This window comes from Rathayibacter sp. CAU 1779 (assembly GCF_054551755.1).
Window position 1 is genome coordinate 115,157 of record NZ_JBTOLK010000001.1, and the last position, 112,611, is coordinate 227,767.

Sequence of the window (112,611 nt, forward strand, 5' to 3'; positions counted from 1 at the left end):
TCAGGCGACGTCGAGCTCCACCGTCGCGAACGTGTGCGGCGGCAGCTCGACGACGAGCGTCGATCCGGTCAGCTCCACCGTCAGCTCGACGGGCGAGACGGCGTCCGGATTCTCGGACGTGTTGTGCGCCGTCGCCGTCTCGGCCGTCAGCATGCGGCCGTACGCCGCGGTCGCTGAGCCGCCGCGGAGCTCGACGGTGATGCGCGCAGGGGCATCCGCGTCGAGATTGCTGAGCGACAGGAGCGCCGCACCATCCGTCCGACTCGCGGATGCCGACACCAGCGGAACACTGCGCCCGTCGGCCTCGACCTCTGGCACATCGGTCATCCGCAGGCGCAGGGAATCGGCATCCTGGTGTCCCTTGCTCATCTCGAACACCCAGTACGTGGGCGTGCGGATGAGCGTCCCGCCGTCGGTGAGCAGCATCGCCTGCAGCACGTTGACCGTCTGGGCGATGTTCGCCATGACGAGACGGTCGGCGTGCCGGTGGAACTCGTCGAGGTGCATGGATGCGACGAGCGCGTCCCGCACGCTGTTCTGCTGATACAGGAATCCCGGGTTCGTTCCGGGCTCCGTGTCGAGCCAGATGCCCCACTCGTCGAGCACGAGGCCGACCGTGCGGTCCGGATCGTAGGCGTCCATGATCGCCGCGTGCCGCTGCAGCTGCTCGCCCACCTGGGATGCTCGGGCCAGCGTGCGGTAGTACTCGTCGGTGCCGAACTCGGTCGCGCTGCCCTTCGCGCCCCACGTGCCGGGAATCGTGTAGGAGTGGAACGAGATGGCCTGGTAGGCGCCGACGCCCTCGCCCTCCGGCGTGGAGTGGCCGAGCCGGAATCCGAGCGCCCGCATGAGGGTCTCGGTCCATCCGTACGCGTCCGCGTTCGCGCCTGCTGCGATCCGGTAGAGCTTGTTGCCGCCGTGGTCGCGGCTGTACGTGCCGAACGTGCGCGCGGTGAGGGCGTAGGCCTTCGCATCCATGCGGCCGCCGCATCCCCACGGTTCGTTGCCGAGGCCCCAGAAGCGCACCTTCCACGGTTCGTCGCGGCCGTTCTCCCTGCGCAGTCCCGACATCGGGCTGTCGTCGCCGCGGGTCAGGTACTCGACCCACTCGGCGGCCTCGCGGACCGTCCCGCTGCCCACGTTGGCCGAGATGTACGGCTCGGTGCCGAGGAGTTCGCACAGGGCGAGGAACTCGTGCGTCCCGAACGAGTTGTCCTCGACGACGTCGCCCCAGTGCGAGTTGACCATGCGCGGCCGCGTCGCCTGGGCGCCGATGCCGTCACGCCAGTGGTACTCGTCGGCGAAGCATCCGCCCGGCCAACGCAGGTTCGGGATGCGGATGGCGCGCAGCGCCTCGATCACGTCGAGCCGCAGCCCGCCCACGTTCGGGATGTCCGAGTCCGCTCCGACCCAGAATCCGCCGTAGATGCCGTGGCCGAGGTGCTCGGCGAACTGTCCGTAGAGGTGGCGGCTGATCACCGGTCCGCGGTCGTCGAGGTCGACGACGGCACGCGCGTCGCTCACGCGGCGCACCTCCTGGCTGTTCCAACGTGAGAATGCTGGTGCGGATCGCGGACCGGAGGGAGAAATGGAGGCACGAGAAATGAGCCTAGAGGCAACCGGACGGCGATTGTGACCGTTCTCATGCCGGGCGCGTGGGCGATCTGGCGTGATCGTGTCGAGCACGGAATCGGCTCGTCGACTACGTCGTACTGTGAGGGGGTGGCGGGTGAGTTGTCTGGCGGGTATCGGAGCATGGTGCGTCGCGCAGGCGATGTCGTGCATCGGGGACCGATGTCCGGATACGTCGTTGAACTGCTGCAGTTCCTCGACGGCCTCGGATGGCGACACGCGCCACAAGTCATCTCGACCGACGGATCGACATCCGTGGTCTCATTCATCCACGGTGACGCGGCACTCTCCTCGGCGGCGCAGCAACGGATCGGCGAAACAGAGCCTTTGGCTGCCGTGGCGAGGATGACGCGCGAACTGCACGATCTGACCGTCGGCACTCCTCTCGCGGCGGGGGCGGAAGTCGCCTGTCACAACGACTTGGACCCGCGCAACACGATCTATCGGAGTGCTTCCGGGACGGCGGTCCCCGTCGCTTTCATCGATTGGGACCTCGCCGCACCTGGCGCCCGAGTGCACGATCTCGCGCATGTGTGCTGGACGTTCACCGGGATTCGACGGGGAGCAGACGCCAACCTCGTGAAGAGCCAGATTCGAACGGTCACCGAGGCATATCGGTGGGATGGCCGGCTGCGAGAGGTCATCGATTCCATGCTCTGGTGGCAGAACCGATGCTGGGAGGGCATCGTCGCTGAAGCGCGCGCCGGCAACGCACAATCGCAAGCGATGGTCGACGACGGCATCGTCACAGCGATTCAGCGTGACTACGAATGGACCCGACGAGAACTCTCATCCCTATGACAGTGTCATGCCTTCCGTCCAGACGCTGAGCGAGTCGGGATCGGCGTCGTGTCGCGACCTGGGCCGCCGACTGTGCCGAACACGTCCTCGCGTTGTTCGAGACGGAAGCCCCAGCGGATCCCGCACCCGAATGGTTCAGCGCGCGCCTTCACGACGCTCGTGCAAGCCGTGCCCAGGTGTGCGGGCTCGATGTCCCGCACTCGCGCGCCGTCACCGGATGGTGATGTCGTTCAGTGACCAGGTGTTGTCGAAGGCCGCGGCAGTGGGTCCGTAGATGCGGAAGTAGGCGAACCATCCGCGGTCGGGAAGGGTCTGCACCCACGCATCCCCGCTGTCATCCGGCCGTTGCGGGCCGAAGGTGATGGTCGCGTGATCACCGTCGAGCTTTCCGTCGAGTTCGAACAACGATCGGACAGCGGCCGCTCCTTGTGGGGTGTCGATCTGCGAGCGGGTCTCGGCGTCATAGACGGTGAGTGACCAGAACAGTCCGGCCGGCACAGGCAACGGCACCTCGAGCCGGTAGAAGCGGCCTCCGTCCAGGTAGGTGCCGGCAGCATCACGGGCCACGAACCAGTACAACGAGCCGGTTCCCGCCTGCCGCCGGAACATCATCGGCGACGTGGCGATGGCTTGGTAGAACCAGGTCTCACGCGCGTCGACGTCGGGACGGGAGTCGATCTCGAAGTTCGCATTCTCGGGTCGCAGCGTCACCCACTCCCATTGCCGGCCTGGCCACACAACGCGGTCCGGGCGACGGTCGGCGAGCGATTGCACTCTCAGTTGCGCGTCCGCCTCGGAAGCAGCGTTGGCAAGGATCGCCGCCATCCGATCATCCGGCTCGAATGGAGCGTCTGCACGGATCCCGAGGACGGCGAGCTCACCACGATACGCGCGGTCATCGGGATGGATGGGTTCGCTGCTGATGTACTCGTGCAGCAGCCGCCAATACTCGAGCGTGCCCTGCACACTCTGTGGGGTGGTGTCTTGCGGCTTGCCGGTCAGATCGATCCAGGTGGGCTGCTCCCAGTCGGTATCCTCCAGAACCGGCACGACCCGCACCGAACGCAGCAGCTCAACCGCCCCGTCGACATCCCCGTTCTGCGGGATCGCGCGCAAACCCACCACCACCCGGTTGCCAAGAGCCTGGTGCGCGAATCCGTCTTCCGGGAGCGCCGTGTCGTCACCGGCAGCGACGAACACATGCCGGGCGCCTCGTCCCTCTTCCGGGCCAGGGATGCCCATGTCGCTGATCCAGCTCTGGTCCACGTTCAACGCTGCGCCCACGATCGGGCCGGGAGGAACGATCACCACCAACGGTCCGTCCGTGAGATCCAGCAACACCGGCGCGTACGGGGTGTCCGAGTTCAGCGTGAACCCCACCTGTCCCGGGCGAGTGTCCATTGTGCCGAACACACGATTCGGTTCGATCCCCACCGCTTCTGTGCCGGCGAAGATCGCCATCCCGGAGACCGCGGCGAAGAAGTGCTTGTAGCAGACCACCGCCCGCGCGAAATCCGCTGCGTCATACGCCGACGAGACCGTCACGTCGGTCGGGAAGCCACCTTTGAACTCATACCCACCCACACGAGCCATCCGACCCACCCTCCCCAAGGCTCATCGCGCGACAATCCGCACAACGCTCACCCTCTCACGCGACCTCAGACGGCACCATCACCCAGAGTATGCGTGTGTGTGTGAGAGAGACCGCGGAGAGCGCGCCCGCAAGTGGTCCCCACCCGCCTGCACGATCCATGTGCCGAGCCGAACCGCATGCTCGTGCGACGGGATGCCCTGGGCCCCGCACGAAGATGCCCGACCCCATGGCGCAACACCGCGCCCAACACCCTCAGCGCAGATGCGCCGCTCCGGCGTGCAGGTCCAGCGCGAGCGTGACCCGAACGCGGGTTCCGGGCGCCAGGCGCACGACGATCCGCGACCCGTCCTCGATCGGCAGGTCAGACTCCTCATCGGTACCGACAGCCCGAAGCACGGCACGACGGATGACGTGCTCGCCGAATCCGCCCGCCTGAAGCACCAGCTCCGCAGCATCCTCTCCGAGGTTGACGAGCTGCACGACCGACCGCTCCGGGTCGATCGACTCCACGAGAGCGGCCACCCTCGCCGGCAGGCCGGGGCGCCCGGTGACCGGATCCAGATACCGCACGAACGCGTGCTGCAGCCCTCCGTTGTAGAGCGACTGCGGGGCTCCGAGCGCCGTCATCACGAGCGCCTCGGTCACCACCGGGTTCACACGCTGCCACCTGTCCTGGTCGAAACCGGATGCGACGTCATCCGCGCGCAAAGCGGCCAGCCGCTCGTCCACCTGCCGGTGCGCCACGGCGAGGAACGCGGCCGCGAACTGCTCGACGTCACCGTCGTCGAGGGCGGCGAACCAGGCATCCTCGTGCCCGGCCTCCTCCTTGTCGCGGAACTGCCGCACGCGCGTCCAGTCCCAGCCGCCGCCCGCGCGCAGGGCGTCGAGGCGCTCGCGATCCGCGCGCTGCCCGGAATGCCACCACAGCCACACCGGGAACGCGACCTGCGGCGGCTGGTAGTCGAACCAGCCGTCCGCGGCGAGACGAGTCGGCCACAACTCGAGCTCATGCTCGTACTCGTCGCCGAAGTGCGTCATCCAGCGGCGCTTCAGCGTCAACGCACGGTCCGCGGTGCAGTCGTGGACCGCCTCGGATGCGACGGCGTCAAGGATGCCACGCACCAGCTCGAACCCCGCCTCACCGCCTCCGACGGCGCGGAGTCCGGCTGCCGCGTTGAGCGCGGCCGGCAGCAGGCTGTGGGTGCCGTGGGGCCAGGTCCATCCGTACAGGCCGCCGAACCAGGATCCGACCGGATCCCCACGGCCGTCACCGGATCCGTTCCCGACGATGCCGTCCGCGCCGACGTTGTCGGGCAGGAGACCGTCATTCTCGGCGGCGCGCTGGACCCATCCGGCCACGTAGCGCTCCACCCAGTCGCGCCAGCGCTGCTCCCCTGTCAGGAGCCACGCGAGTGAGACCAGCGAGACGACATTGAGGTTCACGGCGACATCACCTGAGCCGAACTGCCGCTGCATGGCAGCGGCCATCCGCTCCGGATTGCCGGGCTCGGCGAGGTCGTCCCACGTGTCGATGCCCTGCAGCCCGCGCACCGGAAGCCCGTACGGACGCATCTCGACTCGCTCGGGTCCGAACCTCGGCAGCTCGTCCTCCAGGCCGGCCCGTGGTCCGCCCGCACCGTTGTGCGGAGCACGGATGGTGTTCCGCTCGCCGTCGTAGTTACCGGCCGGCGAGTCGGGCAGGTATAGGCCGGCGAAGCGGGTGACGGCATCCACGAGCTCGGGATTGCGCGGATCGGCAAGGCACAGCCCGTAGAAGAGTTCGAGGCCCTCGCCGATGTGGAACCAGTCGTAACCGACCTCGAAGCCGTCGCGGAAGAGGCCGAGCTCCTCCAGCTGCTCCCCGACACCACGCCAGACGCGGAGGCTGCACTCCAGCAGCTCGGGGCTACCGCCCACGGCGTAGAGCGTCGGCCAGTTGAAGATCGCCTCGAGGAAGTCGTCGGCCCCGTCGCGGCCGACCGGCCGACCCCCTGGGAGGAGCCGACCGTCGGCGTCGACGTACTTGGCGGCGAATTCGCGCCACGCCTCTTCGAGGCGCGCGCGCAGGCTCACCTGAAGCAGCGCCCACTCGGGGTGCCCCATACCGTTCCTCGCTCTGTTCTGCTCTGTGTTCATGTCGGGTTGCCGCCCGCGATTGCGCCGGCTTTTCTCGTCCGCGCCCGAAATCCTGGCGCAGTCGGGCATTCCTGGCGCAAGAGGCGGGGTGCGCTCTGGCGCTTGGACCGGGCGTGCTCTGGCGCTCTCGACCGCGAGCGCCAGGGAGTCATCCCTTCGTGGCGCCGACCGTGAGGCCGCTGATGATGTGGCGCTGCATGTAGATGAAGAAGATGATCACCGGTGCGATCGCCAGCAGCAGGTTCGGGAACACCTTGGTGAGATCCGTCGTGTACTGACTGATGCCGGTGTAGATCGCCGTCGTCACCGTGTACTGCTCGGATGACGGCCCGAGCAGGATCTGCGGACTGACGAAGTCGTTCCAGAGGCCGATCGAGTTGAGGATCAGGATCGTGACCACCGCCGGCCGCAACAGCGGGAAGATGATGGTCCAGAACGTGCGAAGCCGCCCTGCGCCGTCGATCGATGCGGCCTGGTCGATGTCGTTCGGCACGGTCGAGATATAGCCGACCATGAGGAAGATGCTCACCGGCAGTGTCGTCGCCGAGTCGTACAGCACGAGCCCGGCGAAGCTGTTCACCAGACCGAGCGAGCGCAGCACGTAGATGGCCGGGATGACCATGGCGGCGCCCGGGATGAACGTTCCGGCCAGGAAGTACAGCATCAGCAGTCGGGTCTTACGACTTGTGCTGCGGGCGATGACGTACGCAGCGGGCCCCGCGAGTGCGATGCAGATGATGTCGACGACGATCACGATCGATGCCGTGAACCCGTATGACGCCACCACGTTGTACTCGGGAGACGTGATCGCCGCGAGCAGGGGCTGCAGCGTGAGCCTGCCGAACGGGATCCCGAACGGCTGCGTCTGGATGTCCTGCTGCGTCTTGAACGCGTTGACCAGAAGGATGTACGCCGGTCCGCCCATGAGCGGCACGAGCAGCGCGAGCATGACGATGCGCACCACGTTGGGGCGCTCGCGCTTTCGTCGGCGCTGCCGCGGCGGCTTCTTCGCGACGGTCCTGGTGGTCACGGCCTCTGCCGTCGCCGCCTCTACGAGCACGGTCTCCGCGCTCATGCGTCACCTCCTGCAGCCCTGTCGCTGCGGTTGCGCAGCGCCGTCACGAGCAGCGCGAGCGCTGCGGACACGATCATGAGGAACACCGCCTGTGCGTTGGCGTAGCCGATCTTCGTGCTGCCGAAGGACTGCGCGAGGATGACATACGCGTAGGTCGACGTGGCGCCGGCCGGTCCGCCTCCGGTGAGGCTGACGACGATGTCGTAGGCGCGCAGCAGACCTATCAAGTTGAGTATCAAGGCCACCGTGACCACCGGCGCGATCATCGGGATCACGATGTGTCGGTTGATCTTCCAGCGGCTGGCGCCGTCGATCTCCGCCGCCTCGATGAGTTCGAGCGGAACCGTCTGCAGCGCCGCCACGAAGAGCACGACGTTGAAGCCGAATCCGGCCCAGACGATGACGGCGATCAGCGAGATGAGGGCGAGGTCCTGCTCGAAGAGGAACCCGACGGGGCCGATGCCGAACGCAGCCAGCAGGGTGTTCAGGGCTCCCTTGGTGCCAAGGATGGCGTTCCACAGGAATCCGAGGATCAGCGCGCTGATCACGTGCGGGTAATAGGTCAGGGCCCTGAACACCGAGTTGGTGCGGGACTTCTGGCGCAGCGCAAGGGCGTAGGCGAGACCGAGCCCGATCTCGAACGCCGATCCGAAGATCACGATGAGCACGGTGACCCACATGGAGTGCGTGGTGTTCGGATCCGTGAAGAGGTGCGTGTAGTTCTGGATGCCGAGGAAGTTCGCCTCGGAGAATCCGTCCCAGTCGGTGAAGCTCAGGTAGATCGCGACGATCACCGGCACCACCATGAGCACGGAGTAGAGCAGCACGGCGGGGCCGGCCATGCCCAGGGAGATCGCCGTGTCCTTGAGCCTTCTGTTGCGTTTGCGCGCCGCAGCGCTCTCCCCGGAACGGGTCCGGGGAGAGCGTGCGTCGGCCATCACTGCGCCTGCGAGTCCCACCACTTGTCCAAGTTCTCCGCCACCTGCTGCGGGGTCGATCCCGAGAACAGCGACTGGATCTGGCTGTTGAGCTGGGTCGAGTACCCGGGAACCGGCTGCTCGTCAGCGGCCTCGACGAATCCGCCTGGCGACGCGTCGATGATCTTCTGGACGCCCTCGCCGAGGCTGGACATCGAGTACGTGTAGCCCTTGCGGAAGTTGCCGTCGGCCGCGAGTTCGCTTGCGACAGCCTTCTTGTCCGTGGTCAGCCACTTCACGAGGTTGATCGCGGCCTGCTGGTTCTTCGACTGCTTCACCACGACGTACGGGTCGGCGATGTTGCTGTACTGCTTCGTCGGGTACTTGCCCGTGGTCGGCATCGAGAACACGCCGATCTCGTCGCTCTTGCTCGCCTGGTCGGCGGCGGGCACGAAGAACGATCCCATCATGTACATGGCCGACTTGCCCTCGAGGAAGTTGGTCTGACCGTCGGCGTACGCGAGGCCCAGATCGCTCTTCTCCAGGTAGCCCTTGTCCACCCACGACTTGTAGGACTTCAGCGAGTTCATGTAGTCCTTGTCGCCCGCGAAGGTGACGTCGCCTGCCCGGCGCTGCTTGATCCAGTCCGGCGTCTTGGTCATGGTCGTCGAGTCGTTGAACATGGTGAACTGCCCGCCGGTGACCCACTGGCCTGCGGTCTGCAGGGGCTGGTAGCCGGCATCCTTCAGCTTGCCCATCGCAGAGGTGAGCTGAGCGACCGTCTTGATCGTGGATGCGTCGACACCGGCCTTCTTGAACGCGGCCTTGTTGTAGAAGACGAGCGACTGCACCTGCTGGCCGGCGCCGACCAGGTACGTCTTGCCGTCGATCTTGTAGTTGTCGACGAGCGGGGTGTCCTTCGTCCACGACTGCTTCGACAGATCCGTGAAGAGCTTCGCGGTGTCAGCGGTGGGTGTCACCTGCTGCACGATGTCCGGCGGGTCGCCGGCCGCGAGGTCCTGGTTCAGCTTGTCGCTGGCCGAGATGGTGCCCGTGCGCTCGAGGCTCACGGTCACGCCAGGGTTCGCCTTCTCGTATTTGTCGAAGAGCTTGTTCCAGTACGCGACGGTGAGGTTCGGCGAGATGTTGACGATGATGCGCAGATGCGCTGGCGCCGCCGTCGCCGTGCTGGTCGTCGATCCCGACGAGCCGTTCCCAGAACAGCCCGCCAGCACCATTGACGCTGCGCCGGCGACCACTGCGACGGCGCCTACGCGCCGCCAGATCCCCTTGCCTTTCATTCCGACTCCACTCTGATGTCCGGGTTGAGGCGGGGAAAGGGTCCCGAGCCTCGTTGCTGGATCGCTAGTTCGCTCCACCGTCCGATGCTGGCGACCAGGTCGGGTTCGCCTGGTCGATCGGACTGCTGCGGTCCTCGTCGAGCCGATGAACGACTATCGATAGTCGAAAGAATTACACGAACGGATGTCGGTCGTCAAGCCGGGCCCACGTGTCCGGTCTCGCTCGATCACTGTGCCGCGCGCTCGTGCGCTGCGCCGCACGTGAGAGCACCTCGCGTGCTCCGTCCGCGGGACGGGTCCGCAGATCCGCCCTCACAGGCTTTCACCCCCGTCGACCGGAAGCGAAATGCCGGTGATCATGGCCGCCTGCGACGACGCCAGGAAGACTGCGACGTTGGCGACATCGGATGCCGTCACCCACCGACCCAGCGGCTTGCGCGCGGCCTGCTCGGCGAGCTTCGCCTCGATCTCCTGCTCCGTGCCGCGCATGGTCGCCCGCAGCATCGGGGTGTCGACACCGCTCGGACACACGGCGTTGACGCGGATGCCCTTGCGCGCCAGATCCACGGCGAGCGTGCGCGTCATCCCGACCAGGCCGGCCTTGGCCGCCGCATACCATGGCGCGCCGGGATGCGCCTTCAGACCGGACGTCGATCCGGTGAAGGTGATGCTCGCGGCATCCGATCGCTCCAGGTGCGGCTGCATCGCCGCCACGACGTTGGCCGGCCCCTGCAGGTACAGCTCGAGCATCGGGCCGAGGTCCGCCTCGACGCGGCCGGCACTGAGGAAGACGGCATCCACTCCGCCGAACGCCCCGACCGTGCGCTGGGCGAGTTCCTCGAGCTCGGCGGGCACCCGGATGTCCGCTCTGGTGAAGATCGCGTCCGATCCACGCCGACGCAGCTCGTCGACCACGGCGGCGCCGCGTTCCGCGTCGAGGTCCGACACGCTCACTTTCGCACCGCGTGCCGCGAACAGCTCGGCCGTCGCCCGCCCCATGCCGGATGCCCCGCCGATCACCACGGCAACACGTCCCTCGAAATCCGCCACCATGTGCATCCTCCTCGATTTCGTGAATACTATCGTTCATCGATAGTCGTTACGGATGGTCGCTGGCCGCGTCCGTTCCGAAGCGACTCGTCCAGCGTGCCGGATGCCTGGCCGCACCGTCGACGCGCCTCCCGCCCGCCGACGTCACGACCTCGGCCCGCACGCCGCAACCGGAAAGGACACGTGAGCTCATGCCCGTGCTCGATCTGCCGCTCGATCAGCTGCGCGACTATCGCCCCGCGACGACCGCCCGCGAAGACTTCGACGCCTTCTGGGCCACCACACTGGCCGAACACGCCGGATCCGAGACAGTAATCGACATCGACCCCGTCGACACCCCGCTCGCCACCGTCGAGACGTTCGACGTGACGTTCGCCGGCTTCGACGACCAGCCGGTCAAGGCGTGGCTGCATCTCCCCCGGCACCGCAGCGGATCACTCCCCTGCGTCGTGCAGTACATGGGATACGGCACGGGCCGCGGCACACCCGTCACCCTCACGAACCTGCTCTACAGCGCAGCCGGATACGCCAACCTCATCGTCGACAACCGTGGACAGGTCGGCAGCGACACCGCGGACGGCGACGCGGAGCGGCGGGCACAGGCATCCGGATTCCTCACGCAGGGCATCCTCGATCCCGAGACGTACTACTACCGCCGCCTCATCGTGGACGCGGTGCGCGCGATCGGGGCGGCCGCCCGGCATCCGGAGATCGACGCGGAACGACTCGCGGTCGCCGGCGGAAGCCAGGGTGCCGCGCTCGCGCTCGCGGCGGCCGCGCTCGACGGCACCCCTGTCGCGGTGCTCGCCGACCTGCCGTTCCTCAGCCACCTGAGACGGGCCGCCGATGTCGCATCCGCCGGGCCATATCTCGAGCTGACCGAGTTCGGACGCGCCAGACCGGAGCTCGTCGAGCGCGCGTTCCGCACCCTCACCTACTTCGACACCATGAACTTCGCGCCGCGGTCGACAGCGGCCGCCCGCTTCTCCGCTGCGCTCATGGACGACGTCGCGCCGGCCTCCACCGTGTTCGCCGCGTACAACAACTACGCCGGCACCAAGGCCATCGACGTGTACCCGTTCAACGGGCACGAGGGCGGCGGACAGCTCGCGGCGGAGCGCCGCCTCGCGTTCCTGGGCGAGGTCTTCGGCACTGCGGATGCCACGGCATCCGTCCAGCAGGCGGCCTTGCACTCCCTCGCGTAGCAGCCGCCGCGCCACCCCGGTTCCGCGCCGCCACCACCGCTGGTCCATCGCTGGTTGAGCTCGTCGAAACCACACTCGCCGCCCACCGCCGGCCCGCCACCGCATGGCGCACGGGCACCGAATGACGGAGGGGCGCACTACGCTCGCCGCATCGGACATTCGGAGGGCCGCATGACCAAGCGCATCCCGCTGGAGGGCGCCGCCATCGAGGTCGTACCGGCTTACGGCCACTGGGACGGCTTCTACGACGTCGTCGGCGTGAAGAAGCCCGGCGGGAACGGATGCTGGTGCATGTCGTACCGCGACGCCCGATCCGGAATCGACCGCGCCGCCTACATGAGAAACGAGTGCGCGAACGAGCCCGGTCCAGGCGTCCTCGCGTACGTGAACGGCGATCCGGCCGGCTGGTGCTCCGTCGCACCGCGCTCCACGTACCGCCGTCTGATGAACTCTCGCACGATCCCGTTCGTCGATGACGAGGATGCCTGGTCCATCGTCTGCTTCGTCGTGAAGCCCGTCTACCGAAGGCAGGGACTGCTGCACACGCTCCTCGACGGCGCCGTCGCGCACGCACGCGAGAACGGCGCCGCGGTGGTGGAGGGGTATCCGGTGGAGCTCGACGCCGAGTCCGGCGATGGCCGCGTCGACGTGATCTCCGGATACGTCGGCAGCACCGTCCTCTTCGAGTCCGCCGGCTTCGAGCGGGCGGCGCCGACGTCATCCCGCAGCGGCGGACGGGATCGCTGGGTGATGCGCAAGCGACTCGACTGACGGCATCCGCTCCGGTCGCGGAAGTCCTCGCATCCGCTCGAATGGTCGCTCCGGCTCGGCGGAGGACCCTGCCTCCACGTGGGAACGCGACGCAGACGCTCCAGTTCACCCGGTCTGGACCAACCGCACGGTGCCAACTGCGAGCACCATGGGCACTGCGATCAGTCCATCGCTGAGGGGCTCTCATGACGACCGCCGACACCGAGACCACGACAGACCAGCAGAACTCCAGCAAGCTCAGCCTTCCCGCGCTCACCGCCATGGTGGTCGGGTCGATGGTGGGTGCCGGAGTCTTCCAGCTCCCCGCCCGCTTCGCCTCGCAGACCGGCGTCTACGGCGCCCTGATCTCGTGGGCGATCGCCGGCCTCGGGATGCTCACCCTCGCGCTGGTCTTCCAGACGCTCGCGAACCGCAAACCCAGGCTCGACAACGGCGTGTACGTGTACGCCCGCGAGGGGTTCGGCGTGTATCCCGGATTCCTGTCCGCCGTCGGGTTCTGGGCATCGGCGTGCGCAGGCAACGCGTTCTACTGGGTGCTCATCATGACCACGGTCAGTCAGCTCTTCCCCGAGCTGAAGCCCGTGCTCGGCGAGGGCGACACCTGGCTGTCGTTCATCATCTCGGCGGCCGCGGTCTGGGGCTTCTTCTTCCTCATCCGCATGGGCGTGCGAGAGGCCGCGGTCATCAACGCGATCGTCACGGTGGCGAAGCTGGTGCCGCTCGCGCTGTTCCTCGTGCTGGTCATCTTCTTCTTCAAGTGGGACGTCTTCATCGGCAACCTGAGCGGCGGATACGACGTCCCGGGCGGTGACTCCCTCTTCCTGCAGGTGCAGGGAACGATGCTCATCACCGTGTTCGTCTTCCTCGGCATCGAGGGCGCGAGCGTGTACTCCCGGCACGCCAAGAAGCGGTCGGATGTCGGCAAGGCCACCGTCGTCGGCTTCCTGTCGGTGCTCGCGCTGTTCGCCTGCATCTCGATCCTGTCCTACGGGATCCTGCCGAAGGACGAGATCGCGAAGCTGCCTCAGCCCTCGGTGGGCAGTGTGCTCGAGGCGGCGGTCGGACCGTGGGGCGGGGCGTTCATCCGGGTCGGCCTCATCATCTCCGTGCTCGGCGCGTACCTCGCTTGGCAGCTGCTCGCCGCCGACGTGGTGTTCGCCGCGGCGAAGGACACCGACATGCCGCGGTACTTCTCCCGCGTGAACAAGCACGATGTTCCAGCGAACGCGGTGCTCTGGACGTCCATCTTCGTGACGATCATCCTGTTCGCGGTGCAGTTCCTGCACAACGCCCTCGACTTCACGCTCGACCTCACAGCGGCGCTCGCCCTCGCGCCGTACGCCCTGGCCAGCGGATACGCCGTGAAGATCGCCATCACGCGCGACGGCTACGACCTCGCGAAGCCCAAGAAGGACCATCGAACACGCGACATGGTGGTCGCGATCATCTCGACCGTCTACACGCTGTTCCTCGTCTGGGCGGCCGGCTACGTGTTCATGTTCCTCGCGGGCATCCTGCTCGCCCCTGCGACCCTGCTGTACTACGTGGCGCGACGGCAACAGCGAGCGGATGCCGCACCCGGCGTCCGCATCCCCGTCTTCACCAAGCCGGGCTGGATCGTGTTCATCGTGCTCGTCGTCTTCGCGATCGTCGGCATCGTGCTGCTCGCGACCGGCATCGTCGACATCGTGCCGCCGCCGCCCGAGGAGTACTACAACCACTGACACACGAGCCGTCGAGCCGTCGGCCGAGCGCGCTGAGCAAGCGGGGCGAGTCGATGCGGCGCCGGCGACAGGCTCGACGCCCTTCCTGGACACCACAGGCAGAGCATCCCGAACAACCGAACACATGCGAGTAGCAAGGAGTCCCGATGTCGAACCAGTCGTACGGTGTGCATTCAGAGGTGGGCAAGCTCAACAAGGTGCTGGTGTGCCGACCGGGACTCGCGCACGAACGCCTCACGCCGAGCAACAACGACGACCTGCTCTTCGATGACGTGCTCTGGGTGCACAACGCCAAGCGCGATCATCACGACTTCGTGCTCAAGCTGGAGTCGCGCGGCGTCGAGGTGGTGGAGCTGCACGATCTGCTCGCCCAGACCCTGGCCGTTCCCGGGGCGAAGGAGTGGCTGCTCGGCCACAAGATCACGGCGAACGAGGTGGGCCTCGGCCTCGTCGCCGACACGAGGGCGTTCCTCGAGTCACTGGATGACGCGACCCTCGCCGAATACCTCATCGGCGGTCTCTCCACCCGCGACCTCCCAGCCGAGTTCCGTCCGTCTTACCTCTCGCTCGCTCGTGAGTCGACCGGCGTCAACGAATACCTGATGCCCCCGCTGCCGAACACGATCTACACGCGTGACACCACGTGCTGGATCTACGGCGGACTCACGATGAATCCGCTGTTCTGGCCGGCCCGCCACGACGAGACCCTCCTGATGAAGGCCATCTACCAGTTCCACCCCGACTACACGGGCAACACCGTGTGGTGGGGGGACCCGGAACTCGATTGGGGTCAGGCGACGCTCGAGGGCGGCGACGTGATGCCGATCGGCAACGGCGCCGTGCTCATCGGCATGAGCGAACGCACCTCACGCCAGGCCATCACTCAGGTGGCTGCGAAGCTCTTCGAAGCGGATGCCGCATCCCGCGTCGTCGTCGCCGGCATGCCGAAACTCCGCGCGGCCATGCACCTCGACACCGTGTTCACGTTCGCCGACCGGGACCTGGTCACCTACTACCCCGACATCGTCGACGGGATCCAGGCGTTCTCGCTGCGACCTTCGGACAGCGGACCGGTAGAGGTCACCGAGGAGAAGGATCCGTTCGTCGACGTGGTGGCGGATGCCCTCGGCCTCGCCAAGCTGCGCACGGTGGAGCCCGGCGGCGGCTGGTACGCCGGCGAGCGCCAGCAGTGGGACAGCGGCAACAACGCCGTCGCCGTCGAACCCGGAGTGGTCTTCACGTACGACCGCAACACGCACGTCAACACGCTGCTGCGCAAGGCGGGCGTCGAGGTCATCACGATCGTCGGCGCCGAGCTGGGCCGAGGCCGCGGCGGCGGCCACTGCATGACGTGCCCGATCTCCCGCGACCCCGTGGAGTTCTGAGGCCGCTCGCGCCGCCGCCGGCCGGCGGCGCGCGTTCCTACCCCCGAAAGTGCCCGTTCGTACTCCCGAAAGTGCCCGTTTTTCCGTCCGAGCGTGCAGGCATTCAGTGCCCTTCGGCAGTGCGCTGCACCACGGGCGAAGCCGCCCGCGGCTGATGCCCGAAGCGGGTGGCCTCGATGGGCCGCGAGCGTGCCGTGGTGTCCGGCTTGCGAAGGCCGCGCGTCCGTTCGAGGGGGCGGATCTCCGTCTCCGTCCCCTCGAACGTCCTGATCTGTTCGATCAGCTTCTCGCGCAGCTCCGCGATCACGTCGTCGAACGCCGCCTCGTGGATGAGGTTGCGCAGTTCGTAGGGATCCGCCTCGAGGTCGTAGAGGGCGTCCTCGTCGTAGGACGACGCGGACGCCGCATCCATTCCGGAGTCCCCCGGCGCGACGACCGCGTACTTCCAGCGCGCAGTGCGCAGCGCCCGTCCGAGCTGCGATTCGCTGATCTGGACGAGCACGCTATCGCGCCACGGATCGGCATCCGCTCGGTGGTCCACCAGAGGCAGGAGGGAGCGACCGTGCAGTTGCGCGGTGTCCACACCGGCCATCTCGAACAACGTCGCGGGCAAGTCGACCGTACTGACCAGCTCACTGTGCCGACCGCCAGCCGTGAACGGACCTCCGTGCAGCACGAACGGCACCCTGATGGACGCCTCGTGGGCCGAACGCTTGTACTCGTCGTTGCGAGTCTTGAAGTGCGAGCCGTGGTCCGAGGTCACGACCACGACCGTGTCGTCGAGCAGGCCGAGGCTCTTCAGCGCATCGTTGATGCGGCCGATGCACTCGTCGAGGCGCTTGATCTGACCGTAGTAGCCCCCGAGATGCGCAGCGGATGTCCCGCCCAGCGTCGCCAGGTCCGGCGGGGTCCAGCGGCCGGTGTACTGCTCGGCGTATCCGTCGGGTGCCGGGTAATCGTCCCGCTCGTTCTGATGGTGCGGCTCGAGGAACGAGCTGAAGAGCATGAACGGCCGGTCGTGATTGTCCGCGATGAAGCGGATGATGGCATCCGTCAGCGCATCCGCCCGGTAACCGGGCAGCATCACGGGCTGGCAGTCCTCGTCCCAGACCACTGTGCGGTACTCGTCTGAGCTGAACTCGAGAAGGTCCGCCGCCAGCCAGCTCTGGTATCCACCCCTGCGGTCCTCCGTCACCGGATCCTCGTCTGCGAGATGCCACTTGCCGATGTAGCCGGTCTGGTACCCGGCATCGTTGAACGCCCCGGCGATGGTCTTCGCGTCTACGGACAGCGGAATCCCGTTGACGTGCACGCCAGTCGCAGTCGGCATGAGCCCGGTCTGCAGCGCGGATCGAGCCGGCGCGCACACCGGGTTGGGCGTGAACGCGTTCTCGAAGTGCGTGCCGTGCACGGCCATCCGGTCGATGTTCGGCGTCAGCCCGAGTGGGTTGCCGTGCACACCGAGGGTGTCGAACCGCTGCTGGTCGGTGAGGAACACCAGGACATTGGGTTTATCGGCCACAGTCGTACTTTCTGGTTGAGAGCCGGGTCATTTGATGCCGGACATGGCAATGCCGCGCACGACGTACTTCTGCGTGAAGAGGAACAGCGCGCAGATCGGAATGAAGAGCAGGAGGGATGCCATGGCCGTCAGGTTCCACTGCGTGAAGGACTCCTTGTTGAACAGGGGCAGCGCGATGGTGATCACGCGCATCTGCTCCGTGGAGGTCGCGATCAGCGGCCAGATGAACTCGTTCATCTGGAACACGAACGAGAACAGGCCGAGCACGGCGAGCGCGGGCTTCGTCTGCGGCAGCACGATGTTCCAGTAGATCCGCCACTCGGATGCCCCGTCGACGCGCGCCGCCTCACCCAGCTCGTTCGGCACCGACACCATGTACTGCCTCATCAGGAAGATACCGAAGGCGTCCATGAGGAACGGGACGACCAGCCCCTGATACGTGTTGAGCCAGCCGAGGTTGCTGAACATCACGTAGAGGGGCAGCATCCGCACGAAGAAGGGGATCATCATCGTGGCGAGAATCGTCGTGAAGATCGCCCGCTTGCCGGGGAACTCGAACTTCGCGAAGACGTATCCGACCATCGGGTCGAACACGAGGTGTGCGATGGTGATGAGGCCGGCGACGATGAGGCTGTTCAGCAGGAAGAGGCCGAACGGCGCCGCCTCGAAGACCCTGGCGATGTTGCCCCACTGCGGAACGGCCGGGAAGAGCACGGCGCGCCCGCCCTGCACCTCGGCATCCGATTGGAACGCCAACGAGATCATGTAGAGCAGCGGGATCACGCAGGCCAGAGCGAAGACGACCGCCAGGATATAGCTGACGACCTTCGCTCCGGGGAAGAGCCGGTCGTCGAGCGCGGCGTGCGACCGGCGCCGTCCGGTCCGTGTTGCGGTGGTCATACGAGTTCCCTCCGACGCCCGATCCTCATCTGGATGAAGGAGAGGATCAGGATGAAGATGAGCAGCAGGAAGGCCATCGCCGACGCGTAGCCGATGTCCTGGTTGGTGAACGTCTCTTGGTAGACCTGGAACACGAACAGCGAGGTGGCATCGCCCGGTCCGCCGTTCGTGACGATGTACGGCAGGCCGAACTGCTGCATCGAGCTGATGACGCCGACGAGCAGCACGAAGAACGTGGTGGGTGCCAGGAGCGGGAGCGTGATCCGCCTGAATCTCGTCCACACTCCGGCTCCGTCGATCTTCGACGCCTCGTACACCTCCTCAGGGATCGCCTGGAGCCCGGCGAGGAACAGCATCATCACGTACCCGCTCTCCTGCCAGACCGTGATGCCGATCAGGGTCTGCAGCGGGGCGGTGTTCAGCCATTCCTGGCCGGGGAGCCCGACGGCCTTCAGCACCGTGTTCAGGATGCCGACGCTCGGATCCAGGATGTTCCGCCACAGCAGACCGACGATCGCGATCGACGTCATGTAGGGAACGAGGATCATCGTGCGCAGTGCGATCCGTCCCCGCAGGCTCTGGTTGAGCATCAGCGCCAGGCCGAGTCCGATCACGATGCTGCCGACGAGGCTGCCCGCCGCATACTCGAGCGTCACCAGGAACGAATGGATGACTACGGGATCGGTGAGCGCCCTTGCATAGTTGTGTAGGCCGACGGGCACCGGATCCGTGAGACCCGACGTGAAGCTGGTGAGGAGCTCGTTGAACAGCGGATAGAAGAACATCCCGGCGAAGAACAGAACAGCCGGTACCAGGAACAGATACGCGGTCAGGATCTGCTTGCGCCGCATGGGTGTCACGCGCCGCGTTGCGTTGCGGGTGGTCGGCGGCGGAGTGCCGTCGCCGACCACGCTGACGGTTTCGACCAGACTCATGACGGCCTACACGTACGACGCGACGGTGCTCTGGAACTTCGTCATCGCGTCGCTCACAGCCGTCTGCTGCGACACGATCTGCTGGTACATCGTCGTGTACGCCGTCGTGATGCTCGCGATGTTGTTGTTCTGCGCCAGCGGCTTGTCGGTGGCCACGGCGAGCGGCAGCGACTTCGCGACAACGCTCAGCAACGGGTCGTTCTTCACCTTCGGGTCGGCCGCCCAGGTCAGACGAGGCATGGTCATGCCGGTCTCCTCGGTGACGGCGAGCTCGGTCTTGAGCTTCGTCATCTCCTTGATCAGTTCCCACGCCAAGTCGGCGTTCTGCGACTTCGCGGGGATCATCATGCCGGATCCGGCCAGCGTGGCCGCCTGCTTCTTGCCGCTGAGGGGTGCAGCGAGACCGAGCTCGATGTCCGGGCTGCCAGTCTTGATGGGACTGAGATCCCACGGTCCGCTGAGGATCATCGCGGACTGCTTGGCCGAGAAGAGCTTCTGCGGTCCGGAGTAGCTCACGCTCGCGACAGGCGACGGCGACGACTTGTACTTGTAGACCATGTCCTGCTGCAGCGTGTAGGTCTTCGATGCCAGGGCCTTCGGGGTGAGGAATTCCTTGCTGCTCGGCGAGTAGTAGGTCGCTCCGGACTGCAGCAGCCACGGCAGGGAGTAGCTGGCGTCCTGGTTGAGGGCTGCACCGTAGACACCCCCTGCGGTGAGCGCCTTGCAAGCCTCGGTGAACTCGTCCCAGGTCTTCGGTGCCGACACGCTCGCCTTGTCGAGCATCTCCTTGTTGTAGAAGATGAGACCGTTGCACGTCAGATGCAGCGGGATCGCGTAGGTGTTTCCGGCGGCCTGCCGCACCTCGACTGCCGATTTCACGAAGTCGTTCGGGAAGCCCGTCGACTTGCCGTCCTTCGCGATGTAGTCGTCGAGGGCGAGGATGTTCCCCGCCGTCCCCCATCGAACGCTCCACCACGATCCGTTCTCCTCGACGAGGTCGGGAACATCACCCGAGAGGAAGTCGGCGGTCAGCTTGGTCTGGAGGTCGGGCCACTGCTGAGGGTTCACGGTGACCTTGACGTTGTGCTCCTTCTCGAAGCGCGCGAACAGGTCCGTGTACGTCTTGTAGATGTGACCGGCATTCATGTAGATGACGAGCTCTTTGCCTGTGCGAGGACCTTTCACGCCGGCCGGCGCGCCTTTCGTCTTCGTGGGAGTTGCCGGCTTGTTGAGGCCGACCGAGCATCCTGCCAGCAGCGTCGCGGAGGCGAGCGAGACGCCTCCGATTCCAGCGGCTTTCAGGAGCGAACGGCGCGATACACCATTGTTCAGCTGGTTCACTGTGCTTCCTTCGATGTGGGGCGCGGGAGTGCGCCGGGGTCAGTGCGGTGATGGGGGATTTCGTTCGGTGCGATGGGTCGGGTGTCGGTCTGGTTGGGTCTGTCGAGTGCGAGTCGGGGTGATCGTCGGGTGTCGTTCGGGTCGCCGGTCGGACGACGTCAGGCGGATGCCCTGATGAATCGCGTCCACGGCAGGGAGAGGGTGGTGCACGGGGTCGACGGGTCGTCGATGCGATCCAGCACGTGCGTGAAGATCGCGGCGAAGTCGCCTTCGGGTATGCCGAGGCTTGTCAGCTCCGGAACGGTGCTGCGTCCTTCTGCTGTGTTTCCGCATCCGATGACGGCCAGGTCGTCCGGAACCCGTACGCCGACGTGCTGGGCCGCCCAGATCGCGGAAACCGCTCCGCGATCGCTGAATGAGATGAGGGCGTCGGGAACGTCATCGGCCGACAGCATGGCGACGACCTCGTCGTAGGTCGCCTGCCTGTTGTCGGGGCAGGTGACAACACGAGGCGCCAGGCCGACCTCGTCCATACCATCGAGGTAGCCGCGCTTGCGGAGGTTGCCGTCCGGCGACGATCCGGGCGACGCCTCGTAGTCGAGGAAGGTGATGCGCGTGCGGCCGGTGTCGGCCAGGTAATGAACGGCGTCCACGAGCGCCTCGCGCTGGAACTCTCGCACGACGTCGGCTCGGTCCGTCGTGAGGCTGTCGCTGAAGATCGTCAGCGGCACGCCGCTGTCCGCTGCGAGGTCGATCAGCTTCTCGTTCTCCGCGTCGTCGCAGTTCGCGATGACGGCGTCGAGGTATCCCCGCGTCAGTGCTCGCTGCACCGACTCGGTGGCGCCGGGTGCGAACGGGATCTGGACGAGGCTGTAGTCCTGTTCCGCGAAGTGCCGCATGGCGTTCGCGGAGAACGCGTCGAACCAGGGCGTGACCGGCGGCACGTAGGCGACGCCCACGATCTCGGATCGTTGACGACGCAGTGCCCGCGCCCGGTGATTGATCACATAACCCAGCTCCGCCGCTGCCTGCTCGACGCGGAGACGTGTCGCCTCGGGGAACGTCTTCTTGCGCGTCTCGTTTCCGCTGAGCAGGTACGACACGGTCGACGGCGACACATCCGCCAGGCGCGCGACGTCTGCCTGGGTGGGTCGAGGACGGGGATTGAGCACAGTCATACGATTGACTAAGTTTGCGACCTTGTCAATCGTTTGACTAGAACAATTTCGCGAAGGCGTCAGCCGAGGCGATCGCGCTCCCCGACCGGTGGAGGTCCGAGGCGACGGTTTGCTCGCGTAGCACTTCGTCCCTCGGAGCGGCGCGCCGCGCGCAATCGGCGGCGAGTCATCCCGATGTGCCGCTGGAATGCACCGGCGTCACGTCATGCTCAGCCGTCGTTGCCGGTCCATCCCTTGTGGTGGAACCACCACCACATCAATCCCGCGGAGACCGCCATCGTGCCGATCCCCAGGAAGAAGAACGCCCACGGGCCGACGAGCACGTGACCCACTTCCCAGCTGAAGTTCATGCCGAAGAATCCGGTCAGGAAGCTCAACGGCAGGAAGATCGACGCGATGATCGCCAGTTGCTTCGACGTCTCGCCCTGCTTGTTCGCGACCGTCGAGAGATAGAGGTCGGTGCAGCTGGCGACCATCTCGTGGTACGAATCCAGCTCATCCGTGATGCGGATCAGATGGTCGTAGACATCGCGGAAATAGTCGTGACTGTCCGCCTCGAGCCCGGCCAGATCGGCGATCACCTCGATCTCGCGCGCGAACACGTCGCGCATCGGCACGACCGCCTTCCGCAGACGCAGCAGCAGCCGCTTGAGGCGGAACGTCTCTTCGAGTTCGCGGCGCCCGGCACCGGAGACGATGGCATCCTCGAGATCGTTGATCTCCTCGTCGAGGTCGGCCAGCATCGGGAAATAGCTGTCGACCACCACGTCGACGACCTTGTACAGGTAATACCGCTCGGTCTTCGTCGGCGCCGTGTGCGAGAACTGCGCCTTCAGCGTGTCGAGTTCGGCGTACTGGTTCTGGTGCAGCGTCACGATGTAGTCGCCGCTCAAGTGGCAGTGCACTTCCTCGAGCGGATGCGGGTTGCGATCCTCCGGCTGCGACTCGACCCCGCCCTCCAGCACGAGCAAGGCGGTGTCGCCGTAGGTGTCGAGCTTCGGACGCTGCCCGAACCGCACGCTGTCCTCGACGGCGAGCGGATGCAGCCCGAGCAGCGACCCGAGCTGCTCCACCTGCTCCTTGCTCGGGCCACTGAGGTCGAGCCAGAAGAACTCCTGCTTCGTGCGCAGCTCCGCAATCAGGGCGTCGTCGATGGAGTCGAGGATTCGCATGGGGGCTCCGGTGCTCGGTGGGTGGGGCATCCGTCAGCGTATCCGCGGGCGCTGATGCCGAAGCGGCGTGCTGCGGCCTCCTTCCTGAGACCTCTCTCCTCCACAAGAAAGGCCGACGCCCCTCCCGAGGCGGCGTGCTTCGGGAGGGGCGCAAGGGAACGTACCGTCTTCCGGATCAGCGGGTGAGGCCCCACCGAGTGTCGATACGTCCGCCGGTCGCCTGCGATCCTTTGCCCCAAAAGGGCGCGAAATTGTAGCAGGAGGATTGCGGCGCCTCCGCCGCCGCCGTGGAGAAGGTCTGCCCGTGCCCATTGGTGCCGGCGTCCCCGATGGCGAAGGCGAAGGCCATGGTCCCGGATTCCCCCGCACTCGCGGGTAGGGTCGCAGCGAGCTCCGGCAGCTGATCCCACGCAATCGCCACCTCATAGGTGGTCAGCTTCGCGGCAGCATCCCGGTTGATGGCGACGCGGCCCTCTGAGCCGCTGGTCGGAGCTGCATCCATGGGTCCAAGCGGTATGGGCAGAGCAGCGTTCGTCGGATAGAACGTCTGGTAGTTGGTGCCGGGCGCACACAACCGGTGCAGCTGCGGAAACGAGTCAGCGGCCGCGTGGTCGCTCGTCTTACTCGCGAGTGTCGCCGTGTAGAGGTGCGACAACGAGACCAGCGCCTTCGCGTAGTGCCTGTCGCCTGCGAGCAGGTCGTCCGGCTTGTTGCCGGTGTCGAACGCGAGTTGGATGTCGTCGGCCTGGAACGGGAAGAGATACGGATTGGCCGCGAAGGACGCGTTGAAGAAGGTGATGGCATCCTCGACCTCGGCGCGGAAGTAGAGGAAGTCGTCGTCCCACGCCCCGCGCATGCGATACCGCTTGATGTCTCCTGTCTTGGCAACGCTCGTGAGCGTCACCGGGATCACGTCGGCCCACTGGCTCGCATCCGCGCCGACGACCATGGATCGGTGGGGAAGATGGGCGACGTTCACGTTCTGCGACCCGCTGAAGCGCACGTTGGGTCCGCCGCTGACGAGCGCGGTCCAGGCGATCGCGTACTCGTTGTCCTCGCTGACGCTGTAGTCGTCGATTCCGAAGTCGAGCACCCGTTGTTCACCCGGCAGGAGCCGGGTGCACGTGCCCTTGTTCTTGGCGAGCCGCCATCCGGCTGGCGTCCCCACCTGGAGGAGCACGTTCACCGGACCCGGCGAGACGTTCTCGACGCGCACCTGCAGCGCATCCGCCTGACCGAGCGGCCGCGTCAGCGACAGTGGCGTCACGAGCACGGGGGTGTCGTAGGCGAAGGACGCCCTCGAGGTCAGGACCGTGCGCAGGTCATCCGCTGTCTTGTCCGTCTCGAAGTAGAGGACCTCCCACGGAGCGAGCGTGAGCGTGAGTTTCTGGTCCGAGCCGTCGGCGAGCGTGCGCCCGAGGTAGTCGTAAACCCGGATGCCGCGCGCGTTGTGCAGGGTCAGCGTGCCGCTGTATCCACTCTTCTGGTCGATGCCGGCACTACCGTAGATCTGATCGGCGTAGACGGCGGCGCGGCCGCGACCGTCCTTCGTGCGGAAGAGGAATCCCCACGTGGACTTCGCGTCGGGATACAACTCGCCGTCGAGCGTCGCATCCTCGAGGATGCTGGTCATCGTCGCGTAGGCGACCACCGCCGGCAACGGCGTCTTGGTGGCGATGTCGTAGATGTTGAATTCCTGGCCGGAGTACGGCTTGTCATAGCAGAGCGAGAACCAGAACACGCGGATGGGCGAACCTTCCTCGGCCGCCGCGAGCATATGCAGCAAATACGTGGGCGCGAGCGTGCGAGCGACCGAGTAGACGCCGTCGGCCGCCGGCTGGTTGGGGAACGAGTTCACCAGGTTCGTGCCGCACTCCGTCTGCCACTGACCCGCCCTCCCGTTCGAGTGCGACCAGAGCTTGTCCATCTTGACCTGGGTCTTGGCCATCGCGTACTGGGTCGCGTCCGGGTAGCCGTATGCGTGGTTCACGGAGCCGTCGATGTAGCCGATGTCGGTAGAGCCCTTGGCGTACACGGAGTCGCGGTTGTAGCTGACGGATCCACCGCCGATCAGGTTCACGTCGGGGAATGCCGGCTTCACCCTGTCCCAGATGAGCTTCGTCATGTCCCGGTAGTCCTGGGCGTCGCCCGTCGACCAGTACCGACCGTGCACCCACGGCTCGTTCCACAGCTCCCAGTTCTTCACGAGGTCCTGCAGCGGTTCGATCGCGTGGTAGACCATGTCCGCGTGCGCGGCCAGGTCCCTCGGACGGTTGCGGTACGTCGGCAGCGGTTTGCCGTTCGCATCGGGCTGCACGTTCCACGACATGTTGTAGTTAATGCCGCCCAGTGCGGAGACGCCGTACTTCTGCCATTCCGCCACCTCGGCACGCGCCTTGTCGATGTCGGTGGCGCCCCAGAACCTCTGCGGAGCCGGGCTGACGGTGTCGGGCTGGACGGCCGTGATGCCTCGCGTCCACTTGACGCCCATGAGCTGAGCGATCCGGCGGGTCACCTCCTGGTCGCCCTCGGGTCGCATGCCCAGACCGAATGCCGAATCCGGGCGCACACCGGCAACCGTCGGATGCAGGATTCCAAGGCCGAGCCGCTGGCTGAGCAGGTGTGTGCCGGCGGAATCCGCAACGTCGACCTCGACCTGGTAGTAGTCGGCGACAAGCGATCCCAGCGGGATCTTCGTGGTTCCGGCCGTGAGCGCCTGCACACTGAATCCCTGGCTTCCCTTTCGCACGCTGTCCGTGCCGCGTGAGAGGACCGACCACGTCACCGTGCCGGTGAGCGCAACGGGACTCGTGATCGTGACGTCGAGGCGAGGGTCTGCGCGCCCCGAACCGTCGACGGCGAAGAGGGCCGTGGCATCCGAGAAGCCGACCTGGATGGTCGGCGCGCCCTCCGCTGCTGCGGCGGACGCGGGGTTGCCGCCGACTGCAGCGTCCACGAGCACGGTGCCCACCGTTGCGGCGACGCCGTATCCGACGAAACTGCGGCGGCTGAGGCCGTGGCCGTCGGTGACGATGTGCGGGGATTTCGACATGGTGATACCTCCAGTTATGGGAGACGGAACGATGCGTGGCTGATCGCCGGACGAGGTGACGGGTGCCGCATCCGCCTCGCCCTGGACGGCGCGGACGGACGGCGCGCTCAAGGTCGAGATCCGATCGACCGCCCATCGCGGCCTGGCCCGACGGGTACGGCGCAGCAAGCGATGGCGCAGACGCGTCATGTGCGATCGAGCCGGAGGTTTCGTGGACCACCGGCCCGTGCCGCTTGCTCTGCGTCGGTGCACAGGTTGCGTCGTGCTCGAGATGCGTGGTGCCCGATGCGTCGGTACTCCCGGTGCGTCCGTCACGATCCCCGAGTACGGAGCCTCACCGGTGCCGGTCACACTAACGAGCGGCCCGAACGGCGACGGCGCATTCTCGGGGAACCGTGACATTTCCGCCGTCGAGGCAGGCCAGGGATGACGTTCCACCCGTCGGAGCCGCCGGCCCCCGGTTCGAATGTCTCGGTTTGCTGTGTATCCGACCGCCGTCGAACCGCTGGGACGTCCCGGCATCCGCGGTGCGTCTGGAACTCGGGGTTCGGACCGACCGCCGCTACCGACCGCCACCACCTAGCAGCTCCCAGCTTTTCGTTACCTTCCGGCCCTGATCCGGCCGCCGATCCGACGCTTCGGCTCCCAGACGGCGCGCCGAAGCGGATCCGATAACGGTTCTCCTGGAAGCATCGAGACAACGATGTTTCACGGACTAGGGTTACCGAACGTCACCCGCCTCGGTCGGCGCCGATGCCTACCGGCGGAGAACGCCACAAGCGACGAAGGATCCCGGTCCGATCCCCTCGGCACCCTTCACGACGCCGCAGACGGAGTGACCCCGAAGATCATGAGCGAAAGGCAACAACGTGGTTCCTCAAGCAATCAAGCGCCGTCGACTCGGCGCCATCGCTGCCATAGCGGCAGGCACGATTCTCGTCTTGTGCGGGTGCAGCGAGTCGGCGTCGACCGCCGCGACGACCGCTGCGAAGTCGGGTGAGCCGGCATCCACCGCACCCGTCACGCTCCGGCTCACCTGGTGGGGCAACCCGCAGCGCACCGCAGCCGTACAGGCCGCGGTCGACCAGTACGAGAAGCTGCACCCGAACGTGACGGTTCAGACCGAGCCTCAGGCGAACAGCGGCTACTTCACGAAGCTGAACACCGAGTACGCCGGCGGAAACGCACCCGACGTGTTCATGGAGGGCGGCTACATCGTCCAATACTCGTCGGCCGGCGACCTCGTGGACCTCAAGAAGGCTGGCCTCGACACATCGAAGTTCGCACCGAGCCTGCTGGCACAGGACTCGTACAAGGGAAAGCTCTACGAGATTCCCACGGGTCAGACCACCTTCGGCGTCGTGAGCAACGCTTCGCTCTACGACAAATACAACGTCGCGGCACCTAAGAACAGCTCGAGCTGGGCGGACTACGCGAAGATCGCCAAGCAGATCTCGAAGGCATCGGACGGCACCGTTTTCGGCGCCCAGGACGACAGCTGGAACATTCAGGCGTTCACACCCTTCGTCCGCCAGTACGGCCAGCACCTCTTCGCCACGAACAACAAGAGCCTGGGCTTCACGAAGGCCACCCTCAAGAAGTGGATCGACTACTGGCAGTCCATGAGGGATTCCGGAGCGGTTCCACCGCCGTCGATCAGCCAGGCCGCCGTGAGCGGCGATCCCACCAAGTCGGCTGTCCAGCAGCAGCTTGCGGCTTCCGGCGTGTGGGGTACGTCGCTGACCCTGCCGTCGACGAACTCGTGGCTCTGGAGCGGCTATCCAGGTGACACGCAGACCAAGACGCCTGGCGACTTCGCGAGGGTGTCGGTGTCGTGGGCGGCGAACTCGAAGGGCAAGCACGTCGCGGACTCCGTCAAGTTCATGGACTACCTGGTGAACAACACGTCGGCGGGCAAGACCCTGGGCATCCAACTCGGCGTGCAGGCAAACTCCGAGGTACAGAAGGCGCTCATCCCGACGCTGTCGCCCGCGGAGAGTGCGGTCGTCTCCTACGTGAACTACGTGCAGAGCGACAAGACCTACGCGAAGGTTCCGCCGGAGCCGGTCGGCCCCACGCAGGGCCAGCAGGTGGCAGGGTTGTTCGCGCAGCTCGCCGAGAAGATGTGGTACAAGTCCGAGCCCGTCGACTCGGCCGTCGACGAGTTCTTCACCAAGGCCAACGACCTGGCGAAGAATGGCTGACACCCGACTGCATTCTCCGGTGCTGGCGGGGGGCTCGTCCCCCGCCGGCACCGCGCGGAGTCTCAACCGGCGTCGTGCCTCCTTCGTCTCGCGGACGACGGGCGGACGCTGGTCCCCCGTGTTCCTGTCGCCCTGGTTCCTCGGTGTCGCCGGAGTCATCGCGATCCCCCTCGGGTTCTCGTTGTACCTGTCGTTCACCGATTACAACTTCATCGGCGAGGCGCACTGGGTCGGTGTGCAAAACTACGTGCGCCTCTTCACCCAGGACACCGACTACCGCCAGTCCCTCCTCGTCACGCTGACCTACGTGGTGACGGCATCGCCCCTCAAACTGCTGGTCGCGTTGCTCCTCGCCTTGCTGCTGGCGAATCCTGTGAAGAGCGGCAACAGCTTCTACCGGGCGATGTTCTACTTGCCGTCCCTGATCGGAACGTCCGCGGCGATCGCCATCGTCTGGCAGAAGCTCTTCGACGTGCACGGTCCGTTCAACGGATTCCTCGCGCTGCTGGGCATCCCGCCGCAGGCCTGGGCGTCCAACCCCAACACGGTGGTCTGGGTGATCGTCGTGCTCTCGATCTGGCAGTTCGGCGGGCCGATGGTGATCTTCATCGCCGGCCTGCGTCAGATCCCGGTCGAGACGATCGAGGCGGCCGAGATGGACGGCGCGGGGCCGTGGCGACGGTTCTGGGCCATCACCCTCCCGCTGCTGACCCCTGTGCTGTTCTTTAACCTGGTCGTCGAGATCATCGGCGCCTCCCAGACCTTCACGTCCGCCCAGCTGATCGGCGACGGCAATGGCGGTCCGCTGAACCGGACCCTCTTCTACTCGCTGTACCTGTATCAACAGGCGTTCCAAAACCAACAGGTGGGCTACGCCTGCGCCATGGCGTGGGTGATGTTCGTGATCCTCGGTGTGATCACGGCACTGCTCTTCTGGAGTTCACGTAAGTGGGTGTTCTATGGCGAATAGCCTCTCGGTGCGACCGCGGATGCGGCGCACTGCCCGACGACCGGTGCGTCGCGGCCGTGGCGGTGCCATCCGCCACATCGTGCTCGTCGTCCTGCTCCTCATCGCCGTGTACCCCCTGGTCTGGATGCTGGCGGGATCGTTCAAGCCGACGGATGAGATCATCTCCTCCAGCGCTCTGCTCCCCGTGAACTGGACGCTGACCAACTTCTCCCAGGGCTGGGCGGGCTCGGCTGGCATCACGTTCGGCACCTACTTCCTCAACTCCCTGCTGATCGCGGCGCTCGCCGTCGTAGGCAACATCCTCTCCTCGACGGTGACGGCGTACGCCCTCTCCAGGCTCGAGTTCCGGGGCAGGGCGGTGGTCGCCGCGATCGCGATCGGCATGCTGTTGATCCCGTCCGAGGTGCTCTTCATTCCGCAGTACGTGATCTTCCACGGCCTCGGCTGGGTCGACACTGTGCTGCCGCTGGTGGTGCCGAAGTTCCTCGCCGTCGACGCGTTCTTCGTGTTCCTGAACCTGCAGTTCATGCGCGGACTTCCGCGTGAGCTCGATCAGGCGGCGATGCTCGACGGTTGCGGTCCCTTCCGGCGGTTCTGGTACATCGTCCTGCCTCTCATGAAGCCGGCGATCGCGACGACGGCGATCTTCACGTTCGTGTGGTCGTGGAACGACTACTTCTCGCAACTGATCTACCTGAACACGCCGTCCAAGTACACGCTGCCCGTCGGCTTGGCGATGTTCGTGGATGCCACGTCGAACTCCCAGCTCGGCCCGCTCTTCGCCATGGCGACGGTCTGCCTGATCCCCCTCTTCATCTTGTTCGTGTTCTTCCAGCGCTTCCTGATCCAGGGAATTGCGACATCAGGATTCAAAGGCTGAGTAAGTGAACCCCACTCATTCCCACACGATCGTCATGGTCGGGCTGCATTTCGGTCGCACGGTCGTGCAATACCAGCTGCGAGCGAGCAGCATCTCCGCCTACTTCACGCTGAAGGGAGTCTGCGATCTCGACCAAGACCTTGCCGCAGACGCGGCGGCGGAGTTCGGCGTACGACACTACAAGGATCTCGACGAGGTCCTCGCGGACCCCGAGGTCGAGGTGGTCGGACTCTTCACGGGACCCGTCGGACGCGCCGAACTCGTTCGCCAGGTCGTTCGCGCCGGCAAGCATGTGATGACGACGAAGCCCTTCGAGATCGACGCGCATGCCGCGGAAAGCGTGCTCCTCGAGGCCGAGGAATACGGCCGGTACGTCTTCCTCAACTCGCCGGAACCCAGGACACCTGCGGACCAGGCGATGATCGAGGCGTGGCAGCGCGTCCACAACCTCGGGGCCGTGATCGCCGCGAGAGCGGAGGTGTGGGCCTCGTACCACGAGGTTCCCGACGGCAGCTGGTACGACGATCCCGAACTCTGCCCGGTCGCCCCGATCCTCCGTCTCGGCATCTACTCGATCAACGACATGATCAACGTGCTCGGCACGCCGGAGACCGTCAACGTCATCGAGAACCGGTTCAGGACCGAGCGCCCGACGACCGACATCGCCCAGGCCACGATCCGGTTCGAGAACGGCAGCATCGGTGCCGTGTTCGCTTCGTTCTGCATCGACGACGGGCATCCGTACGGCAACGACCTCGTGCTCAACTTCGAGCGCGGCACGATCCGGCGGCGCGTGGTGGAGGAGCGTCCGGACGGCACGCGTGTGATCCGTGTTTCCATCGACGCGGTCGAGGACCGCGGATCGCCGATCAGCGGATCGGTCGACTTCCACGAACGCACGGGAACATACGACTGGGAGTGGCTGTGTCGCTGCATCGATGGTGACAGCCACGCCGATGTCGCCCTCCTCCGTCGACGCGTGGTCGCCGGGGTGCGCGTGATCGCGGCTCTCGGCCGATCGGCCAAGGTCGCGTCGAGCGTTCCGGTCGAGGCCGGGGTGACCACGCCGTGGTGACAGCCGCTCCGGGGCGCATCGACCTCGGGTTCTGCCTGGTCAGGGCCGTCGAGCCCTCCTTCGCCGCACGCAAAGTGCGAGAAGCCGGACTTGACGGGGTGGAGCTGTGGCCTGCTGCGTTGGGCGAGGGCGGCGTCCCCGCATGGAGGGACGCGCTCGAGGCGGAAGGCTTGCGGTGCCTTCAGGTGTGTCCCTACTTCGATTTCATGGGTGGTCCGCAGAGCATCACGCGCAGCGCCTGGGAGTTGGAAGAACACGTCGTCGCCGCGCGTGCGCTCGGATGTCGTCGACTGCGCGCCTTCACCGGACCGGCGTGGGGATCGGACACCGTCGACTCCGCCTCGGCGACCGCCGGGCAGTGGCGGGACACGATCGCCGGGCTCCGTCTGCTCTGCGACCTGGCTGGCGATGAGATCGAGCTGTGCCTCGAATGCCACGAGAACAGCCTCATCGAGGACAGTGACTCCGTGCTCCGGATCCTCGATGGCGTGAGCCGACCCTCTCTGACGGTGAATCTGCAGCTGCCGCTGCGCGACGAGGACTGGCGTGTCAGTCTCGACCGACTGTCGCCGTTCACCTCGCAAGCGCACGTGCACAACTACACGGGCGAGTTCGGTCGAAGCGATCTCACCTGGCTCGACGCCGGCACGTTCGACTGGGAGCCGGTCGTCGAAACGGTGGTGGTCGGCAACGGGAGGGACATGTGCCTGTCGATCGAGCATGCCGACCACGGCCGTGGCGACGATGTCTGGGAGACGGCCCACCGGGACGGCGCCTTCCTTCGCGAGCTGCGCGACAGGGTCCTCGGTGGTGACGCCGAGCACCGCCGCCCGCCCGCGCCCGAACCCGACGAGGGGGCGCTCGATTTCCGCGCGAGTCGTTGAGCCTCGCGCTCGCATTGCCGCAGCAAAGTCTCCCGAGGCTGCAGGCTCACCGTCCGGGAGATCCTGCGCCGGCCGGCCGACGAACCCCTCGCACCGGATGCTGGTACTTCCCGGGGGCGGGTACGACTACCTGGCTCCTCACGAGTCGCAGGTGGTCGCCGACTGGCTCGGCGACAGCGGCCACCCGGCCGAAGTACTCCCCTACCCGGTGAGGACCCGTCAGCCGGCGCCCCTCGACGCCGTCCGGCGCAGGATCGCCGAACTCCGAGCGGACGGGGTCAGGCGGGTCGGCATCATCGGCTTTTCGGCCGGCGGTCATCTCGCCGGTCAGGCTGCCTTGAGTGCGCGGCCGGGAGAGCCCTGCCGTGTCGACGCCGCGGTGCTTTGCTATCCCGTCGTCTCGATGCTGCTCGACACCCATGCTGGATCACGCGGCAATCTGCTGGGCGCGGATGCCACACCCGCGGCCCGGGCGGAAACGTCCCTCGAATGCCTGGTCACCCCGTACGCCCCGCCCACCTTCATCTGGCACACGGCCGACGACGACGTCGTTCCCGTGCAGCACAGCTACCTGCTGGCGCGAGCGCTCGCGGGCCACGACGTGCCCCACGAGCTGCACGTGTTCCCCTCCGGCAGACATGGACTCGGCCTCGCTGTCGACCGACCGCCCGTGTCGTCATGGACCTCGCTCTGCCTGGACTGGCTCACAGGCATCATGCGGCCGGCGTCGGACGACAGCTCCTAGCGGTGTCTCGCGACAACGCGTTCAGGCGGTGGTCGGAGAACCATGTGCACAGGCTCAGCGGACGCCGGCCAGGCCGTCGGTGTCGAACCGATGCGTCCTACTTCTCCGCGCCGGCGGCGAGACCCTTGCTCCAGAACGACTGGAGGGAGAGGAACATCGCGATCACCGGGACGACCGACAGCAGCGCTCCCGTGATCACGGTGGAGTATCCGACCGGGAATCCTTGCATCGCCCGCCAGCTCACCAGGCCGACCGTGACCGGCTGCAGCGAGGTGTCCGCGAGCATCAGTGACGGGAGCAGGTAGTTGGTCCAGATCGCGACGAACTGGAACAGGAAGATCGTCACCATCGCCGGCGCCATGATGCGCACAGCCATCCGGAAGATGGCGAACTCCGATGCCCCGTCGATGCGTCCGGCCTCCAGGAGCGTGTCGGGCACCGAGCTCGCGGCGTAGATACGGCTCAGGTAGACGCCGAACGGACTCACGATGCTCGGGATGAACACCGCCCAGAACGTGTTGATGGTTCCGATGGAGCTGAACACCAGGTAGAGCGGAACGGCGAGGATCGGAGCGGGCAGCAGCACGGCCGCCAGGACCGTCGAGAACACGGCCTCCCGACCAGGGAAGTCGAACTTGGCGAGCGCGTATCCGCACATCACCGAGAGCAGGGTGGACACGACTCCGCCGACGCCCGCGTAGAGCAGGGAGTTGACCAGCCAGTGCGCGTAGACGCCGTTCTGCGTGGTGAACAGCGTCTCGATGTTGCCGACGAGGTCGAAGTCCCCGAACCAGAAGCCGCTTCCGCTGAAGAGCGATCCCGACGGCTTCGTCGCGCTCACCAGCAGCCACCACACCGGCAGCAGGCAGTAGACCGCGAATACGATCATGATGACGGAGACGAACGCCCTGGATGCCGGGCTCACCCGATCGAGCGGGCTCCTGGCCGCGGCGATGCGGCTTCGCACCGGCTTCTCCACAGCGGTCGCTGTCGCGGCGGTCATGCGTCCACCCGCTTCGCCGAGGCACGGAACACGAGAACAGACAGCACGCAGACGATCGCCCCGACGATGACGGAGAGCGTCGCCGCATAGTTGAAGTCGTTGGCCGACAGCCATTTCATCGCGGCCATGATGGGCGTGTAGTCGGAGGGCAGGTTCGGGGCGATGGTCTTCATGGTGACGGGTTCGTTGTAGAGCTGCGACGTGCCGATGATGGAGAACACCAACGACAGCAGGAGTGCCGGCCGGATGAGCGGGATCTTGATGCGCACAGCGGCACGCCACCCCGAGCATCCGTCGATGGCGGCCGCTTCCATCACCTCTCCAGGGATGGCCTGAAGCGCGGCGTAGAGAAGGATCATGTTGTAGCCCGTCCACGCCCACGTGAGGATGTTCGCGATCGAGAACGGCAGAGCGGCGTCGCTGACGAAGGAGATGTCGATGCCGACCGCATTGAAGGCCTGCACGATTGGGCTCAGCGTCGGGGCGTAGAGGAACGACCAGACGAGCGCCGCGATCACACCCGGGAGGCCGTAGGGCACGAAGTACGCGAGGCGGAAGAATCGCTTGCCCCACGAGACACGAGAGTCGATCAGCAACGCGAGGCCGAGGGCGATGGCGAGCATGACCGGCACCTGGATGACGCCGATGAAGACGACCCTGCCGAGAGATGCGAGAAAGCCGGCATCCTGGAAGGCGCGAACGTAGTTGGCCACTCCGACGAACTGCACCTCTACGGCACCGAGACCGAGTCCGCTGCGCTTCGTCGCGAAGAGGCTCTGCACTACCGCATAGACCGTCGGGATCAGGTAGACGAGCACGAACAGCACAAGGAACGGCCCGACGAACGGGAGCGCGCGACCCCAGGACCGGAGTCCGGCACGCGGTCTTCGAGTGATCGAGGGAGAGGTCACGGTGGTTCCGATCATGAGGGTTGGCAGGGCGGGCCGGCGAGCGGCCCGCCCCGCGATGGGGTCAGGGTGCCGCGATCACTTCGCGACGGTGAAACCCTGCGTCTTCAGCGCATCCGTCGTCGCGGTCTGCGTCGAGGTGAGCGCCTGCTCGAACGTGCCCCCGGTCGAGACCTTGCCGAGGCTGTCGCCGAGGCTCGAGGCGGTGACATTCATGACCGGTCCCCACTGCCATCCGGTCGGGACCTTCGAGGCCTCGTCGCGGAACAGCTGATAGATCGCTTGTCCGCCGTAATAGTCGACGGGCTTGTCGAGCGCGGAGTTCTTCAGACCGGACTTGGACGCCGGAAGGATGGCCGCCGCGTCGATGAGGTTCGAGACCGACTTGTCGTTGGTGGACATCCAGAGCGCGAACTCAGTCGCCTCCTTCGGATTCTTGCAGTCCTTCATCACCGCCGTCGCCGAGCCACCCGAGTTGCCGACGGCGTCGGTGCTCCCCCAGCGCGGCATGGGCGCAACGGCCCAGTCACCGGATGAGGCGGCCGCGTTGTCGCGGATGAGGGATGCCGACCACACGGGCCCGACCTCCGACCACACCTGTCCGTTGCTCCACGCGCTGTAGAGCGCGGCGTCGAACGCCGGATAGTTGCTGACGAGACCCTGCGTCTGCAGGTTCTGCCAGTAGTCGGCGACCTCCTGGTTCGCCTTGCTGTCGACGGAGACCGTCCAGGCGTCGCCCTTGGTCCCGAACCACGGAGCCTTGTTCTGCCAGGCGAAGCCCGCGTACAGGTACGGGTCGGTCGGCAGGTTCATGATGCGGGCGCTCGGGTCCACTGCCTTCACCTTGGCCGCGTCCGCCGCGAACTCCTCCCACGTCGTCGGCACGGAGATTCCGGCCTTCTCGAAGAGGTCCTTGCGGTAGAACATGCCCATCGGGGCCGTGTCGACCGGCACACCGTAGACGTCGCCGTTGATACCGACGTTGCCCCACACCCAGTCGGCGAACTCGCCGCGCTGGTCCTTCACGTAATCATCGACCTTCAGCAGGGCATCGGCAGCGAGGAAACTGGGCAACGTCTCGTAGCCGACCTGCGCAAGGCACGGCGCGGTACCCGCCTTCGCTGCGGTGAGCATCTTGTCGTATCCACCCGCGCCGCCGTTGGCGATGTTCTCGTACTTCACCTGGATGTCGGGGTGGGTCTTGTTCCAGAGGTCGACGGACTTGTCGTATCCGGCTGCCCAGCCCCAGAACGTGATCTGGGTCTTCTCTCCCGAGCCGTTGGAGGACGGTCCGGCGCTGCAGCCCGTGAGGGCGAACGCGGCGGCAGCGACTGCGGCGAGCCCGGCCAGCAGAGTTCTCTTCTTCATGGATGACCTTTCGGGTTCCTCGTTGAACGTGATCGGCGCATGTGCATCGTTGCGGCCGCGAGTGCAGTCTAAACAACGTTGTCTCAAAACGCTAGTCTGTGATGACGCACGCGCTGCCGCACGTGATGCGACGACGAAGGGACCCCCGTGAGCGACCGCTGGATCCGCTGGCCGAAGGCGATGACGGAGGGTCGCCGGGCCGGAAACGGCCTGGCGTACGGCGGCGACTACAACCCGGAGCAGTGGGACGAGGCCATCTGGCACGAGGACGTCCGACTCATGCGCGAAGCTGGCGTCACCCTGGTCACGGTCGGGGTCTTCGCCTGGTCGGCATTGCAGCCGGAGCCCGACCGCTGGACGTTCGATTGGCTCGACCGCGTGCTCGACCTGTTGGGCGAGAACGAGATCGCCGTCGACCTCGCGACGGCAACCGCCTCGACGCCGAGTTGGGTGACCACGTCGCATCCGGATGTGCTCGCCGTCGACCGATACGGCCACACGATGTCGCAGGGCGGCAGGCAGGCATGGTCGCCGTCATCCCGCGTCTACCGTGCCCTTTCGCTGGAACTGGTGGAGCGGATGGCGGAGCGGTACGGCCGGCACGAAGCCCTTGCGCTGTGGCACGTCTCGAACGAGTTGGGAGGGCACAACGCGCACGACTACGGGAACGAGGCGGCCATCGCGTTCCGGCTCTGGCTGCGAGATCGATACGACGACTCGCTGGCGGCGCTGAACGATGCGTGGCAGACGCTCGTCTGGAGTCAGCGGTACTCCTCGTGGGAGGAGATCCTGCCGCCGCGGGCTACGTTCACGGATCCGAATCCGACCCAGCAGCTGGACTTCGAACGGTTCAGCTCCGACCAGCTCAGAGCGCAGTTGCGGGCAGAGGCGGACATCCTGCGGCGGATCACGCCCGATGTGCCGATCACGACGAACATGATCCTGTTCGACGCCGGCAAGCGCATGGCGTACAGCACGTGGACCGACGACGTCGACATCGTCTCTGTCGACCACTATCTGCAGCCGAAGCGCGATGCCTATCCGGAGGCGGAGTTCGCCGCCGATCGCGCGCGCGGACTGTCGGCCGGCGCCCCATGGATGCTGATGGAGACGGCGCCGGGACATACCAGCTGGCGGAAGGTGAATCCCGCGAAGCGCCCCGGTCAGCTCCGACGCGACGTCCTCGGCCACCTCGCTCGCGGTTCCGACACGGTGTGCTTCTTCCAGTGGCGCGCGGCGAGGGCGGGTGCCGAGCGTTTCCATTCCGCGATGCTGCCGCACGGCGGGGCGGATTCCGATCAGTTCCGTGCCACCGTCTCCCTCGGTCGGGACGTGGCGGCCTGCGCCGAAATGGCGGGCAGCCGGGTGCTCTCCGACGCCGCCCTGGTGTTCTCCGAGGAATCGTGGTGGGCGCTGGAGCGAACGGATCACCCGCACAACGGTCTCGCCTTGATGGACATCGTGCTGCCGTGGCACGGCGTCCTCACCGACCTCGGCCTGACCGTCGACGTCGTGCCGCCGACGGCAGACCTCTCGGCCTACCGCCGCGTGGTCGCTCCGCAGCTCTACCTAGTGGACGACCGGACCGCGGCGTCACTCACGGCCGTCGCGAACCGCGGAGCGACAGTCGTGATCGGAGCGTTCTCCGGCATCGTCGACGAGTTCGACCAGGTGCGTCTCGGCGGCTACCCGGGCGCCTTCCGCGAGCTGCTGGGCATCCGTGTCGACGACTTCTGGCCGATGCTGGACGAGGAGGCGGGCCGCGCCGACGGCGTCTCCGGCGGCGCAGCCTTCCACCGATGGGCCGAACGGCTGTCCCTGCACGGAGCGGATGTCGAATCCGCCGCCACATCGGGAGACCTCATCGGAATGCCCGTTGTTACCCGCCGCCGCACGGAGACCGGCGGCAGCGCGTGGTACGTCGCGGCAGAGTTCGAGCGCGACGGACTCGCCGCACTGTTCACCACGATCGTCGAGGAGACGGCGATCCGCGTGCCCAGGACGAGCTCGCCCGCCCTCCGTGTGGTGACGCGGCGAGGGGAGGCCGACTACCACGTGATGATCAACCACGGCGTGGCCGACGCGACGGTCGTCGGCGACGGGGTCGACCTGCTCGACGGCAGCACGCACGATGGCATCATCGTCGTGCCAGGCGGCGATGTCCGTGTCGTGCGCGGAACCGTCCCGAGGGCGCCGCTGCGTTGACGCCCGACGACGTCAGCGCAGGGGAACGGCCCGCTGCTCGGCGTGCGAGATCAGTGCGGCGCGATAGATGTCGTGCGTCAGCACGGCCTCTTCCGGCCGGACAGTGCCGAAACGGTCTCCGAGGGCACCGGCCAGCTCTGCGAGGAACGACGCCCACATCTGCAGGATCGAATCCGAGAAGCCGGACTCGAAGATGGCTCCCGTCACCGTCGGCCAGACCGACTGACTCCCGACGTCGATGCTCTGCCAGACCTGCTCGCGTCCACCGCCGGGGACGTCGGCCACAGTGAACACCTCGACAGTCTTGGGGCGCTTCGTGCTGAACCGCACTCCGCCGTCGAGACCGATCGCCTCGAACTCCCAGGTGTTCTTCTCGCCAGGGGCGATGCGCTTCGTCTCCGTCGTCAGCGGGAACGCTCCGGTCGGTCCCTGCACCCACGAGTGCAGCACGGCGTTGTCCCACGTGTCGGCCGGCACGACTGAGCCATCCGCTCCCGGCCGTTCGGTGACGACGTTCTGCAAGACGCCGTACACCGTCTCCGGCACCCAACCGAGTCGCAGCGGCACATGCCAGGTGTGCATGCCGAGGTCGTTCAGTACGCCGGCCTCACCGCAGAACGCTGCCTGGCGCTTCCAGTTCACCGGCTTCGTCACGTCGACGTCGCTCGAATGCAGGAAGCTGCTCCTGGCCTCGACGACGGTGCCGAGAGCACCGGAGCGCACGTAGTCGATCGCGAGCTGGGCACCGGGGAAGAACGGGAGTTCGCTGGAACACCGCACGAAGCTCTCCGGATGCTCCCCGATGGCCTGCAGGATGCTGCGGGCCGCAGGGCCGTCGATGCCGAACGGCTTCTCCGCCAGCAGGCTCTTGTCGCTGCGGATCACGTCGCCGTAGATCCGCTCGTGCAGATCGTGACGGACGGCCACGTAGACGACGTCGATCGACTCGTCCGCGAGCAGGTCTGCGTAGTCCGTGGTGCGCATGGTCACCGTGTCGATCTGGTCGAACCAGTCCAGCGCGGCCGGGTTGATGTCGCAGACGGCCGTGAGCCGTGGGCGCACGGGATGGTCGATCAGCGCCGGCCAGCGCTGGATCGCCGTGGCGATCTCGCGGCCCATGAGGCCGCCTCCGACGATCGCGACGTTCACCTGTTGTGCGCTCATGCTGCGGCCTCCTCGAGGATCCCGAGTGCGTCATCCACGTCGGATTCGTTGTGCAGCACGGCCATCAACGCTGCGGTGATGCCCGCCGGATTCGGATGCTGGACGATGTTGCGCCCGTAGACGATCCCGCTCGCGCCTGCCTCGAGCACGGCGACGGTGCGCTCGAGCAGGGTACGGTCGTCCACCCGTCCACCACCGCGCACGAGAACCGGGACGTCACCGGCCACCTCGATCACGCGGCCGTACTCCGAGAGGTCGTCGCTCGGATCCGCTTTGATCAGGTCGGCCCCGAGCTCGACCGCCTGACGGACCAGGGTGACGATCTTGCCGATGTCGCCGTCGACCAGGTATCCGCCCCCGGCAGCGTCGTTGTCCTGCATGACGAGGGGCTCGATCATCAGCGGCATTCCGTAACGCGTCGCCTCACGACGCAGCTCCATGATCGAGCGGATATTCGCCTCCCGCACTTCCGGATGGCCAGGCAGCTGCATGAGGTTGGCGCAGACGGCGACGGCGTCGAGTCGCACCGCCTGTTCGATCGCGTCAGGAACGTGGTGGCTGAACAGCACGGGATCGAGCGGCGCGTTGTACACGTTCGCCACGTCGGTGCGCAGCACGAGCGCTGGCTTGTCCTTGCCCGGGATCGACTGCAGGTGACGCGCCTGGCCCACGGTGAGCTGGATCGCGTCTGGTCCTGCCTCGACGAGAGTGCGGATCACTGACCGCATGTCCTCGATGCCGGAGACGAAGGATTCCTCACCGAAGAACCCGTGGTCTACCGCCACATCGAGGGCTCGCCCGGATCGCGGATCGAAAAGACGATTGAGTCGGAATGGCGTCATCGTTGAGCTTTCTGTCGGCTGGCACCGGTTCGTGGAACAGGGTGTGGTGTGCAACACTAACCCTGATGAAACAACGTTGTCTAATCATGGGCGGGGACCATCGGGCCCTGCCAGGAAGGGACCGAGCCACGTGCACAGGATCGCTCTAGCCGGCCACCTCTGCGTCGACCTGACGCCCACGTTCGCGCAGCCTCTCCTGTTCGACCCCGGCGCCCTCCACGAAGTCGGTCCGCTGCGAACCGGCCTCGGCGGGTGCGTGGCGAACACGGGACGCGCTCTCGGCGCGCTCGGCATGATGTCCGACATCCATGCGACGGTCGGCGACGACGAACTGGGCGCTCTGGCTCGTGCCCTCATCTCCGCGACGCCAGGGCTCGAAGGCCGACCCTCCATTGCCGACGGAGTCGGGACGTCGTACAGCATCGTGCTCGAGGGCGACGGCAGGGACCGCACGTTCTGGCACCACGTGGGAGCCAACGCGGTCTTCGACGGCACAGCACTCGACTTCGGCGATGCAGACATCCTGCACATCGGATATCCGTCCCTGCTCCCTGCCCTTCTCGACGACCAGGCCGACGCACTCGTGCGGCTCCTCTCTGCAGCCCGTGACCACGGCATCACCACGTCACTCGACCTGGCCGTCGTGGATCCGAGGACACCCGCGGCGAACATCGAGTGGCAGGCGGTGCTCCGTCGCATCGCCCCGCTCGTCGACGTGCTCACGCCGAGCATCGACGATCTGACCTCCGCCCTGCAGCTGCCGGCGGCGATCGATTCGACCGGGGTCGAGCGGCTGGCGGATGTCCTCGTCGACCAGGGCGCGGGGGTGGTGGCGATCTCCCGTGGGTCCAGCGGCATGATCGTGCGCACCGCCGGAGAGGACCGTCTACATCGCGGAGGCAGAGCGTTCGAGGGCAAGGCCGCGACGTGGGCCGACAAACGTTTCACCGTGCCGGCGCGGCTGCACGGCATTCCCGTGACGACGAACGGCGCCGGGGACGCGTCCAGCGCCGGCTTCCTTTTCGCGCTCGCGAGCGACCACGCGTCCGCTGAACAGGCGGCAGCGCTGGCCGGGGCATGCGCGGCGGCCATCCTGACCGGAGACGAGCCGACGCCGGAGCGGGTGCTCGAGCTGGATCCATCCCTCGAACCGCTGATGCGACGGCGGGCGTCTCCTGCCCCGACCGAACCGATCGTCCTGGCGGCGAACCAGCCGGCCGACCGCTTCTACGAAGGCGGCGAGCGCATCGCGCGCTTCCGCGGCAGGGTCTCGGCGCACGACCACACCCCGGAGGACTGGATTGGATCGGTGACCACCGTGCGAGGCCAGGAGCCGGCCGGCCTCACCACTCTTCCCGACGGACGGCTGCTTGCAGATGCCGTTCACGACGACCCGATCGGCTGGCTTGGTCGGGAGCACGTCCAGCGTTGGGGCGACGATCCACGGCTTCTGGTGAAGCTTCTGGATGCCGGCGAGCGGCTCCCCGTGCACGCCCACCCCGACGCGCCGTTCGCGGCGACCCACCTCGGCACCGCCCACGGCAAGGCGGAAGCGTGGTGCATCCTCGAGCCGGGATCCGTCCGGCTGGGCCTTCGCGAAGACCTCGAGCCGGCCGAGCTCGAACGGATCATCGCCGAGCAGGACTCCGAGACGCTGCTCGGGCTGTTGCACGAGCTGTGGGTCGAGCGAGGCGATCGCGTCTTCGTGCCCCCTGGCACGCTGCACTCGATCGGGGCAGGCATCCTTCTCGCTGAGGTGCAGGAGCCGGAGGACCTCTCGATACTGATCGAATGGCGCGACTTCCCGCTGGACGGCACGCGAGACGGGCATCTCGGTCTCGGATTCGCGACCGCGATGGGCGCCATAGACCTTCGTGGTATCGACGCAGAGGCACTGGCATCCCTCATCCGCAAGGACCATGATCACGACACGATCGGGCTGCCGGAGGCCGCGGCGCCGTTCTTCAGGGCAGACACGATGACCATCGCCGATGCCGCACAGCTGCCGGGCGGCTTCGCCGTCGTCATCGTGACCGACGGCGAGGTCCAGTGTCGTGGCGACCGGTGGCCGCGAGGGACGACGGTCCTCGTTCCGGCCGCCGCCGGCCCTCTTGTGATGCTGGGAACCGGCGAAGTGATCGTGTTCCGCCCCCCGCTTCCGTGACACGTCCGCGCTCGTCGCCCGGCCGTTACCATGAGGCAACCGAGACACCCGGGAGCACCATGGCCAACAGTCCCACCATGAACGACGTCGCTCGCGAGGCGGGAGTCAGCCTGAAAACGGTGTCACGGTTCGTGAACGGCGAGACGAACATCGATCCGGCCCTCGCGGCGCGGATCGCAGCGGCGATCACGCAGCTCGGGTACCGGCGCAACCTCGCCGCCGCGAGCATCCGACCCGGTTGGACGAGCAAGATGCTCGGTCTGATCATCAGCGATCTGGCCAACCCGTACTACTCGACCCTGGCAAGGGCGATCGAGGAAGAAGCCGATGCACGCGGCTACATGCTGATCGTCGCGAGCTCGGAGGAGGACGGCGCTCGGCACGATCGCATCGTCGACAGGCTCATGGAACAGCGCGTGGACGGGCTGCTCATCGTTCCACCGCGCAACCCCGCCAGAGACTGGGCGCAGGTGACGCCTCCCGTGCCGCCGATGGTCTTCCTGGACCGCCCGGGCGGACATCCGGGCGCCGACACGGTGCTTGCGGACAACGCGGGAGGAGCCGCCGACGCCACGCGCGTGCTGCACGAGCGCGGCGCGCGGCGCATCGCTTTCGTCGGCGACTCCCTGCAGATCTACACCATGCGAGAGCGGCACAGAGGATACGCAGACGCTCTGCGCGACCTCGGGGTCGACCCCGAGCTGCAAGACGTCTTCACGACCGCGCATTCCAGCGAGGATGCGAGGAGTGCCGTGGAGCAGATCCTCGCCGGCGACACGGCCGATGCGGTGTTCGCGGCCAACAACCGGGCATCGATCGGTGCGCTGCTCGCCTTCCGCGAGACGGGCAGGCGCCTTCCACTGATCGGGTTCGACGACTTCGAGGCCGCAGATCTGGACGATCCGGGCGTCTCCGTCGTCAGCCAGGACATACCGGCGATGGGTCGAGATGCTGCGCGACTTCTGCTGGCCCGGCTCGGCGGCGACACGAACGCGTTCACCTCGCACACGCTCCCCACGACTCTCGTGCTGCGGGGATCGGAGCGGGCCGCGAGATGACGCGCATCCGGCTCGTCGATTGCGACCTGGTCGCCGAACTCGACCCGGAGCACGGCGCGGAGATCCTCTCGGTCCGGCAGGGCGATCGGGAGCTCCTGTTCCGCACGCCATGGCACGAACACGCCGACGCCATCCTCGCCGCTGAGGGCAATGCGGCCTTCCCTGTGTCTCCTGATGCCTGGCTCCGACGCTATCGCGGCGGCTGGCAGACGTTGTCCCCCACTGCGGGCGACGCAGAGGAGTACGGAAGGCCGGCTTCGTACCACGGCGAAGCGTCGTCGGCTGCGTGGCACGTGCGTGCGCAGAACGGCCACGACTGCACGCTGCGGCTCGAGCTGTCCAGCATCCCCCTCGCCATCACGCGGGTCGTGAGCGTACGGGATGGCAGGGTCACGATCAACGACGAGCTCGAGAATCTGGCGCACCACGCGATCGCCTTCGACTACGGGCATCATCCGGCGTTCGGTTCGAGCCTCCTCGACTCTCGACTCGACATCGATGCGGCCGCACGGTTCGTACCGGACGAGCCCGTGCCTGACGAGCCGCTCCCGTGGCCCGAAGCGGTGGCCAAGAGCGGTGATCGCATCGCCCTGTCGGTTGTGGAACCCGGTGTCCGGCGAGGGGTGTACGGCTGGCTCGAGGGCTTCGAGCAACCACGGGTGCTTCTCGATTCCGCCGCTGCGGGGATCACCACGGTTCTGGAATGGGATCCCGTCGCCATGCCGTACGCGTGGGTATGGCAGGAGCTGGGCTGGAGCACCGAAGCCCCATGGTGCGGCAGCAGCCGCACCATCGCCGTCGAACCGATGAGCAGGCCCACCCGGATCGCCGACAGGGAGGGGAGCCTTCGCCTCGCTGCGCGGGAGCGACGGACCACCTGGATCCGGCTGTCCGTCGAAGACACGCGTCGGGTCCCGCACCGGTGACCGCGGGACCCGACGCGGTCTCGTCACTTCACGTCGACGTACAGCGTCCGACTCGTCGTCGTGCCGGCGGCGTCGGCGAACTCGACGACGTAGGCGTAACGCCCCGGAGTCCGACCGGTCACAGGGACGGCGACGTGCTGTGCCGACGGTGTCGCCGCGGTCAGCGACCCGGACGCGATCTCGACACCGTTCTCGGTCATCCGATACGAGGTCGCATTCGTGCCCCACCACATGTCAGCCGCGACCGAGTACGTGCCGTCGTGGTCGGTGTTGTCGTCGGTGAGTACCGGTAGGCCCGGATTCGCATCCGTCACGGTGACCGTGAGTGGCTTCGGCGTGCTCGCGCCCTTCGAATTGCCCAACTCGGCCGTGTAGACGTACGTGCCGTTCTTACGACCGCTGATCGGCACGACCACCTTCTGGGTCGCCGGGGTGTTCATCGTCAGAGCTTTGTCTGCGATGAGCGTGCCGTTCTCGTACAGCTTGTAGTCCGTGGCGTTCTGACCCCACCACAGGTTCATGGTGACGTTGTAGTCGCCGTCCTGCAGGCCGGTGTCCCAACCGTTGTCGGAACTCAACACCCCCGTCGCGGGAGCCGCCGTCGCCCCGTCATCGGTGATCGTCGTCACGGTCCAGTTCGAGAAGTCGTAGCGCAACGTCGTGTCGCCGAGGGTGGCTGTGAACACATCGCTCAACCGATCCTGCTTGAGCCACGGGGTGTCGAAGACTCCGTAGCTGTCGTAGGGGATCGACACGCCGTCGACCTTGGCGTTGCCCGAAGGCGCCGCGTTCGCCGCGTCGAAGGTGAGGTCGAGCGTCTTGCCCGCCAGGTCGCGGTAGACGAGGTGGGGCGCCGCGTCATCGATGCCGCTGGCATCCATCCGGTCGCCGGACGTGATCGCCGCAGCGAACGCGTCAAGGCTCGGATACGCCGAGGCATCCGCGGAGTCGAAGATCCAGCCGTTGCGGTCGGACTGACTGCGCAGGATGTCGTACGCGTACGCCAGCGTCGTGGTCGGGTGGATCTGGGTGTTCGTCTTCACCTTGTTCGACGGGTCGTTCGGCGTCTGGTAGTACCAGGTGGACGGCTTGACCATGCGATACGCGAAGTACATGGGACCGGTGTTCACGACCGTCCAGCCGGCGACATCCTTCTTCTCCACGATCGATCCGTTCGCCGGGAACATCGCGGTGAGGGTGTTGGAGGTGCTGTCTCCTGAGTTGCGGAACACGCCCACCGCGGCGCCGTCATCCTGCATGACGCGATGGTCGGCGGGCTGGTCGTAGTTGCCGGGCGCCGCGTTGCCCTGGTCGACGGACATGCGGAACAGCGAGTTCGGCGCGGTGGAGCGCCAGCGCACCACGAGCGGCTGATCCTCCAGCCAGTTGTCGACGCGGCGGTACTGCACCTCCGTGCCCACTCCCCAGTCGGGCTGCACGTAGGTCGTGCGATCGACGTCCATCGCGCGTCCGCTCGAGTTCTGCAGGTTCGACTTGTGCGACGTGTAGCTCTTGTCCGTCTTCTGACCGAGCTGAACCGCGAGGGCGGGCGGCTGATACTTCGTTCCCGGCCAGGCCACGAACCCGAGGTATTCGAGGTTCGGACGGTAGGCGGAGGGCGCTCCGTTGTCGGACTCGCCGATGGTCTGCTGAGCACGGTCCTCGCCGAAGTACGCCCATGCGAGCGCCGTGTGGTCTGCCGGACGCCAGGTCGGGTCGCCGATCGATGACAGGTCGCCCTTCGCCCTGCTCAGCGACGAGATCATGTAACCGTTGATCCAGTCGTTGGCCCACTCGAACCACATGACGTCCATCGCCATCTTCGCCTGTTGGCGCAGGCCGTCGTCCTTCGCCCACTGGTAGATCGCGTTGAGACCGAAGTACGTCATGAACGTGTATTCGGGGCTCTCGTACTCCGCCCAGCCGCGGTGCACGCCGGCGTTGATCATGTCCTCGATGTTCTGCTTGCCGATGTCGGCGAGCGCGGTGCCCGAGTTGCCGTTGAGATCGACGACATCCGGCAGGTAGGTGCCCACGAGATATCCGGCCACGTAGTTCGCCATCCGCAGGTTCTCCGTCTGCGGCAGCTTGCCGTAGGCGTACCCGGCGAAGTAGCTCTTGACCTTCGCGAGAGTGGATGCCGAGAACTGATCACCGACCATGAGGTAGGCGTACATCTTCGCCTCGGTCTTGTACTGCTCGGCGTCGTACTGGCCGAACATGGTGTCGAGCTTGGCGAGATTCTGGTCGACGTTCTGGCCGTCGGCGAGTTGCGCCGTGTACTGCACGACGTTGAGCGGCCCGCTCTCCTCCTTCATGTCCTTGGTCTTCTGCCAGAGCCAGGCGAGGCGGGTCTCAGTGGTGCCGGGATAGGGAGAGGGCGCTGACGGAACGGAAGCCGCCGTGGTCAGGGTGAGAGGCGGGCTCGCCGGACCCTCGTTGTTGCCTCCGTCGCGCGCCTTGACGGTGAAGGTGTAGTGCGTCGACGGCATGAGCCCGGTGACCTGTCCCGTGGTCACGGCGCCGCCGGTCGTGCCCGCGAGCTCGCCGTCCCGGTAGATGGAGTAGCTTGCGACCCGCTGGTCGTCGCTGGCCGCACCCCAGGAGAGTGTCGCCGTGTTCCCGTTCACGCTGCCGGTGACGGCACCGGGCGCGCTGGGCGGAACCGTGTCGTTGACGGGCGCGAGCTCGGCGACCGACAGGTCGTCGACGACGATCGCCTCGTCGGTGCCTCCCGTGTCGACGCGCACGGAGAAGTCCAGCTCCACTGTGGAGATGATCCGAGCACCGCCGTTCGGCACGATCGTGAACCGATACGCGCCGATGTCCTGAGAGGAGACTTCGTGCAGCTTGCCGTCGGTGGCGTTGTAGGCGGCGGTCGTGGTGAGCGTCGTCGCCGGAACCGGGAAACGCGGCACGTTCACGTTGTCGAAGTTGCCGAAGGCGATCTGAGCGTAGATGTCCTTGGCGACCGGCTTCGTGCTGGCCGCCGTGCGAGCCATGTTGAACGACAGTTCGAAGTCCACGGGCGCGCTGCCGACCGGCTCCTTGTAGACGGCGTTGATGCGATCCTTCAGGGCGCCCGAGCTGAACCGCTTCAGGAAGTACGCCGAGATCGCGCCGCCGTTCGACGAATCGCGGAGCTCCATGGCCGGATCACCGTCGATCGAGACGGGCGTCTGCGTACCGCTTCCGTCTGTCGTCGTGTTGTCGAGCCTCGTCGCCGGGTTCGAGAAGGTGGTGTCGAAGTCCGATGCGAGGAGGTTGACCGGTGACGGGTCGTCCGCCGCCTGCACCGGGGCGATCGTCGTCACGGCGATCACGGCCGCGAGACCTGTGCCGATGACCGTGCTGAGGATGTTTCTCACTGCGTCTCCGTTCTTCGTCGAACTGACCCTTGTGGAACCTCGATCAGCGTAGAACAACGTTGTCTTAACGACAAGATGCTTCGAGAAAAGGTCGCTCAACGAGTTCCCGGGCGCAGCGCGGTGACGAACTGGATGCCACGCAGAGCGAGATTCCGTACCCCCAACCCCAGGGCGGTGCGAGGAACCAGCAGTCTGGAGACGGATCGTACGGCCCGCTGCTTCGGTATGACCCGAGCGCGGTGCCCGCCCTCATACTCGGCGAAGGCGACAGCCGGGTCGGACGGATAACGGGCGAGGGCATCCGCCAGCGTGCGCGCACCGATGATCGCCAGCGACGAGCCGTCACCGAAGACGGAGACCGACGACGCTGCGTCGCCGAGCAGTCCGATCCGGGACGTGTGCCAGGAGTCGAGTCGCAACTGCGTGACAGTGTCGAAGTACACGTCGGGTGCGGAGGCGAAGCGATCGAGGAACTCCGGAACGCGCCAGCCCAGGCCGGCGTAGGCATCCGCGACGATCGAGCGGGACGAGTCCGCCTCCCGCGCATCGAAGCGCGCGGCGAGCGGACTGTGGAAGATGAATGCCCCGATCGGGATGCCCGCGGACGGATGGAGCGAGAACGAGACGCCCGGTGCGTTGAGCATCGTCATCTCCGCAGGATCGAACTCCGCGCCGGGCGCGGCCACGGTGGCAACGAACATGCCGATGCGATGTGCGAACCGCGACTCGGGGCCGAACGCGAGCGAGCGCACACGCGAATGCTGGCCGTCGGCGCCGATCACCAGGTCGTAGCGAGCCGTGCGTCCCGACTCGAAGCGCACCTCGACGCCGTCGGGCTCCTCGTGCAGCTCGGCGATCGACTCGTCGAAGATCACGTTCGCCCGCCCGGCGGCCGCTCTCACGAGAACATCGGCGAGGTCGGCGCGGGGTACCTCGATGCCGTCGGCGCCGTTCTCCACCGCCGTCGCCGGGATGGATGCCAGCCTCCGCCCGTTCCGGTTCACCGCGACGAGCCTGCGAACGCTTGTCCTGACGCTCTCCAGCTCATCGGCCACGCCCATGCGCTCCACGATGCGCAGCGCGTCGTCGTGCACGTCGACGGGGTTGCCGCTGGACCGCAGGCCCGTCGCCTTCTCGACGACGGTGACCTCGAATCCGCGTTCGGCGAGGTGCCAGGCGAGTGCTCCACCCGCGATTCCCGCTCCGGAGATCAGCACGCTCTTCGTCATCGATTCTCCCCATATTTCGGCACTCAATGCCATTTCGCATTCAGTGCAATTTAGCATCGACCGCTAGGATGTCAACCGTGAGTGTGTCGGAACCCTCGGCTGACGTCCCTCCTCTGCGCGAACGCAAACGCGCCCAGACCCGCGAGCGCATCATCGCGGTAGGCGTCGAGCTCTTCGGATCGAAGGGCTATGACGAGACGACAGTGGCCGACATCGCCGCGGCGGCGGAGATCGGCACCCGCACGTTCTTCGCCTACTTCGAGGGCAAGGAGGCGCTGCTCTTCGGCCCTGGGCTCGACCGTACAGACATCGCCGTCGGCACCATCGCGGCGGCGGCGCCCGACGACGATCCGGCCCGCGTCCTGCTGCGATGCCTGGATGCCGCGGCAGACGCCACGAGAGACGACTTCCTCAGCGAGCGAGCACTGCTCCGCCTGCGGCTCGTCGACTCCGTGGCCGCCGTGCGCGCGAGGGGCGCTGCGGAGCAGCTCGACGCCATCGACGTCATCTCCGATGCGTTGGCGGCACGTTTTCCGAAGCTGGGTGCGGCCAAGGCCGCCGGCATCGCCGGCGCATTCGTGGGTGCGAGCGCGGCGGCGGTGAAGTCGGCGCTCCAGCATGCCGATTCCGCTGCCCCGGCACAGCTGCAGCGGCGCATCCGGTCCGCGGTCGCCGCGGGGCTCGGGGTGAAGGAGTGAGTCCGTTCGTCACTCGCGCGCGGTGACGATCGCCCGAGCGCATGGCCGCGCAGTCTGACGTTTCGGCCGAGTCGGATGCGACGCGCGTCGTATCGTTCGGTGGTGACCACCATCGCCGACGTTCGCCTCCACCGCAGATCCGTGCCGCTCGTGCGTCCGTTCGTCACGGCCGTGCGCACCGCCACGGCGATCGACGTGCTGATCGTCGAGGTCGTCGACTCCGACGGACGCAGCGGATGGGGCGAGGCACCGACCAGCTGGCGCGTGACCGGCGAGAGCCCGGCCAGCGTGACGGCCGCGATCGAGGGCCCGTTGCGCGAAGCGGTCTTCGGGATGTCGGTGGGTGCGTCGGGAGCGACGGGATCCGCGGGCGCGGCAGCAGCACTGGCATCCGCATCCGAGGCGAGCACAGCGCTCGACCGCGCCGTGGTGCGCAACTCGGCGGCACGCATGGCCGTCGACTGCGCGATCTACGACCTGGCCGCGCAGGCGGCGGGAGTTCCACTGTACGAGCTGCTCGGGGCATCCGCTTCCATGGCCGCCGCCGGCGTGCGCACGGACATGACGCTGTCCGCGGTCGTCGACGCCGCCGGCATCGCCGGGCTCGTCGAGGCGGCCGTCGAGCACCGGGATGCCGGCTTCCGCACCATCAAGGTCAAGGTCGGCGCAGGCGCAGACGACGTCGGGGTGATGCGGGCCGTGCGGGATGCCGTTGGCCAGGAGGTCACGCTGCGCGCCGACGCCAACCAAGGCTGGACGTCCGAGCACGCGGTGCACGTGATCCGTGCGTGGGAGGATGCCGGGCTCGGCGTCGAGCTCGTCGAGCAGCCCGTGCACCGCGACGATCTCGACGGCCTCGCGTTCGTGACCGCGCACGTGAAGACGCCGGTCCTCGCTGACGAGAGCGTGTGGACCACTCGGGATGCCCGCGAGGTTATCGCCAGGCGCGCGGCCGACATGGTGAACATCAAGCTGGCTAAGACCGGCGGCATCCGCGAGGCGATAGCGCTGCGCGACCTTGCTGCGGATGCGGGCGTCGCGGTGATCGTCGGCTGCATGATGGAGAGCCACGTCGGCATCGCTGCGGCGAGCGCGGTCGCGGCATCCGTCGACGCACGGTCCGGCGCGCCGACGGCGCACGACCTCGACGCCGGACTCTGGCTCAGCGCGTCGCCGGTGAGCGGCGGTATCCGCTACGACGGCGAGACGGTGCGGATGCCCGACGTGCCTGGTCTGGGCATCGAGGGCCTCGCGGGCTGAGGCCGCGGCCGCCAGAGCCCTTGCCGCCGGTTGAGCCCCCGCCGCCGGTTGAGCCCCCACCACCGCCGGTTGAGCCTGTCGAAACCGAGCACGGAGTTGGTTTCGACAGGCTCAACCAGCGGCATCAGGCTCAACCGGCGGCACCAGACTCAACCGGCGGCACCAGACTCAACCGGCGGCACCAGGCTCAACCGGCGGCATCAGGCTCAACCAGCGGCATCAGGCTCAACCGACGGCATCAGGCTCAACCAGCGGCACCGGACTCACCGGCGGCCAGTGGCATCAGTCTCAACCGACACCATCAGGCTCACCGGCGGTCAGCAGACTCAGCTCGCCGAGCCCAGGCAGACCTTCGCCGACGGAGCCGCCGCCGGCAGCGCCGTCTGCCCGTCCGGCAGTGCCCCGTGCACGGCGTAGTACGCCATGTCGATCGCACGCTGCTGGGTGTTCGCCGCTGCCAATGCCGCTCCGTTCATGAACAGGTCGGCGCCCGGCAGCACATTCAGTGCCCGCGTCACATAGTCGAACGGCGTGCTGCCCGGGTCCATGGCGGAAGGGTCGGTCCATCCGCACGTGTTGTACTCGAGCGCGTTGAGCGCGGCCTGTCCGACGGCGATCACGAAGTGGTCGCCCGACAGGGTCGCGGCCCAGGCCACCTTGTACGACGTCGTCACCTGGCTCGACGGCAACCCGGCGGACGCGGCAGCCGCCTGCGCGGCCGGCACGTCATCCGATCCGGCCGCGTACAGCAGCACCCGGTCCGCGAACGTGGCGGGGCTCGACGGCAGCGGTTGCGTGGTCCAGGGGCCGCTCGGCGGAGCCGTGTCGCCCGTGGTGTCCATGACCGGCCCGGATGCCGTGTCCAGGTACACCTGCAGCGGCTGGTGAGCGATCGGCTCGGCCGCGATGCCGGTCACGCCGGTCGCCTTTCCGGGCAGGGCTGCGGTGTGCCAACCGGATCCGTCGTTGTACGCCACGGCTGGGGATCCGTCAGCGGTCAGGTACGCGACGACCGATCCGAGCCGGTGCGCCGGGCCCTCCTCGAGGGTTCCGGGCGGGTTCGGGAAGTTCCCGATCGGACCGGAGACGGCACTCGGCAGCTCATACGTCGACGCGGTGATCGCGCCGGCGGCCGGACGTCCCGGAAGCGTCGTCGTCTGCCAGGCTCCGCGTGACTTCTTCGTGAGCTGCACGAGCTCCGGAGTTCCGGAATGCTTCGCACCCTCGGCACCGTTCACGACGACGCTCGCTGCGCCGATGGGTGTGGTCAGGGCTGAGAGCGTGGCATCCTTCGTCACACGCACCGACGATGGAATCGCCGGCCACGCGTTGCCCGCCCGCGAGACCGTCGTGAGCTTGCCGTTGTGCCCGATCGCGAACACGGTCGGTCCGTCCGCCGTCTCGCTCAACGCGAGCGGGGCCGGCCGCACGGCGAAGTGCGTCAGCGTCTTGGTCGACCAGGTGCCGGACGACTCGCTCGTCTCGTTCAGCGATCCGTGGGCGTCCACGAAGAACACCGTCGGACCGGATGCCGTGTACGCCGCAACGATGTCGGCTCCCTCCGCCGGCGTGCCCGGCAGGTCCTGGCTCACCCATCCGCTTGCGCCGAGGTAGCTCTCGGCGAGCGAGCCATCGGATGCACGGAAGTACGCGTGCGGAGTGGTCGCCGAGTTGACCTCGGGGTCGATGTACGCGAGCGCCGCGATGGATCCGTTCGAGCTCGGCGTGCCCGCCGCCGTCACCTGGAGCCAGCTGGCGCCGTCCCACACGTCGGCAGCGAGGTCCCCGGATCCGCTCGCCCTCACGAACCGGTAGTACGAGACCGGATAGCTCGAGTACCACGTCTCCGTGGACGGCACGGCCGCAACGGATGCGGACGCCCCCACCACGTTCACGTTCTTCGTGACGGTCGTGATCGTCCCGAAGCTCGAGGTCGCCGTCACCGTGATCGTGTGCAGGCCGGGCGTCGCGAAGGTGTGCGTCACATCCGCTCCGTTGCTGTTGGTCGCGCGGCCGTCGCCGAACGTCCAGTAGTACCCGGTCATGGATCCGCCGTTCTCGCGTCCGGCGGCGTGGAACACGGCTTCGGTTCCGGTGACCGCAGTGTCGGGGCCGGAGATGGATGCCTTCGGGTTCGGATGCTGCGCGGCCGTCGGCGGCGAGACCAGAGCCCACACCTCGCCGGAGCTCCACGTGTTGTGTGCGAACGTCGTGAGGTCGAGGTTCACGTCGTGCTCGACCTTCACGTTCGTCGACGATGAGAAGTCGCCGTTGACCATGTCGACCGTTCCGTCGTCGTGCACGGCCACGATGATGCCGACGTGGTCGGCGTATCGTGCGGCACTGATGGCACCGGCGTGGAAGAACACGACGGCGTCGCCGACGACAGGGGTGCCGGAGTTCGCGACAGGGGTCTGTCCGTCGTCGACCGCCCACTGCACGAAGCTCGATGCCGCGGCGTTGATCGTGTTCATGTCCTGCGTGATGCCGGCCTGCTGCCACACCCACTTCACGAAGTCGGCGCACCAGTTCTCGTTCGAGTTGCGCACATTGAAGGTGGAGTCGTAGCCGCAGCCGTCGGAGTTGGCGGAGAATCCCGCGACCAGCGTCGTGTACGGGTTGCAGTTGAGGCCGCCGAAGCCGGTGACGACAGGATTGTCACCATTGCCCACCTGACTGAGCGCGATCTTCGCGATCGAGTCGCCGAGCGCGCTGTCGCCTGCAGTGGTCGCGGAGCCGCTGGACGCCTTCGCCTGATCCGTCGGTGCCGGCGTCACGGTCTCCTGGGCGGCCGACGACGTGCTCTGCGGTGCGTTCGTGGGAGCAGGACTGCTCGTGGACGTTCCGGAGGCATCCGGCGATCCCGCTTCGGCGAACGCCGGCTGCGCGAGCGCGAACGTGGCGATCAATGCAGCGGGCAATGCCAGTGCCACCCATCTCCGCCTGGTCGGCGGCGGCGCGTCATCTGATCGAGCTTTCGAGTATGGACGACGTGATCGTGCCATCTGATTTCTCTCCTTTGATGTGTCCGGTCGGTGTGGGACCGGAACGACAGCGTGTGGCGGCTTCCTCATCCACCGAGAAGAGCCGCGGCCACTCCTCTGATGGCTTCGCGCCCCTGCTCGGGCTCGAAACCGCGGGTGCAGACGGCGAGGAGGCGACGCGATGCGGGTTGCCCGACGAACGCGACATCGTGTTCGATGCCCGGCACGTCTCCCGACTTCGATCCCCACGGCGTCCCCGGTTCCACGACGGAACCGATCCGCGGATGCTCCTGCGCCTCCAGCACGTCGCGCATCCACGCCGAGTTCGTCCTCGTGGTCAGTGCGCCGCTCAGGATGCCGCGCATCACGGCGACCAGGTCTGCCGCGGTGGTCTCGTTGGTCAGTCCGGCGCGTACCGCGCACGGATCTCCGATCCGACGTTCCATGCGGGTATTCGAAGCACGGCAGAGGCGGAACGCCTCGGCGATCGGAGCCGGTCCCAGGCGATCGAACAAGACGTTCGTCGCCTCGTTGGACGACCGGTCGATCATCATCGCCACGAGTTCGCGGATGGTCGCGGACGAACCGTCGGCGGGGAACTGCGGATCCGTGTCGTCCGGATCCAGCCGGAACTCCTCGATGGTGCCCTCTGCACTTTCACACTCGAAGACTCGCCTGCACTGCAGCGCATCGTCGAGGCGCAACGCGCCGCGCTCAGCGGCAATCACTGCGGCGAGCATCACGCCGAGCTTGACGGTGGATGCCGCGTAGAAGACGGTGTGTGCGTGACGGGATGCGAGCATCCTCCCGTGCTCGTCGCACATCGCGTACGCGACAAGGGGTGCGCTCGCGCTCGCCGCCGAGACGACCGGATCGCCGGTGTCCAGCTGCTGAGGTGCCCGACCCATGCCCGCCGTCACCTCTCCCCGCGCAGCCGCGCCAGGCTTTCGCGGCTGGTTCGAAGCGCTTGGACGCTCGATTCGTAGCTGGTGCGCGCGACCCCCACGAACACGTAGTCGACAATGGTCAGCTGGGCTATCCTGCTGGCCATCGCGCCGGAGCGGAACGTCGTCTCGCGCACCGACGTGAGCAACGTCAGATCGGCATCGCGAGTAACCGGCGACTCGGGTGCGTTCGTGATCGCGACGGTGACCGCCCCTCCCGCATGGGCGACCCGGAGGAGCTCGCACACCTCTCGGGTCTGGCCGCTGTGCGAGAAGCCGATCACGACATCGTCGGCTCCGAGGAGCGACGCCGAGCTGATCGCGTCGTGGGCGTCGGTGAACCCCAGAGCCACGCGACCCACGCGCAGCAACTTCTCTCGCAGGTCTCGCGCGCCCATGTTGCTGGCCGCCACCCCGAATGCCAGCGTCCGTTGTGCGCCGGCGACGGCGTCGATGACGCGTTGAAGCGTGTCGAGGTCAAGACTGGCCGCGGTCTCCCGGATGCCGAACAACTCGGATCCGCTGATCTTGGCCACGGTCTCGGCGAGCGTATCCGTCGGGGCGATGTCGGATCCGTAGCTGCTGTCGGCCCCGAGCTGAGCGGTCTCGGCCGCGAGCTCGGCCGCCATCTGCAGCTTGAGCGCCGCATAGCCGGCGAATCCCAGCGTTCTCGCGAACCGTACGATCGTGGCCTCGGATGTCTGGCACAGCTTCGCCAACTCGGTGATGGTCAGCTCGAGCACGACCTGCGGCCTGGCGACCACGACCTCCGAGATCCGCCTCATCGACGGTGGATACCGCTCGGTGAGCGCCTGCATGCTCGACTGGATACTCACGCCAGAGCCTCTCCCGGGACGGACGAGGGCGCACACGCACCAGCGGGCCCCACCCAAATGGCAATGGTTTTCAGGAATCGCCTCATTGGTGGAGATGCTATACATCCGCGGCGCCGGAGTCGACCCTTCTTCGCACCGAACTCCACCGCCGTTGGAGCGGCGCGACTCGGCGGCCTCGGCGGCCTCGGGCTGCGATCAGAGTCGACTCACGACACCGGACGCCAGTCATCCGGTCCGAGCGGATGCCCCGCGCCGGCTCCCTGCAGCCGCGGCAGGAAGTGCGCCCAGCCGACGCGATGGCCCGCGACCCGGGCATCCGGAAGTCCGCTGTGCGTGAGGTCGACGCGGGTGCCGCCCGCGACGGCCGTGAGCTCGAAGCTCACCCTGGATGCGCCGGGCGGCAGATCCTCGCTGCCCGCTATCCCCCACGAGACGACCACCCGATGAGGACGCTCCACCTCGAGATACTCACCACGGATCGGAAACCCCGCGATGTCGACGTCGAAGCGCCCACCGGGACGCGGCTCGAGCGTGGCGAACTCGCCCATCCACGCCGTCATGCCGTCGGCGGTCACGAGGTAGTCGAAGACCGTGTCGGGTTCGGCGTCGATGTCGATCGACGTGTGGAAGTCAGGCATCCGGATGCTCGCCCTTCGCCTCGACGCCGCTCGCGTGCGCACCCCGTGCGCCTGACTCGACGGCCGCCTTCAGGCGTCCGAGCTGGGACGGCCAGAATCCGTCGAGGTAGTCGCGAACGGCGGCGAGGCCGTCCGTACGCACGGCGAAGAGGTGCCGGGTGCCGTCCCGTGTCTCGTCGACGAGCTCGGCCTCGCGCAGCACGCGCAGGTGGTGCGAGACCACCTGTTGCGAGAGGGCGAGCGCTCCGGCGAGGTCGCCTACGGCGCGCGGCTCGTCCCGGACCGCAGCGAGGATGGCACGGCGGTTGCCGTCGGCCAGGGCGCGAAGCCCGCGGTCGATCGCTGCCGCGCTCGACGTGCGTTCGCTCACATGCGTCCCTTTCCTGCCTCAGGCCTCGAACCTATCATCCACAATTGCACCCTTGTACTCACATACATTTGTATTTAGAGTGCGGATATGGACACCACATCCCCCGCGGCCATCGCCCGCGCCTACATCGAAGCCGTCGGAGACCACGACCTGCCGGCCGTCGACGCCCTGCTCGCGGACTCCCTCCAGGCGCGTGTCGGGACCGGCACCTCGGACAAGTCGCAGTGGCTCGCCGCACTCGGCCGGCTGCTGCCTGCCCTGGAACGCAACGACATCCGCGATGTGTACGAGAATGCCGACCACGCCTGCGTCGTCTACGACTTCGTCACCGACACTCCGGCCGGCGCGGTCGTCTGCGTCGAGAACCTGCACCTCGCCGACGGACGGATCACCGACATCGAGCTCGTCTTCGACAAGGTCGCGTTCGCACCGGTGAACGACGCACTGCGCGAGCGCGCCGCCGTCTGAGCTCGGGGCCGACGCCGGCCGGTCAGCCCGCGAACGGATCCGGCGTCAGCGTGTACTTCGTGGAGAGGTACTCGTGGATCCCCTCGAACCCGCCCTCGCGTCCCAGCCCGGACTGCTTCACACCACCGAACGGCGCCGCCGCGTTCGACACGACGCCCACGTTGAGGCCCATCATGCCGGTCTGCAGGGATTCGACCATCCGCTGGCCGCGCGCGAGATCCTTCGTGAACACGTAGCTCACGAGGCCGTACTCGGTGTCGTTGGCGATGCGCACGGCATCCGCTTCGTCGTGGAACGGCACGATGGCCACCACGGGTCCGAAGATCTCCTCGCGGAGGATATCGCTGCCGGCCACGACATCCGTCACGACCGTCGGCTCATAGAACGTTCCGGCGCCCTCGATGGCCGAGCCGCCGATGCGCAGCGTCGCGCCGCGGTCGACCGCGTCACCCACGAGAGCGGATGCCTTCGCCACGGCCTTGTCGTCGATGAGCGGTCCGATCGTGACCCCGTCGTCGGTTCCGCGGCCCACCTTCAGCCCGCGCACGCGTTCGATCACCCGCGCGGCGAACTCCTCGGCAACGGCCTCGTGCACGATGAACCGGTTGGCCGCCGTGCACGCCTCGCCGATGTTGCGGAACTTGGCGAGCATCGCCCCGTCCACCGCCTTGTCGAGGTCGGCGTCGTCGAAGACCACGAACGGCGCGTTGCCGCCGAGCTCCATCGACGTGCGCAGCACGTTGTCCGACGCCTGCTTCAGCAGCGCGCGTCCCACGGGCGTGGATCCCGTGAACGAGAGCTTGCGCAGGCGCGGATCCGCGATGATCGGCTCCGACACCTCACCCGACGTGGTCGTGGTGATCACGTTGAGCACCCCGGCCGGAAGGCCGGCATCCGCCATCAGCTTCGCGAAGTACAGGGTCGTGAGCGGCGTGAGCTCCGCCGGCTTGACGACCACCGTGCAGCCCGCGGCGAGCGCCGGAGCAATCTTGCGCGTGGCCATCGCCAGCGGGAAGTTCCACGGCGTGATCAGGTAGCACGGCCCGACCGGATGCTGCGTGACGATCATGCGTCCCGTGCCCTCGGGGTTCGTGCCGTAACGACCGGTGATGCGCACAGCCTCCTCGCTGAACCAGCGCAGGAACTCTCCGCCGTAAGCGACCTCGCCACGCGCCTCCGCGAGCGGCTTGCCCATCTCGAGCGTCATCAAGAGGGCGAACTCCTCCTTGCGTACCTGCAGCAGGTCGAACGCCCTGCGCAGGATCTCGCCACGCACGCGAGGTGCGGTGGCGGCCCAGGCATCCGCTGCCGCAACGGCGGCGTCGAGGGCGCGGATGCCGTCGGCGGGCGAGGCATCCGCGATCGTCTTCAGCACGGTGCCGGTCGCAGGGTCGAGCACCGTCAACTCGCTCGGGCGCTCCCCGTCGGCCCACTCGCCGGCGATGAACAGCTGGTCGGGCACGAGCGCCAGAAGCGCCTTCTCCGTCACACGCTCGATGGCGCCCTTCGCGCCGTCGATGGCGTCCTTCACCTTGTCGTCAAGCATCGGTCAGCGCCTTTCCCACGATGTCCAGTCCTTCGTTCAGCAGGTCGTCCGAGATGGCGAGCGGCGGGAGGAAGCGGATGACGTTCCCCCACGTTCCGCACGTGAGCAGCACAACGCCCTGCGCCACCGACGCGGCCAGCACGCGGGACGCGAGCGCGGCATCCGGTCGCCCCGGTCCCCCGCCCTCGGACGGATCGACGAGCTCCATGGCCATCATGGCCCCGCGGCCGCGCACATCGCCCACCCGCGGATCGGATGCCGCCAGCGCGGTCAGCTTCTCCCCGATGATGTCGCCGATCTGCTTCGCCCGCTCGACCAGGTTGTCTTCCTCGTACGTCTGGATGGTGGCGAGCGCCGCCGCGCACGCGATCGGATTGCCGCCGTACGTGCCGCCGAGGCCGCCGACCTGCGACGAGTCCATGATCTCGGCGCGTCCGGTGACGGCCGAGAGCGGCAGTCCGCCCGCGATGCCCTTCGCCGTGGTCACGAGGTCGGGGACGATGCCGAACTGTTCGCTGGCGAACATGGTGCCGGTGCGGGTGAATCCGGTCTGCACCTCGTCGGCGATGAACACCACACCGTTGTCGTTGGCCCATTTCTGCAGGGCGGGCAGGAACCCCTCGGCCGGGACGATGAATCCACCCTCGCCTTGAATCGGCTCGATGAGGATGGCCGCGAGGTTCTCGGCGCGCACCTGCGCTTCGATCTGGTCGATGGCGCGCTGGGCGGCATCCGCTCCGCTCAGTCCGTCGCGGTACGGATACGACAGCGGCACCCGGTACACCTCGGGCGCGAACGGCCCGAAGCCGTTCTTGTACGGCAGGCTTTTCGCTGTGAGCGCCATGGTGAGATTCGTGCGGCCGTGGTACGCGTGGTCGAAGACGACGACGGCCTGCTTCTTCGTGTAGTGCCTGGCGATCTTGACTGCATTCTCCACGGCCTCCGCGCCGGAGTTGAAGAGCGCGCTGCGCTTCGGGAAATCGCCCGGTGTGAGGCGGTTCAGCGCCTCCGCGACCTCGACGTAGCTGTCGTACGGAGAGATGGTGAAGCAGGTGTGCGTGAACTGGGCCACCTGACGCTGCACCGCCTCGACCACGCGCGGCGCCGAGTTGCCGACGCCGGTGACGGCGATGCCGCTGCCCAGATCGATGAGCGAGTTGCCGTCGGCATCCACGAGAACGCCGCCGCCTGCAGCGACCGTGGCGACCGGGATGCTGTGGCCGACGCCCTTCGCGACCGCCTCCGCCTTACGCGCCAGGAGGGCTCGCGACCGTGGTCCGGGGATCTCGGTCACCAGCCGCCGTTCCTGCGGAAGCGTGGGTCCGCCCGTGGGGATCGGCGCCTGCTGGGTGCCGGTGGAGGTGTCGACGATGGTCATGGTTGCCTCTTTTCGTCTGAGTGCGGCGTCCCGGCACTGGCGGCGGTCCGGACCTGAGCCCCGGGCCGGGCCCTGGCGTCGGCTCGGATCGGGATCCCGTGTTCACAAATCAGGAAAGCCGGTCGTGGCCCGTCCGCACCTTCGCGTACTTCCGTGCCACAACGGAGCCGAACCGCCTCCCTTCCTGAGTTGTGAACCGATAGACCGGCCCTCGTCTCACGCTAGGCCGGAAGCCGAGCCCCTGACCTGTACACGCTGGCCACTTCCCGAGGCATGACTGGCCACTTTGTACAATCAAGACATGCCGACGCCGACCGTGCGCATGCTCCTCGCTCGCCGCGAGCTCGGACTCACACTTCTCACGCCGACTGATTCCACCACCGCCACCCGACTCGACGCCGAGGTCTCCTGGGTGCACAGCTCCGATCTCGTCGACCCGACTCCGTTTCTCGCGCCCGGACAAGTGCTGCTGACGACGGGCACCCAGTTCGACCGGGGCACGGGCGCTCGCATGAATGCAGAGCCGCGAGCGAATTCAGCGCCAAAGCGATCCAGAACACCCCATGACGACGCGTCCGCCTCCGGTTTCAACGCCGATTCCGACTCCGGCTCCCATTCCGACCCCGACTCCGACTTGGACTCCGATTCCCATTCCGAGCCCGACTCCGGCTCGGAATCCGGTTACGACGGTTACATCGCGCGTCTCGTGTCGACCGGTGTCGTAGCTCTCGGCTTCGGCACCGAGGTCGTGCGCACGACGCCGCCCGCGCTCATCGCGGCCTGCACCAGCTACGGCCTTCCGCTGCTCGAGGTGCCGTACCGCACGCCGTTCATCGCGGTCGCCCGCTACGCGGCCGACCTCATGGCCGAACAGGCCTACGCGCGCAACACGTGGGCGCTGTCCGCCCAGCGGGCGCTCTCCCTGGCCGCGCTGCGTTCGGACGGGCTGGCAGCGACCCTGGCCGAACTCGCCAGGCAGCTCGGCGGATGGGTCGCACTGACCGACGCCGCCGGCACGATTCAGCGTGTGTTCCCCACGAAGGCCTTATCCGGATCGGCCCGCGCCGACATCGAGACCGAGGCGAAGCGGATGCTGCGCGCACGCCGCCGCGCAGCATCCAACGTCGTCGAGGCGGGCACCACCGCCTCGCTGCAGACGATCGGCGCGAGCGATCGTCTGCTGGGCGTGCTGGCTCACGGCGGCAACGAGGACGCGGATCAGGCAACCCAGCAGGTCGTCACGAGCGTGGTGGCGCTAGCCGGGCTTGCGCTGGAACAGGGACATGCCGTGGATGCGGCCCGGTCCGCCGTCCGGGCCGCGCTGGTGCGCGCCCTCGACGACGTGCGGGCGCTGGCGCACGAGTCGGACAGCCTGTCGGTGTCGGAGGTCGCGGCACTCCGCGCGGCGCGGCTCCGCGTCGACGCCGAGTTGCAACGCACACCGATGGCCGCGGTGGGCGCGACGTCCATGGACACGACTGCCGCTCCGGCCGACGGCCCGAACACCGGATCGGCCTCCGGCTCGCCTGCGGCCTCGCGGGAGTCCGGCAGCAGAGCGGCAGGAATGATTCCGAAGGGAGACGATCCGCAGATCCGTTCCAGAGCGACCGCGCTGCTGGCGCCGTTGACGACCCGCGACCCGGAGGGCGTGCTCGCTCGGTCGCTGCTGGTCTGGCTGGAGCACAACGGCGTCTACGACTCCGCCGCCCGAGAACTCGGCGTGCATCGGCACACGCTGACGGCGCGCATCCGCTCCGCCGGACGTCTCCTCGGGCGCGACTTCGGCACGTTCGCCGACCGGGCTGAAGTGTGGACGGCGCTGCGCGCGGTCGGCCTCTCGTCCTGACATCGCCGCACACGGACCACCCGCTTCGGAGGACGCGCCATCGCCGCGGCTGACGCACCATGGTCGAGGGACCTGAGTTCGAACGGGCAGACGACGGTGTGGGGGCGGCGATGAACGACGTGCGGAATCCGGGAGCGGATGACGAACCGGGCGAGGAGCCGATCGCAGACGCCGTCGGATCCGATGCCGAACCGGATGCCTCGGGCGACAGCGCGAACGCCGCACCCGGCCCGCACGCAGAGCCCGGCACCCCCGGAGAATCCGACGCACCAGCGGATGTCTCCGAGCTCTTCGCCGTCGACGCCGAGGGCGAGATCGTCGAGATCGAGATCGTGGAGTCCGAGGTCTTCGCGGTGGACGGATCCGGCGAGGTGGTCGACGTGACGACCACCGTCGAGCTGATCGAGGAGACGCCCTGGCATCTGCCGGCAGAGACCGCACGGCAGGAGCGCATCTGGATGGCTTTCCCTCCCGCCGACGCCTACCTCGGCGAGACGGCCGACGACCTCGACGCGGCACGCAACGCGTGGGCCGAGGTGGCCCACGCCATCCTGCGCTTCGAACCGGTGACCATGGTGGTCGACCCGCACGACGTCGCCGTCGCGCGCCGGTACCTCTCCACGGAGGTCGACATCGTGACCGCGCCGCTCGACGACGCCTGGATGCGCGACATTGGCCCCACCTTCGTACGCGACGAGAACGGCAGACTCGGCGCCGTCACCTGGCGCTTCAACGGCTGGGGCGGTCAGGACTGGGCGCGCTGGGGCAACGACAGCGTCATCGCCGCGCTGGTCGCGGCCAGGGCCGGAGCGCGCAGGGTCGTGAGCGATCTCGTCAATGAAGGAGGCGGCATCCAGGTCGACGGTCTCGGCACCGTTCTGCTCACCGAGAGCGTGCAACTCGATCCGGCCCGCAACCCCGGCTGGAGCAAGACGGATGTCGAGGCCGAGCTCGCGCGCACCCTCGGCACCACGAACCCCATCTGGCTGAAACGCGGGCTGTACCGGGACGAGCAGCGGTTCGGCACCCACGGACACGCGGATCTGCTCGCCGCCTTCCCCTCACCTGGACGCGTGCTCGTGCACAGCCAGACGGATGACGCCCATCCCGATCACACGCTCACCCGCGACGTCGTCGACGCGCTGCGCTCCGCACGAACGCCGGACGGTGACGAGTGGGACATCATCCAGCTGCCGGCACCGCAGGTGCTGCGCGATGAGGACGACTTCGTCGGTTACAGCTACGTCAACCATCTCGTCGTGAACGACGCCGTGATCGCGTGCACCTTCGACGACCCGCACGACGAGCAGGCGTTGGACATACTCGCAGAGGCATATCCCGGTCGAGAGATCGTGGGAGCGGATGCCCGCGCCATCTTCGCGCGCGGCGGCGGCATCCACTGCATCACGCAGCAGCAGCCTGCCGCACAGTGACTACTGGTCCGCCGCGCGATCTCCCGCATCGGCGCAACCTCGCCCTCCACAATCGCGCCATTTGCGCACTCTTGCGCCACCCTCGCTGGCGCGATAGTGCGCAAATGGCGCGGAAACAAGGGTCAGTGCCATGGCGCAGACCGTGAACGGCCGGCGGGAGGTGCCACGGAAGGGATGCATGCCGCGGAAGGGATGCATGCCACGGGCGGCATGTCACTGGAACTGGTACCGCTTGAGCTCCACCACCCGACGTGCGGCGTCGTCCACCGTCTTGGCGAACGCAGGATCTGTCTGCGCCTTCGCGACCACCGCGGCGACCATCGGTGCCGCGAGCGAGGAGTCGGCCGAGATGAGCACGATGTCGACCCCGGCCTGAAGCGCGAGGACCGCTCGATCCGCCGGCGACCACGCGGATGTCTGCTCCGCAGCGGAGAGGTCGTCGCTCATCACGACGCCGCGGAAGCCGAGCTTGTCCCGCAGCAACCCGGTCACGATCGCGGATGAGAACACAGCGGGCGAGTTCGGATCCAGCTGCGTGTAGATCGCGGTGGACATCATCACGACCCGCGCCCCGCGTTGGATCTCCGTGCCGAACACGCCGACGCTGGGGCTCGTCGCCGTCGTGACCGTATCCGTCACACCGGAGTCCGTATCCGTGTTCCGGGTCACGTTGCCCAGGCCAGGGAAGTGCTTGATCACCGGGGTGACACCCGAGGTGTCCATGCCCGCCCGGAAGGCGTCGGCGTGACTCGTGATTGTGTCGGGGTCGTATCCGAACTGGCGGTCGAATCCGCCGATCGGCGGGTTGTTCGCAGCCGCCTGAGGCGACGGGATCAGGTCCACGACGGGCGCGAGGTTCATGTTCACGCCCGCCGACTTCAGCTGACTCCCCCACCGCGTCGCCGCGTCCCGCAACGCATCCGGTGCCATGGCCCCCTGCTGAAGACCAGATGGCATCTCATCGAAGCCTGGGCCGTTCAGCACCTGCACCTCGCCGCCCTCCTGATCGGTGGCGACGAACAACGGCAGCCCGGCGGTCGCCGCAGGCGTCGCCTGGGCGGTGAACTGGGACACAACGGAGTTCGCGGCAGCCGTGCCGGCATGCGAACGCCCTGCGAGGAAGACACTGCCGACGTGCAGGTCGGCGATGGCCTTCACCGTCGTGGGATCCGCGGTGGTCGCCTGCGTGCCCACCATGAACAGCTGCCCGACCTTCTGCTCGAGCGTCATGCCGACGAGCGGGTCCGTCGCGGTCGGCGTCGGCGCGGGCGTCTGCGTGTGCGTCGTCCGAGCGCTCGACGTGCCGGACGGCGTCGGAGCGGATGTCGCACATCCGCCGAGCACGACGGCGAGCGCGGCGGTGACACCGACGACGGCGGCCGCGCGGAGCATCCGGGAGGTCGGTCTGCGCACTCGTCGATGGTAGGCGACAGGGCTCCGCGCCCGACGCACCCCGCTACCGCAGGCTGAGCCCGTCGAAACCACACCGCGGGTCGAGCCTGTCGAAACCCCCCGCGATCGCCACCGAAGGTGACTCGGCGGTCGGCGGGCTGGTTTCGACGAGCTCAACCGGCGAAAGGTTCGACAGGCTCAACCAGCGATGACGAGAACCCTCGCGTCAGGCGTTCGCGGGCTCCAGACTGCGATCCGCGGCGTCGACCGTGTCATCGGTCTTCGCGTCGTCGTCCTTGAACGGGTCGCCGCTGCGCTTCGCGTTGTACAGGTCGAGGTCGAGGATCTTGTTGCGCTTGGCGACGATCGTCGGCACCAGTGCCTGGCCGGCGACGTTGATGGCCGTGCGGCCCATGTCGATGATCGGGTCGATCGCGAGAAGCAGGCCGACGCCGGCGAGCGGCAGGCCCAGCGTGGACAGCGTTAGCGTGAGCATCACCGTGGCGCCGGTGGTGCCTGCGGTGGCGGCGGATCCGATCACGGCCACGACGATGATCAGCAGGAACTGGCCTAACGTGAGGTGGATGCCGTAGAACTGCGCCACGAAGATCGAGGCCAGTGCCGGGTAGAGGGCGGCGCATCCGTCCATCTTGGTGGTGGCACCAAGCGGGACCGCGAATGCAGCGTACTCACGCGGAACGCCGAGGTTGCGCTCGGTCACGCGCTCGGTCAGCGGCATGGTGCCCATCGAGGAGCGCGACACGAATCCGAGCTGGATCGCCGGCCACGCGCCCGAGTAGTACTGCTTGATGGAGAGTCCGTTGGCGCGAACGATGATCGGGTACACGACGAACAGGATGATCACGAGGCCCACGTAGATGCAGATCACGAACACGCCGAGCGAGCCGAGGGCATCCCAGCCGTAGGTGGCGACGGCCTTCGCGATGAGCGCGAGCGTGCCGATCGGGGCGAGGCGGATGATCCACCACAGCACCTTCTGGATGATCGCCAGCACCGACGACGTGAGGTTGAGGAACGGCTCCGCCTTCTTGCCGACGACGAGCGCCGCGATGCCGATGGCCGCCGAGATGACGAGCACCTGCAGCACGTTGAACGACACGGCGGTCGTGACCGCGGTGGACGTCCCGGTGCCGGTCACCTGCGAGTTCGCGGCGAGGCCGAACACGTTCGACGGGATCAGGCCGACGAGGAACGCCCACCAGGATCCGACATGGCTCGGCACTGCTTCAGCCGACTTCGAGACGCCCGTGTGAGCACCCGGCTGCACGATGAGGCCGAGAGCGATGCCGATGAGCACCGCGATGAAGGCCGTGATGGCGAACCAGATGAGCGTCTGAATGGCCAGCTTCGCCGCGTTGGACACCCGGCGAAGGTTGGCAATCGAGCTCACGACGGCCGTGAACACCAGCGGCACCACTGCCGCCGTGAGCAACGACACATACGAGTTGCCGATCGTGGTGACGGTTGCGGTGAGCCAGTTCGGGTCGAGCAGCGTGCCGCCCATGGCGCGGGCGATCAGGCCCACGATCACACCGGCAACGAGGCCGGCGATGATTTGCACTCCGAACGACGTCAGCCAACGAGGGGTCTTGCGCGTTCGGGTCTTCTCGGGTGTATCGGGGGAGTCGGTCGTGGAAGTCACCGCGCCACGCTAGTCAACAGGACATTCCCAGGGGCGGAGGTGACGGAGTGTTACAACGTGGGACCGTGCTTCGAGAGCAGGATCGGAGAACTGCGTGGTATCGAAGTTGCACGCGAGCGCCGTGCCACGCGTATCTCTGCAGCGGTGACGGAAGATCGATGCGGCGATCGCGGTGTAAGCCGTGTCGACCGCTTCTACCTGTTCGCGCGCATCCGCAATGGCCGAACGCCCGAAGGCGACAGCGCAACTGACCAGGGTCCACCACCGAGCTTGATGATCTCGCGCCTCAACCGCGCTTCGTTGGCGAGGAATACATCGACCTGGTCCTGTGGGCCGAGGTCTCGTTTTGCACCGATCCATATCGAGCGGATGCCATGCTCGATGTAGGCATCCAGTTCTGCCGGACGGGTTCGAATATGCCGATCCCGCGTGATCACAACATAGGCACGTGCGCCGACCACGGGCATCCATTCGAGGTCGGCAGTTCCGAGCGGGACCTCGGGGAGATCTTCGTGGCCCGGGTAAAGAACATCGTTACGCCCGTTGCGCCGCAGGAGTTTGCCGAAGGCAAGGCAGTTCTCGTCGGCGAAGTACACCGGCGTGAACGTCGAAGGCATCAGGCGACGCGCTCGCTTGACGCGATCAATTCAAAGCGAATCGCCTCATCTACCTGTTGAGGTGTGAGGTCGTAGAGATCAGCCAAAGATTCCCGGCTGGTTCCCGCACGGTAGTCCTCTGCTAATGCATCGCTCCGCACGTTACGAATTGCCGGCTGCCCGAACGCGTGGGACGGGTCCATGACAACAGCGGGAGTACGGGCATCCGGCTGCAACCGGGTCACGCTGCCATCGTCTCCGTAGCGAACAGACTGGCGAAAGCGCTCGGTCTCATCAGCCAGCATGACCTGCCCGCTGCGCACAACGACAAACCTCAGCGGACGATCGACCCCCACCTCTTCCTGCACAACTCGAACGAGCTCGCGCCCCTCTGCGCTGATGAAAGTTCGGGCCATGGCAAGCGGGTAGGGTCCAAACTCCTGGCGCAGGCGCTCGATGGCTGGTCGGAGCCGCTGCACGGGTACTTGCTTGCTCCGGAATTCGGCGAGGAGGCGGGACTCCACCATCTCTCCCCACGTGACGACTTCAGACCCCGAAGGGGATTCGCGCAGCACCGGCTCGTAGAACTTGCCCGAACGCGAATATCCCTCGAGCCACCGCCGCGCAGTACCTGGCTGCACGCCGACCAGCCGATCCACGTCAGAATACGAGTACATCGGCCGATCTAGCAGTGCGAATGCCATGCCGTCAATGATGGCATCCGGCACCGTCAGCGGCCGATAAGGTCCTACGTTCAACTCAGCTGGAAATCTGTGCAGGAGGGTCGGATGGAAGTCCGCACCCCGCATGCGATGGAATGACTCCATGGCACCCGATCGCATCCCCGCCGTCTTCGAGCGCAGGGATGCGCGGTTCGACGGAATTCGCGGGGACTCCGAACTGCGCATCCTGTTCGACGACGGACGCTGGCTCGAAGGCCCCGCGTACTCGCCGCAGGGGCGCTTCCTGCTGTTCAGCGACATCCCGAACGACCGCGTGCTGCGCTACGACGAGCTGAGCGGGCGCGTCGACGTGTGGGAGCATCCGGCGGGCTTCTATAACGGGCGCACGGTGGATCCGCAGGGCCGGTTCGTCAGCTGCCGACAGGGCGATCGGAGCGTCGTGCGGCGCGAGCACGACGGTTCGACATCCGTCATCGCCGACTCCTACGAAGGGCATCGGCTGAACAGCCCGAACGACGTGGTGGTCCGCTCGGACGGGTCGGTGTGGTTTACGGACCCGACGTACGGCATCCTGAGCGACTACGAGGGCCACCGCGGGGCGGAAGAGCTCGGCAGTCGCAACGTCTATCGCTGGTCGGCGGATGCCGGACTCGCGGCGGTCTGCACCGCCCTGACCCAGCCGAACGGCCTCGCCTTCTCCCCCGACGAGTCGCAGCTGTACGTGACCGACAGCGAGCGCCGCACGATCTCGGTCTTCGACGTTCGCGGCGACCGCCTGGATCCCGGTCGCGAGCTCGTGTCGAGCGACGCCGCCTTCGACGGGCTACGGATCGACACCGTCGGCCGTCTCTGGGTCGCGACCACCGAGGGCATCCACGTCTACGACCCGGACGGCACGCTGCTCGGCCTGCTGCAGCTGCCGGAGACGGCGGCGAACCTCGAGTTCGGCGGACCCCAGCGCAATCTGCTCTACATCACAGCGACGACGCGAATGTACGTCATCCGGGTCACTGTCGAGGGTGCCAAGCGGCTGTAGCAACCACACACTCCGCTATCGGCCGCGGGCCCGGCCGATAACGGAACGGACACGGATTCGCATGCTTGCGCATGCACCGTTGCGCGGGCATCCCGATCCTCGCTAGGTTTACCAAGGCCCATTCGGGCCTCATCCGGCGTCTCGCTCGCGCGATCACTTCGCGCTCGAGCCGCACGGGAACACGAAAGGGGACAGTCATGATGAAGACCATCACGCACATCCAGCCTCACACCTTCGTGCTCCGTGGCGCCGGTCTCGTCACCGCGCGACGCGCACGTCGTACCGGGGCAGCCTGCTAATGGCCGTGCCGGCGTTCTGAGGCCAGAGTCGGTGCTCTGAGCAGAGTTCTCAGCAGCACGCCACTCTGATCCTGTCCGCGCGCTGACGGTCCCCGCTTCGGCGGGATGCGTCGTCGTCGTGTCTGCGATGTCGGTTCGTCCGACATCCGTTCGACGCCTTCGATGATGCCCGACCGTCGCACGTCATCGGGACTCGCCAGAACCGGCACCCGCTCAGCGCAGCGCCGTGCACGCGGGCTGCCCCGCCCTCCGTTCAGCGGATCCGCTATGCCCTGATCCGCTGAACGGATCCGACGACGCAGGGCGCGGCCGACCGCAGACTCTGCCTACCGCCGGCTCTGCTCACCGCGCTCTGCTCACTGCAAAACGTGCCACGGGCAGAATCCACGACCGTTCCGGCGCCAGGCGACCCATCGTCTCTTCTATCCGTCCCTCGAGATCGCGAGTCGGGCATCCGTCCGAATCGCGTGAACCGCGCCCGCACCGGGCCGGTGCCGCATCACCATCACTCGTGCCGGCAGCCCCTGCCGGCACAACAGCTCAACTGGAGTAACCCTTATGGATACGCAAACGCTCGAGCGGACTCGGTCGATCGCAACCGAGACCGTGGACGAGCTGACTCTCGACTCGCACCCGCCGAGCCTCGTCGACCGACTCGCGATGCGGGTCGGTGTCGCACTGATCATCTGGAGCCGGCACGAGAGCCGCCGGAGCAACGGCGCCGCCGAGGACTGGGATCAGGCCTCGCTCCGCAACCAGGTCGCCAGGGAGCGGAATGCTCGCGAACTGGCATGGCTCTATGCCGCGCACCTCATGCCGCGACGGTGAGACGAACATGAGCACGTTCACGATGGAGGGCATCCCGGCCGCTGCCTGCGTGGCGGCCGGGACACCCCGACCCTCTTCTTCAGCGGATGCGCGCGCACGCGCCCTGCAGGCTCCGACGTCGAGTCAGGAGATGATCACCTGGATCGCGGCCTCCGGTGTGTTGACCCGGAAGCTGAACGACTCCTCGAGGTAGAGGCTGACGCTGTCGGCGTCGTGCGTGCGGTAGCCGATGGCCAGATCCTGGCCCACCTCGAGCACGAAGTCCCCGCCGCGCAGGCTCAGAACGACGACGCCATCGAGGCCGGGCACCCACTCCACAGGGCCGCCGAGAATGTCGCGCAGATGCCGGATGAGCGGATATCCGCCTCCCTCGTTCGCCTCGATCACGCTCGTCCACTGCGTGGGGCCGAGCGCCAGCGCATAGGGTCCGTCGACCCCCGACCGCTTCAGCGCGGCGATCGCCTGCGTCACGACGTCGTCGTAGTCCTGCGGTGCACCCTGGTGCACGAGCGGACGGTGCGGCGACGCGGGGACGATGCCCGTGATGCCCGCGGCATCCCATCCGTTGAAGACCGCCGAGTTCTCCACGCGCGCGATGCGCACCGCAGCGTCGTCCAGCGGGCCTAGGTCGACGTCCTCGGCGCCACGGTCCGCCGCGTCGAGCTCCTCGCGCTCGAGCGCGAAGTCGGCACGCACCTCCGTCAGCGGCAGCACCTTCCGGATGCGCGCGATCACGGACTCCTCCGGAGCATCGACCACGCCGCCGACGCGTCCGAGGTTCGTCGCCGAATGCTCCCATCCGTGCGGACCCGAGAAGTCGACGAGCTTGCGCGCGCCGAGCGCGACGGGAAGGCGAGCGGATGCCTCCTCATCCAGCAGCTTCCAGGTCGCGTCGGTGAGCGGGGCGCGGCCGCGCAACAGGTGATTCGTCATGATGCCGTTCCTTCTGTGTCCGGTACCGATGGATTTCGCAGCGATCCGATGCCGAGTGAGTCGTCCGCGTCCTCAGCCGCCGGAGCGCTCTGCTCGCTCAGCAGTGCGGCCGAGGAGCCGACGCCATCCGAGTCGTGCGCGCCGAGGGTTGCCGCCAACGCGTCCGGATCCGCGAGCGCCTGCAGCACCGGGTTGGAGGGCACGAAGAATGTCGAGCCGGTCACCGCGGTGGAGACGTCCAGGATCTTGTCGTGGAACCCGGGCGGGTCGCCGATGAACATGCGGTCGATCATCTGCATGGTCACCCAGAGCCGGCCGGAGTATCCGATGAAGTAGGTGCCGAACTCGCCGGATCCCGGCCGCCCGAACGGCATGTTGTCTCGCAGGATGTCGAGTTCGTTGCCGTCGTCATCCGTGATCGTCGTCAGCGTCTTGTGCGCCTTCTGGTCCTCGACGCTGTCGTCGAGCTCGACGTTGTCGGGCTTCGTGCGGCCGATCACGGCCTCCTGCTGCTCGGCGGTGAGGGATGCCCACGCGTTCAGGTCGTGCAGATACTTCTGCACGACGACATAGCTGCCGCCCGCGAACGCGGGATCCGCGTCACCGATGAACGTGGCATCCGCGAGGTCGCTGCCGATCGGGTTGGCGGTGCCGTCGACGAAGCCGAGCAGGTCGCGTGCATCGAAGTAGCGGAAGCCCTGCGTCTCGTCGGCGACGCGGACGGCGGATCCGAGCGCATCGAGCAGCAGGCGCTCCAGCTCGAAGCACAGGTCGACGCGCTCGGCGCGGATGTGGAACAGCAGGTCGCCGGGCGTCGAGGGTGCGGTGTGCACGGCCCCGCGCACCGTGGGGAACACCTCGAGTTCGGCGGGACGGATGTCAGGCATGAGCCTGTCCCACAGCGTGCTGCCGATGCCGACGACGCAGGAGAGGTGGCCGCCCAGATCGCGGAATCCGACGGTCTTCACCAGGTCGTCGATGCCGGAGATGGTGTCGCGCACGGTGTCGAGCGAGTCGGCGTCTGGCGCGACGGTGACCACGAGGAACACCGCGAACCTCGAGAGCGGGGCATCGACACTCTGCGCATCGATGGGCACACGGTCACGAAGCTCACTCGACATTCGGCATCCCCCTTCGCCAAGGGTCAGCCTATCCGCGCCGCAACCCGAGCCGCAGGTCCCGGCGGACCCGTGGACGCGTCCGCGAGGCCGTGCATTCGCGGATCATCCGCCCGATCCCCGCCGCCCGGACGAACACGAGGTAAGTTCAGTTCACGTGGGCACCTCAGCGGCGCGCGGACACGCCGAACCGCCGGCCGCCGGCACGAACGACGTCGCGAATCGCACCGTGAAGGCGATGCGCACGGTGGTCGACGTCTTCAGCACCGAGGCGACCGTGTACGGCATCGTGCTCGTCGGCGCGCTGATCGCCGTCGGCTGGAAGTTCAACACCGACTTCGAGGTGCTCGTCTTCATCGTGGGATCGACCCTCGTGTTCTGGGTGACCCACGTGTACGCGCGCGCAGCCGTTGCGCGCCGAGCGGATGCCGACCCCGAGCATCCCGTCGCGGTCAGCGATGCGCTCGCCGAGGCCGTCAGGCACTCGATCGGGATGCTCGTTGCGATGCTGCTGCCCGCGTTCTTCCTGCTGCTGGCCTCCGTGGGCGTGATGGACGAGTACGTCGCGTACTACATCGCACTCTGGATCGGAGTCGGCCTGCTCGTCGTCATCGGTTTCGTCGTCGCCACCCGCAACCGCCGCCCGATCTGGCTGCGTTTCGTCGCGGCGGCCGCGACGGGAGCGCTCGGACTGCTCGTGATCTGGCTGGGGACTTTGGTGCACTGACCCTCCGCAGTGGACGGGTACCCCGCTTTGCGGCATACCTGTAGAGCGCGCCGATCACCGGCGTGCTCGGTCTCATCGTGGACCATCCACCCATCGCTGCTCGCGGCTGCGGGCGCGGACGTAGCCTGTCTGCGAGTGTGCTCCCGATCGTTTCAGCGAGAGGGTGATCGTCGATGAGTGGTGCTCAGTCTCGGGATTCGCAGCTCGACTTGCGGGTTCGGACCGCGCTTCGGATGTTCCGGCTGGTCAATCCGCTTGCCCGGCGGATGATCCCAGCGGGTATGCCGACGGGTGCGCCGAACGTTCTTCTGATCGTTCGGGGTCGCCGATCGGGGATCGAGCGAACGGTGCCTGTCACGCTGTTGAACCTCGACGGAGTCTGGTATGTCCAGGCGACGTACGGCGCGGAAGGTTGGGGTCGGAATCTGCGTGCAGCCGGCGAGGGGGTCGTGGTCGAGCCCGGCGGCCGTCGCACTCCCGTGCACGCCACCAAGGTACCGGTCGATGACGCGGCAGCGCTTCTTCGTCGCGTGCTCGAGCAGTTCCGCTCGCCGCGGCTGCTCCGCAAGGTGCTCGGTCCGAACATGCGACCCCCCGTCGGCCTCTTGCGGCGATACCGGATACGCATCGAGGTCACCCCGGAGGATTATCTCGCCGAGGCTCGGCGGCATCCGCTCTTCGAGTTACGACCTGTTTAGAGCAAGCACAGGCCCGGGACCCTCACCCGACCAGTCGCGTCGCCTCCACCAGCAGGTCCAGCTGATCCAGGTCGACCACGTCGAGCAGCTGCAGGTAGACGCGCTTCGCGCCCAGGTCGCGCAGGCGCGCGATGCGCTCGGCGACATCCGCGGGGGCACCGTAGAGGCCGTGGCTGCGCTGGGTGTCGAGGTCCATCTTCAGCCGGTGCGCCCTGGCGTCCGCCTCGCCCATCGTCGCTCCGATGGTGGCGGTGACTGCCGCGGAAAGCGGCAGGGTCTCAGGATCGCGGCCCGCGGCATCCGCTGCGTCCCGAGCGCGGGCGAAGCGCTCGGCGAAGACGTCGTCGGTGACGAAGCCCGTGTTGAACTCGGTCGCGTATCGCGCGGCGAGCGCCGGGGTACGGGTCGGCCCTCCGCCGCCGATGATGAGCGGGATGCGCTCCCCCACCGGCCGCTGCGCCCCGGGTGCGGCATCCAGCCGATAGTGCTCGCCGGAGAAGCTGAACGTGTCGCCGACCGGTGTCTGCCAGAGCCCGGTCACGATGGCCAGCGACTCCTCGAGCAGCCCGAAGCGCTTGGCGGGGAACGGGATGCCGTACGCCTCGTGCTCCGGAGCGTTCCAGCCCGCGCCGAGGCCGAGCTCGGCACGCCCGCCTGACATGGCATCCACATTGGCCACCTGCACCGCGAGCACACCTGGCTGCCGGAACGTCACCGGCGTGACGAGCGTGCCCAGTCGCACGCGCTCGGTCGCCAAGGCCAGCGCGGCGAGCGTGGTCCAGGCATCCGAGACGGCGGGATCGCCGAGGAACGTGTGATCGGGCTGGATGTAGTGGTCGGAGCGGAAGAAGCCGTGGAACCCGAGCCTGTCGGTCGCCTTCGCGATGGCGAGCAGCTGGTCCCAGGTCATGCCGAGCTGCGGCTCGACGAAGATGCAGTATTCCACCGGTCCATCCTGCCGGGTTGGCGCATCGAGCGTGCAGCGGATGCCGCCGCGCAGTCCACGAGGAACCCGCGCGACGGCATCCGCTCCGCTTCTCGGGCTACGCCCCGGAGATGTGCAGTCGGGCTACACCCCGGAGATGTGCACGAAGATCGGGCTGCCCCAGATGGCGCGGTGCGACACGTAGCGGCCCCAGTCGGGCGAGTCGACGATGCCGCCGTCGCCGTCGTAGATGCCGATGTGCTGGCCGGGGTAGACGACGAGATCGCCGGCGACCGCCTCGGATTCCGACACCTGGGTGCCCATCGCGGCCTGCGAATCCACGCCGCGCGGCAGGCTGATGCCGTTCTGGCCGTAGACCCACTGCACGAGGCCGTCGCACTCGAATCCCGCCGACGGTGAGGCGCCGGCGGAGTAGGGGACGACACCGATGTAGGTCTCGGCGAGTGCGAGGATCGCGGCGCCGAGACCGGATCCGGAACTCGACACCGAGACCGTGCTCGCGCTGGCCTGCGCCGCGGCGGCAGCGTCCGCGGCGGCCTGTGCGGCTGCGGCCTCGGCGTTCTTCTGATCCAGCTCGCTCTGACTGGTCGCGCTGAACGCATCGACGGCGACCGTCGCCTGCTGGGCTCCGGCGTCGACCGCGAAGGTCTGCGCCGCCGCCTGGATCGGAACGGATGCCGTGGTCGGGTTCTCATCGGGATCCGGCGTGAACGCGGCTGCGGGCGAAGCGGTGGTCCCGACGGAGAATCCGACGGCGCAGGCGACTGCGACGATCGCGACGCCGAGACCGGATCGCTTTCGGATCCGTGCGGCGGCGCGTCGGCCGGACGTCGGCACGTGGACCGTGAGGGTGCGACCGGTGCGATCGCCGGGCACTCGGTCGATGGGTGCCACGGCGGTGCGGGAGCTTCGGGGCTTTTCGGTTGTGGGGGTTGCGCGGTGGCGTCCGTGGGGCATGCGTTTCGACTCGATTCGGGTTTCGGGTTTCGGACGTACCCGGACACGATTCCATAACGAACCCGCGTGAGTCTGGACATGCTGTCAGAAAACCCGCTAGGTCAGCGCAGGTTTCTCAGGGTCATGGTTCTTCCGCGAGCGTCGGATCTTCGCGGGGCGCGTCGCTTCGGCGAGCACCTCGAGCTGCTCGAGATCCGGCACGCCGACGACACATCCGCCCATTCCCTGTCCGCACCGGTCATCGCCGCAAGCCCGACGGAGGGCCGCAGGCTGCGCCGAGCCCTGTACCGGCCAACGTCTGACGCGCTCCAGACAAGCCTCGCCAAGACGGGCGCGCTGGTCACCACGGAGAACGGCTGGCGACCGGCCGGATGACCTCCCAGACGACGCGACCCTGGGCGTCCCCGCAGAATGCGCGGGAATCCGTTGCGGATGCCTCCCGAGTGCGGAAACGTGGCCGACTCATTGCCCGTAACCGGAAGGAGAGCTCATGCTCACCCTCACCGAAAACGCCAGCACCATCGTGAAGACGCTGACGGCGCAAGCCGTCGACTCGCCCGAAGCCGGACTGCGCATCAGCGGTTCCGAGGCGGGCGACACGTCGTTCGCCGTGAGCGTGACACCCGCTCCGGATGCTCACGACCAGATCATCACGGACGGCGACGCGCGCGTCTTCGTGGAGGAGACGGCGTCCCAGGCGCTGAACGACAAGGTCCTGGATGCTCAGCTCGACGAGCAAGGAGCCGTGCACTTCCAGCTGGGGCTGCAGCCGCAGTAGGGGCGCGGCATCCGCAGCCCGGCCTTGATCGTCCGTAGACCTGCGGATGCACGCGGACGCAGAAGACCCCCGCCGCGGCGGGGGTCTTCTGCGTGTCAGATCCGATCGCCCAGATCGAGCAGCGCCGCCACCGCGTGCGGATCCTCGCGCATCGCGTTGTGTCCCGTCGGAAGGTCGTGCACGTGCCACGCGGGGTCCGCTTGGAGCCGAGCTCGGAGCCCGGCGAAGGGCGTGCCGTCTTCCCAGCCTGAGCAGTAGATGAAGTCGCGTCGCGGGACACGATCCGCTTCACCACCGAGGCGGATCGACTGCAGGAGCGACGCGAGAGGGTGCGGGCGCCGACGCGGATCTCCGCCGTTCGGTGCCCTGAACGGAGGGCGAACCGCGTAACCGGTGTCCGCTGCACCCGTCGCGAATGCGTGCCGATAGGCATCCGTCGTCAACGTCCAGCACGAGTCCCCGTCGTGCGGGACGTAGGCGTCGAGGTGGACCAGCCGCGAGACACGCCCCGCCGCACGGTCGGCCGCGGCGGCGATCACCATGCCGCCATAGCTGTGGCCGACAAGGGTCGCGTCGGCGATGTGGTTCCGATCCAGGAGTTGCAGCACGTCGTTCGCGTGCGTGTCGAGGTTCGTGCGTGCGATCGTCGCTTCATCGTCGTCGGGTCGTAGCCCCGTCAGCGTCACCGCATGGACGGTGTGCCCCGAGGCTTCGAGCAAGGGGATGACTCCTTCGAACGTCCAGGGGCCGTGCCACGCTCCTGGCACAAGAACGAATGTCGCCACAAGATTCTCCTTCGCAGATGGGATTCCGTCTGTCTCAAGCCCATCGCTCCCGCGGCCGTCTTGCTACCGATAGATTGACGTGTGATGCCCCTTCCCCGCCACGCTTCGAAGGCTGCTGTGGAGTCGCAGGTGTGGCCGTCAGGTGGACGGCACCTGTGGCGGTCCGGCGGCGTCAGTTCCGTGCAGACGCACGAACGGGGACATCTGGTCTACGCGGCCAGTGGTGTTCTCACCGTGCACACGAGCGACGGCATCTCGGTGGTGCCGGCCGACAGGATCGCGTGGACGCCCGCGGGACGTGCTCACCAGCACCGCGCACACGGCGACACCGACATGCGGATCGTCTTCGTTCCGCCGTCGTTGGCCGCACGCATCCTGCAACGCCCCGCCATCTTCCTGGCGACAGGCCTCGCCCGCGAGGTCGTTCTGGCACTCACGGGATCGCACGACGACGAGCCGTCAGGCTACAGCGCATCGGCGCAGGCGCGATTGCGCCGCGTCCTCGTGGACGAACTCCGAGAGGCACGGGAGCAGCCCCTGTATCTGCCGACGCCCCGCGACGACCGCTTGCAGGCCCTCGCTCGGATCCTCGGCGAGCGGCCGGACGACAACGCATCCATGGCCGAGCTCGGCGCCCGGGTCGGCGCCAGTTCCCGCACCCTCAGCCGGCTGCTGAGCATCGAACTCGGCATGTCCTTCTACGAATGGCGCACCCAACTGCGCATCTACCACGCGCTCGTTCTCCTCGCCGAGGGCACCGACGTCACCCAGACCGCCCACGCCTGCGGCTGGTCCAACCCGAGCGACTTCATCGCCGCCTTCGCGAAGGTGATGGGCACGACACCCGGCCGGTATCAGGCCGGCCGCCCGCGATAGGCCGTTGGACCTGGCCGCTGTACCTCCGGGGCTCGACGATGTGGCGTGAGAAGATCGCGGTTTCCTTACGCCACATCGTTCAAGGACCGGCCTCGCACGCTTCAGTCGCCGCCAACAGGCACGTCGTCCACGCAGACGCGCAGGGCGCCCTGGCGCACACTGATCCGCATCCGCGTGACACGTCCGAAGCTGTCGCCGTCGAGCTGGATGCCGTGCGGCGTCTCGAAGTGCACATCGAATCGCCGTCCCTGCGCGTACGCGAGCGCGCGGAGATCGGGAGCGAGTTCGAGCATCCTGCGCCCGAACCGCGACCGATGCGCGATCCCCTGCAGAGCGAGCCGAATGCCGATGCCGGCCCAACCGAATCGTCCTTTCGGACGGAGCATCACCACGTCGAGCAGCCCGTCATCGACAGCGGCTGCCGGAATGAGAAGCATGTTGCCGGTGAGTGTTCCGCAGTTGCCGACGATGATCGTGTGCGCGCGCGACGACCTGACGTGTCCGCCGTCGATCCGGTAGGTCAGATGGAAGAGGCGATTCCGGATGATGGACCTGGCGATCGGCGTCACGTACGCGAGCCAGCCGAGGTGCTTCTTGGCCAGCGCGCTCGTGGTCTCGGCCATCTCGGCGTCGAGTCCGATACCGGCCATGACGAGGAACGAATGCGTCCTCCGCCGTCCCTCATCGTCCTCGAGTTCGGCTACCGCCACATCCACGGCGCGGGTGGTACCGGTGAAGGCGGTCGTCACCGACCGCTCGACGTCGTTCAGGGGAAGGCCGAGGTTGCGGGCGAGGAGGTTGCCCGTGCCGAGCGGCAGCAGCGCGACCGCCGTGCCACTCTCGTAGACGGCTTCGACGACCGTGCGAACGGTGCCGTCACCGCCGGCAACGATCACCACCGATGGGTCGCTCGCCAGAGCCTCCCGTGCCGCCTGCAGGCCCGCGTCGTCTCTGTCGGTTTCGTACCACCGAGACTGCGCCCAGCCGTTGGCGGCCTCCTGCGCCTCCACGAGGCGACGAACCCGGTCGAGCGGGATCTTGACAGGGTTGTAAACGATCGCCGCGTGTTCCGGGCTCATGGCCCGAGCTTAGGGCGAGAGCCCGTCGGCCGGTGGCGTCCATTGGGTTCAGGGTGCAAATCGGGTGAACGTCGTCATCACCATCCGACTGCGCCCGTGGTTCCGTTCGCGTTCCGGACGGCGATGCAGGCGTTTGGGCGCCCGGAGGCGAAGCTCCGAGAAGATGGGGACTCGTCGAGCGCGGCGGCCGCGGATGCGGACTCCCACAGCGTCGCCAGAAGACGCTCATCACCGGCCCCCGCGAAGTACAGCCCCAGGAATCCGGGCTGGAGGCGGAACATCGGAAGGGACCGCTCGTTCGCGAACTGCTGGTATTCGGCCTCGCGAGCCACGACGATGCGAGTACGCCACAGCCTGAGCACCGTGGGCACGGTGGGATCGCCGAGGCGTAGCGGCTCTCCTGCGGCGTCGGCCCGGCTCGATCCGGAGACGACCATGTCCGCACCTTCCTTTTCGACAGCCGGACCGTCCAGAGCCTGATCCGGCGCGCAGCGAACCGCTGTGCTTCACTCGAGCCTCATCTCGGCTCGATGTCTCCAGCCAGGCCAATCCGCAGTCGCCGGCCTGTTCCGCAATCAGCAGGCCAGCAAGTGAATGGCGTGCGCCGATCCGGTGCCTGGCTCAGCCGTGTAGGTGAGCAGACGTTGCCCGTCGGTGTCGGGGAGATGGAGGGCCTGGTAGTCGAGTTCCAGGTCGCCGACCTCCGGATGATGCAGGTGCTTGGTTCCGTGCGTGCACAGTTTCACGGTGTGCCGCGCCCACAACGCGGCGAACTCCCCGCTCTTCACGCTGAGCTCTCCGACGAGCTCGGCCAGGGCGCGACTGTCCGGGTGCTGCGCGGCGACGAATCGCAGCGATGCCACGACGAGGGATGCCTCGTCGTCCCAGTCTCGGTACAGCTCGCGGGAGTGGGCATCGAGAAAAAGCATCCGGCTCAGGTTCGGGCGCGTGGCAGGATCCTGCGGCGCCTCGAACGGCAGGTGCCCGGCGAACAGGGCATGTCCGAGTGTGTTCCACGCCAGGACGTCGTTGCGCTGGCCGAGGATGAGCGCCGGGATCCCGGTCATCGCTCCAAGCAGTTGGGCGCCGCCGGCTGTCGCCTGCTCAGGACGAGGTGGCCTGTTGCGGCGCGCCGAACGAGGCTTGGCGAGTTCGAAGAGATGGTCGCGTTCGTCGTCGCGAAGCTGGAGAGCGCGGGCGAGCGCGTCGAGGATCGACTCGGATGCCGACACGGATTGGCCCTGCTCGAGCCTGGTGTAGTACGCGACGGACACACCGGCGAGTCGGGCGAGCTCTTCGCGGCGCAGCCCGCTGACGCGTCGCACCCCGTAGCTGGCGATTCCGACCTGCTCGGGAGTGAGCGCGTCGCGGCGCGTGCGAAGGAATCCGCCCAGCTCACTTCCGCCGGGATCGGTGGCGGCGACGCCGGTGACGGTGATCGTGCGGTTCATGGTCCCATCCTCCGCTCGGGTGAGGGATGCTGCCTGACCCTGTCATTGGTAGGAACAGCAGGTGGCTGGCTGGCCGACGGCTGCCCGGTCACCGTGGGATGCAACCGAACGTGGAAGGATCCCATGCCCATCGCCGCCGAAATCGCACAGCCGCCCGTCCGATCCTCGAGCCGGGAGCGCGTTGCGCTGGCCATTCTGCTCACTGCGGGCTTCACGCTCGCCGTCGACTTCTCGATCCTCACCGTCGCGTTGCCCCGCATCGGCCGTGACGTCGGCATCCCGACAGGGGACCTGCAATGGATCACCACGAGCTATGCACTGTGTGCGGCCGGATTCACGCTCCTGTTCGGACGCGTGTCAGACCTGGTGGGGTGCGTCGGCAAGCAGACCAACAGTTCGGGACTGCAAGTGGCTGACCTCGTGGCACGGCCGATCGGAGTCCACGACATGCGGCCGTCGCAACCGAACCATGCATGGAATCTCTTAGAGCAGAAACTCGTCCGCTCCAAGGAGGGCGCGCTCCACGGGTACGGCCTGAAGGTCTATCCCTGATAAAAGCGAAAGGGCCCCGGACTACTCCGGAGACCCAACGCCGATCGAGCATTCCCGATCCACTTGATACAACAGGCTACAGGACTCGTGGATTCCCAAGAGCCCACGCCACACCGGTTCAAGACCAGTGCACACGAGCCGCAAGATCATCTTCCGCGAGGGCAAAACGAAACCCCGGACCACGCTCGACTTCCGCGTGATTCCGGGGTTTCTACTGTCTCAACACAGTGTGCGCCATGAGGGATTCGAACCCCCAACCTTCTGATCCGTAGTCAGATGCTCTATCCGTTGAGCTAATGGCGCGTGGGGTGTTGTTCCGAAGCCGAGGCTCCCTGATCAACCTGACGACTATATCAGTTGCCGACGGGGTCACTGAAATCGACGCCTCCGACGACGAGTCGCCCTCTGATCGCCACGAAGTTCCGCGTCTATCCGCTCGTACTCGGGCAGATACATCGCAGCTGCAGCGCTCCGCCTCTCCACAAGCGCTTGCATGATTGCGCCGTAGCCGGCAAGAAGAAGGAGTACGAACGCAGACCACAGCAGGAAGGTCATCACGTTTCCGGACGACCTGGCCACCTCGTTCACTTCGTTCGGCACAGCGCGTTCGACCTGAGCGGACACGAAGGTCACCGTGGTCGCGCCGAGAACGATCATCGCCACGAGGATGGAGAAGAACGAGGCCATCATCGATGTCGCTCCGCCCAGGCCACCCAAGTGGACCAGCCTCCGGAGTTCCATGATGGCCCGTCTGCGTCCGAATGACGGCGCGGCGCCGAAGGATCGGAGGCGGGAGTCGATATTGCGGCTGTCCTTGTACACGTGCGGGATCTTCGACATTGCACGATGACACCAGACGCCGCCGACAGGCCGACGATCGAACTCACGGCGAGATCGCGAGGCACTCGCCCTTGGTGGTCTCCAAACGATAGGGACCTTGCGGCGCATCCGGAACGACGATGCGGTCGCCGTGCAGCAGGCGGCTCCGACCGTCCAGGTCGCGGAGCACGGCGCCGTCCGCCGCGACCGCGACGAGGTCGCCGTCGACGCGCACCAGCGCCGGAGCATCCGGGGTGGGCAGCCGCGTGATGGCGGTGCGTCCGGCACGTACGGCATCCAGGATCGCGTCGGGACTGCGGTCCTCGGCCGCGACCCAGGTGACCGGGGTTCCCGGCAGGTAGCCGTGCTCGGGGTTGTGGTAGTCGCTGCCGCCGAGAAGCACGACATCCCGCCGCCAGCGCTCGAGGAACGCCCACGGGGCCGTCGCGGATGCCTCGAGGAACCAGCTCACGTGCCACAGCTCGAGCGCGGCAGGCAGCTCGACGAGCGGATGCTGCCACGCCCAATCGCCCTGCAGCGGATGGTTCACACTGAGGATGCCGCCGCGCTCGGCGACCTCCGCGACCCACGCGTCGGCTGGCCGGCGGAAGTCGATCCAGCCGATGTCGCCGAACGCGTTCGCGTGACCGCGCGGGGTCGTGACCTCCTGTCCGGGCAGCAGGGTCAGGCCGTGGGATGCTCCCACCTGCCCGAGCAGCGGATGGTGCGACACCGTGTTGTGCTCCGTCACGGCGAGAAAGTCGAGGCCGTTGCGGGACGCGAGTCCGGCGAGCTCGCTCAGCGACTGCTCGCCGTCGGAGTGGGTGGAGTGCGCGTGGAAGTCGCCCGCGTACCAGGTCAGGCCACGCGACGCCGGCAGGCCGCGCGCGCTGGCGCGCGGGGCATCCGGAGTCGGCGTCGCCTCGGGCTCCGGCGGGATGGCCGACTCCGCCAGCAGCAGGATAGTGACGGTCACCTCGATCGGCTCCACCGGCAGCTTGTACAACCCGAGCTGCACGCTCCACTCGCCCGGCTCGAGCTCGCCGGGAACGTATCCGGGAGTCGCCTCGTGCCTGCGGATGACGAACCTGTCGCGCGCGCCGCCCGACCAGCCGCGCCAGCCGTCTGCTCCCTCGCAGCCGAGGTCGATGACCGCGTTGTCGCGGTCGTATTCGAGCCGGACCTCGACGCTGTCGTCGTGTCGACCCACCTCGAATGGGATGCTGCGCAGCTCGGCGGCGAGCGCCTCCTCGAGGCCGAATGTGAGCCGATGCACGATGCGCGTCATGGCAACCAGCCTGTCATTCCCACCATGTGGACACGAGACGGATGCCCTCACGGTCGAGCGCATCACGCCAGCGGTCATCGCGCAGCAACCGCGCCTCCCACTCCCGGACGACTCCGGCAGGCCCCGGCACCGCACCGGGCGCCGACGGATGCAGGAACAGCTCGCTGACGCCATCCGGCAGCTCGGCGACGCGCTCGATCGTGCTGTCCAGCAGGGCGGCGTACTCGCCGAGCTCGTCGGCGCCGGCGTGATTGGTCAGAATCGCCTGCGGGATCCGCACCCCGAGTCCGTCGGCGTAGGTGACGGCGCGGGCATGGGCGTTCACGATCGGGCCGGGGAGGACGTCCCCGAAGTAGGATCGCGGATCCCGCGGGAGCCGGAACGCCAGCTTGTTCGCCGCACACCACCGCAGCGCGCCGGCCAGCCAGGACCGGCCGTTCAGGCCGTAGAGCGTTCCGGCATGCGAGTCGGCGGCGGTGGGGTCGAGGCCGCGAGAGTGCATCCAGTCCAGCTGGGCGTCGAGTTCGACGAACGCCTGCTCGGTGTCCGCCGTGGCGTCGAAGGCCGCCGAGTCGGCGAAGAGGAGGCCGTCGGCATCCGTCAGGCTCGGTAGGGCGGAGAGCGGATGCCACGCCATGCCCGCGTCCCGCGTCAGCGTCGCGTGCAGGTGCGGGGTGACACCGAGCGCGCGTGCGCCCTGCGCGGCACGCTCCGCGTCGTCCGACACCGCGATGAGCGTCGTGGCCGTGACGTGGCCGTCGGCGAGGAGTTCGAGGATCGTGTCGGTCGTCCCCGGGTCGCGTCCGAGATCGTCGGCGGTGATGACGAGGCTGCGGGTCATCGGTCGACGGGATTCTGGTCGTCGGCCGCGGGCACGTCGATCTCGACGTCGTTCGACTCGCTGGTTTCGGTCGAGGCGCCTGAGGTGATCGGTTGGTTGGCGGCGTCGGGGGTGACCGGTTCGTTGACGTCGGGAGTGACCGGTTTGTTGACGTCGGGAGTGACCGGTTCGTTGACGTCGGGGGCGTTCGGTTCCTCGGCGCCGGGAGCGCTCGGCCCGCCAGTGCATCCGCTGTGCTGGTCGGCCGTCGGCTGCGGCACTCGCACGAAGCGTGCCGCGATCGCGCCGACCGCCGCGAAGAGGAACGGGTACACGCAGAGATAGACGCGGAACGCGAATCCCGGATTCGATCCGGGGTCGTCTCCCGAGTTGTATCCGAAGAAGATGCCGAGCGAGGTGAGGGCAAGCCCGGTGACGATGCTGTTCAGTCGGCCGAAGAATCCGAACGCGGAGAGGAAAAGGCCCTCGCGGTGCTGACCGTGGGAGGCGGCATCCGCGTCGAGAACGCGAGCGGTGATGAGGTCGTTGGTGGCGAGCATCCCTGACCAGCCGGCTCCGACCAGCACGCCGGCGAGCAACGCGGTCACCAGGTTCGTCGCGAAGAACAGCGCCACGAAGCTGATCGCCAGCACGGCGAAGGCGAGTCGCCACGTCCACAGCGCACCCTTGCGTGCCACGACACGCGTCCAGACCGCCAGGCCACCGACTGCTATCAAGATGACCACGGCCTGCAGGTACAGCGCCTGCGAGACCGGCAGGCCGAGCGAGTACTTCACGTAGAGCTGGATGCCCGCCAGCACGATCGCCATCGCGATGCCGTAGCAGGCGCCGACGAGGCCGACCGTCCAGAACAGCCGGTTGCTCACGATGGACCAGATGCTCGACCAGAGCGGCGGGCGCAGGTCGGTGGAGTACCGCGGGTTCTCGCGAGCGCCGAGCGCCATGAAGACCACGACGGCGACGGCTATCACCGCGTACAGGATGGCCGTGATCCTGAATCCGCCGGTGGTCTCCTCCGTGCCGAACACGCTCGTGGTGAGCAACGGCGTCACGGCGAGCGAGAGCACGAGCGCGGCGAGCTGGAATCCCTGCCGCAGCCCGTTCGCCACCGCCCTGGTGCGTTCGTGCGGGAACAGTTCGGGCAGCAGCGCTCCGTAGTTGGCATTGATCATGGAGTCGAACGCCTCGCAGAGGATGGCGAACACCGCGAACCACACGATGAGTCCCATGCCGTGCAGCGAGGTGGGAGCGGAGAAGAACGCGATCATGCTCGCCGCCAAGAGCGGTGCCCCGACGACGAGCCACGGCCGCCTGCGACCGAAGCGGGTGCGGGTGCGATCGGAGAGGTAGCCGAGTACGGGGTTGTCGACGGCATCGATCACCGCGTAGATCGCCATCACGACGCCGTACGCGCGAACATCCAGCCCGAGGATGTCCACGTAGTAGAGGATCATCGACCCCTTGACCATGTTGATCGGGATCGAGGTGCCGAACATGCCGATGGCGTAGCGCCACGGCGGAGTCGCGCGAGGCGGCGCGGAAGTGGTGGGGGCCGACGACGTTGTCACGCGGGGCAGCATAGCCGGGCCCGGCATCGCGGCGACAAATCCGGTGAGGGCGCCGCCGGTTGCCACCGCAGGTTGCAGTTGCCGCTCGCTTCGCTCCCCAGCTCAACCAGCAGTGTCGGACGAGAGCGCCGACCGGATGCCCTCGGCAACGGCATCCGCTTCCTCCGCCGAGGCGTACGAGTGCCGCGGGCCGAGCCAGAAGCGGAGACCGTCGCCCCGGGACCGCGGGATGACGTGCAGGTGCAAGTGCGGCACGGACTGCGAGACCACATTGTTGACGATGAGGAGCGAGCCGTCGGCCTCCATCGCGGATTCGACGGCGCGCTCCAGCGCTTGGGAGGTGCGCACCCAGGCATCCGCGAGGCCGATCGGCAGCTCGTCGTACGTCTGCACATGCCGGGTCGGCACCATGAGCACGTGCCCCGCGAACACCGGGTGCGCGTCGAGGAACGCCACGAAGTCATCACTGCGGAACACCTCGCGAGCGGATGCCTCTCCCGCGACGATCGCGCAGAACGCGCACTTCTTCGTTGACCCTCGTTCCGTGTACGCAGCCCGTGACTCCGCCATCTCGTCCACCACCCCCGCCGCGAGACTAGACGTGCACGCCGAGACTGTGCGCGACGACACGAGTCTCGTCGCGCACATCTAGTCTCGATGGGGCATCGGCCGGGGTCAGGCGAGCACCTCGTCGAAGAAGTCGAGCTGCGCGCGCCAGCTGCGGGCATCCGCGAGGGGACGGAAACGGTCGCCCGGCACGGTGAACGCGTGCGGCGCCCCGCTGTACGTGACGACCTGCCAGTCGAGGCTCGGCACGGTGCGCAGCTCCTCCTGGAACGCGTGCACGTCGGAGTCCGGCACCGACGGGTCGGCGCCTCCGGTGAGGATCAGGACCTTGCCGCGGATGGCATCCGCATCGCTCGGATCGTGGGTGAGGAGCCTGCCGTGGAACGACACGACGCCGCGGATGTCGGCTCCCGTGCGCGCGAACTCGAGCGCTGCCGTGCCGCCGAAGCAGTATCCGATGACCACGATGCGCGACTCGTCCACCTGCGGAAGCTCGGCGAGCGTCTCGTACGCGGCCTGCACGCGGGCGCGCATGAGGCCGAGGTCCCGGTAGAAGCCGCCTGCGACGGACGGCGCCTCGTCTGCTGTCGGTCGCACGCCGGCACCGAAGACGTCGGCGACGAACGCGACGTATCCGAGGCGCGCCAGCATCTGGGCGCGCAGCTCCGCGTTGGGTCCGACGCCGAGCCAGTCGGGCACGATCAGAATGCCGGGCAGCGGCTCGTCGGCCGCCGCGTCGTGGGCGACGTATCCCTCGAGCTCCGTGCCATCGTGGCCGTACGTGATCGCGGATGCCTCGAGACGTGCGCCATCCGGGATGGGGATCCGCGCGAGCAACTCCTCGTGCGTGGCGGGCAGGTCGGTCATCGACGACTCCTCACATCCAACCGGGGCGCGTGCGAGCCTCAGGTTACGCCGCCGCGACACGATGAGGATCTCCGTCATGCACACCCGGAGCGCCCGGCGACCGTCGACGCCCTCGGGGCAGGCGACATAGCCTGAGCGCATGGCCGAGGAATACGCACACGAACCGGATGCCCACCGCTACACGCTGCGGGTCGACGGCCAGATCGCCAGCGTCGTCGAGTACAGCGTGCTCGGGGAAGCCCTGTCGATGACGCGCACCTTCACGAACCCCAACCTCCGCGGACGCGGACTCGCCGGCAAGATCGTTCAGTACGCGGTGGACGACGTGGAGAAGAACACCGACTTCCACATCGTTCCGATGTGCTGGTACGTCGCCCAATGGTTCGATGAGCACCCGGAGCGGGCCGATCTGCTGAAGGCACGCACGGCGTAGCCTCGCGGCATGGCCATCTCGCAGATCCTGCTGTTCTCCGTGCCCGTGTCTGATCCGGATCGCGCCCGCGACTTCTACGTCGACACCCTCGGGTTCACGCTCGTCGCCGACACGATGATGGGCGAGGATCAGCGCTGGATCCAGGTGGTCCCACCGGGCGCTGCGACCTCGATCACCCTCGTCACGTGGTTCGAGACGATGCCCTCCGGATCGCTGCGCGGCCTCGTGCTGGAAACGGATGACCTCGAGGACGACATCCACCGGCTCACCAAGCTGGGCGTCGCGTTCGACTCGGGCGTGGAGCGCGCGCCGTGGGGTCAGTACGCACAGTTCACGGATCCGGACGGCAACGGGATCATCCTGCAGCAGTCCGCTCCGCGCTGATCCGCCTGGCAGCCAGGGCCGTTCCTCCACCGAGGACGAGGCCGAGCAGCATGGCCACGCCGTGGGCATCCCACGACACCACCAGCACGATCGCGACGACCACCGAGATGCCCGCGCAGACGCGCACGAGCATGGTCGATCTCGACGAGGGGCGGGCGGCATCCCTCGTGCCGATCAGCAGCGCGAGCGCGAAGACACTGAACATCAGGCCGTCGTTCGCGAACGAGCTGCCGCCGCCGGGTCGGTCCCAGGCCACGGCGAGCAAGTTCAGCACGATCGACGGGACCACATACAGCGCTGTGGCGATCCACGGCCCCCAGATCCACGTGCCGAACGTCAGTGCCACCGCGACGACGAGCAGGTTGAAGATCGCGGCGACCTCACCGCCGTCCTGGGCGACGAGCGCCGTGAGGATGCGCCACCACTGACCGTCCGCGAGGATGGCGTGCGGATCGCGGGCGAGGGCATCCGGGATGGCGGGGATGACGGGCTGCAGCAGAGACGGCACCCCGATCACCACGACGAACACCAACGCCGGCCAGGGCACGGGACGAGTGCTGGGCAGCATCCGGATGCCGACGTTCACGAACATCGCGAGCACCAGCAGGTGCCCGACGATGCTGACGAGGCTCTCGCCCGACGTGTCCACGGATTCGAGGATGCCCACCTCTGCGGGTGCGGATCAAGTGCCTGCCGGTCGCCCGCACGCACGCCCGGTCGCCCGCATGCCCGCACGGCACGCACGCAAATGAGGGTCGCCGTGCTGCACGGCCGCCGCGACGGATCGCTTGCGGAGCCGCGCGGTTATCCTCGAAACGGCAGCCGCTGCACAAAGGAGTCCACCCATGCCGACCACTTCCGGCCGTTCCGCGCTCATCGCCGGATACGCCCGCACCCCTTTCGTCCGCTTCAACGGAAGCTTCGCCACGATTCCCGCACCCGCCCTCGGCGGACACGCGATCGCCGCTGCCCTGCGGCGCGCGGGCGTCGCCCCTGAGAGCGTCGACATCGTGCAGGGCGGACAGGTGGTGCAGGCCGGGGCGGGACAGAATCCGGCGCGGCAGGCGGCGGTGGCCGCCGGCATCCCGCTCACCGTTCCGGCGATCACGCTGAACGCGGTATGCCTCTCCGGCACCCTGGCCGTGGCACACGCGGCGCGGCTCATCGAGCACGGCGAGGCCGACATCGTGGTCGCCGTCGGCCAGGAGTCGATGTCGCTGGCGCCGCACGCGTGGGTCGGATCCCGCGCCGGCCAGAAGTACGGAGCGATCGAGTTCCTCGACACGCTCGAGCACGACGGCCTCTCCGACGCCTTCGAGCACATCTCCATGGGCGCCTCGACGGAGCAGTACAACGAGGTACTCGGCATCTCGCGCGAGGAGCAGGACGCCTTCGCAGCGAGCTCTCACCAGCGCCTTGCCGCATCCGTCGATTTCCTCGCCGGCGAGATCGAGCCGTACGAGATCTCGTCCCGCAAGGGATCGACGACCTACTCCGTGGACGACGGATTGCGCGCGGACACGACCGCGGAATCGCTCGCGTCCCTGCGTCCCGCGTTCGCCGGCAACGGCACGATCACGGCCGGCAACTCGTCGCAGATCACGGATGGCGCCGCCGCGATCGTGCTCGTCGGCGACGACGTCGACCTCTCGGTCGCGCCGCTCGCGCGGGTCGTCTCGCAGGCATTCGTCGCCGGACCGGACACGTCGCTGCACGCCCAGCCGTCGAACGCCATCGAGGCGGCGCTGAAAGCTGCTGGGCTTCAGGCATCCGACCTCGCCGCCGTCGAGATCAACGAGGCGTTCGCTGCGGTCGCGGTGCACTCGACCAGGCAGCTGGGCATCGACCCCGCCATCGTGAACGCGCACGGCGGGGCGATCGCGATGGGGCATCCGATCGGGGCATCCGGTGCACGTATCGTCGGGCACCTTGCACGGCGACTGCAGGCTGCCGGATCCGGAAGCCACGGGGCCGTCGGCATCTGCGGCGGCGGCGGCCAGGGCGCATCCGTGGTGCTGCAGGCTGTGTAGTGAGCCGGGCCGGCTCAGCGAGCGGGGCGAGTCGTAGACGCCTGTCGCCACGTCCCGCGACGCTGAGTCGCCGCCAGCTCAAAGCGTTCCGTGTGCCGCCCAGAGCTCGGCGGCACGGTCGGCGGCGTCTGCGATGAGCTGATGGAGCTCCGGCCGGTCGGGCACGCGGAACGAGACGTAGGCGCCGCGTCCACCGGTGACCGGACGTCCGTAGGCCTTCGCCGCGAGACCGCCGCCCGGCAGCAGTCGCACGGTGATGCTCTCCAGCTCGAACTCCTCGTCACGGCGCGTGTCCCGCCAGCGGAGCTCCTCCGGGACGACCACGTTGATCGCGAGTGCGCCAACCTGAGGCGTGTCCGCGGCGTCCGCATCCGTCCCCATCATCTCTTCATCGTGCCCCAGCAACCGAGGCGCCGACAGGACATCCAGCTGGAAACCTGCCAGCCGGGCATGTTTTCAGCAGGAGAGCCCGATCCGTCATGTCGACGAAAGGTCCATGGACTCCGGATCGGTCAGCCGTTGAGAGTGGTGCCGACGAGGCGGCGCAGCTCGATGATGCCGCTATCGGACCAGCGGGTGGGGTGCACACGGTTGGTGAGCAACGTCCAGGCGCGGCCGGTCTCGAAGTCGATCCAGATCCCGGTGCCGGTGAAGCCGCTGTGGCCGATGGTCTGATCGCTGCACGTCTCGCCGCCCGACCATCCGTCGTAGGTGTGCTCCCACCCGTAGGTACGGCGAGGGCCGACCGCGGTGCGCATCAGTGCGATGGCCTCGGGCGTCGCGCCCGATCCGTCGAGCAGACCGCGAGCGAAGGCGAGGAGGGATGCCGCGGTGCCGAACAGTCCGGCATGCCCGGCGCCCTGCAGCGCGGCCGCGTTCTCGTCGTGCACGGTGCCGACGAGCATCCGTCGTCGCCACGGGCAGTACTCGGTGGCCGCCGCCACAGATGGATCTGCAGACCACGCGAAGCCCCGGCCGGGATCGAGGTCTCGGATGTGGATGTCCCGGGGTCCGCCATCCGGACCCGTGCCGGCGCCCGCCGCCGATCCCGCGAGTCGCTCGAGCACGAACCCCAGCAGCATGTAGTTGAGGTCGGAGTACACCGGCTCGCCGTGCGGCCAGTCCCGCTGGATGACGAATGCGCGGAGCTGGTCGGGATCCGTGCCGTACGTATAGACAGGGAATGTGGCCGGCAGCCCGCTCGCGTGCGTGAGGCAGTCGCGGAGGGTGATGCGGCGCTGCCAGGCGTCCGGGTCGAACTGGCGCAACTCCGTCAGCACTTGCGTCACCGGAGCGTCGAGGTCGAGGATGCCTGCGCTTGCGGCATCCAGGATGCGCGGCGTCGTGAACACCACCTTCGTCACCGACGCCAGGTCGAACCAGGTCTCGGTGGTCATCGGCCGCTCCTCCGGCACGCGCTGCGCCAGGCCGAAGGCTCTGGTCGTCACGCCGCCTTCGGGATCGAGCACGCCGAGCACGGCGCCGGGGATCCGACCGCCTTCGACCCAGTCCGCGACGAGTCGCGACGCGTCGGCGAACCGTCCGTCGACCTCGGCGGAAGCGTCCGCGGACGCGTAGGCACCGTGCTCCCCCGCCCCGATATTCGCTGCGCCGGTCTCCCCCGTTGGCTGCTGTGCGGTCATTCCCCGGTCTCCCCGTCGATCAGCTCGCGGGCGATGTCGAGATGCCCGAGGTGCCGCGAATACTCCTGCACAACGTACGTGAGAATCCAGCGCAGCGTCGGGAGCGGCTGGTCGTCGTCGCCCGTGTACTTGCCGCCGAGGTGCGCGCGTTCGTCCAGGTCGTGCTCGGCGACGATGCGGCGCGTGGCCTCACCCCCCGTGCGCAGCGTGTCGAGCACCTCAGCGACGGTGAGCCCAGCCGGTACCCGCCAGGATCCGCTGTCGTCGGCGTCCGGATACGGATCCTGCAGTGCCTCGCCCAGGAACGACCAGCGCAGCCAGCGACGCTCCATCGCCGCGAGGTGCCAGGCCAGCTCGATCATCGACCAGCCGGACGGGATGACGGAGGTGCTGGCATCCGCGTCGCTCAGTGCCTGCAGCTTGCGGCCGACCGCACTCCTGTCGTAGTCGAGGAAGCCGACGAGGATGTCACGCTCGTCGGCGAGCGCTCGGTTGGGCTTGTCGACGCGATCGGCCATACCGGCAGGGTATGCCGCGGCGGCGATGTCCGGCGCGCCGCACGATGTCGACCTCACGTTCCGGCGACGGCGGGCGTCTGCACAATGAAAGAGGAACGCACAGGAGGAGTCGCTCATGGACATCCGTCACGCAACCGTCACGGCACCGCAGATCTCAGAGCACATCGGCGAGGTCACCATCGTCGCCGACGGGGATGCCGTGACCGGGATCTACTACCCGGGGCACTGGACGAAGCCGGACCGATCGGCGTTCGGGCCGGAGGTGGGTGCTGGATCCGATCCGGTGATCCGGGAGGCTGTCGTGCAGCTGCACGACTATCTGGATGGCACGCGCGCCACGCTCGACTTCGCCATGCGCGCGAAGGGCAGCGACTTCGAGGAGCGGGTGTGGGGCATCCTTCGCGGTATCCCGTTCGGCGAGACGATCACGTACGGCGAGATCGCGGAACAGCTCGGTGACCGGAACCTCGCGCGGATGGTCGGCCAGGCCGTCGGCCACAACCCGCTGTCCATCGCGGTGCCGTGCCACCGCGTGGTCGGCGCGAGCGGCAGCCTCACCGGATACGCGGGCGGGCTTGAACGCAAGCGATTCCTGCTCGGACTCGAGGGGGCACTCGAGGAGGCGGGGCCGACGCTGTTCTGAGGCACGTCCGTGCCGCCGTTCGGGAGCGCCGTTCGGGAAACAGGAACGGGCGCGGTCGGGCGGAGAAACACGCACCCTCGCGCGGAGAAACGGGCACTCTCGCGCGGAGGAACGGGCACTCTCGCGCGGAGAGACGCGCACGGTCGGGCGGAGGAACCGGCACTCTCGAGGGGAGGAACGCGCACGGTCGGGGAGCGCTAGTTGTTGCCCTTCGAGCAGGTCTGGGTGGCGGCCGTCTGACCCTTGACGTCGTCCGGCAGGGCGACCGGGGTGCCGGACGGCTGCGCGGCAGCGGTCGACGTGCCGATGGTACCGCTCGACGCGTCGGAACTCCCGGTAGACGTGCCGGAGCCGGCGGACGCGTCCGAAGGGGCCGGCGCATCCGTCGACGTCACGGATCCGACGCCGGTGCCGCCGGTGAGCTGCAGCGGCTGGTCCGCCTTGATCGCCGCCATGAGAGTGTCGGCCGACGAATGATCGGCCACCACCTTGCCGGGGTAGTCCGAGTCGCTTCCCACCGGGTACTGCACGAACACGATGTTGTCGTACTGCAGGTCTTTGGCCGCCATGGCGATCTGGTACAGCGTTGTGACGTTGTTGAGCGAGTCGGACCATTTGATGTTCTGCAGCGCCGCCTTCGCGAGCCCCCACACTTTCACGGGGTTGGTCAACGTGGATTTCGTCATCACGGTGCGCACCAGTGACGACAGGAAGACCTGCGTGTTGCTGATGCGGCCGAGATCGGATCCGTCGCCCACGCCGTAGCGCGTGCGCAGGAATTCCGCCGCCTGCATGCCGGAGAGCACGGAGGTGCCGTCCGGCAGGTCGAGGTTCGTGTGCTCGTCGTGAATGCCGCCGTCCGTGATGCAGACCGGCACGCCGCCGACGGCATCCGACATGGCGACGACGCCGTTGAAGTTCACGACGCCGGCGAACGGAATGTCCACTCCGGTGAGCTGCTCGATGGTCAGCACTGTGCAGGCGAGTCCGCCATCCGAGAGCGTCGTGTTCAACGGCTGGAACGACATGGCACTGTTCCAGCCGCCCTCGCCGTCAGGGCATTTCGGGATGGCGAGCATGAGGTCGCGCGGAAAGCTCACGACGACGGCGTGCGTGTGGTCCTGCGACAGGTGCACGAGCATCGTCACGTCGTTCAGGCCCTCGCCTGAGCTGTCGTCTGTGGTGCCCCAGGCGCCGCCCTGGTCCGTGCGGGTGTCGGTGGCCGCGAGCAGGATGTTCACGCCGCCCTCGAGCGCGCCGATGTCGGGGACCGCGCCGAGCTTCTCCTCGCCGACCAGATGCACCGACGGCTTCACGTCCGCCACGAGGTTCGCCGCGGCGACACCGCCGATGCCCAGAACGCTGATCAGGCCGACCGCGGCGACGGATGCGACCACCTTGCCGACAGTCGCCCACGGTCTGCGATGCAGCCTCCCGTGCCTGGCGATGGTGCGCAGCGGCACCGGCCCGGATGCCCGGGGCTGACGCTCTGCGACGACTCGCGTTGCCGCGCGTCGCGATTCGGCAGGCGCGCCGGCATCGTGCCCGGCGCCGTACGACGACGCCGGGGGCTGGCCTCCGGTGCGGCGCGGGCCGGGCTGGTCTCGGCGTGCGCTCCGTGATCCTGCCACCGGTCCACCCTAGGGGCTCGCGGGCATCGCAGTTAACTCGGTCGCCATCGATCGAGTTCGTCGAAACGCACCGCGGGTTGAGCTCAGCCGGCATGGGCGGCGTCACTCGTACCGGAGCGCCTCGATCGGATTCAGCCTGGACGCCCGACGCGCCGGCAGCGTTCCGGCGAGGAAGCTGATCGCCATCACCACGATGATGATCGTCGCCACCGACGACACCGAGAACTGCAGCAGATGCAGCCCCGGCAGATCCGACAGCAGCGTCGCCGACAGGCGGTTGCTGATCAATGTGCCGAGCCCGATCGCGATCAGGGCACCGATCGCGCTGCCGAGGAGTCCGATGAACACGGCCTCCAGACTGAACAGGGCGAAGACGCGCCCGCTCCCCATGCCCATGGCCTTCATCAGGCCGATCTCGCGGGTGCGCTCCTGCACGCTCATCAGGAGCGTGTTCACGATGCCGAATCCGGCGGCGATGAGCGCGATCACTGCGAACGCGTCGAGCACTCCGACGATCCCGTTGATCACGGTGAGCAGGCTGCCCAGCTGGTCGTCGACGGTCTGACCCGTGAAGCCGGCAGCCTTCAGGTCTGCCTTGATCTGCGCGATCTGCTGGGGAGTGGCATCCGTGGCGATGGTCGCTGTCGCGCTGCCGTAGGTCGTGGTGACGCTGGCCGGTTTTCCGGTGTTCTGCGCGTCGACGAGACCCGTTCGAAGCGCGTCGTTCACGGACGCTCCTGAGGCGAAGAGCGTGGCGTTCTGAATCCCGACAACCGTTGCCGTGACCTGGCGCATGTCGCCGAGATAGTCGCGGATGCCGATGGTCACGGTCGTGCCGACCGCGTCCTTCGCGGATCCGAGACCGAGGTTGTGCAGGTAGGTGGTGGGCAGCACGATCTGGTTCTCGGATGTGCTGTTGCTCAGCTGGCTGCCTGCAGCGAGATCCGCCTTGGCGTCGCGCAGCATGTTCATCGACAGCACCCACTTGCCGTTGTCGTCGTAGCTGATCCACGACGGCGTCACGGACGTGTTGCCGGAGACGGACTGGATGCCGTCCACCTGCTTGACCTTGGCGATGTCGTCGGCGGTGAGCACCTGGGTGGCTCCCGCGGCGGCGGCCGGGCCGCCGCCTCCGCCCGATCGACTCGCGCTGTCGGTGCTCGCGTCGTACTTCTTCGGTCCGGATCCGGTCGACGACTGCGCGGTCGCCGCCTTGGTCACCGTGATGCTGTCGCTGGATCCGATGGCCGCCACCTGGGTGGTGATGTAGCTCGACACCCCCGTGCCGATGGCGGAGGTGAGGGTGAGAGTGAACGCGCCGATGAAGATGGCGATCACCGTGAGAGTCGTACGCAGCTTGCTGCGGAACGTGTTCGCGACCGCGGATGCGATCAGGTCACCGGTCTTCACGCCGCCACCTCCGAGAGATCCGAGATGCGTCCGTCGCGCATCGTGATGCTGCGCTCGCAGCGGGATGCCAGGTCGGCGTCGTGTGTGACGATCACGAGTGTGATCCCCTGCTCCCGGTGGAGGCCGAAGAGCATGCCCTCCACCTCGGCACCGGTGGAGGAGTCGAGGTTGCCGGTCGGCTCGTCCGCGAAGATGACCTTCGGCTCGTTGACGAGTGCGCGGGCGATCACGACGCGCTGCTTCTGGCCACCGGAGAGGTCGTTGGCGCGGTTGCGCGCCTTGTCCGCGATTCCGAGCCGGTCGAGTGCCTCCATGGCGCGGCGCTTGCGCTGCGACCTGGACACGCCGGCGATCACGAGCGGCAGCGACACGTTGTCGAGCACGCTGGCGTGCGCGTTGAGGAAGAACTGCTGGAAGACGAAGCCGAACTCCTTGTTGCGCAGGCGGCCCAGCTCACTGCCGCGCACGTCCTCGGCATCCCTGCCGTCGACGAGCACGGAGCCCGACGTCGGCCGATCCAACAGTGCGAGCAGGTGCATCATGGTCGATTTGCCCGATCCGCTCTTGCCGACGATGGCGAGGCTCTCCCCCGCCACCACGCTGAGCGACACTCCGCGAAGGGCCTCGAAGCGGTCTGCGCCGCTCCCGTATGCCCGCCGGAGGTCGCGGGCTTCCAGTACCGCTGACATGCTGTCCGTTCTCTCTCGTGCGGCCGGCATCCGGACGCCAGGGGCGCCACTCGGCCGGACGACGCACAGCGCGCCGAGTCCCGCACTTCCAGTGTCGACAGCAGGCGGTTGCGAGGCGTCCCGCCGTCGTGGGCTCTTCGCTACCGCGTTCGCGGTATCCGGATGCCCGCCGCGGTGGGATGCCACGCGCAACGCACTGAGCGATGCTTGGGTGTGGAAAGCTGCGGCCGCACGGCCTCGCGCGAACCCGCGCATGGCATCCGGCCACCATCGAGCGGAACCACGACCGAGCGGAACGGAGAACGGATGCCCGCACCCACCAGACCTCTCCGCGCTCGCGACATCGTGGTGGACGTGCTCGTCTTCGTGGTCGTGTGCCTTGCGTCGTTCGTTCCCGCCGGCCGCGGCGACGTCGCCCAGGATTCGGTCACACAACACGGACTGCTCGTGCTGCCGTACATGGCGGTCGCCGGTCTCGTGCTGTTCGCCCGCCGCCGGCTTCCGGTCGTCGCACTCGTGTGCTGCGCGCTCATCGCGATGGTCGCGCCGCTGCTCGGCGCCCCTCACTCGGCGGGACTGACGGTGCCGGTCGCGATCGCGATGTATTCGGTGGCCCGCTACAGCTCACGCGCGCTGACGGTCGGCTTCGCGGTCGCCCTCATCGTTCTGCTTCCGCTCGAAGCGCTGCTGATCGCGGGCACCGGGTTCGGCGCCGGCGATGTGACCGAGCCTGCAACGCTGCAGCCCGCGGTGCTCGTCGCGTTCGCCGCGGCGCTGGGGTCGGCGATCCGGTCGTACTTCGACGCGCTGGAGTCGGCAAGGGAACGCGCGCGCCGCGCCGAGGAATCCCGTGAGGCGGAGGCCCGCCGCCGGGTCGCTGAGGACCGGCTGGCGATCGCCCGCGACCTGCACGATTCGGTCGCTCACCGCATCGCCGTGATCAACCTGCAGGCCGGTGTCGCGGCACGGGCGCTGCGCAGCGATCCGGATGAGGCCGAGGCCGCCGTCGCCATCGTCGGTGACGCGGCCCGCAACGTGCTCACCGAGTTGAACGACATGCTCGGACTGCTGCGCAGCTCCGCCGACCGCGACATCGTCGACGAGCCCGACTTCGAACGCGTCGAAGGGTTGCTGGCGTTATTCGCACGCAGCGGGCTCAGGGTGAAGGTGCACGTCGCGGGCGATCCGTATCCGCTGGACGCACGCGTCGGTCCGATCGCCTACCGGGTCGTGCAGGAAGCGCTGACGAACGCGTACAAGCACGGTCGCGACCGCACGGCCGAGCTCGAGCTGACCTATTCGGATGACGGGCTCACCATCCGCGTCACGAACCCCGTGACGGATGCCGCAGCCACGGCGTCCGCATCCTCCTCCGGCACGGCTTCGACCGGACACGGTCTCGTCGGCATGCGGGAGCGACTCTCCGAGGTCGGCGGAACTCTGACCTTGGACCGCACGGGCACGGGGTTCGAGCTGACCGCCATGCTTCCCGGGAGCCCGACCGGCGCGATGGACGCGGTCGCCACGGTGGACGACACGATCCTCGACGAGGATGCACGGGAACGCGACGAGGGGGTGCGGCATGATCCGGGTGCTGATCGCTGACGACCAGGCGCTCATCCGTTCCGCGGTCGCGGGGCTCCTCAGGCACGAGGACGACCTCGAGGTGGTGGGCGAGGCATCCGATGGTGCGGAGGCGGTCGCGGTCGCGCGGCGCGAGCATCCGGATGTCGTGGTCATGGACCTGCGCATGCCGGGCACCGACGGGATCGCCGCCACCCGCGCCATCCGCGCCGACGCGACCCTGGACTCCACCCGGGTGCTCGTGCTCACCACGTTCGAGGACGAGGAGAACGTGCTTGCGGCGCTGCGTGCCGGGGCCGCCGGATTCCTCGGGAAGGGTGCGGACCCGGCCGACATCGTGCGCGCGATCCGCACCGTCCACGCCGGCGACGAGCTGCTGTCGCCGGTGGCGACCAGGACGCTCATCAGGCGGTCGCTTCAGGCACCGGCATCCGGCCCGACGCGCTCACTGCCGCCGGACCTCACCGAGCGCGAGACGGAGATCCTGGCGCTGGTGGGCAGAGGGCTCTCGAACGACGAGATCGCGCAGAGCCTCTTCATCTCACCGTCGACGGCGAAGACCCATGTCAACCGCGCGATGACGAAGCTCGACGCCCACGATCGGGCGCAACTCGTGATCGCCGCATACGAATCCGGATTGATCGCACCCGGCACGGAGTGATCGGAGGGGCTGTCGGTCCGCGGGCCGCAGGCCGACATGACCCTCGAGCTGGTGTCTCGTGTTGTCCCGGTGCGCGAGCAGACTGTCAGCCATGGGCTACTTCATCCTGGTCATCGCGCAGACGATCGTGCTGCCGATCGTCTCCGGCGTCGTGCAACTGGCGCTGTTCGGCGGGGACCCGGTACTCGCATTCGGCATCTGGTGGGTGTTCTGGGGCGTCGGCACCCGCCTGCTCGTGGCCGGCATCGTTCAGGTCTCCGGCAAGGGACCGACCAGCGCGATCCTGGGCGCCGCCGCCCCGAGCGTTCAGGAGAGGCAGCTGGCGCGCGAACTCGGCACCGCCAACATCGGGATGGGGCTGGCCGGGCTCCTCGCTCTCGTGCCGGGTTGGGCGCTTCCCGCTGGACTCGCCGGAGGGGTGTTCCTGCTGATCGCGGGACTCATGCACGTGACGAAGAGGAACAAGAACCCGCAAGAATCCCTCGCCACCTGGACCGACCTCATCGTCGGAGTCGTGGTCATCGTGCTGGCCGTCGACGTTCTGGTGCACGCCATCGTCGCCTGAGCGAGTACGGGCGCGACGACGATCCCGGCCGTGTCAGTCGCGCGTGCTCACCGGTCGCTGCGCGTGGAGCGATGGCCAGGCTCGTCGGAACGCTCGGCAGCGTCATCCCCGTCTTCCGGCTCGAGGTCGCCGATGTCGACAAGCCCGCCGAATTCGTAGTGCACGGTGGCGCCGGGCTGCGGCTCGCCCGACAGCGCGCGATACAACGAGTTGAACATCGGGTCGGAGCGCGCACGATGTTTTCCCGGGATCGATCCAGCGGATGCCTGTTCCACCGCTGCGCAGACGAGGTCGCGTTCGAAGTCTTCAGGGTCGAGTTCCATCACCTGGCCGTCGAAGGCGCCGCCGTGCAGCACGGCGTGGAACGTGGGTCCGGAGTCGAGGATGTCGGCGAGTTCGCTGCGGAACTCGTCGAGGCTGATCGACCGGTTCGCACCGACCAGGAGCGCCACGCGCTCCAGGAGATCGCCGCGCTGGGTTTCGGTGAGTCCGCTGACGGACTCGACCAGTTCACCGGCATCCAGGGCAGCGAGCAGCTGCTCCGGAGTGGGTTCGATGTCGTCGTCCATGGCCTCACGGTAAATCGGGATGCCGCAGACCGGAGGCGTCGCGCGGCGAGTCGCGTCAGTCCACAGTGGTGTGCGCATCGCCGGCGAGGAGGCGCTGCAGGCTCAGCTCCACATCGGCGACGCGGCCTGCACCGACGAGGGACTCCCACTCGGTGCGAAGGTCGTCGAAGACCGCCTCGCCGTCGCGCATCAGGGAACGCCCGCGATCGGTGACGGTCAGGCGGATGCTGCGCCCCTCGCCTGGGATGCGCCGACGCAGCACGTATCCGCCCTCTTCCAGGAACGCGACGGTCTTCGCCGCGGCCTGCTTGGAGACCGAAGTGCGTCGTCCGACCTCGGAGACCGTGCCCGCCCCGGCCTGCACAGCACGCAGGGCGAAGTCGTGGGCGGGGCGCACATCCGGATATCCCCTGGCGGTCAGCCGTTGTCGCGCTTCGTCGGCGAGGTAGCGGAATCCGCTCAGGAGCAGCATCGCCAGATCGGCGCCTTCACGGGACATGCCTCGATCGTAAGACCCGTGGATCGTGGCTCTCCTGCCGCGAGACAATCTGGTTGTCTTAATGCGTTCACTATGACAACCTGGTTGTCTTGGATCGATCGCCGGAGGCACCATGAACTACGACCAGGCCACCATCGACGGCGTCCGCCACGACCTCGCGGAAGTGAACGGCACCCGACTGCACTACGTCACAGCAGGCGACCACGGTTCACCCGTGCTCCTCGTGCACGGATTTCCCGAGTCCTGGTGGGCCTTCCACAGGCTCATCCCGCTGCTCGCCACCCGGCACCGCGTCTACGCCGTCGACCTGCGCGGATTCGGCGACTCGGACACCGCGGACGACGACTACTCCAGCTCGGTCGCCGCGGAAGATCTTCACGCACTCATCCAGCACCTGTCGATCGGACCGGTCCACGTGGTCGGGCAGGATGTCAGCGGCAGCACCGTCTACCGGCTCGCCGCCACGCATCCCACGGATGTCGCCGGCCTCACCGCGATCGAATCGGGCATCGCCGGATTCGGGGCGGAACGACTTGCGGATGTCACCAACGGCGGCGCCTGGTACATCGGTGCGCTCGCAGCTCCCGGTATCGCAGGCCTACTGTTCGAGAAGCAGGCGAGAGCCTTCATCGGCGAGTATCTCTATCCGCTGTACAAGGTCTCGTCAGCCGCCGTCGGCCCTGCGGATGTCGCCGAGTACGCCCGCGGCTACGGACGACCGCACGGATTCTCCGGCGCCGCCGGCCTCTACCGCAGCATGCTCACCGAGGGCGACGAGCTGCGCATGCTGGCGGGCGAGCATCCGCTCAGGATGCCGGTCACCGCCATCGGCTCCCGCGGCGGCGACTTCACGTACCAGTCGTTCAGCGCGGTCGCGGCCGATGACGTCACTCTCGTGCACCTCGACGACGTCGGCCACTATGTCGCTCAGGAGGTCCCGGAGCTGCTGGCGGATCGGCTGCTCGAGGCGTTCGCCAGGAGTGAGGCGTCGGTCGCGCGCTGAGGAGGGCGTCCGTGGAGCGCAGCGCGGGCGTCGTCGCGTGCACCCGAACGGCGCTGTCCACCGACGTGACCCGCATCCGGGTGCACGCGACGGTGCGGCGAAGGCAGGGGTACGAAGCGCACCGCCGGCGACGAAGATGGGTGCATGGGCGGGATCCCGCGCGAGAGCCGCTCGTGGCATCCGAGCCGAATGCTGCGAGCGACGATCGCCGCTGCCGTTGCTCTCACGGCCGTCGTCGGCTGCACGGCGTCCGAGCCCCGGTCCGTACTCGGACCGAGCGCAACCGATGCGAGGAGCGAAGCAGCCTCGGCGGGATGGACCGGGATCCCCCTGCCCGCGACCGCTGCCCGCATTCTCGTCTTCCTGATCGCCGGTGACCGGATGCTCGCCCTCGGCTCCATGCCGCACGGCTCAGCCCGCGCGCCCGCGGCCTGGTCGACGACCGACCTCGAGCACTGGACGGAGTTGACGGTTCACCCGGTCACCGGATACGGACGCCTTGCCGAGTTCACGATGGGTGCCGTCGACACGACCGATCGCCACGGTGACCTCGAACGGATCGTCGCGTGGGGGCAGGCGTTCGGCGGGGCGCACAGCAATCCGCGTCCGACGACCTGGACCGGACACCCCGGCACGCAACGCCGTCCGGGCGCGCTGACCGAACACGAGCAACCGTTCACGATGTTCGGCGGCGAGGATGCCATCACGACCGACGCAGAGACGGCGTATGGCGGGACCATGCTGCTGGCCGGATCCTGGGACAGCCGGGTCACACTGGACGGTCCGGGACGATACGGCGCCGCCGTGTGGCTGTCCGGGTCAGGGACGACGTGGACACGGCACACGGACCTGCCCGGCCTCTCCGCGAACGACGGCGAGCAGACGAGCGCCGTGGGTGCGACTGCGGGACCGGCAGGATTCGTGCTGGTGGGCGCATCCGCACACTACGGACGATCGGGCCCGCCGAGCACTCCGCTTGCCTGGTTCTCGAGCGACGGGCTCGCGTGGCAGCGCGTCACGCTTCCGGACGCGGAGAGCGCGGTGGCGAGCCAGGTCGCGTGCTGGTCGAATGCATGCGCGGTGATCGGCAGCACGTTGGCATCCGAGCAGCACGTGATCTGCTGGCAGACGGATGCCACGGGCCGCGTCACCGCCACCTCCAACGGTCCTGGCCGCGGGCTCGTGGACGTGACAGGGGTGGTCGTCGCCGATCCGGCATCCGGTTCCCATGCCGCCGGCACGAACGCAATCGACGCGAGCCACGCCGGAACGGAACGGCTCTGGACCGTCGCAGACCTCGACCACGTCGCGCAGATTTTCACGCTGAGCTCCGACTGCTCCGGTTGGACGCCGCTCCCGATGCCGGCGAAGGCCGCGACCGCCGTGGTCGCTGTGTTCCACGATCGCCTTGTGCTGGCGACGACAGGCGGGACCGCATCGCGGTTGTGGGTGCGAGACGCGAGGGGCTGAGCGTTGTCACCGGTCCCGCCTAAGGTGCCGCATGTGGCGGAGCCGGTGGATCAGTGGTGGGCGAGACGGCAGTTCTCGCGCGGCACCGATGTGCCGTATCCAGTGGGCACCTACCGGGAGGCGTGGGCGCCATTTCCCGCCCTCATCAGGCAATATCATCCCGACTTGAACCAGGGATTCACGCTGACGCAGATTCCTCCGGCGGCGGAAGTGCTGCTGCAGTGGCAGTGCGACGCCGGCCACATCTTCGTGGCGACACCGGCGGAGCAGCGCGACCGTCCTGGGCAGCGTCGGCGGCGTTCGGCGTGGTGTCCGGAGTGCACGCGGCTGGCGTTGGGGCGTCCGAATCCGCGCGTGAGCCTCGTGCTCGATCGCAGCATTCCGCAGTCGGAGCCAGACGTTCCAGCGAGGCAGCAACCGAGCACCCCGTCGAGACGGGAATCGCGCACCCCGTCGAGCCTGCGACCGGGCACCCCGTCGGGACGGGAACCGAGCACCCCGTCGAGGCAACAAGCGGGACTCCCCAGCGGCACGCCCCTGCGGATGTCTGCTCCCAGGCGGCGGCCGCCGCGACGCCTCTGCGACAAGACGCCCCAGCTGCCGACCGGCACTCCTTTCCTCAGTCCGTGCGCGCCCAAGCCGGCATCCGCTGTCGAGGCTGAGCTTCGTGCGGGTCTCGAGGCGCGACTGGCGCTGACGAGCGGATGCAACGCCATCCGCGTCGCCCGCCCCTTCTTCGATCACCTCGAGGTCTGGCCCGACATCCTGCTGCCCGAGCTGCGCGTGGCGATCGAGTACGACAGCACGGGACGCCACGGGCTCGAGCACGTCGGCAAGCGTCAGCAGACGGATGAGCGCAAGGACCGCGCGGTTCGCGCATCCGGATGGGAGGTGGTACGGATCCGCACGGGACGGCTCCCCGCGATCGGGCCGCACGACATCGTCGCGTCGGGCGTCACGCGGAAGACGTACGAGCGGATCATCTACGAGCTGCGCGTCATCCGCGGTCCGCTGTTCGTGGACGCGTACCTGCTCTGACGCGGATCAGTGCTCATCCCCGCAGCGCGATCGCCTCACTGACCCACCGGGCGTAGAGCTCCCACGGATCCTCGATCCCTGCGCGCAGCGCATCCGCATGCTCGATGAGCTCTGGCACGAGGTGGAACCATTCGCTCGTGCCCAGCCGCCACGGCGCGAACTGCTCGTGACGCGCACGCTCACGGGAACGTCCGCCTCGTTCCAAGGCGACCAGCTCGTGGTGCCAGAGTTGCGACATCCGCTGCCGAAGGTTGCTCGAGGTGCCGATCTTCATGCGGTCGTCGAAGCGGATGTAGTACACGACGTCCACGCGCGGCAGCGGCAGCTCGGCGTCGGGGCTCGTGCCGTACACCCACTCGCAGACCGAGCACACCCACCCGGACGGATACCGGACGCCCACCCGCGCCCCGCACGCCGGACACGGTGTCGGCAGCACGTCGTGCACGCCGAACTCCTGAGCGACCCAGTCGGCGCCGAGCGCCAGGTGGTGGACGCAGAGCGGGACGGGCGCGCCGGTCGCGACGACATCGGCGCACCCTGGAACGGTGCAGCCGGGCGCCACGCCGCGAGCGTCTCCACCGGATTCGTCCGCGTGGTCGCGCGTCATCGTGATCTCGTTCCTGCCGGTTGCGCCCAGCATGGCAGCTACCTCCGACGTGGCGGATGCGGATGCCGCTACGAGCGTCGGTACGGATCGGTGAGCAGCTCCAGGTGTCCGACGTGGCACGCCGTTTCCTCGAGCATGTGGACCATGACCCATCGCAGGGTCACGGTCCCTCTCCCGAAGGACGGACGCGTCGCACGCGTTTCAAGGCTGGGGAGACCCGCGAACACGGCGCGGCTGCGCTCGCACGCGCCCCGATAGAGCCGGATGATCTCCTCGACCGAGTCATCCTCGGCGGACTCGAAGTCCCAGTCCGGGCGATCGTCGAACGGCGCCGATGCCCACGGTTCTGGGAGCTCTCGCGATCCGGCCCTGGCGGTGAACCAGTGGTCCTCCATGTGGGCGAGGTGTTTCACGATGCCGCCGGGCGTCAGGTTCGTCGCGGGCAGGCTTCGGGTTCGCGCCTGCTCGTCGGACAGCACGCCGAAGCGGCGCAGCACACGTTCGCGGTAGAGGTCGAGGAACTGGGCGAGGGTGGTGCGCTCGCCCGCGTCGAGGTCGGGATAGACGAGAGCCTCGTCCGATTCACTCACGTTCCGAATCCTGCCACCCGGCACGCAGCCTGCGCGGCCGCACCCACGACTCGCATCGTCAGGTCGCTGCCCCGTCACCGAGATGGCGGGCGAAGAACCGAACGGCGCTGTCGATCTCGAAGGGCGGGATGCGGAAGTGGCTGCCCGGGTTCGCGTGCAGCGTCTTCTCGGCCGATCCGAGCGCCCCGAAGAGGCTCAGCACGTCCTCTCGCGGGTTGCTCGCGTCGTCCCACTGCAGCAGGAACTCGACAGGGACCGTGATCCGTGAGGCCGGCTCGAAGAGCCATTCGCTCCCCACCAGGCCGAGCACGGCCGCGCCGATCCGCGGCTCGTCTGCAACGAGACGGATGCCCAGCTCGCCACCCTGAGACAGGCCGTAGTACCCGATCGGCCGGCTCTCGTCCACGAACTCCGTGTTCTGCAGCTCGTCGAGCGTCGCCTGCCAGTCGGGGATGAGCTCCGCGACCACCGTTTCGTACATGGCTCGCTTCTCGGCCTCGAACGTTTCACCCGAATCCATCAGCCCATCGATCTCGGAGACCAGCCGCATGACCTCCGGGTGAAAAGGGCGATCCCCTGTGCCCGGAGCGTCGATGGCGGCGACCGCGAACCCGCAGGTCGTGACGAAGGGAAAGGCGCGGGACGTGACCTCCCATCCCTTCTTGCTCGAGCCGCCGCCGTGCCCGATGAGCACCAGCGGACGCGGGGTAGTCGCATCCGCGGGCGTCCAGAGCACGCCGGGGATCTCGCCGAGAGTGTAGAGCTGCTCGCGGATGCCGTCGGTCACCGTCTCGGATGTGAAGCGCACGCTGGATTCCAGCAGACGAAAGGATGCCGGGGCAAGGGCGATTCCGGCCGCAATCGCGATCGATAGGCTCGAACCGTGGACGACGGCGCGCACCCGACCGGGGACGCCGTCGCGTCCCGGCCGCGCGAAGTCCTTCGCCACCGGGCGTTCGCTCTCTTCTGGACCGCGAGCAGCATCCGCGCGCTGGGAAGCTCGATCTCCGGCGTCGCGTTCAACGTCCTCATCGTGTCCGTGTTGCACGCGACGGCCGTGCAGATCAGCATCCTGAGTGCTCTCGGTGTCGTGCCCTACCTGTTCCTCGGGCTGATCATCGGTGCGCTCATGGATCGCTGGCGTCGGCAGCGCACGCTCGTGCTCACGAGCATCGGGCGTGCGCTCGCGCTCGCGGCGATTCCGGTGCTCCTGCTGACGGGGACGCTGACCTTCTGGTCGCTGGCGATTGTCACGCTCGTGCTCGGCGTGCTGATCCTCTTCGCGGATTCGGCGGCTCAGCCGCTCCTTCCGCGCATTGTTCCGCGCGACTCACTCGTCATGGCCAACGCCCGGCTCGGTCAGAGCGGCACGGTGGCCGGCACCGCCGGACCCGCGATCGGCGGCGCGCTGCTGGGCCTGCTCGGTGCGCCCATCCTGTTCGCGTTCGACGCGGTGATCACCGCCGTGTCGGCCGTGCTCCAGTCGCGGATCGAGGTCGACGAGCCGAAGGCCGCCCCTCGCAAGCCCGGACGTCACATCGGTTACGACATCGCCGAAGGAATGCGATACACGTACCACCATCGGACGTTGCGTCCGCTGGCACTGTCGGTCCACACCTGGTTCCTCGGCAACAGCATCGTGACGACCGTGTTCGCGGTCTTCGTGCTCCGCGAGCTCGACCTCCAGCCGTGGGCGTACGGAGTCGCGCTGGCGTTCGGCGGAGTGGGCGGGTTCCTCGGAGCCCTGGTCGCTCCACGCGTGGGAGAACGGCTCGGAGCGGGACGAGCGATCTTCCTCGGGCGTGTGCTCGTCATCCTCCCGTGGGTCGCTCTCGCCGTCCTGCCCTTCAGCGACGCCGGCGGCACGGCCTTCCCTCTCGTCGTGGTCTCCGCCGCGCAGTTCGTCTACTGCCTTGCGATGGGGATCGAGGATGCGAACGACACCGGCTACCGGCAGTCCGTCGCGCCCGACGGCATCCAGGGGCGGATGAACTCGACAATTCGCACCGTGAATCGCGTCCTGTTCTTCTTCGGGGCCTTGTTGACCGGACTTCTCGCAACGCTCCTCGGGTACCGGGTGACCATCGGGATCGGCGCGGCCGTCTTCACGGTTGCGGCCCTCATCGTCGCCTTCTCACCGCTGTTCGCAGCACGCCACAACGACCAGACGGAAACGACTGTCTGAGCACGGGCGCCCGCCGACATCTCCCTATGCTCGAACGATGGACGAGCGGGCACTCATCGAGCACCTCGATGCACTGCGTCGTGCGAGCGACCATCCGGTCGTGGCCGGGATCTCCGGATACTGCGGCTCAGGCAAGTCGACGCTCGCGAGGTCGCTGGTGGCGGCGCTGCCGGGAGCGGTGCGGATGCGCGGCGACGACTTCCTCGATCCGGTTCGCTCTCATCGACGCTCCACCGACTGGGACGGAGTGGAACGCACGCGTCTGGTGGACGAGGTGCTCGCGCCGCTCCGCACGGGGATGCCGAGCACGTTCCGCCGGCTCGACTGGGCGCGCGGCGAGCTCTCCGCTCCGGAGCCGGTGCCGACGACGGATCTTCTGGTGGTCGACCTGATCGGCCTGTTCCATCCCGAAGCTCTGTCTTCTATCGACCTCACGATCTGGTGCGACGTCGACCTCGATACCGCCGCCGAGCGCGGAATGGCCAGAGACCGGCGAATGGGGCGATCCCATGACGCGCTCTGGCGCGAGGTCTGGGTCCCCAACGAACGCGACTTCGAGCGCGGATTCGCGCCGAAGGAGCACAGCGCCGTGTTGTATCGCGCGCGGTAGCTGGGGGATTCCGATACTCCCACGCGAAACCCTGGCGGCAACTTGTCTCCAGCGCGTGCGATCATTCGTACATACGTTCGATTGATCGGAGTGCGGATGCGAGGTGAGGCGACCGTGCTGCACGCCGACCTCGATGCGTTCTACGCCTCGGTCGAGCAGCGGGATGCGCCGCAGCTGCGCGGTCGTCCGGTCATCGTCGGCGGCGGAGTCGTGCTGGCCGCGAGCTACGAGGCGAAGGCCCGCGGCGTGCGCACCGCGATGGGCGGACGGCAGGCGCGCGAGCTGTGTCCAGACGCCGTGGTCGTTCCGCCGCGCATGGAGGTGTACTCGGCGGCCAGCAAGGACGTGTTCGCGATCTTCCGCGACACGACTCCGCTTGTCGAGGGCCTGTCGATCGACGAGGCGTTTCTGGAGGTCGGCGGGCTACGGCGCATCGCGGGCACACCGGAGCAGATCGCCGTTCGGTTGCGTGAGCGGGTGCGCGCCGAAGTCGGCCTCGCCATCTCGGTGGGCGTCGCGCGCACGAAGTTCCTCGCCAAAGTCGCCAGCGCGGTCAGCAAACCCGACGGGCTGCTCGTGGTCGAACCGGACCGCGAGCAGGAGTTCCTGCTCCCCCTTCCGGTCGAACGATTGTGGGGAGTCGGCGCAGTGACGGCCGAGAAGCTGCATCGGCTCGGCATCCGCACTGTCGGACAACTCGCCGAGCTGGAGGAATCCAGCGCCGAAAGGCTCCTCGGCAAGGCTGCCGGCGCACACCTGCACGCGCTGGCCAGGCTGCGGGATCCGCGACCGGTCGACACCACACGGCGACGCGGATCCATCGGCTCGCAGCGTGCACTCGGCTCCCGTCCTCGTCCGCCGGAGGAACTCGACCTCATCCTCACCCAGATCATCGATCGGCTTGCCCGCCGGCTCCGCGACAAGGAGCGGGTGTGCCGCACTGTCGTGCTGCGCCTCCGTTACGGCGACTATGCGAAGGCCACCCGTTCGCGCACCCTCCGCTCCCCGACCGACCGCACGGGGATGCTGCTCACCGTCGCGCACGGCCTGCTCGCCGCGGCTCTTCCCGAGATCACGGAGCGCGGCATCACGCTCATCGGCGTGTCGCTATCTCAGCTGGGGCGAGCGGACTGCATCCAGCCGGAGTTGCCGATCGACTGGGACGACGGAGCACGCCTCGACTCGGTGCTCGACGCCGTGCGGGAACGCTTCGGGGCGACATCCGTCTCCCGTGCCGCGCATCTCGGGCGGGACCCGGGACTGACAGCGCCGCTGCTGCCGGAGCACGAGTGAGCGCCCGAGCCTCATGGCATGGTTGACACAGTTCGTTTGCTACCTGACAATATAAATGTCAGGTAGCAAACGAACCCAAGGAGATCCTATGTCTGCGGATCGCATCACCCTCGTCACGGGAGCCAACCAGGGCATCGGATTCCAGGTGGCCAAGGAGCTCGTCGCTGCGGGCCACACCGTGTTCGTCGGATCCCGCGACCTCGAGCGCGGCACCCAGGCGGCGGCCCGACTGGGTGCCGGCGCGATCGCGCTCCAGCTCGACGTCACGGATCGCTCGTCGATCGATGCTGCGGCGACGCGCATCCGCTCCGAGAGCGGACGTCTCGACGTGCTCGTGAACAACGCCGGCATCTCGAATACCTCGGGCAACCAGGTCGGAACGCCCGAGTACTTCACGACGGCGATGGCCAGCAACGCGTCGCTCGACGAGGTCCGAGCGGTATTCGAGACAAACGTCTTCGGTGCGCTGGCCGTCTTCCAGGCGATGCTGCCGCTGCTGCGCGAATCGACGGATGCCCGCATCGTCAACGTCTCGAGTGGTGCCGGATCGCTCACCGCTAACGCCGACCCATCGTTCCCGTATCGCCAGGCGTTCGGCCCGATCTACGCCGCCTCCAAGACGGCACTGAACGCGATGGGGCTCGCCATGATGATCGAGCTGGAGGGCACCGGCATCAAGGTGAACCAGGCATCCCCCGGCTTCACGGCGACACAGCTCAACGGGTTCGCCGGCACCGAGAGCGTCGAGGAAGGCTCCCGCGAGATCGTGCGCGTGGCACTGCTCGGACCGGATGCCCCTGGCGGCACGTTCACACGGTGGGACGACGTGGACATCCCGTGGTGACCGGCTTGACATTGTGACGACCGTCGCCGTCATGATGTCTGGTGGCAAACGATACGGACGACCAGCACGACTCGGTGGGGGCGTGGGCGAAGAAGTACTACTACGCGAACCGCGCGGCCATCGAGGCGATCCTGCGTCCCTTCGACCTCGGCTGGACGCAGTGGGCGGTCCTCTACCAGCTCACGAACGACGGCCCATCCCTCCAACGGGATCTCGGCCACACCCTCGGAGTCGAACGCGCCAGCCTCAGTTCCGTGGTGAGCACGCTCGTGCGCAAGGGGCTCATCGCGCAGCGAGCCCACAGCACCGATCAGCGTCAGCGTGTGCTGGACCTCACGGAAGCAGGTCGCACGCTGTGGGCGTCGCTGCCGGACCCGGTCGGCACATCGCTGGCCATCTCGTTCGACGGCGAGGACCCGGAAGACCTCGCCACGGCTGTCGCAGTGCTCAAGCGCGGCACGCAGCGTCTCGCGCGCGCGGACAGCGTGTGACCGGGGAAGACGATCAGCAAGCGTGCCTCCGCGCGACCCGCACTGTGTGACGGCCGAGGGTGACGGAGACCGGCGTACGGGCGAGGTGGGCGCGAAGCGCACCGCTCACGGCCCGAACGCCGTGAGGAAGCGGTCGCGGAAGGCGTCCATCCGCCACAGGGGCGACGCGCTCGTCGGCCGCAGTCCCGACGACCAGTGCCATGCGGCGATCGAGCGGAACACCGCGGGATCCTTCGCGATGATGCTGATCGGCACCTCGTGGTTCGCGCCTTTGCCGCTCACGATCGTCGCGGGCTGGTGGTCCCCGAGCGCGATGACCACGAGGTTCGGATCGTCGACGTTCTTCAGGAACGAGTACATCGACTGCAGCGAGTACTGCACCGACTGGCCGTAGAACTGTTGCACGGTCTTCGGGTTCTGCCAGACGGTGCCAGAGGACTCGCTCTGCGCGGGCTGCGGGTCGTAGATCGAGCCGTCGCCGATCTGCGACCACGGCACGAGCTGCGGCAGCGGCGCCCACGGTGTGTGCGAGGAAACCAGGTCGACCTCGGCCATGACCGGCTGGTGCGGTCCGCTCAGCTCGTGGTCGGTGAAGTACTTCCACGTGTACTGGTCGGGGATGCGGGCGTATCCGAACCGCGGACCCTGATATCCGACGTTCTCGGCGTTCAGCAGCGTGTCGTAGTGGTAGAAGGACGTGCCGAACGGCCAGGGCTGCGCATCCGATGGCACATCGCTCACCGTGCGCCAGCCCGCCTTGCGGAACGCGTCGCTCAGCGTGAAGCGATCGCTGCGGATCACCGTGCTGTAGATCGGTTGCTCGTCGACCCACAGGCCGGTCTGCAGCGTGGAATGGGCGAGCCAGCTGAGCCCGCCGAACGTGGGAGAGGTGAGCCACGCGCTCTGGGCGGTGTAGCCATCCGCTTTCAACTGGGCGTCGCCATCGCGCAGCACGGCATCCACCCCGCGGGAGAAGTCAGTGCCCTGAACGGCGACCTGCCCGTAGCTCTCGACGAAGGCGAACACGACGTCCTTGCCGCGCAGCGCCGTGAGCAGGTCGGATGCCGGTTCTTCGGCGAACGCATCGTCCGCGATCGCTCGAGGCAGTCCCGCTTGCGCCGACAACGTGGTCGACACCTGCGACACGGCCGTGCCGATCGCATCGACGGATGCCGCAGCCGCCGTCGGCTGACCGGCGACGAGCTGAGACCCGACGAGCGCGGCGACGATCCACGCGGCGGTCACACCGCTGAGCACCGCCGTCCCCACCTTCAGATGGCGGCGGATGCCAGCACTCACCCGCAGCGCGGCCCACGCGAGCGCGACGGCCAGCGCCACGGCGAGCACGGCGGCCAGCACGACGAGTGCCGTGGTCGCGGCGGATCCGATCGAGTCGGACACCACGCCGAGCGCGTCGTCGAGCTGCTGCCAATCGGCAGGATCGAAGTGGATGTCGAGCACCTGCTCGTATCCGACGTCGATGCCCGCGAGCGCGATCGCCACGACCACGACCGTGCCGAAGACTGCGGCGAGCACGATCCGCACCCACCGCCACGGCATCACCATCAGGATGAGCAGGATCACGAGCGATTCCACCGGCACCCGGACGAGCGCGAGAGCGGATCCGGCCGAGAGGATCCCCGGCACGAGCGGCGCCACGACGAGGAGCACGACGGCGATGGCGAGCGCGAGTGGGCTCCACCGGCGCCGGGTCGAGCGCTTGGGCCGTGCGGGCGCAGTCCGTGCAGCTGTGGTCGACACGGGTGGTGTCGGCACTGGCGGGGTCGATACGGGCCCGGTCACGGCATCCGCTCCGACAGCGCGTATCGCAGCAGCACGAGGTCCCCGATCTGCCGAGTCTCGGCCAGGCGCGCACGACGCGACGGCGTGAACGGGAATCGTCCGGAGCCGACCACCCGAGGCGCCTGTGCCGCCCCCACGAAGAACGGCGCGATCACCAGCTGCAGCTCGTCGACGAGATCTGCCGTCAGGAACTGCGTCAGCACACTGCCACCGCCCTCGACCATCAGACGCCGCACGCCTCGACGGCTCCCGAGATCGTCGAGCAGCGCGGCCATGGACACGCGTTCACCGAGTCCGATCACCGTCGCGCGGTCGCCGAGTCTTTCGCACAGGCGACCCTCCGTCTCGCTCGGGCAGTAGACGATCCGCGCCGCGTCTCCGGTCGTGAAGAACGCCGCATCGGGCGGCAGGTCGCCGCTCGAGGTGACGGTGACCTTCGCAGGGGAACACGCCAGCCCATCGGCGATCCTGCGTTCGCGCCGCGCATCATCGCGCACGAGGAGGCGAGGATCGTCGCGTCGCACGGTCGACGCTCCGACCATGATCGCATCGCTCGCGGCGCGCACCTCGTCGACGCGGTCCAAGTCGGCGGCGTTCGACATGCGGAGCCGGCGCGGTCCTGTGCTGTCGAGATATCCGTCGATGGACATCGCGCAGCTCAGCGTGACGTACGGACGCTCTGTCATGCGCTGCTCCCCCGTGCCGGCACTCGCGTTCCGTGGCGAGCGCGATCGCCTGCCGCGGCCCGTCGGCGCGCCCGGATGCCGTCCCCCAGCAGAACCACGACCCCGGGCACCACGGCGAGCATCGTCAGTACGCCGAACGCCGCCGACACCGCCACCCCTGCACCCGCGCCCAGCCCGATCAGTGCGAAGGCGGATGCGCTGGCCGCCTCGCGGGGACCCCATCCGCCCACGTTGATCGGGATCGCGGATGCGCACAGCACCACGAGCGCCACCGCACCGAGACCCCCTGGCTCGGTCTCG

The 112,611-nt window shown here is 67.7% G+C and carries 104 protein-coding genes, 1 tRNA gene and 1 pseudogene (1 of these 106 running past the window's edge); 44 read left to right on the forward strand and 62 right to left on the reverse strand.

Annotated features, from left to right (window positions below; translation table 11 throughout):
* Entirely contained in the window at positions 1 to 1,524 is a 1,524-nt protein-coding gene (locus ACX9R5_RS00525; protein WP_459407054.1) for an alpha-N-arabinofuranosidase, read from the reverse strand.
* A gap of 363 nt (positions 1,525 to 1,887) precedes the next feature.
* Between ACX9R5_RS00525 and ACX9R5_RS00530 the strand changes: the two genes are divergently transcribed.
* Positions 1,888 to 2,433, forward strand: coding sequence for a phosphotransferase (locus ACX9R5_RS00530; RefSeq protein ID WP_459407055.1), 546 nt, complete (start codon positions 1,888 to 1,890; stop codon positions 2,431 to 2,433).
* Between the two features lie 47 nt (positions 2,434 to 2,480).
* Positions 2,481 to 2,657 (forward strand): annotated as a pseudogene (locus ACX9R5_RS00535) (putative immunity protein); the annotation flags it as partial.
* Here ACX9R5_RS00535 and ACX9R5_RS00540 read toward each other — a convergent pair.
* The 6 genes from ACX9R5_RS00540 to ACX9R5_RS00565 all read right to left on the reverse strand — a co-directional run bounded on the left by ACX9R5_RS00540 (position 2,644) and on the right by ACX9R5_RS00565 (position 10,509).
* Positions 2,644 to 4,026 carry a DUF1214 domain-containing protein gene (locus ACX9R5_RS00540; RefSeq protein ID WP_459407056.1) on the reverse strand — a complete coding sequence of 461 codons (1,383 nt, stop codon included), beginning with the start codon at positions 4,024 to 4,026 and terminating at the stop codon, positions 2,644 to 2,646. The pseudogene ACX9R5_RS00535 and the gene ACX9R5_RS00540 overlap by 14 nt on opposite strands.
* A gap of 253 nt (positions 4,027 to 4,279) precedes the next feature.
* Positions 4,280 to 6,130, reverse strand: a complete 1,851-nt coding sequence (locus ACX9R5_RS00545; RefSeq protein WP_459407057.1) for a hypothetical protein — start codon at positions 6,128 to 6,130, stop codon at positions 4,280 to 4,282.
* Between the two features lie 181 nt (positions 6,131 to 6,311).
* Positions 6,312 to 7,238: a carbohydrate ABC transporter permease gene (locus ACX9R5_RS00550; RefSeq protein ID WP_459407058.1), complete on the reverse strand. Its 927-nt coding sequence runs from the start codon at positions 7,236 to 7,238 to the stop codon at positions 6,312 to 6,314.
* A complete protein-coding gene (locus tag ACX9R5_RS00555; RefSeq protein WP_459407059.1) occupies positions 7,235 to 8,176 on the reverse strand; it encodes a carbohydrate ABC transporter permease in 942 nt (313 codons plus the stop codon). Before ACX9R5_RS00555 ends, ACX9R5_RS00550 begins: the two co-directional genes overlap by 4 nt.
* A complete protein-coding gene (locus ACX9R5_RS00560; RefSeq protein WP_459407060.1) occupies positions 8,176 to 9,456 on the reverse strand; it encodes an ABC transporter substrate-binding protein in 1,281 nt (426 codons plus the stop codon). The genes ACX9R5_RS00555 and ACX9R5_RS00560 overlap by 1 nt, the downstream gene beginning before the upstream one ends.
* A 312-nt stretch (positions 9,457 to 9,768) precedes the next feature.
* Positions 9,769 to 10,509 (reverse strand): SDR family NAD(P)-dependent oxidoreductase, encoded by a 741-nt coding sequence (locus tag ACX9R5_RS00565; protein ID WP_459407061.1) that lies wholly within the window; start codon positions 10,507 to 10,509, stop codon positions 9,769 to 9,771.
* Between the two features lie 188 nt (positions 10,510 to 10,697).
* Between ACX9R5_RS00565 and ACX9R5_RS00570 the strand changes: the two genes are divergently transcribed.
* The 4 genes from ACX9R5_RS00570 to ACX9R5_RS00585 all read left to right on the forward strand — a co-directional run bounded on the left by ACX9R5_RS00570 (position 10,698) and on the right by ACX9R5_RS00585 (position 15,591).
* Positions 10,698 to 11,711, forward strand: coding sequence for an acetylxylan esterase (locus ACX9R5_RS00570; protein ID WP_459407062.1), 1,014 nt, complete (start codon positions 10,698 to 10,700; stop codon positions 11,709 to 11,711).
* 171 nt (positions 11,712 to 11,882) lie between these two features.
* Positions 11,883 to 12,482 (forward strand): GNAT family N-acetyltransferase, encoded by a 600-nt coding sequence (locus tag ACX9R5_RS00575; protein ID WP_459407063.1) that lies wholly within the window; start codon positions 11,883 to 11,885, stop codon positions 12,480 to 12,482.
* Positions 12,483 to 12,667: 185 nt separating this feature from the next.
* A complete protein-coding gene (locus ACX9R5_RS00580) occupies positions 12,668 to 14,206 on the forward strand; it encodes a basic amino acid/polyamine antiporter (protein ID WP_459407064.1) in 1,539 nt (512 codons plus the stop codon).
* A 146-nt stretch (positions 14,207 to 14,352) separates the two neighbouring features.
* Positions 14,353 to 15,591: an arginine deiminase gene (locus ACX9R5_RS00585; RefSeq protein ID WP_459407065.1), complete on the forward strand. Its 1,239-nt coding sequence runs from the start codon at positions 14,353 to 14,355 to the stop codon at positions 15,589 to 15,591.
* A 103-nt stretch (positions 15,592 to 15,694) separates the two neighbouring features.
* Here ACX9R5_RS00585 and ACX9R5_RS00590 read toward each other — a convergent pair whose 3' ends face one another.
* The 7 genes from ACX9R5_RS00590 to ACX9R5_RS00620 form a co-directional block, all read right to left on the reverse strand.
* Positions 15,695 to 17,113 carry a sulfatase-like hydrolase/transferase gene (locus tag ACX9R5_RS00590; protein WP_459407066.1) on the reverse strand — a complete coding sequence of 473 codons (1,419 nt, stop codon included), beginning with the start codon at positions 17,111 to 17,113 and terminating at the stop codon, positions 15,695 to 15,697.
* A 27-nt stretch (positions 17,114 to 17,140) separates the two neighbouring features.
* On the reverse strand, positions 17,141 to 18,013 hold the full coding sequence (locus ACX9R5_RS00595; protein ID WP_459407067.1) for a carbohydrate ABC transporter permease: 873 nt from the start codon (positions 18,011 to 18,013) through the stop codon (positions 17,141 to 17,143).
* The gene (locus ACX9R5_RS00600; protein WP_459407068.1) at positions 18,010 to 18,948 is read right to left on the reverse strand and encodes a carbohydrate ABC transporter permease; all 939 of its coding nucleotides are present in this window, start codon (positions 18,946 to 18,948) and stop codon (positions 18,010 to 18,012) included. Before ACX9R5_RS00600 ends, ACX9R5_RS00595 begins: the two co-directional genes overlap by 4 nt.
* Before the next feature lie 6 nt (positions 18,949 to 18,954).
* Complete coding sequence (locus ACX9R5_RS00605) at positions 18,955 to 20,289, reverse strand: ABC transporter substrate-binding protein (RefSeq protein ID WP_459407069.1); 1,335 nt, start codon at positions 20,287 to 20,289, stop codon at positions 18,955 to 18,957.
* Between the two features lie 158 nt (positions 20,290 to 20,447).
* On the reverse strand, positions 20,448 to 21,467 hold the full coding sequence (locus tag ACX9R5_RS00610; RefSeq protein WP_459407070.1) for a LacI family DNA-binding transcriptional regulator: 1,020 nt from the start codon (positions 21,465 to 21,467) through the stop codon (positions 20,448 to 20,450).
* A gap of 209 nt (positions 21,468 to 21,676) precedes the next feature.
* A complete protein-coding gene (locus ACX9R5_RS00615) occupies positions 21,677 to 22,639 on the reverse strand; it encodes a magnesium transporter CorA family protein (RefSeq protein WP_459407071.1) in 963 nt (320 codons plus the stop codon).
* A 175-nt stretch (positions 22,640 to 22,814) separates the two neighbouring features.
* Positions 22,815 to 25,691 carry a DOMON domain-containing protein gene (locus ACX9R5_RS00620; RefSeq protein WP_459407072.1) on the reverse strand — a complete coding sequence of 959 codons (2,877 nt, stop codon included), beginning with the start codon at positions 25,689 to 25,691 and terminating at the stop codon, positions 22,815 to 22,817.
* An 869-nt stretch (positions 25,692 to 26,560) separates the two neighbouring features.
* On the opposite strand from ACX9R5_RS00620, the gene ACX9R5_RS00625 reads away from it, so the two are divergent.
* The 6 genes from ACX9R5_RS00625 (at position 26,561) to ACX9R5_RS00650 (ending at position 32,449) form a co-directional block, all read left to right on the forward strand.
* A complete protein-coding gene (locus tag ACX9R5_RS00625; RefSeq protein ID WP_459407073.1) occupies positions 26,561 to 27,895 on the forward strand; it encodes an ABC transporter substrate-binding protein in 1,335 nt (444 codons plus the stop codon).
* Positions 27,896 to 28,013: 118 nt separating this feature from the next.
* A complete protein-coding gene (locus ACX9R5_RS00630) occupies positions 28,014 to 28,865 on the forward strand; it encodes a carbohydrate ABC transporter permease (RefSeq protein WP_459407074.1) in 852 nt (283 codons plus the stop codon).
* Positions 28,855 to 29,745, forward strand: coding sequence for a carbohydrate ABC transporter permease (locus ACX9R5_RS00635; RefSeq protein ID WP_459407075.1), 891 nt, complete (start codon positions 28,855 to 28,857; stop codon positions 29,743 to 29,745). Before ACX9R5_RS00630 ends, ACX9R5_RS00635 begins: the two co-directional genes overlap by 11 nt.
* A 4-nt stretch (positions 29,746 to 29,749) precedes the next feature.
* Positions 29,750 to 30,820, forward strand: coding sequence for a Gfo/Idh/MocA family protein (locus tag ACX9R5_RS00640; RefSeq protein ID WP_459407076.1), 1,071 nt, complete (start codon positions 29,750 to 29,752; stop codon positions 30,818 to 30,820).
* Positions 30,817 to 31,704, forward strand: a complete 888-nt coding sequence (locus ACX9R5_RS00645) for a sugar phosphate isomerase/epimerase family protein (protein ID WP_459407077.1) — start codon at positions 30,817 to 30,819, stop codon at positions 31,702 to 31,704. The genes ACX9R5_RS00640 and ACX9R5_RS00645 overlap by 4 nt, the downstream gene beginning before the upstream one ends.
* A 97-nt stretch (positions 31,705 to 31,801) precedes the next feature.
* Entirely contained in the window at positions 31,802 to 32,449 is a 648-nt protein-coding gene (locus ACX9R5_RS00650) for an alpha/beta hydrolase (RefSeq protein ID WP_459407078.1), read from the forward strand.
* Between the two features lie 97 nt (positions 32,450 to 32,546).
* Here the strand turns inward: ACX9R5_RS00650 and ACX9R5_RS00655 are convergent, their stop codons facing one another.
* From ACX9R5_RS00655 to ACX9R5_RS00665, 3 genes are all read right to left on the reverse strand, one after another.
* Positions 32,547 to 33,452: a carbohydrate ABC transporter permease gene (locus ACX9R5_RS00655; RefSeq protein ID WP_459407079.1), complete on the reverse strand. Its 906-nt coding sequence runs from the start codon at positions 33,450 to 33,452 to the stop codon at positions 32,547 to 32,549.
* Positions 33,449 to 34,363, reverse strand: a complete 915-nt coding sequence (locus tag ACX9R5_RS00660) for a carbohydrate ABC transporter permease (RefSeq protein WP_459407080.1) — start codon at positions 34,361 to 34,363, stop codon at positions 33,449 to 33,451. Before ACX9R5_RS00660 ends, ACX9R5_RS00655 begins: the two co-directional genes overlap by 4 nt.
* 75 nt (positions 34,364 to 34,438) lie before the next feature.
* A complete protein-coding gene (locus ACX9R5_RS00665) occupies positions 34,439 to 35,728 on the reverse strand; it encodes an ABC transporter substrate-binding protein (protein ID WP_459407081.1) in 1,290 nt (429 codons plus the stop codon).
* Positions 35,729 to 35,875: 147 nt separating this feature from the next.
* Here ACX9R5_RS00665 and ACX9R5_RS00670 point away from each other — a divergent pair, with 147 nt between their 5' ends.
* Positions 35,876 to 37,933, forward strand: a complete 2,058-nt coding sequence (locus tag ACX9R5_RS00670; protein ID WP_459407082.1) for a beta-galactosidase — start codon at positions 35,876 to 35,878, stop codon at positions 37,931 to 37,933.
* A 12-nt stretch (positions 37,934 to 37,945) separates the two neighbouring features.
* On the opposite strand, the gene ACX9R5_RS00675 is transcribed toward ACX9R5_RS00670, so the two are convergent.
* Entirely contained in the window at positions 37,946 to 39,097 is a 1,152-nt protein-coding gene (locus ACX9R5_RS00675; RefSeq protein WP_459407083.1) for a Gfo/Idh/MocA family protein, read from the reverse strand.
* Positions 39,094 to 39,939 carry a class I fructose-bisphosphate aldolase gene (locus ACX9R5_RS00680; protein WP_459407084.1) on the reverse strand — a complete coding sequence of 282 codons (846 nt, stop codon included), beginning with the start codon at positions 39,937 to 39,939 and terminating at the stop codon, positions 39,094 to 39,096. Before ACX9R5_RS00680 ends, ACX9R5_RS00675 begins: the two co-directional genes overlap by 4 nt.
* Positions 39,940 to 40,069: 130 nt before the next feature.
* On the opposite strand from ACX9R5_RS00680, the gene ACX9R5_RS00685 reads away from it, so the two are divergent.
* From ACX9R5_RS00685 to ACX9R5_RS00695, 3 genes are all read left to right on the forward strand, one after another.
* Positions 40,070 to 42,103 carry a PfkB family carbohydrate kinase gene (locus ACX9R5_RS00685; protein ID WP_459407085.1) on the forward strand — a complete coding sequence of 678 codons (2,034 nt, stop codon included), beginning with the start codon at positions 40,070 to 40,072 and terminating at the stop codon, positions 42,101 to 42,103.
* Positions 42,104 to 42,180: 77 nt separating this feature from the next.
* Positions 42,181 to 43,161, forward strand: coding sequence for a LacI family DNA-binding transcriptional regulator (locus tag ACX9R5_RS00690; protein WP_459407086.1), 981 nt, complete (start codon positions 42,181 to 42,183; stop codon positions 43,159 to 43,161).
* A complete protein-coding gene (locus ACX9R5_RS00695) occupies positions 43,158 to 44,087 on the forward strand; it encodes an aldose epimerase family protein (RefSeq protein WP_459407087.1) in 930 nt (309 codons plus the stop codon). The genes ACX9R5_RS00690 and ACX9R5_RS00695 overlap by 4 nt, the downstream gene beginning before the upstream one ends.
* Positions 44,088 to 44,110: 23 nt before the next feature.
* Here the strand turns inward: ACX9R5_RS00695 and ACX9R5_RS00700 are convergent, their stop codons facing one another.
* Both ACX9R5_RS00700 and ACX9R5_RS00705 read right to left on the reverse strand, forming a co-directional pair.
* Complete coding sequence (locus tag ACX9R5_RS00700; protein ID WP_459407088.1) at positions 44,111 to 47,455, reverse strand: fibronectin type III domain-containing protein; 3,345 nt, start codon at positions 47,453 to 47,455, stop codon at positions 44,111 to 44,113.
* Between the two features lie 95 nt (positions 47,456 to 47,550).
* Positions 47,551 to 48,684 carry an FAD-dependent oxidoreductase gene (locus ACX9R5_RS00705; RefSeq protein WP_459407089.1) on the reverse strand — a complete coding sequence of 378 codons (1,134 nt, stop codon included), beginning with the start codon at positions 48,682 to 48,684 and terminating at the stop codon, positions 47,551 to 47,553.
* 77 nt (positions 48,685 to 48,761) lie between these two features.
* Here ACX9R5_RS00705 and ACX9R5_RS00710 point away from each other — a divergent pair, with 77 nt between their 5' ends.
* Both ACX9R5_RS00710 and ACX9R5_RS00715 read left to right on the forward strand, forming a co-directional pair.
* Positions 48,762 to 49,382: a TetR/AcrR family transcriptional regulator gene (locus ACX9R5_RS00710; RefSeq protein WP_459407090.1), complete on the forward strand. Its 621-nt coding sequence runs from the start codon at positions 48,762 to 48,764 to the stop codon at positions 49,380 to 49,382.
* A 102-nt stretch (positions 49,383 to 49,484) separates the two neighbouring features.
* Positions 49,485 to 50,642 (forward strand): dipeptide epimerase, encoded by a 1,158-nt coding sequence (locus ACX9R5_RS00715; RefSeq protein ID WP_459407091.1) that lies wholly within the window; start codon positions 49,485 to 49,487, stop codon positions 50,640 to 50,642.
* Between the two features lie 326 nt (positions 50,643 to 50,968).
* Here ACX9R5_RS00715 and ACX9R5_RS00720 read toward each other — a convergent pair whose 3' ends face one another.
* The 5 genes from ACX9R5_RS00720 to ACX9R5_RS00740 all read right to left on the reverse strand — a co-directional run bounded on the left by ACX9R5_RS00720 (position 50,969) and on the right by ACX9R5_RS00740 (position 56,414).
* The gene (locus ACX9R5_RS00720) at positions 50,969 to 53,575 is read right to left on the reverse strand and encodes a PKD domain-containing protein (protein WP_459407092.1); all 2,607 of its coding nucleotides are present in this window, start codon (positions 53,573 to 53,575) and stop codon (positions 50,969 to 50,971) included.
* Positions 53,576 to 53,712: 137 nt separating this feature from the next.
* Positions 53,713 to 54,534 carry a serine hydrolase gene (locus ACX9R5_RS00725; protein ID WP_459407093.1) on the reverse strand — a complete coding sequence of 274 codons (822 nt, stop codon included), beginning with the start codon at positions 54,532 to 54,534 and terminating at the stop codon, positions 53,713 to 53,715.
* A gap of 8 nt (positions 54,535 to 54,542) precedes the next feature.
* Entirely contained in the window at positions 54,543 to 55,406 is an 864-nt protein-coding gene (locus ACX9R5_RS00730) for a MurR/RpiR family transcriptional regulator (protein WP_459407094.1), read from the reverse strand.
* A gap of 206 nt (positions 55,407 to 55,612) precedes the next feature.
* Positions 55,613 to 56,044 carry an SRPBCC family protein gene (locus tag ACX9R5_RS00735; RefSeq protein ID WP_459407095.1) on the reverse strand — a complete coding sequence of 144 codons (432 nt, stop codon included), beginning with the start codon at positions 56,042 to 56,044 and terminating at the stop codon, positions 55,613 to 55,615.
* On the reverse strand, positions 56,037 to 56,414 hold the full coding sequence (locus tag ACX9R5_RS00740; RefSeq protein WP_459407096.1) for an ArsR/SmtB family transcription factor: 378 nt from the start codon (positions 56,412 to 56,414) through the stop codon (positions 56,037 to 56,039). Before ACX9R5_RS00740 ends, ACX9R5_RS00735 begins: the two co-directional genes overlap by 8 nt.
* Before the next feature lie 87 nt (positions 56,415 to 56,501).
* Here ACX9R5_RS00740 and ACX9R5_RS00745 point away from each other — a divergent pair, with 87 nt between their 5' ends.
* Positions 56,502 to 56,882 carry a nuclear transport factor 2 family protein gene (locus tag ACX9R5_RS00745; RefSeq protein ID WP_459407097.1) on the forward strand — a complete coding sequence of 127 codons (381 nt, stop codon included), beginning with the start codon at positions 56,502 to 56,504 and terminating at the stop codon, positions 56,880 to 56,882.
* 22 nt (positions 56,883 to 56,904) lie between these two features.
* Here ACX9R5_RS00745 and ACX9R5_RS00750 read toward each other — a convergent pair whose 3' ends face one another.
* On the reverse strand, positions 56,905 to 58,428 hold the full coding sequence (locus tag ACX9R5_RS00750) for an NAD-dependent succinate-semialdehyde dehydrogenase (RefSeq protein ID WP_459407098.1): 1,524 nt from the start codon (positions 58,426 to 58,428) through the stop codon (positions 56,905 to 56,907).
* A complete protein-coding gene (gabT, locus tag ACX9R5_RS00755) occupies positions 58,421 to 59,806 on the reverse strand; it encodes a 4-aminobutyrate--2-oxoglutarate transaminase (RefSeq protein ID WP_459407099.1) in 1,386 nt (461 codons plus the stop codon). Before gabT ends, ACX9R5_RS00750 begins: the two co-directional genes overlap by 8 nt.
* A 301-nt stretch (positions 59,807 to 60,107) precedes the next feature.
* Between gabT and ACX9R5_RS00760 the strand changes: the two genes are divergently transcribed.
* The gene (locus tag ACX9R5_RS00760; protein ID WP_459407100.1) at positions 60,108 to 61,652 is read left to right on the forward strand and encodes a PucR family transcriptional regulator ligand-binding domain-containing protein; all 1,545 of its coding nucleotides are present in this window, start codon (positions 60,108 to 60,110) and stop codon (positions 61,650 to 61,652) included.
* A 422-nt stretch (positions 61,653 to 62,074) separates the two neighbouring features.
* Complete coding sequence (locus tag ACX9R5_RS00765) at positions 62,075 to 63,085, forward strand: agmatine deiminase family protein (protein ID WP_459409005.1); 1,011 nt, start codon at positions 62,075 to 62,077, stop codon at positions 63,083 to 63,085.
* Between the two features lie 213 nt (positions 63,086 to 63,298).
* Here the strand turns inward: ACX9R5_RS00765 and ACX9R5_RS00770 are convergent, their stop codons facing one another.
* The 4 genes from ACX9R5_RS00770 to ACX9R5_RS00785 form a co-directional block, all read right to left on the reverse strand.
* Complete coding sequence (locus ACX9R5_RS00770; protein ID WP_459407101.1) at positions 63,299 to 64,498, reverse strand: glycoside hydrolase family 3 N-terminal domain-containing protein; 1,200 nt, start codon at positions 64,496 to 64,498, stop codon at positions 63,299 to 63,301.
* Between the two features lie 205 nt (positions 64,499 to 64,703).
* Positions 64,704 to 66,140, reverse strand: coding sequence for a dicarboxylate/amino acid:cation symporter (locus ACX9R5_RS00775; RefSeq protein WP_459407102.1), 1,437 nt, complete (start codon positions 66,138 to 66,140; stop codon positions 64,704 to 64,706).
* A 194-nt stretch (positions 66,141 to 66,334) separates the two neighbouring features.
* Positions 66,335 to 66,757 (reverse strand): PIN-like domain-containing protein, encoded by a 423-nt coding sequence (locus tag ACX9R5_RS00780; protein ID WP_459407103.1) that lies wholly within the window; start codon positions 66,755 to 66,757, stop codon positions 66,335 to 66,337.
* Entirely contained in the window at positions 66,757 to 67,440 is a 684-nt protein-coding gene (locus ACX9R5_RS00785) for a DUF433 domain-containing protein (RefSeq protein ID WP_459407104.1), read from the reverse strand. Before ACX9R5_RS00785 ends, ACX9R5_RS00780 begins: the two co-directional genes overlap by 1 nt.
* A 121-nt stretch (positions 67,441 to 67,561) precedes the next feature.
* On the opposite strand from ACX9R5_RS00785, the gene ACX9R5_RS00790 reads away from it, so the two are divergent.
* Complete coding sequence (locus ACX9R5_RS00790) at positions 67,562 to 68,455, forward strand: SMP-30/gluconolactonase/LRE family protein (protein ID WP_459407105.1); 894 nt, start codon at positions 67,562 to 67,564, stop codon at positions 68,453 to 68,455.
* Positions 68,456 to 69,312: 857 nt separating this feature from the next.
* The gene (locus ACX9R5_RS00795) at positions 69,313 to 69,582 is read left to right on the forward strand and encodes a hypothetical protein (protein WP_459407106.1); all 270 of its coding nucleotides are present in this window, start codon (positions 69,313 to 69,315) and stop codon (positions 69,580 to 69,582) included.
* A 123-nt stretch (positions 69,583 to 69,705) separates the two neighbouring features.
* On the opposite strand, the gene ACX9R5_RS00800 is transcribed toward ACX9R5_RS00795, so the two are convergent.
* Positions 69,706 to 70,515, reverse strand: coding sequence for a family 1 encapsulin nanocompartment shell protein (locus ACX9R5_RS00800; RefSeq protein WP_459407107.1), 810 nt, complete (start codon positions 70,513 to 70,515; stop codon positions 69,706 to 69,708).
* Complete coding sequence (locus tag ACX9R5_RS00805) at positions 70,512 to 71,636, reverse strand: Dyp-type peroxidase (RefSeq protein WP_459407108.1); 1,125 nt, start codon at positions 71,634 to 71,636, stop codon at positions 70,512 to 70,514. The genes ACX9R5_RS00800 and ACX9R5_RS00805 overlap by 4 nt, the downstream gene beginning before the upstream one ends.
* Before the next feature lie 154 nt (positions 71,637 to 71,790).
* Here ACX9R5_RS00805 and ACX9R5_RS00810 point away from each other — a divergent pair, with 154 nt between their 5' ends.
* On the forward strand, positions 71,791 to 72,360 hold the full coding sequence (locus ACX9R5_RS00810) for a hypothetical protein (protein WP_459407109.1): 570 nt from the start codon (positions 71,791 to 71,793) through the stop codon (positions 72,358 to 72,360).
* Between the two features lie 281 nt (positions 72,361 to 72,641).
* Entirely contained in the window at positions 72,642 to 73,058 is a 417-nt protein-coding gene (locus tag ACX9R5_RS00815; RefSeq protein WP_459409006.1) for a nitroreductase family deazaflavin-dependent oxidoreductase, read from the forward strand.
* Between the two features lie 22 nt (positions 73,059 to 73,080).
* On the opposite strand, the gene ACX9R5_RS00820 is transcribed toward ACX9R5_RS00815, so the two are convergent.
* Together ACX9R5_RS00820 and ACX9R5_RS00825 are read right to left on the reverse strand one after the other, a co-directional pair.
* On the reverse strand, positions 73,081 to 74,004 hold the full coding sequence (locus tag ACX9R5_RS00820) for a TIGR03560 family F420-dependent LLM class oxidoreductase (RefSeq protein ID WP_459407110.1): 924 nt from the start codon (positions 74,002 to 74,004) through the stop codon (positions 73,081 to 73,083).
* A 123-nt stretch (positions 74,005 to 74,127) separates the two neighbouring features.
* Entirely contained in the window at positions 74,128 to 74,898 is a 771-nt protein-coding gene (locus ACX9R5_RS00825; protein WP_459407111.1) for a C40 family peptidase, read from the reverse strand.
* Between the two features lie 186 nt (positions 74,899 to 75,084).
* Between ACX9R5_RS00825 and ACX9R5_RS00830 the strand changes: the two genes are divergently transcribed.
* Positions 75,085 to 75,336 (forward strand): hypothetical protein, encoded by a 252-nt coding sequence (locus ACX9R5_RS00830; protein WP_459407112.1) that lies wholly within the window; start codon positions 75,085 to 75,087, stop codon positions 75,334 to 75,336.
* Positions 75,337 to 75,451: 115 nt separating this feature from the next.
* Positions 75,452 to 75,739, forward strand: a complete 288-nt coding sequence (locus ACX9R5_RS00835) for a Fe-S cluster assembly protein HesB (protein ID WP_459407113.1) — start codon at positions 75,452 to 75,454, stop codon at positions 75,737 to 75,739.
* 95 nt (positions 75,740 to 75,834) lie between these two features.
* On the opposite strand, the gene ACX9R5_RS00840 is transcribed toward ACX9R5_RS00835, so the two are convergent.
* Complete coding sequence (locus ACX9R5_RS00840; RefSeq protein ID WP_459407114.1) at positions 75,835 to 76,524, reverse strand: alpha/beta fold hydrolase; 690 nt, start codon at positions 76,522 to 76,524, stop codon at positions 75,835 to 75,837.
* Positions 76,525 to 76,608: 84 nt separating this feature from the next.
* On the opposite strand from ACX9R5_RS00840, the gene ACX9R5_RS00845 reads away from it, so the two are divergent.
* Positions 76,609 to 77,400, forward strand: coding sequence for a helix-turn-helix domain-containing protein (locus ACX9R5_RS00845; protein WP_459407115.1), 792 nt, complete (start codon positions 76,609 to 76,611; stop codon positions 77,398 to 77,400).
* 101 nt (positions 77,401 to 77,501) lie between these two features.
* Here ACX9R5_RS00845 and ACX9R5_RS00850 read toward each other — a convergent pair whose 3' ends face one another.
* The 3 genes from ACX9R5_RS00850 to ACX9R5_RS00860 all read right to left on the reverse strand — a co-directional run bounded on the left by ACX9R5_RS00850 (position 77,502) and on the right by ACX9R5_RS00860 (position 79,930).
* Positions 77,502 to 78,479: a diacylglycerol/lipid kinase family protein gene (locus ACX9R5_RS00850; protein WP_459407116.1), complete on the reverse strand. Its 978-nt coding sequence runs from the start codon at positions 78,477 to 78,479 to the stop codon at positions 77,502 to 77,504.
* 77 nt (positions 78,480 to 78,556) lie between these two features.
* Positions 78,557 to 78,916, reverse strand: coding sequence for a hypothetical protein (locus ACX9R5_RS00855; protein WP_459407117.1), 360 nt, complete (start codon positions 78,914 to 78,916; stop codon positions 78,557 to 78,559).
* Positions 78,917 to 79,054: 138 nt separating this feature from the next.
* Positions 79,055 to 79,930 carry a helix-turn-helix transcriptional regulator gene (locus tag ACX9R5_RS00860; protein WP_459407118.1) on the reverse strand — a complete coding sequence of 292 codons (876 nt, stop codon included), beginning with the start codon at positions 79,928 to 79,930 and terminating at the stop codon, positions 79,055 to 79,057.
* A 123-nt stretch (positions 79,931 to 80,053) separates the two neighbouring features.
* On the opposite strand from ACX9R5_RS00860, the gene ACX9R5_RS00865 reads away from it, so the two are divergent.
* On the forward strand, positions 80,054 to 80,482 hold the full coding sequence (locus ACX9R5_RS00865) for a hypothetical protein (protein ID WP_459407119.1): 429 nt from the start codon (positions 80,054 to 80,056) through the stop codon (positions 80,480 to 80,482).
* Positions 80,483 to 80,712: 230 nt separating this feature from the next.
* On the opposite strand, the gene ACX9R5_RS00870 is transcribed toward ACX9R5_RS00865, so the two are convergent.
* The 7 genes from ACX9R5_RS00870 to ACX9R5_RS00900 all read right to left on the reverse strand — a co-directional run bounded on the left by ACX9R5_RS00870 (position 80,713) and on the right by ACX9R5_RS00900 (position 86,432).
* Positions 80,713 to 80,785: transfer RNA gene (locus ACX9R5_RS00870), tRNA-Arg, on the reverse strand.
* Positions 80,786 to 80,851: 66 nt separating this feature from the next.
* Positions 80,852 to 81,322 (reverse strand): hypothetical protein, encoded by a 471-nt coding sequence (locus tag ACX9R5_RS00875; protein WP_459407120.1) that lies wholly within the window; start codon positions 81,320 to 81,322, stop codon positions 80,852 to 80,854.
* 43 nt (positions 81,323 to 81,365) lie between these two features.
* Positions 81,366 to 82,589 carry a CehA/McbA family metallohydrolase gene (locus tag ACX9R5_RS00880; protein ID WP_459407121.1) on the reverse strand — a complete coding sequence of 408 codons (1,224 nt, stop codon included), beginning with the start codon at positions 82,587 to 82,589 and terminating at the stop codon, positions 81,366 to 81,368.
* A gap of 13 nt (positions 82,590 to 82,602) precedes the next feature.
* On the reverse strand, positions 82,603 to 83,430 hold the full coding sequence (locus ACX9R5_RS00885) for a ChbG/HpnK family deacetylase (RefSeq protein WP_459407122.1): 828 nt from the start codon (positions 83,428 to 83,430) through the stop codon (positions 82,603 to 82,605).
* The gene (locus tag ACX9R5_RS00890; RefSeq protein WP_459407123.1) at positions 83,427 to 84,998 is read right to left on the reverse strand and encodes an MFS transporter; all 1,572 of its coding nucleotides are present in this window, start codon (positions 84,996 to 84,998) and stop codon (positions 83,427 to 83,429) included. Before ACX9R5_RS00890 ends, ACX9R5_RS00885 begins: the two co-directional genes overlap by 4 nt.
* 102 nt (positions 84,999 to 85,100) lie before the next feature.
* Positions 85,101 to 85,568: an HIT family protein gene (locus ACX9R5_RS00895; protein ID WP_459407124.1), complete on the reverse strand. Its 468-nt coding sequence runs from the start codon at positions 85,566 to 85,568 to the stop codon at positions 85,101 to 85,103.
* 105 nt (positions 85,569 to 85,673) lie between these two features.
* Positions 85,674 to 86,432: a dienelactone hydrolase family protein gene (locus ACX9R5_RS00900; RefSeq protein ID WP_459407125.1), complete on the reverse strand. Its 759-nt coding sequence runs from the start codon at positions 86,430 to 86,432 to the stop codon at positions 85,674 to 85,676.
* Between the two features lie 139 nt (positions 86,433 to 86,571).
* Between ACX9R5_RS00900 and ACX9R5_RS00905 the strand changes: the two genes are divergently transcribed.
* Together ACX9R5_RS00905 and ACX9R5_RS00910 are read left to right on the forward strand one after the other, a co-directional pair.
* Complete coding sequence (locus ACX9R5_RS00905; RefSeq protein ID WP_459407126.1) at positions 86,572 to 86,865, forward strand: GNAT family N-acetyltransferase; 294 nt, start codon at positions 86,572 to 86,574, stop codon at positions 86,863 to 86,865.
* Positions 86,866 to 86,874: 9 nt separating this feature from the next.
* Entirely contained in the window at positions 86,875 to 87,249 is a 375-nt protein-coding gene (locus ACX9R5_RS00910; RefSeq protein ID WP_459407127.1) for a VOC family protein, read from the forward strand.
* Here ACX9R5_RS00910 and ACX9R5_RS00915 read toward each other — a convergent pair.
* Positions 87,221 to 87,898 carry a hypothetical protein gene (locus ACX9R5_RS00915; protein ID WP_459407128.1) on the reverse strand — a complete coding sequence of 226 codons (678 nt, stop codon included), beginning with the start codon at positions 87,896 to 87,898 and terminating at the stop codon, positions 87,221 to 87,223. The genes ACX9R5_RS00910 and ACX9R5_RS00915 overlap by 29 nt on opposite strands.
* A gap of 196 nt (positions 87,899 to 88,094) precedes the next feature.
* On the opposite strand from ACX9R5_RS00915, the gene ACX9R5_RS00920 reads away from it, so the two are divergent.
* The gene (locus ACX9R5_RS00920) at positions 88,095 to 89,279 is read left to right on the forward strand and encodes an acetyl-CoA C-acyltransferase (RefSeq protein ID WP_459407129.1); all 1,185 of its coding nucleotides are present in this window, start codon (positions 88,095 to 88,097) and stop codon (positions 89,277 to 89,279) included.
* Positions 89,280 to 89,357: 78 nt separating this feature from the next.
* On the opposite strand, the gene ACX9R5_RS00925 is transcribed toward ACX9R5_RS00920, so the two are convergent.
* The 3 genes from ACX9R5_RS00925 to ACX9R5_RS00935 form a co-directional block, all read right to left on the reverse strand.
* Positions 89,358 to 89,663, reverse strand: coding sequence for a hypothetical protein (locus tag ACX9R5_RS00925; protein WP_459407130.1), 306 nt, complete (start codon positions 89,661 to 89,663; stop codon positions 89,358 to 89,360).
* A 128-nt stretch (positions 89,664 to 89,791) separates the two neighbouring features.
* On the reverse strand, positions 89,792 to 90,922 hold the full coding sequence (locus ACX9R5_RS00930; RefSeq protein WP_459407131.1) for a serine hydrolase domain-containing protein: 1,131 nt from the start codon (positions 90,920 to 90,922) through the stop codon (positions 89,792 to 89,794).
* Positions 90,919 to 91,440, reverse strand: coding sequence for a DinB family protein (locus ACX9R5_RS00935; RefSeq protein ID WP_459407132.1), 522 nt, complete (start codon positions 91,438 to 91,440; stop codon positions 90,919 to 90,921). Before ACX9R5_RS00935 ends, ACX9R5_RS00930 begins: the two co-directional genes overlap by 4 nt.
* Positions 91,441 to 91,555: 115 nt before the next feature.
* Here ACX9R5_RS00935 and ACX9R5_RS00940 point away from each other — a divergent pair, with 115 nt between their 5' ends.
* A complete protein-coding gene (locus ACX9R5_RS00940) occupies positions 91,556 to 92,083 on the forward strand; it encodes a methylated-DNA--[protein]-cysteine S-methyltransferase (RefSeq protein ID WP_459407133.1) in 528 nt (175 codons plus the stop codon).
* Between the two features lie 197 nt (positions 92,084 to 92,280).
* On the opposite strand, the gene ACX9R5_RS00945 is transcribed toward ACX9R5_RS00940, so the two are convergent.
* The 3 genes from ACX9R5_RS00945 to ACX9R5_RS00955 form a co-directional block, all read right to left on the reverse strand.
* Positions 92,281 to 93,714, reverse strand: coding sequence for an LCP family protein (locus ACX9R5_RS00945; protein ID WP_459407134.1), 1,434 nt, complete (start codon positions 93,712 to 93,714; stop codon positions 92,281 to 92,283).
* A gap of 102 nt (positions 93,715 to 93,816) precedes the next feature.
* Positions 93,817 to 95,124, reverse strand: coding sequence for an ABC transporter permease (locus tag ACX9R5_RS00950; protein WP_459407135.1), 1,308 nt, complete (start codon positions 95,122 to 95,124; stop codon positions 93,817 to 93,819).
* Positions 95,121 to 95,813 (reverse strand): ABC transporter ATP-binding protein, encoded by a 693-nt coding sequence (locus ACX9R5_RS00955; protein ID WP_459407136.1) that lies wholly within the window; start codon positions 95,811 to 95,813, stop codon positions 95,121 to 95,123. The genes ACX9R5_RS00950 and ACX9R5_RS00955 overlap by 4 nt, the downstream gene beginning before the upstream one ends.
* Positions 95,814 to 96,119: 306 nt before the next feature.
* Here ACX9R5_RS00955 and ACX9R5_RS00960 point away from each other — a divergent pair, with 306 nt between their 5' ends.
* The 3 genes from ACX9R5_RS00960 to ACX9R5_RS00970 all read left to right on the forward strand — a co-directional run bounded on the left by ACX9R5_RS00960 (position 96,120) and on the right by ACX9R5_RS00970 (position 98,623).
* A complete protein-coding gene (locus tag ACX9R5_RS00960; RefSeq protein WP_459407137.1) occupies positions 96,120 to 97,418 on the forward strand; it encodes a sensor histidine kinase in 1,299 nt (432 codons plus the stop codon).
* Positions 97,396 to 98,058, forward strand: a complete 663-nt coding sequence (locus ACX9R5_RS00965) for a response regulator transcription factor (RefSeq protein ID WP_459407138.1) — start codon at positions 97,396 to 97,398, stop codon at positions 98,056 to 98,058. The genes ACX9R5_RS00960 and ACX9R5_RS00965 overlap by 23 nt, the downstream gene beginning before the upstream one ends.
* 91 nt (positions 98,059 to 98,149) lie before the next feature.
* A complete protein-coding gene (locus tag ACX9R5_RS00970) occupies positions 98,150 to 98,623 on the forward strand; it encodes a hypothetical protein (RefSeq protein WP_459407139.1) in 474 nt (157 codons plus the stop codon).
* A gap of 47 nt (positions 98,624 to 98,670) precedes the next feature.
* Here ACX9R5_RS00970 and ACX9R5_RS00975 read toward each other — a convergent pair whose 3' ends face one another.
* Both ACX9R5_RS00975 and ACX9R5_RS00980 read right to left on the reverse strand, forming a co-directional pair.
* The gene (locus ACX9R5_RS00975; RefSeq protein WP_459407140.1) at positions 98,671 to 99,192 is read right to left on the reverse strand and encodes a hypothetical protein; all 522 of its coding nucleotides are present in this window, start codon (positions 99,190 to 99,192) and stop codon (positions 98,671 to 98,673) included.
* A 55-nt stretch (positions 99,193 to 99,247) separates the two neighbouring features.
* Positions 99,248 to 99,691: a MarR family winged helix-turn-helix transcriptional regulator gene (locus tag ACX9R5_RS00980; protein ID WP_459407141.1), complete on the reverse strand. Its 444-nt coding sequence runs from the start codon at positions 99,689 to 99,691 to the stop codon at positions 99,248 to 99,250.
* Positions 99,692 to 99,803: 112 nt separating this feature from the next.
* On the opposite strand from ACX9R5_RS00980, the gene ACX9R5_RS00985 reads away from it, so the two are divergent.
* The 3 genes from ACX9R5_RS00985 (at position 99,804) to ACX9R5_RS00995 (ending at position 103,202) form a co-directional block, all read left to right on the forward strand.
* Positions 99,804 to 100,694 (forward strand): alpha/beta fold hydrolase, encoded by an 891-nt coding sequence (locus ACX9R5_RS00985; RefSeq protein WP_459407142.1) that lies wholly within the window; start codon positions 99,804 to 99,806, stop codon positions 100,692 to 100,694.
* Between the two features lie 144 nt (positions 100,695 to 100,838).
* Positions 100,839 to 102,164, forward strand: coding sequence for a hypothetical protein (locus tag ACX9R5_RS00990; protein ID WP_459407143.1), 1,326 nt, complete (start codon positions 100,839 to 100,841; stop codon positions 102,162 to 102,164).
* Positions 102,165 to 102,197: 33 nt separating this feature from the next.
* Positions 102,198 to 103,202 (forward strand): zinc-ribbon domain-containing protein, encoded by a 1,005-nt coding sequence (locus ACX9R5_RS00995; RefSeq protein ID WP_459407144.1) that lies wholly within the window; start codon positions 102,198 to 102,200, stop codon positions 103,200 to 103,202.
* 13 nt (positions 103,203 to 103,215) lie between these two features.
* Here ACX9R5_RS00995 and ACX9R5_RS01000 read toward each other — a convergent pair whose 3' ends face one another.
* The 3 genes from ACX9R5_RS01000 to ACX9R5_RS01010 are packed head-to-tail and all read right to left on the reverse strand — an operon-like array spanning position 103,216 to position 105,207.
* Positions 103,216 to 103,842, reverse strand: a complete 627-nt coding sequence (locus tag ACX9R5_RS01000) for a GIY-YIG nuclease family protein (RefSeq protein ID WP_459407145.1) — start codon at positions 103,840 to 103,842, stop codon at positions 103,216 to 103,218.
* A 35-nt stretch (positions 103,843 to 103,877) separates the two neighbouring features.
* A complete protein-coding gene (locus tag ACX9R5_RS01005) occupies positions 103,878 to 104,399 on the reverse strand; it encodes a DinB family protein (RefSeq protein WP_459407146.1) in 522 nt (173 codons plus the stop codon).
* Positions 104,400 to 104,457: 58 nt separating this feature from the next.
* Positions 104,458 to 105,207, reverse strand: a complete 750-nt coding sequence (locus ACX9R5_RS01010; RefSeq protein WP_459407147.1) for a dienelactone hydrolase family protein — start codon at positions 105,205 to 105,207, stop codon at positions 104,458 to 104,460.
* Between the two features lie 75 nt (positions 105,208 to 105,282).
* Here ACX9R5_RS01010 and ACX9R5_RS01015 point away from each other — a divergent pair, with 75 nt between their 5' ends.
* From ACX9R5_RS01015 to ACX9R5_RS01035, 5 genes are all read left to right on the forward strand, one after another.
* Entirely contained in the window at positions 105,283 to 106,584 is a 1,302-nt protein-coding gene (locus ACX9R5_RS01015) for an MFS transporter (RefSeq protein ID WP_459407148.1), read from the forward strand.
* A 37-nt stretch (positions 106,585 to 106,621) separates the two neighbouring features.
* On the forward strand, positions 106,622 to 107,194 hold the full coding sequence (locus tag ACX9R5_RS01020) for a uridine kinase family protein (protein WP_459407149.1): 573 nt from the start codon (positions 106,622 to 106,624) through the stop codon (positions 107,192 to 107,194).
* Between the two features lie 96 nt (positions 107,195 to 107,290).
* Positions 107,291 to 108,487 carry a DNA polymerase IV gene (dinB, locus tag ACX9R5_RS01025; protein ID WP_459407150.1) on the forward strand — a complete coding sequence of 399 codons (1,197 nt, stop codon included), beginning with the start codon at positions 107,291 to 107,293 and terminating at the stop codon, positions 108,485 to 108,487.
* Between the two features lie 88 nt (positions 108,488 to 108,575).
* Entirely contained in the window at positions 108,576 to 109,331 is a 756-nt protein-coding gene (locus ACX9R5_RS01030; RefSeq protein WP_459407151.1) for an SDR family NAD(P)-dependent oxidoreductase, read from the forward strand.
* Between the two features lie 41 nt (positions 109,332 to 109,372).
* On the forward strand, positions 109,373 to 109,822 hold the full coding sequence (locus ACX9R5_RS01035; protein WP_459407152.1) for a MarR family winged helix-turn-helix transcriptional regulator: 450 nt from the start codon (positions 109,373 to 109,375) through the stop codon (positions 109,820 to 109,822).
* A 105-nt stretch (positions 109,823 to 109,927) separates the two neighbouring features.
* Here the strand turns inward: ACX9R5_RS01035 and ACX9R5_RS01040 are convergent, their stop codons facing one another.
* The 3 genes in view from ACX9R5_RS01040 to ACX9R5_RS01050 are tightly spaced (at most 38 nt apart) and all read right to left on the reverse strand, a layout consistent with a single transcriptional unit that may run on beyond the window.
* Positions 109,928 to 111,583 (reverse strand): alkaline phosphatase family protein, encoded by a 1,656-nt coding sequence (locus tag ACX9R5_RS01040; RefSeq protein ID WP_459407153.1) that lies wholly within the window; start codon positions 111,581 to 111,583, stop codon positions 109,928 to 109,930.
* A 38-nt stretch (positions 111,584 to 111,621) separates the two neighbouring features.
* Positions 111,622 to 112,311 carry a RibD family protein gene (locus ACX9R5_RS01045; protein ID WP_459407154.1) on the reverse strand — a complete coding sequence of 230 codons (690 nt, stop codon included), beginning with the start codon at positions 112,309 to 112,311 and terminating at the stop codon, positions 111,622 to 111,624.
* Positions 112,308 to 112,611: the 3' end of a lysylphosphatidylglycerol synthase transmembrane domain-containing protein gene (locus ACX9R5_RS01050; protein ID WP_459407155.1), read on the reverse strand. 680 nt of this gene lie beyond the right edge of the window; 304 of the gene's 984 nt are visible here — the last part of the coding sequence; its start codon lies off the right edge, out of view; its stop codon occupies positions 112,308 to 112,310. The genes ACX9R5_RS01045 and ACX9R5_RS01050 overlap by 4 nt, the downstream gene beginning before the upstream one ends.

What these genes read in the sequence shown, in the direction of transcription:
- ACX9R5_RS00955 (WP_459407136.1), bottom strand. Translation starts at nt 95,813, where the DNA reads ATGTCAGCGGTACTGGAAGCCCGCGACCTCCGGCGGGCATACGGGAGC.
- ACX9R5_RS00930 (WP_459407131.1), bottom strand. Translation starts at nt 90,922, where the DNA reads ATGACCGCACAGCAGCCAACGGGGGAGACCGGCGCAGCGAATATCGGG.
- ACX9R5_RS00540 (WP_459407056.1), bottom strand. Translation starts at nt 4,026, where the DNA reads ATGGCTCGTGTGGGTGGGTATGAGTTCAAAGGTGGCTTCCCGACCGAC.
- ACX9R5_RS00780 (WP_459407103.1), bottom strand. Translation starts at nt 66,757, where the DNA reads ATGCCTTCGACGTTCACGCCGGTGTACTTCGCCGACGAGAACTGCCTT.
- ACX9R5_RS00795 (WP_459407106.1), top strand. Translation starts at nt 69,313, where the DNA reads ATGGATACGCAAACGCTCGAGCGGACTCGGTCGATCGCAACCGAGACC.
- ACX9R5_RS00560 (WP_459407060.1), bottom strand. Translation starts at nt 9,456, where the DNA reads ATGAAAGGCAAGGGGATCTGGCGGCGCGTAGGCGCCGTCGCAGTGGTC.
- ACX9R5_RS00705 (WP_459407089.1), bottom strand. Translation starts at nt 48,684, where the DNA reads ATGACGAAGAGCGTGCTGATCTCCGGAGCGGGAATCGCGGGTGGAGCA.
- ACX9R5_RS01020 (WP_459407149.1), top strand. Translation starts at nt 106,622, where the DNA reads ATGGACGAGCGGGCACTCATCGAGCACCTCGATGCACTGCGTCGTGCG.
- ACX9R5_RS00600 (WP_459407068.1), bottom strand. Translation starts at nt 18,948, where the DNA reads ATGAGTCTGGTCGAAACCGTCAGCGTGGTCGGCGACGGCACTCCGCCG.
- ACX9R5_RS00690 (WP_459407086.1), top strand. Translation starts at nt 42,181, where the DNA reads ATGAACGACGTCGCTCGCGAGGCGGGAGTCAGCCTGAAAACGGTGTCA.
- ACX9R5_RS00615 (WP_459407071.1), bottom strand. Translation starts at nt 22,639, where the DNA reads ATGCGAATCCTCGACTCCATCGACGACGCCCTGATTGCGGAGCTGCGC.
- ACX9R5_RS00830 (WP_459407112.1), top strand. Translation starts at nt 75,085, where the DNA reads ATGGTTCTTCCGCGAGCGTCGGATCTTCGCGGGGCGCGTCGCTTCGGC.
- ACX9R5_RS00735 (WP_459407095.1), bottom strand. Translation starts at nt 56,044, where the DNA reads ATGCCTGACTTCCACACGTCGATCGACATCGACGCCGAACCCGACACG.
- ACX9R5_RS00970 (WP_459407139.1), top strand. Translation starts at nt 98,150, where the DNA reads ATGGGCTACTTCATCCTGGTCATCGCGCAGACGATCGTGCTGCCGATC.
- ACX9R5_RS00675 (WP_459407083.1), bottom strand. Translation starts at nt 39,097, where the DNA reads ATGAGCGCACAACAGGTGAACGTCGCGATCGTCGGAGGCGGCCTCATG.
- ACX9R5_RS00975 (WP_459407140.1), bottom strand. Translation starts at nt 99,192, where the DNA reads ATGGACGACGACATCGAACCCACTCCGGAGCAGCTGCTCGCTGCCCTG.
- ACX9R5_RS00565 (WP_459407061.1), bottom strand. Translation starts at nt 10,509, where the DNA reads ATGGTGGCGGATTTCGAGGGACGTGTTGCCGTGGTGATCGGCGGGGCA.
- ACX9R5_RS00800 (WP_459407107.1), bottom strand. Translation starts at nt 70,515, where the DNA reads ATGACGAATCACCTGTTGCGCGGCCGCGCCCCGCTCACCGACGCGACC.
- ACX9R5_RS00745 (WP_459407097.1), top strand. Translation starts at nt 56,502, where the DNA reads ATGGACACCACATCCCCCGCGGCCATCGCCCGCGCCTACATCGAAGCC.
- ACX9R5_RS00925 (WP_459407130.1), bottom strand. Translation starts at nt 89,663, where the DNA reads ATGATGGGGACGGATGCGGACGCCGCGGACACGCCTCAGGTTGGCGCA.
- ACX9R5_RS00760 (WP_459407100.1), top strand. Translation starts at nt 60,108, where the DNA reads ATGCCGACGCCGACCGTGCGCATGCTCCTCGCTCGCCGCGAGCTCGGA.
- ACX9R5_RS00805 (WP_459407108.1), bottom strand. Translation starts at nt 71,636, where the DNA reads ATGTCGAGTGAGCTTCGTGACCGTGTGCCCATCGATGCGCAGAGTGTC.
- ACX9R5_RS00935 (WP_459407132.1), bottom strand. Translation starts at nt 91,440, where the DNA reads ATGGCCGATCGCGTCGACAAGCCCAACCGAGCGCTCGCCGACGAGCGT.
- ACX9R5_RS00905 (WP_459407126.1), top strand. Translation starts at nt 86,572, where the DNA reads ATGGCCGAGGAATACGCACACGAACCGGATGCCCACCGCTACACGCTG.
- ACX9R5_RS00575 (WP_459407063.1), top strand. Translation starts at nt 11,883, where the DNA reads ATGACCAAGCGCATCCCGCTGGAGGGCGCCGCCATCGAGGTCGTACCG.
- ACX9R5_RS00695 (WP_459407087.1), top strand. Translation starts at nt 43,158, where the DNA reads ATGACGCGCATCCGGCTCGTCGATTGCGACCTGGTCGCCGAACTCGAC.
- ACX9R5_RS00850 (WP_459407116.1), bottom strand. Translation starts at nt 78,479, where the DNA reads ATGAGCCCGGAACACGCGGCGATCGTTTACAACCCTGTCAAGATCCCG.
- ACX9R5_RS00960 (WP_459407137.1), top strand. Translation starts at nt 96,120, where the DNA reads ATGCCCGCACCCACCAGACCTCTCCGCGCTCGCGACATCGTGGTGGAC.
- gabT (WP_459407099.1), bottom strand. Translation starts at nt 59,806, where the DNA reads ATGACCATCGTCGACACCTCCACCGGCACCCAGCAGGCGCCGATCCCC.
- ACX9R5_RS00980 (WP_459407141.1), bottom strand. Translation starts at nt 99,691, where the DNA reads ATGTCCCGTGAAGGCGCCGATCTGGCGATGCTGCTCCTGAGCGGATTC.
- ACX9R5_RS00790 (WP_459407105.1), top strand. Translation starts at nt 67,562, where the DNA reads ATGGCACCCGATCGCATCCCCGCCGTCTTCGAGCGCAGGGATGCGCGG.
- ACX9R5_RS00650 (WP_459407078.1), top strand. Translation starts at nt 31,802, where the DNA reads ATGCTGGTACTTCCCGGGGGCGGGTACGACTACCTGGCTCCTCACGAG.
- ACX9R5_RS00580 (WP_459407064.1), top strand. Translation starts at nt 12,668, where the DNA reads ATGACGACCGCCGACACCGAGACCACGACAGACCAGCAGAACTCCAGC.
- ACX9R5_RS00865 (WP_459407119.1), top strand. Translation starts at nt 80,054, where the DNA reads ATGCCCATCGCCGCCGAAATCGCACAGCCGCCCGTCCGATCCTCGAGC.
- ACX9R5_RS00845 (WP_459407115.1), top strand. Translation starts at nt 76,609, where the DNA reads ATGCCCCTTCCCCGCCACGCTTCGAAGGCTGCTGTGGAGTCGCAGGTG.
- ACX9R5_RS01000 (WP_459407145.1), bottom strand. Translation starts at nt 103,842, where the DNA reads ATGCTGGGCGCAACCGGCAGGAACGAGATCACGATGACGCGCGACCAC.
- ACX9R5_RS00940 (WP_459407133.1), top strand. Translation starts at nt 91,556, where the DNA reads ATGGACATCCGTCACGCAACCGTCACGGCACCGCAGATCTCAGAGCAC.
- ACX9R5_RS00920 (WP_459407129.1), top strand. Translation starts at nt 88,095, where the DNA reads ATGCCGACCACTTCCGGCCGTTCCGCGCTCATCGCCGGATACGCCCGC.
- ACX9R5_RS00725 (WP_459407093.1), bottom strand. Translation starts at nt 54,534, where the DNA reads ATGGGTCGGGCACCTCAGCAGCTGGACACCGGCGATCCGGTCGTCTCG.
- ACX9R5_RS00875 (WP_459407120.1), bottom strand. Translation starts at nt 81,322, where the DNA reads ATGTCGAAGATCCCGCACGTGTACAAGGACAGCCGCAATATCGACTCC.
- ACX9R5_RS00910 (WP_459407127.1), top strand. Translation starts at nt 86,875, where the DNA reads ATGGCCATCTCGCAGATCCTGCTGTTCTCCGTGCCCGTGTCTGATCCG.
- ACX9R5_RS00570 (WP_459407062.1), top strand. Translation starts at nt 10,698, where the DNA reads ATGCCCGTGCTCGATCTGCCGCTCGATCAGCTGCGCGACTATCGCCCC.
- ACX9R5_RS00860 (WP_459407118.1), bottom strand. Translation starts at nt 79,930, where the DNA reads ATGAACCGCACGATCACCGTCACCGGCGTCGCCGCCACCGATCCCGGC.
- ACX9R5_RS00665 (WP_459407081.1), bottom strand. Translation starts at nt 35,728, where the DNA reads ATGAAGAAGAGAACTCTGCTGGCCGGGCTCGCCGCAGTCGCTGCCGCC.
- ACX9R5_RS00815 (WP_459409006.1), top strand. Translation starts at nt 72,642, where the DNA reads ATGCCGACGGGTGCGCCGAACGTTCTTCTGATCGTTCGGGGTCGCCGA.
- ACX9R5_RS00620 (WP_459407072.1), bottom strand. Translation starts at nt 25,691, where the DNA reads ATGTCGAAATCCCCGCACATCGTCACCGACGGCCACGGCCTCAGCCGC.
- ACX9R5_RS00990 (WP_459407143.1), top strand. Translation starts at nt 100,839, where the DNA reads ATGGGCGGGATCCCGCGCGAGAGCCGCTCGTGGCATCCGAGCCGAATG.
- ACX9R5_RS00855 (WP_459407117.1), bottom strand. Translation starts at nt 78,916, where the DNA reads ATGGTCGTCTCCGGATCGAGCCGGGCCGACGCCGCAGGAGAGCCGCTA.
- ACX9R5_RS00900 (WP_459407125.1), bottom strand. Translation starts at nt 86,432, where the DNA reads ATGACCGACCTGCCCGCCACGCACGAGGAGTTGCTCGCGCGGATCCCC.
- ACX9R5_RS00880 (WP_459407121.1), bottom strand. Translation starts at nt 82,589, where the DNA reads ATGACGCGCATCGTGCATCGGCTCACATTCGGCCTCGAGGAGGCGCTC.
- ACX9R5_RS00885 (WP_459407122.1), bottom strand. Translation starts at nt 83,430, where the DNA reads ATGACCCGCAGCCTCGTCATCACCGCCGACGATCTCGGACGCGACCCG.
- dinB (WP_459407150.1), top strand. Translation starts at nt 107,291, where the DNA reads ATGCGAGGTGAGGCGACCGTGCTGCACGCCGACCTCGATGCGTTCTAC.
- ACX9R5_RS00785 (WP_459407104.1), bottom strand. Translation starts at nt 67,440, where the DNA reads ATGGCATTCGCACTGCTAGATCGGCCGATGTACTCGTATTCTGACGTG.
- ACX9R5_RS00595 (WP_459407067.1), bottom strand. Translation starts at nt 18,013, where the DNA reads ATGACCACCGCAACACGGACCGGACGGCGCCGGTCGCACGCCGCGCTC.
- ACX9R5_RS00655 (WP_459407079.1), bottom strand. Translation starts at nt 33,452, where the DNA reads ATGACCGCCGCGACAGCGACCGCTGTGGAGAAGCCGGTGCGAAGCCGC.
- ACX9R5_RS01030 (WP_459407151.1), top strand. Translation starts at nt 108,576, where the DNA reads ATGTCTGCGGATCGCATCACCCTCGTCACGGGAGCCAACCAGGGCATC.
- ACX9R5_RS00835 (WP_459407113.1), top strand. Translation starts at nt 75,452, where the DNA reads ATGCTCACCCTCACCGAAAACGCCAGCACCATCGTGAAGACGCTGACG.
- ACX9R5_RS00965 (WP_459407138.1), top strand. Translation starts at nt 97,396, where the DNA reads ATGATCCGGGTGCTGATCGCTGACGACCAGGCGCTCATCCGTTCCGCG.
- ACX9R5_RS00610 (WP_459407070.1), bottom strand. Translation starts at nt 21,467, where the DNA reads ATGACTGTGCTCAATCCCCGTCCTCGACCCACCCAGGCAGACGTCGCG.
- ACX9R5_RS00585 (WP_459407065.1), top strand. Translation starts at nt 14,353, where the DNA reads ATGTCGAACCAGTCGTACGGTGTGCATTCAGAGGTGGGCAAGCTCAAC.
- ACX9R5_RS01045 (WP_459407154.1), bottom strand. Translation starts at nt 112,311, where the DNA reads ATGACAGAGCGTCCGTACGTCACGCTGAGCTGCGCGATGTCCATCGAC.
- ACX9R5_RS00895 (WP_459407124.1), bottom strand. Translation starts at nt 85,568, where the DNA reads ATGGCGGAGTCACGGGCTGCGTACACGGAACGAGGGTCAACGAAGAAG.
- ACX9R5_RS00550 (WP_459407058.1), bottom strand. Translation starts at nt 7,238, where the DNA reads ATGAGCGCGGAGACCGTGCTCGTAGAGGCGGCGACGGCAGAGGCCGTG.
- ACX9R5_RS00750 (WP_459407098.1), bottom strand. Translation starts at nt 58,428, where the DNA reads ATGCTTGACGACAAGGTGAAGGACGCCATCGACGGCGCGAAGGGCGCC.
- ACX9R5_RS00680 (WP_459407084.1), bottom strand. Translation starts at nt 39,939, where the DNA reads ATGACGCCATTCCGACTCAATCGTCTTTTCGATCCGCGATCCGGGCGA.
- ACX9R5_RS00555 (WP_459407059.1), bottom strand. Translation starts at nt 8,176, where the DNA reads ATGGCCGACGCACGCTCTCCCCGGACCCGTTCCGGGGAGAGCGCTGCG.
- ACX9R5_RS00635 (WP_459407075.1), top strand. Translation starts at nt 28,855, where the DNA reads ATGGCGAATAGCCTCTCGGTGCGACCGCGGATGCGGCGCACTGCCCGA.
- ACX9R5_RS00985 (WP_459407142.1), top strand. Translation starts at nt 99,804, where the DNA reads ATGAACTACGACCAGGCCACCATCGACGGCGTCCGCCACGACCTCGCG.
- ACX9R5_RS00545 (WP_459407057.1), bottom strand. Translation starts at nt 6,130, where the DNA reads ATGGGGCACCCCGAGTGGGCGCTGCTTCAGGTGAGCCTGCGCGCGCGC.